This window comes from Sphingomonas chungangi, assembly GCF_013778325.1.
In the GTDB taxonomy this organism is placed as follows: domain Bacteria; phylum Pseudomonadota; class Alphaproteobacteria; order Sphingomonadales; family Sphingomonadaceae; genus Solisphingomonas; species Solisphingomonas chungangi.
In genome coordinates, this window is the sequence record NZ_JACEIB010000026.1 from 1 (window position 1) to 112,831 (window position 112,831).

Here is a 112,831-nt window from a genome sequence, read left to right on the forward strand (position 1 = left end):
CAAGTCGCGCAGGTCAGGTGGAAGGCCTATTCGAAGGCGCGCGACACGATGCTCGAGCGCACCCACACGCCGCTGGCACCCTGAGTCTGCGTTCGCGCCGATCACAAGAAGCTGGCGCGGCTCGCCGTGATGCGGCATCTGGTGAAGGAGATCGCGCCGGCGGAGATCGCTTCGAAGATCGACGGCCCCGATCCCGACATCCTTTTCACCTTCGAGAAGTCCGCGATCGAGGACGGCCGCCTGGCGAAGTGATCGACGTCTTTTGCTGAGCAGCGCCCTAGGTCGCGCTCATGTCCGACAATCCGCTGTCGTCTCGAAGCTGACGCGGCTCCCGGACTCGTCGGGTCTGATGGTCCTCCCGAACCGCGTCTTGACCTTGTAGGCGAACGAGACGTTGGCCTCCCGCAATTCCGCGCTGTCGATGTCGAACCGGAGCAGCGCAAGCTTCGGGTCGGGCTTGTCTCCCGGGGACCTGAGGGCCGTGCGTTTCAGGACTAGGCAGAAGTCACCGCGTATTTGAGATGGACGGCGCCACGGTCGAGCCGGCGGCAGTCAAGCAGAGACAGCTGGACGCGGCCCTTCAGGCCGTCCTCTCCGTGCGAGACGATGGCCTCCATGTCCTGACGCGCGTCGAGCGTCGGAGAGACAACGACGTGGAGCTCGTCGACGAGCCCCTCGGCCAGGAAGCTGCCGTTGATCGCTGCGCCGCCCTCCAGCAGAAGCGTCTCGATCCCGAGTTCCGAGCGCAGAATCTCGAGGGACGTCCGGAGGTCCACCCTGTCGTTCTCTGAGACGATGTAGGAGACGCCGTCTCCCGTGAGTTCCGCGAGGTGCTCGTCGCTGACACCGCCGCCGAGCAGCACGACCGCATGGTCACCGCCGATCTCCGAGCCTCGAAAATGCAGCTGGCCTCGAGTGTCGACCGCGATCGCATATTGGTTGGCGTTCCGCTGCGCGAAGTGATGGGGGCGCTCCACCTCGCCGGCTTCCGCTGGCGCGTGAGGCTCGCCCTTCGACATCTCGGCCATCGTTGTCCGTCCGACGAGCCAAGCGTCTCCGCCAAGTTCCCCATGCAGCTTCTCGTAAAGGCCGCTCCAGTCCTTGACCGACCCGTCCGGGCTCGCCGTGCATCGGCTGGCATGCAGGCCTCCGTCGATAGAGGACGACATGAGGCATATGATGCGGGGGCGGTCGGGCATGTTGATCTCCGGATGGAAACTGTCCAACCGGCGGCATGCGCGATGGTTTCAGTAGTCGTGAGCGAGCGGAATGCAGGACCGATGCCGGACGTGACGCGTTTTTCGGGGCATGGTCCACAGGAAGGTCGATCTCCCCGTCCACGGCGCGCGCGCTTATCTCGAGCCAGGTCCGGTTCTGCTCGTCACCTCGTGCCACGAGGGCGAGCGGAACGTCATGACGCTCGGTTGGCACACGATCGTGGAATTCAACCCGTCGCTGGTCGCCTGCGTGATCTCGGGCGGCAACCACAGCTTCGATCTGATCCGTGGCAGCGGCGAGTGCGTCCTCAATGTGCCGACGCTTGAGCTGATCGACACGGTTGTCGCGATCGGGAACCGTTCGGGACGCGAGCACGACAAATTCACCGAGCTCGACCTTGCGATCGGGGACGCGGAGAAGGTCGCCGCGCCGCTACTGACCGCTTGCCATGCGAACTTCGAGTGCCGGCTTGCCGACGCTCGCATGGTCGACGACTACAACCTCTTCCTGTTCGAGATCGTGAAGGCGCACGTCGCGTCGCGGCCGAAGCATCCCAAGACGCTGCACTATACGGGCGACGGCGTGTTCGTCGTCGCCGGGAAGGTGGTCAGCCGGCGAGGGGACTTCCAGCCCGCGTTGCTCGGCAACGGGCGGTAGCGTCCATCCTCGGGTTCCGCGCGTTGGGTCGTCACGATCCGAAGGGAGCTCCATGATCACTCTGCACCATCTCAACTTCTCGCGTTCGACCCGCGCCCTGTGGCTGCTCGAAGAGCTCGGCATCGAATATGAACTGGTCGAGCACAAGCGCGACCAGAACTTCCGTGCACCTCCCTCGCTTTCCGCGGTGCACCCCTTGGGCAAGGCGCCCGTGATCGTTGACGATGGGCTCATTCTAGCCGAATCCGGAACGATCCTGCGCTATCTCGAGCAGAAGTACGGTGACGGCCGGTTGGTGCCGGCGCCCGGTACGCCGGATCGGGCCGTCCATGACGAATGGCTCGATTTCGTCGAGAGCTCGGCGGCCCTGCCGGTGATGCTGACGCTGCTTGGAGGTATGACGGGCGGCCTGCCGGAGGGATTGAAGGCCTTCACGTCTCCAGAACTCTCGAAGACGCTGGGCTACATCTCCGATCGCGTGACAGATCGGACGTATCTCATGGGCGATCGGCTCACGCTGGCGGATATCCAGATGAGTTACTTGCTAGCTGCGCTGGGACGAACCGGGCAGCTAGATGCGTATCCTGCCGTCGCCGAGTATCTCGATAGACTCGAGGAGACGCCGGGGCTGAGAAAGGCGATCGAGAAGGGCGGCCCGATGGCGCCGCCGGATCGGGCCTGACCATGGCGTCGGTGGACATCAATCTGGCGACCGCCGAAGAGCTCGACGCCGTGGAAGGGCTGCGCGGTCACGGTCACGAGATCGTCCGCTACCGCGAGGAGCGCGGCCGTTTCACCGACACCCGGCAGCTCGATGAGGTGCCGGGCCTAGCCGGCGTGCTGTCGGCCGACCAGCGCGCTGCCCTGACGGTTGGAGACATTGGAGCGGAGTGAGCGCCAAGACGTCGGATCTAAACTCCTAGTCAGCTCATTTGACCGTCTTTGGCGGAACGCCCTTTTCGATCCCTGCTTGTCGTCGTCGCTTGGCGCGGATCACGCCCCAGAATTTGCGGAGGACGAAAAGACCGATGCCGAGGATGAGAAGACCAGCGACGAGGAACGGCACGATCGATTTCGGGCGGTGAAAATAGCGCCCCAACGGTCCTCCGAGGCCGTAACCGACCGCCGTGAACAGCAACGACCAGAGAATGGCGGCGACCGCGTTGAGCGCGGAAAAGCGGGCCTGGGGCACGTCGGAGGTGCCTACCGCGACCGGGCTGATGGTGCGCAATCCGTAGAGGAAACGGAACCCGAGGACGAAGGCGATCGGGTGCTTTTCAAGCGTATCGAGGGCACGTTCGGCGGCCGGTTTGTCGAGCATCTTCTCGACGCGCGGATGGTCCCGGAAATGGCGGCCGAAAAGAAAGAAGGCCCGGTCTGCGGAGAAAGACCCCAAGGCGCCCGCGATGGCGACGCCCGGCAAAGAGAGGATATGCTGATGCGCGAGAATGCCTCCCGCGATCACCGCCGTCTCGCCCTCGAGACCAGCGCCGAGGAAAACCGCGCCCAAGCCGAAGCGGGCGATAAGGGCTTGGAGCGGCATCGTACCCCTTGTGCGCCGAGCGGCCCGGCGACGCCAGCCGCCTTTCGGCTGGACGTCGCAGGTCCGGTCGGCTTCTGGGGCGTCAGTCTCCGCCGTCGGGGATGGCGGCCGCCTGCTCGATCAACCCCTTGGCCTTGAGCTCGTCCCAGAAAGCCGTCGGGATCTTCGCCTGCATCGAGTTGTAATCCTGCGAAATCTGCTCGGCGCTGCTGGCGCCAACGACAAGCGCCACGGCCACATCGGGCGCGGCCGAGAACTGAAGTGCGGCGGTGCGCAGGTCGACGCCGTGGCTTGCCGCGACGGCGCGCAGCGCCTCGCGCTTGGCGAGCGCTCCTGTCGGGATTTCGTGGTTTTTCGGCCCATAATTGTAGCGAGGGCTGCCGGACACGAAGCCGGCGTTGAGCGCCGACCCGATGACGAGCGCGACGCCTTTCTCGCGCACTGCGGGAAAGACCTGGTCGACCGCATCCTTGTGGTCCACCAGTGAGTATTGGCGGGCGCAGAGGCACACGTCGGGATCGGCGACGTCGATCACCCGGAGGATCGGCTCGGGGCAGTTCACGCCTATCCCCCACGCCTTGATGATACCCTCGTCGCGCATCCTGGAAAGGGCAGGGAAGGCGCCTTTCTCGGCGATGGCCAACTGCTCCTCCCAACCGTTGGGAAAGTATGCGAAGTCGGGGGAGATATCATGAACGAAGGCGACGTCGAGGCTGTCGAGCCCCATGCGCTGCAGACTGTCCTCGATCGAGCGCCTGACACCGTCGGCGGTATAATCGAACACGATGTCGTTGGGAGAATCCGACAGCGGAAAATAATCTTCGTGGGCATTGTTGCGCGTTGCCTTGAAGAGCTTGCCCACCTTGGACGAGATCAGGAAGTCGTCACGCCGCTGGTTGTGAAGAAAATGCCCGAAGCGACGCTCGGACAGTCCGAAGCCGTACCATGGTGCGACGTCGAAATAGCGCACGCCCAGATCCCATGCGGCCGCGAGGGCTTCCTCGGCGTCCCAGTCGAGGATCTTGTTGAACTCGTTGCCTAGCGGCACGCCGCCCATGCCGAAGCGGAATTCGGGCTTGAAAAGCGCCTTGGCGCGGCTGCCGTGACTCATGAGACGACTCTCCTTCGATCGCTACGGTGAGGATGCTGCTTGGCCCCAGAGTATGTGTTGGTTCAGCGCCCGCTGATCCGCCAGACCGCATTCCCGAGATCGTCGGCGACGAGGACGGCACCCTGATTATCGGTTGCGAGGCCGACAGGTCGCCCGTGCGCGGTCTTCCCGTCGGCCAGGAAGCCGGTCAGTACGTCGACCGGTTTTCCGGAAGGCCGGCCGCCAGCGAAGGGTACGTAGATCACCTTGTAGCCGTTGAAGGGGTCCCGGTCCCAGCTGCCATGTTCTCCGACGAAGGCGCCGCCGCGATACTGGGCGGGAATGGCGTTGCCGGTGGAGAAGGTAACGCCGAGCGGCGCGACGTGAGAGCTCAGGCCGTAATCGGGCACGATCGCTTTCGCGACGAGATCGGGCCGCTGCGGCATCACCCGCGGATCGATATGCCGGCCCCAATAGCTGTAAGGCCAACCGTAGAAGCCGCCGTCCCGGATCGAGGTGAGATAGTCGGGAACGAGGTTGGGGCCGAGCTCATCGCGCTCGTTGACGACCGCCCATAGGTCATGGCTGCTCGGCTCGACCGCGAGGCCGGCGGGATTGCGCGTGCCGGTCGCGTAGAGACGGTGCGCGCCCGTGACGCGGTCGACCTCCCAGATCGCGGCGCGCCCTTCCTCGGCGACCATCCCGTTTTCCGTGATGTTGCTGTTGGAGCCGACGCCCACATAAAGCTTGGTGCCATCGGCGCTCGCCGTCAGACTCTTCGTCCAGTGGTGATCGATCGGTCCACCAGGCAGATCGGTGACCTTGGTGCCGGGATCCGTCATCTTCGTCTGGCCGGGCATGTAGTGATAGCGGATCAGTGCGTCGGTGTCGGCGATGAAGAGATCGTTGCCGACAAGCGCCATGCCGAATGGTGAATGCCGTCCCTCGAGGAAGGTGAAGCGCTGGTCTGCTATCCCGTCGCCGTTGGTGTCGCGCAACAGCAGGATATTGTTCGGGGCCTTGGGGCCGAAGCTCTTAGCATGCGCCTGGATCAGGCCCATGACCACGTCCTTCGGGCGATTGACGGGAGGCTTCGGCCCATCCGACTGCGCGACGAGCACGTCGCCGTTGGGCAGGACGAACACCGATCGGGGATGAATGAGGCCGGTCGCGAACGGCTCGACCTTGAGCCCCGGTCCGGCGGCCGGCATCTCGCCCTTTGCCCAGGGTTTGGAGGTCGCCGTCTTCATCGGCGGCAGGAGATATTCGTTCGGTTCGGGAAGCGTCGGGTTCGGTCCGATCTCGGCATCGGGCGGGGCAACCTGCTTGTGGCACCCGGAAGCCGTCAGCAACATGGTGATGGCGAGGAGCGCGCCGCTACGTCTCGAGGAGAACTTGGCGGGGCTCATGCGATCGCCTCCCGACGCGGCGTGGCGAAGTGCGCGAGGAATCCCATTCCCAGCAGCAGGATGACGACAACCACGGAGAGGGTAAGGCCGGTCGGAACGACCGAGGTGTAGCCGTCGCGGCTATGAATGAAGGCGTTGAAGATCGAGAGGATCAACACGATCGCATGACCGATCCGCGAGATCATGCTCGGCCACAGGCCCTGCACGAATGCCTGGAAGAGTCCGATCAGGACGATCACGAACGCGACGAGCAATCCGACCGTGAGAAGCCAGACGGACGCAGTCTCCCACGCCATGTTGTAGGATTTCGCATAGACGATGTCGGTCAGCAGCGTCAGGACGAAGCAGGACGCCGGAAAGCTCATCAGACTGGCGAAAAACGGTCGGCGTGGCTCGAGGGCTTGCATGCTCTTGTCTCCACCCTGCCGCCCGATTGCGAGACGTTCCGACAGGGCAGAGAGTTCCCCGGCTGTGCTGGTCCACAGGCCGCTCAAGCGTGATTGCCGTCGAAAGGCTCGCCCTTTTCCTCGATGCTTTCGGCAGGGTCCGCTTCCGGGTCCGGATCGCTGAGCGTTTCCATGAGCGTTTCGGGACCGCCAGCGTCGGCCTCCTCCCCATCGCCGGCGAGTGTCCTGCCATCATCGGAACCCGATCCCTCCGGTCCACGATCGCGAGCTTGGTCCATTGTCATCGCTTGCTCCTTCCGTTTCGTAGAACGCCCGAGGTCAAAGGATCGTCCCGGCAGTTTGGAACGAGCGGTTTTGCTTCGGAGCGGCCGTTCAGAGCCGGCTGAGCAGGTTCTTCATGCTCGTATGCGGCGCGGTGCTTCGGCCGCCATCGTTCGGCTGACCCTCGCACTCGTCTTCCAGAACCTTTCGGATCTTTTCGATCTGCCCGTCGGTCAGATGCTCGATCCCGATGAATTGCTCTCGTGCCTTCTCGACCGCGCGCAGCAGTTCGTCGAGCTTCGCCTGCATCGCCGCGCCGTCGCGGTTCTGGCTGTTCTGGATCAGGAAGACCATCAGGAAGGTGATGATCGTCGTGCTGGTGTTCACCACCAGCTGCCAGGTATCCGAATAGTGAAAGAGTGGCCCGCAGATGGCCCAGACCACGATCAGAGACGCAGCGAGAACGAAGGTTATGGGCTGCCCGGCCCAGTAGGCGATGCGGCCGGCGATACGGGTGAAGGTCTGGTCCATGTCAGCGTCCCGACTGGAGAAATGTCGGACTGGAACGCTTGGAGGCCGCTTTCGGCAGCAATCCTCTCCGTGCACGCTCGGTGAACGCGGTCCGATGTGGTGGAGTGACGGTGCGCCCGATCTCCATCGCCGTCTGATCTGCAATATCATCGATGTTGACTGGCACGCCGCCCTGCCGGTCGCCATTCGCGATCTGTCGAACATCCGTTGCGAACGACTCTCTACAGGAACAACCCCCCGGACGGGGACTTCTAGGCTCCATTCCTTTCAGTATCGGAGCGAGCCATGGCCGACGGAGCCGATTCCTTCCTGACCGACGTTACCACCCTGCGCGAGCGCGCCCGAAAGTCGCTCGACGACGGTGCGGTGATGCCCACCTACAAGGGCGACCCCGAGAAGACGATCGAGCTCCTGCAGTCGGTGGTCGCAACGGAACTCGTCTGCGTGCTGCGGTATCGGATGCATGCCATCTCGGCCGACGGCATCACGTCGGAAAGCGTCTCGGCCGAATTCGAGGAACATGCCGTCTCCGAGCAGAAGCACATGCAGATGGCGGCCGAGCGGATCGACCAGCTTGGTGGCGTGCCCAATTTCAATCCGGAGGGCCTCGCATCGCGCTCCGCCACCGAATATGGCGATGGCGGCAATCTCGTCGAGATGATCAAGCAGAACCTGATCGCCGAGCGCATCGTCATCGAGCATTATCAGGAACTGATCCGCTATTTCGGGGATGACGATCCGACGACGCGGATCATGCTGGAACACATCCTCGCCGAGGAGGAGGATCACGCGTCCGACATGCACGATCTGCTCGTCGCCCACGAGGGCAAGCCGTTCCTCAAGGGATGATCATTCCGGACAAGGAACGCCGGATGCGTGTCGCGATTGGCGCCGCTACGCAGAACAGCGTCGATCCGCGCCAGTTTCCGATTGGGGCGTGCCCATCTCCGGGGCGAGCAACCACAACCGGCCATCCCCGTGCCGATGTTCCATATTCGGAGCCGGATTGGGCGACCCCAACATCTTGCCGCAAAGACCGTTCGAACGGGCGCAGCCGCACATTGATCTAAGTAAAGTAGCGGAAAAAGCTCGATTTTTCAGGAACAGCAAACCGGCCCCGTCTGTGCAGAAATCTCGATTCCGAGGAGAGGAGCCATGCTCTTCGCCCGTGTGCGCGAAAAAGCGAACCTGCTTGTCAAAGATGCCGGTTTCGACGCGTCGGTCGTTCTCACCCACGGCACCAGCGACAGGACCTTTTATCCATGCCCGGCGGCCTGAGGGCCGAGGGGCATCGAGCCCAATCCCAGAGAACCCAGCGGAGACAAGGCCATGCTCGTCCAATCCGTCAACTGCACGCTCAAGGCGAGCGGCGAAAGTTCCACCGACGCGATGATCGCCGTCCTCGCCAAGGAGCTCGAGGCGAAGGGCGCGACGGTCGCCGAGACGGTTCGCGCTGCCGCCTTCAACATCAGGCCCGGTGTCACCTCCGACGAGGGCGACGGTGACGATTGGCCGCATATCCGGGAGAAGATTGTGGCGGCCGACATCCTGATCCTCGGTACGCCGATCTGGATGGGATCGGCGGGCAGCGTCGCCAAACGCGTGATGGAGCGCATGGACGCCTTCCTCGAGGAAACCGACGATCAGGGCCGCATGCCAAGCTATGGCAAGGTCGCCGTCACCGCGATCGTCGGCAACGAGGACGGCGCCCACTTCGCCTCCGCCCAGATATTCCAGGCGCTCAACGACGTCGGCTGGACGATCCCGGCCGTCGCCGCCTGCTACTGGGTCGGCGAGGCGATGGGATCGACCGACTTCAAGGATCTCGACGAAACGCCGAAGATGGTCGCCAAGACCGCTAAGATGGTCGCGTCCAACGCGGTGCATCTCGCCAGCCTCCTCAAGGACAGCAATTATCCGGGCTGAGCGCCCGACCATCGCCGTGGAGAACATTCATGTCCAACCGCCTGACCAAACAGGATCCACGCTCGCAATATCCGCGCCCGCCGTTTCCCGAGCAGCCCCAAGACGCGCCGGGCCTTGCGCGCGCGATGGACCCAAAACCTGATCATGGCGAGACGAGCTACAAAGGCTCGGGCAAGCTCGTCGGTCGCAAGGCGCTGGTCACCGGCGGCGACAGCGGCATCGGTCGGGCCGCCGCCATCGCTTTCGCGCGCGAGGGCGCCGATGTCGCCATCTCCTATCTCGCCGACGAGGAGCAGGACGCGCAGGAGGTCGTGAAGCTGATCGAGGCGGACGGCCGCAAGGCGATCGCGCTTCCCGGCGACATCACCGAGGAGATCTGGTGCCGTGACATGGTCGGGAAGGCGGTGTCGGATCTCGGCGGTCTCGACATCCTCGTGATCAACGCCGGGCGTCAGCAATATCGAGAGAGCGTCGAGAAGCTTTCGTCGGAAGATTTCGATCGCACGCTCAAGACCAATCTCTATGCGATGCACTGGATCGTCCAGGCCGCCGTGCCGCATCTGGAGGCGGGCGCGTCGATCGTCACGACGGCCTCCGTGCAGGCCTATGATCCGTCCGCCATCCTGCTCGATTATGCGACGACCAAGGCCGGGATCGTCGCCTACACGCAGGCGCTGGCGAAGCAGATGATCGAGAAGGGCATTCGCGCCAACGTCGTGGCGCCCGGACCGGTCTGGACCGTGCTCCAGCCAAGTGGTGGCCAGCCGCAGGAGAAGGTCCGTAAGTTCGGGGAAGGGAGTGCCTTTGGCCGTCCTGGGCAACCCGTCGAACTCGCACCCGTTTACGTCCTGCTGGCGAGTCAGGAGGGGAGCTACATCAGCGGCGAAGTTTACGGTGTGACCGGCGGGGCGGGCGTGGCCTGAGCAGAGGAGAGCGACGATGCCCCGTGGCGACAAGAGCAGCTACACCGACAAGCAGAAGCGCAAGGCCGAGCATATCGAGGAAGGCTACGAGAAGCGCGGTACTCCCAAGAAGGAAGCCGAGGCACGCGCCTGGGCGACGGTGAACAAGGAATCCGGTGGCGGCAATAAATCCGGGTCCGGTCGCGGTGAGGCCGAGAACCACAGTGCCTCGTCGCGAGGAGGCAAAGCGCACAAGTCTGGCTCGCCGGAGCGGCGCTCAGCGGCCGCCCGCAAGGGCTGGGAAACCCGGCGCCGGAACGGCAACGCATGACGAAACAGCGCTCCGACGAACCGGAGGTGAAGCCCTTCAAGGGCCCGGCGGGCGGATGGGGCTCCGTCCGCTCGCTCGCCGACATCCTGCCGCGCGAGCATCTGGGCCCGGAGGCCTATCGCGAACTCGCCCGGCAGAACAAGCCGGACGGCTTCATGTGCGTCAGCTGCGCCTGGCCCAAGCCCGCCGATCACCACCCGGCCGAATTCTGCGAGGAAGGCGCCAAGGCGACGGCCTGGGAGCTGACGCGGTTGAGAACCACGCCGGAATTCTTCGCCGAGCACACGCTCGCCGAATTGCGCGGCTGGAAGGATTACGATCTCGAACAGCACGGGCGCCTGACCCATCCGATGCGCTACGATCCGGGCACCGACAAATATGTCGCCGTCTCATGGGACGAGGCGTTCGACGAGATCGGGCGCGAGCTGAAGCGGCTCGATCCGAAGTCCGTCGTCTTCTACTCGTCGGGCCGGACCAGCCTCGAAGCCTCCTACATGTATGGGCTGATGGCTCGGATGTTCGGCAACCAGAACCTGCCGGATAGCTCCAACATGTGCCACGAGTCGACCTCGGTCGGCCTGAAAGCGGCGCTCGGCGTGCCGGTCGGGACGACCCAGCTCAAGGACTTCAAGGAAACCGACGCGATTTTCTTCTTCGGCCAGAATGTCGGATCGAATGCGCCGCGCATGCTGCACGACCTGCGCGATTGCCGGAAGCGCGGCGTCGAGATCGTCACCTTCAACCCGCTGAAGGAGAGGGGGCTCGAGCGCTTCACCGATCCCCAGAATCCGGTCGAGATGGCGACGCTCAAGGAGACCGCGATATCGACCCAATATCACCAATTGCGGGCCGGCAGCGACATCGCGGCAATCATCGGCATCTGCAAGTTCCTGATCGACTGGGACGATCTGGCGAAGGCAGATGATGATCTGCCCGTGCTCGATCACGACTTCATTGCCCAGCATACCAAGGGTTTCGACGAGTTCGCGGCCGCCATCCGCAAGACGGAGTGGGCGGACATCGAGCGCGAAACCGGCCTCGCCCGCGAGGAGCTGGAAGCATCTGCGCGCATCTATGCCAAGGCCAAGGCGGTGATGGCGATCTACGGCATGGGCATCACCCAGCACGTCAAGGGCGTCGAATCCGTCCGTATGATCGTCAATCTGCTCCTGCTTCGCGGCAATGTGGGCAAGCCCGGTGCCGGACCGACGCCGGTTCGCGGCCACTCCAACGTGCAGGGGCAGCGCACCGTCGGCATCACCGAAAAGACCGAGCTGGTGCCCGTCGAGAAGCTGGAAGCGCAATACGGCTTCAAGGCGCCACGCGAGAAAGGCCTCGACACCGTCGAGACCTGTAGAGGCGTGATCGACGGATCAGTGAGGGCGGTTGTCGGCCTCGGAGGCAATTTCCTGCGCGCCGTGCCCGAGACCGGGGCCATGGAGGAAGCCTGGCCGCGCCTCGACGTGTCTGTGCAGATCGCGACCAAGCTCAATCGCAACCATCTTTTCGCAGGCCGGGTGACGTATCTTCTGCCCTGTCTCGGCCGCATCGAGCAGGATGTGCAGGCGAGCGGACCCCAGGCGGTCTCGACCGAGGATTCGACCAGTTGCATCCACGGCTCCCGCGGCAAGGCGAAGCCCGCCAGCCCCTATCTGCTTTCGGAGCCGGCGATCGTGGCCGGGATCGCCAAACGCATCCTCGACGACAACCCCAAGGTCGATTGGGACGGCTGGGTTGCAGATTATTCGACGATCCGCGATGCGATCGAGGATACCTACCCGGCGATCTTCAAGGATTATAACAAGCGCCTGTTCACGCCCGGCGGGGTCTGGAAAGGGAACAAGGCCTCGGAACGTATCTGGGAGACTCCGAGCAAGAGAGCTGAATTCCTGACGCCGGGCGAAATATCGGCCACGGGCTTCAAGGACGCGGACGGTCGATATCGGCTGATCACGCTGCGATCCAACGACCAGTTCAATACCACTATCTACGGCTATCACGATCGCTTTCGAGGGATCAAAGGCACGCGCGACGTGCTGCTCATGCACGAGACCGACATAGCGGCCGCGGGCCTCGCGGAAGGACAGATTGTGGCCCTCGAGAGCGATGCCGGCGATGGTGTCCAACGCCGGCGCGACGGCATGATCGTCACTCCCTACGACATCCCGCGCGGTTGCCTCGGCGCTTACTATCCGGAAGCCAACGTACTGATCCCGGTCGAGCACCATGCCGAGAAAAGCCACGTCCCTGCCGCCAAATCGGTACCTGTGAGAATCCGTCCCTGATCGAAACGGGGAAACCATTCGGCACGCGTGCGTTTGGCCTGTCGAAGGGAAGGCCGGTCCTAGGGGAAGATCGACGGTTTGGCGCAGCTATTCCGACCCGGAGCGAACAGCGTGGCGCGCACGGCGCTGGTGCTTTTGCTGCTGTCGCCGCTTTTGCTCGTCTTGGTCCTCATCCTGCAGCATACCGGCACGATCACCGGGCAGGATCGCTTCGTCGAGCAAGCGGTCCCGTTCAGCCACAAGCATCATGCCGGCGAACTCGGGATCGATTGCCGCTTCTGCCACGTCGGGGTCGAGACCGGCGCGAAGGCGACGGTGCCGACCACGGAGGTCTGCATGACCTGCCATTCGCAAATCTGGACCAACGCCCAGATGCTGGCGCCGGTGCGCAATAGCCTGGCGACGGGCACGCCGCTCGTCTGGTCGCGCGTCAACCGGCTGCCAGGCTATGTCTATTTCGACCATCACGTCCATGTTCGGAACGGCGTGCCCTGCGCCGCCTGTCACGGCGACCTCCGCGAAATGCCGCTGACCGCGCAGGCGACGCCGATGACCATGCAATGGTGCCTCGATTGCCATCGCGATCCCGCGAAGCGCCTCGTACCGCAGGACCGGATCACCTGGTCGCATCCCTATGACGCGCCGATCCCGGACGACGAGTTCCAGCGCATCCACGCGCATCTGCTTGGTGTGGAGCGCTCCCGCAAACTCACGGACTGCTCGACATGCCATCGCTGAGCGAACCCGACTTCGTCGCCCGGCGCGAGGTACTGCGGCTGATCGCGGCAGGGGCTGCGGCCAGTCTCGCGGGATGCTCCAAGCCCGACCAGCCGATCGTTCCCGCCGTGGAGGACAAGGACGGAGATCGCGCCGGCCGGATCCGACGTTACGCGACGACGACGATGCTCGCAGGTTACGGTCGCGGCGCCACGGCCCTCGTCGTGGATGGGCGGCCGATCAAGCTCGAGGGTTCGGCGATGCATCCGGCCAGTCTCGGCGCCACCGATCTCTTCACCGAGACCGCGATCCTCGACCTCTACGATCCGCAGCGGCTGCGAGCGCCGGCAGGCCCCGCCGGCATAGCCGGCTGGCCGATGCTCGAGCGCGCGCTGATTTCGCGGCTGGCAGGCAGCAACGGCGAGGGCACGGTGCTGCTCACGGGCCGCGTCACCTCGCCGAGCCTTCTGGCCCGCATCGCCGAGGCGCGGGCGCGGATGCCGGGACTGCGCCACATCCGTTCGGAGGCGATCGACGACGATGCCGAGCGCGAGGGCGCGCGTCTCGCCTTCGGGCGGCCGCTTACGATGCGATCGCGCTTGGCCGAGGCGGATGTGCTCGTTTTGCTCGATGCCGATCCGTTGGGGCCGGGCCCCGATCAGGTGGCTTTCGCCCGCGCCTGGGCGGATCGGCGGCGTGCCTCCGGCAAACCGCAGCGCACCTACGTTCTGGAGCCGTCTCCGACGCAATCGGGCATCTGCGCGGACCGGCGGATTGCCCTGCATCCCGCGCTGGTCGTGAACGCCCTGCTGGCCGTAGCCGCATCGCTGGGAACAGGAACCTCGGGCGCCGTCGACCTGCCACCTGACGCGGCCGCGTTTGTCGCCTCTGTCATCAGGGACCTTCGTGGGGCGCAGGGCCGGGCGGTGGTCATGGTCGGGCGCGGACAGCCGCCGGAGGTTCATGCCCTTGCCGCCTGGGTCAATCAGCGCCTCCATGCGCCGATCGACTGGATCGATCCGGTTGATCCGGACCTGTCCAGCCACGTCGAGAGCCTCGCCAGCCTCGCGCACGACATGGCCGACGGGCGCGTCTCCACCTTGATGGTGCTTGACGCCAATCCGGTTCTGCACGCGCCCCCGTCCTGGCATTTCGCCGAGGCGCTGGGACGCGTGCCGCTCAGCATCTCCTTCTCGGCCTTTCCCGACGAGACCGCGATGGCGACGCGGTGGCGCGCGCCCTTGGCCCATAGCCTCGAAAGCTGGGGCGATGCATGCGGCCCGGACGGGACTGCCAGCCTCATCCAGCCAATGGTGAAGCCGCTCTTCGGCGGGCGAAGCGCGTTGGCGGCACTCGCCATGCTCGACCCTGCAGGGCCGCGTCCCAACGATCACGATCGCGTCCGTCGCCAGTGGAACGCGACCGACGACGGCCATTGGCGGGACCTCCTGGTGGCGGGCGTGGTCGACGGTACGGCCGCCACGCCCGTTTCCCCAGGCGACGCTAGACTGGTGATGCCCGCGCCCAGTCGGGCATCCGCGGCGATGATCGTTACCCTGCCACCCTCGCCGACGCTCTGGGATGGGCGCGGCGCGACCAATGCCTGGGCGCAGGAATGTCCCGATCCGGTGACACGCCAGGTCTGGGGGGCGGCCCTCCGCATCTCGCCCGGCGATGCGCGACGGCTGGGCGTCGGCGACGAGGATATCGTGGTCTTCGCTGGGCTCAGCGCTCCGGTGAAGATCGTCGAGGGACAGGCCGAGGGGGTCGCGACCCTGCCGCTCGGCCACGCGCGCACCGCCGGTGGGCCGATCGCGACGGCTCCGGGCACGCTCGGTCCTGGGACCGACGCCTACCGTTTGCGGGGTTCTCGCGGCGGCTGGCTGAGCGGGGAGGTGACGCTGGTCCCGACCGGCGCGAAGGCCCACACGCCGCGCAATCAGAAGGACTTCGCGCTCGATGGCGAGGCCGCCTCGCTCTATCCGGTGCTGGCTCCAGGCGAAGCGATGCCGAAGCCCCCATCCCGCGCCACCTTGCTCGGCGCCGGGCCTGAGCGACCGCCCGATACACCGCAATGGGCGATGGTGATCGACACGTCGGCGTGCATCGGTTGCAATGCCTGCGTGGTCGCCTGTCAGGCCGAGAACAATATCCCCGCGATCGGGCCCGAGCAGATCGGCAAGGGGCGCGACATGCACTGGCTGCGCGTCGACCGCTATGAGCACGAGCACGGTGGCGGGTATCAGCCCGTCCCCTGCATGCAGTGCGAGACGGCGCCATGCGAACCGGTCTGCCCGGTTGAGGCGCCTGTTCACAGCGCCGAGGGTCTCAACCTGCAAGTCTATAACCGCTGTATCGGCACGCGCACCTGCCAGGCGAACTGCCCCTACAAGGTGCGCCGGTTCAACTTCCTCGATTATGCCGGCGCCGATCTCTGGGGCGATCTCGATCCCGCGCCCGTCACCGCGCAACGCAATCCCGAGGTCACGGTGCGCGCACGCGGTGTGATGGAGAAATGCACCTATTGCGTGCAGCGGATCGAGACGGCCAAGCACGGGGCCGACGCGACCGGCGAAGCGCTGGTGACGCCGGTCACCGCCTGCCAGGCGGCCTGCCCGACGCAGGCGATCCACTTCGGCAATCTCGCCGACCCCGCATCCGACGTGGCGCAGCTTCGCCGCGACCCCCGTCATTATGCATTGCTGGAAGAGCTCGGCACCCGTCCGCGCACCACCTATCTCGCCAAGGTCCGCGACGCCGGCGAGGGGGAGGGCGAGGCATGAGCGACGCGGCGCGCTGGCTGCTCCCCTCCATGTTCGATCACAAGGCGATCACCGATGCGATCGCCGGTCCGCTGGTCGAGGGCAAGGCCGGAAAGCGCTGGTGGATCGCGGTGCTGATCTCACTGGCCGTCACCGGCATCGGCGTCATCGCGACGGGCATTTCCTTCGCTTACGGCCCGGGCATGTGGGGCAACAATTCGGCGGTCGTCTGGGGTTTCCCGATCGCCAACTATGTCTGGTGGATCGGCATCGGCAATGCCGGGACCCTGATCTCGGCGCTGCTGCTGCTGACGCGGCAGAAATGGCGCAACGCGATCAACCGCTTCGCCGAGGCGATGACGATCCTCGCGGTCTCGATCGCCGGGCTCTTCCCGATCATCCATCTCGGCCGTCCCATGTATTTCTACTGGATGGCGCCCTATCCAAACACGATGGGGCTCTGGCCGCAATGGCGCTCCGCACTCGTCTGGGATTTCTGGGCGATCCTCTCCTACCTGCTCTTCTCGCTGATCTTCTTCTATCTCGGCCTGATCCCCGATCTCGCAACGCTGCGCGACCGAGAGGGGCCGAGCCACTGGCGCCGGATCTGGGGCGCGTTCGCCTTGGGCTGGCAGGGCACGCCCGCGCAGTGGCGCTCGCATCAGCGCCTGCAGCGCGTGATGGCGGTGATCGCGACGCCGCTGGTCTGCTCGGTCCACTCGATCGTCGGGCTCGATTTCGCCGCCTCGCTGATGCCCGGATGGACCGAAAGCGTCTTTCCGCCCTATTTCGTCGTCGGTGCCTATTTTTCGGGCTTCGCAATGGTCGTCCTGCTGGCGCTGGTGATCCGCTCGGCGCTCGGGCTCGAAGCGATGATCCGGCCTGCCCATCTTGACGCCTGCGCGAAGATGCTGCTCGCCGCGGGCTCGGTGATGCTGCTGTCCTACGGCAGCGAGTGGATGTCGGCGCTCTGGACCGGCGAGGCCGCCGACCTGCGCTTCCTCCGGTTCAGCTTCACCGGAACCTATTCCGGTCTCACCTATGGGATGATCCTGGGCAACTGCCTGCTCCCCCAGCTTTTCTGGAGTCCCGCGCTCCGGCGCTCCGTGCCCGTGCTGGTGATCGTCTCGGCAGGCGTGCTGTTCGGCATGTATTTCGAGCGTATCCTGATCATCTGCAACACGCTGTCGATCGGTTATGAGCCGGCCGCCTGGACGCTCTACGTGCCGACGCTGGTCGATTTCGCGATCCTGCTGGGGACGGGCGGGCTGTTCGTCTTCGCCTTCCTGCTGCTGTCGCGCGTCATCCCGCTCGTCCCGATGTACGAGATCCGCGAGCTGGCCGAAGTCGCAAAAGGAGAGGTACGGTGACGGCGCTCGCGATCGCGAGCTTCGCCGACGAGGCCGCTTTCCGCGCGGGTGTCGCGAAGGCGGATGAGGCCGGACGGCGGGTCGTCGGGCTCTGGTCACCCTATCCCGTCGAGATCGGCGCGATCGGCGAAGAGATGGCGGCGCCGATCGCCTGGATCGCGATCGCAGGCGGGCTTGCGGCCGCGTTCCTCTTCTACGGCTTCATCTGGTGGACCGCGACCCAGTCCTATCCGTTCGACAGCGGCGGGCGGCCGCTGCACAGCTGGCAGGTGTTCCTGATCGCCCCGATCGAGTTCGGAGCGCTTGCGGCCGGTGTCGCGGGCATGATCGCCTTCATCGTGCGTGCACGGCTCACCCGGCTGCATCACCCGGCGTTCGACATCGCCGAGGTCGAACGGGCCTCGTCCGAGCATTTCGTGATCGCGCTCGCCTGCGACGCGGACGACGGAGGCGATGTCCTCGCCTTGCTGGCCGACGCCGGGGCCGTGCATAGCCGGATGGTGACCCGGTGAGGGCGTGGTGGCTGATCCTGCTGCTGCCGCTGGCCGGCTGCGACCTGTCGATGACCAGGCAGGATCGCCACGAGGCGCAGGGCGGCGCGACGCTCTGGAAGGGCGGCCCGGCGGTATCGAGCGACGCGCCGGATGGCAGCATCGCCCAGGACCAGCCCGCGCGCGACGCCGCACTCGACCAGCCGCCGCCCGTGACACTAGCGCTGCTGGAGCGAGGGCAGGACCGTTACCGGATCTTCTGCACCGCCTGCCATGGTGAGGACGGCGGAGGCGGGGGGCGTGTCGTGCAGCGCGGCTTCCCGCGTCCGGCCGCCTTCGGCGCGCAGGATCATCCGCGCCGCACCGTCGACGTGATCACCCACGGCTCGGGCGTAATGTATCCTTTCGCGGATCGGATCGAACCGTCCGATCGCTGGGCGATCGCCGCTTATGTCGAGGCTCTGAAGCGGCTGCGCGCGGGCCAGTCGACGGGGAAGGGGGCATGAGGCTCCGCGCCGGCCTGGTCGCGGCGGCGGGCATCGCCGCGCTGCTCGCCCTGATCGCCGTCGCACCGCAGGCAGCCGCCGATGGCTGGAGGGCCGCGTTTCTGTGGCTGAGCGCACCGCCGATCGGAGCCGTCGCGCTTTTGCTGATCGCGCGCGTCGTCGGTGCCGATTGGGATGCGGCGCTGAAGCCGATGCTCGGATGGACGCCGTGGCTGGCCCTGCTCGCCATCCCGCTGATCGTCGATCAGGCGCTCTTCCACTGGCCCGATGGTCACCTCCACATCTGGCTTTCACCCCCTGCATTCGCCTTACGGTCGGCGGTGGCGTGGGCTTTCTGGGCGTGGCTTGCGCGGGCTCTGGCCCGTGATCGAGTGCTTCCGGCCGGGCCGTTGCTGCTCGCCCACGGACTGGTTGTGTCGGTAATGGGGTACGACTGGTTGCTCGGGAGCGCGCCGTCCCAGCCCAATTCCGCGGCGCCGATGATGCTCGCGGTCGTCCAGATCGGGGGCGCGTCGGCGCTGGCCTGCGCGGCGGGCTTCGGCAACCGGCAGCAACGTCGCGATCTCGCTTACCTGCTGATCGCGAGTGCGCTCGGCCTCGCCTACCTGCTCTACATCGATTTTGCGATCGTCTGGTTCGGGGACTTGCCGGCCCATGTTGGCTGGTATGCTGAGCGGCAAATCATTCCGGCTGCGGTCCTGCCGGGGCTGGCGTTGCCGGTCGGCCTGCTCGCGCCGATCCTGCTGGTCGGGCTCGGGCGGGATGACATTTCGCGTCGCGGGGCCGGTATGTCGGCCTTGTTCGCGCTTGGCCTGACCCTTTGCTGGATCGTCGCAGGCCCCGCGGGTTGGCTCGGGCTGCTGGCGCTGATCGCCGGCATCGTCGCGATCGGCGCATGCGTTTTGGGAGCCGCCTCATGAGCCAGGATTATGAGGATTGGCAGGTCGACGATCGCCCGGCGCTCAAGGGGCTCGCCATATTCGTCGCGCTGCTCCTCACCCTCGTGGTGGGGGCGGGGTTCCTCTACAACCGCTATTATGCGGCCCGGACACGCGCCGATCCGGTGCGATTCCCGCAGCCCGAACTCGAGACGATCGACAGCGCCCCGAATGACCGGCGACCGGTCCCCAGTCCGCAACCTCCGGCAGGGGTCAATCGCGCGATGGCGGCGACGGCAGCCCAAGGGGACGCGCTGTGGAACGAATGATGCTTGTTCTGGCTTTCCTGACCGCTCTCCCGGTGCAGCCCGCGTCGGCCGCGCTCACGCCTTCTCAACTGGCCGGCGTCGGTGCGACCCCGCCGGCAGGCGCTGCGTTCCCGGTCGGCCTGTCGTTTGTCGACCAGTCCGGTCGACCATATCGCCTGTCGCTCGGGGCAATGCCGACGGTGCTCCTCTTCGCCGATTACAGCTGCCGCCACATTTGCGGACCCGGCGTCACCCTGACCGCGGGGGCGCTCCACGATGCCGGGCTGAAGTCGGGCGTCGACTACCGGATGATCGTGATCGGAATGGATCAGGATGGCCCCGTTCTGGCACGGCGTCTCGCCGAGGAGCGGCTGAAAGGATTGCCCGCCGAAGCGGCCGGAATGGAGCTGCTGACCGGAACGCCGCCCACAGTCGCACGTGCGGAACAGGCGCTAGGCTATCATGCGATCTATGACGCCGAGGCCGACCAGTTCGCTCACGACGCCGCCATCTATTTATTTTCACCGGGCGGGCGGCTTTCGGCGCTACTGCCCGAGACGGCCTCGACCGCCGCGCAACTGAAGGCTGCGGTCGCGGGCGCAAGGCTAGACGTGGCCTTCATCCCAACCGCCCCCAAGTCCGACACCGGCCTCATCGGGCGAGTGAGCGCGATCTGCTACGGGCTGGCGAGCGCGCACGGCGTCTATGCTGGCCCGATCGTGCTCGGCCTGCGGCTCGGCGGCGTGCTGATCTGCGTTGGGCTGGGGCTCTTCGTCGTGACGAGCCTGCGTCGTTCCAGAAGGGCCAACGATGCTACCTGAGGCCTCCACGCTGGCCCCCGCGGTCGACCGGATCTTCTGGGGGCTCGTGGGCCTGAGCGTCGTCATCATGGGCGTGGTCGGCGGGCTCGTCCTCACCTTCGCCATCAAGTACCGGCGGGGCACCAAGGCGTATCGCGGACCGTTGCCCGACATCATGAGCCGCGAGGTCGAGATCGGCTGGACGGTCGCCACTTTGTTCGTCGCGCTCTTCATCTTCTGGTGGGCGGCCGCGGCGCAGCTGCCGCATTTCCTGCTGCCGAAGAAGGCGCTCGAAATCCATGTCGTCGCCAAGCAGTGGATGTGGAAGGTCCAGCATCCCGAGGGCGTGCGCGAGATCGACGCGCTGCATGTGCCGGTCGGCGTGCCGGTTAAGCTCGAGATGACCAGCCAGGACGTGATCCACAGCTTCGGCGTGCCGGCGTTCCGCATCAAGCAGGACGTCCTGCCGGGCCGCTACACCTCGACTTGGTTCGAGGCGAAGGAGGTGGGCGACTACCATCTCTTCTGCACCGAATATTGCGGCACGGACCATGCCCGGATGACGGGCACGATCACGGTGATGGAACCCGAGGCCTATGCACGCTGGCTGGCCGAGCAGCCCCATGGCGAGGATCTGGCGGGCGAGGGCGCGCAGCTCTTCACCGCGCTCGGCTGCTCGGCCTGCCATGGCGCGCAGGCCCGCGTCCCGGCACCTTCGCTCGCGAACCTGTATGGCAGCCAGGTGGTGCTGGCGGACGGCAGCCGTGTCACCGCCGACGAGGATTATCTGCGCGAGAGCATCGAGCGGCCCGAGGCCAAGGTCACGGCCGGCTACCCATCCACCATGCCCTCCTATCAGGGGATCGCGAGCGAGGAGCAGGTCGTGGCACTGGTCGCCTATATCAAATCGCAGGACGGAAAGCGGAGCCAGGCGCGATGAGGAGCGACGACACCGGCCTGCTCGCGCGCGAGCCCGGCGAGACCAGCTACCTGACCGAAGGCACGACGCTGCGTTCGTGGCTGCTGTCGACCGATCACAAGCGGATCGCGATCCTCTACGCCATTTCGATCACCGGCTTCTTCTTCATCGGTGGAGCGGCCGCGACGATGATCCGGCTGGAGCTGTTCACCCCGCAGGGCGATTTCACCACGGCGGATGAGTATAACCGCCTGTTCACGCTGCACGGTGTGATCATGGTGTGGTTCTTCCTGGTGCCCTCGATCCCGGCGACACTCGGCAACTTCCTGCTGCCGCTGATGGTGGGTGCCAAGGATGTCGCCTTCCCCCGGCTCAACCTGATGAGCTGGTATCTCTATATCATCGCCGGCATCTTCACGCTCACGGCCCTGTTGCTCGGTGGCGTCGATACCGGCTGGACCTTCTACACGCCGCTCTCGACGCTCTATTCGAACAGCTATGTGCTGCTGGCGGCCTTCGGCATCTTCGTCGTCGGTTTCTCCTCGATCGCGACGGGCATCAACTTCATCGCGACCGTCCATCTGCTGCGCACCAAGGGCATGACCTGGATGCGCCTTCCGCTCTTCGCCTGGGCGATGTACGCGACGAGCCTCGTCATGGTGCTGGCGACGCCGGTGCTGGCGATGGCGATGCTGCTAATCTGCGCCGAGCGCCTGTTCGGCCTGCCGATCTTCGATCCGCGCGCCGGCGGGGATCCGGTCCTCTTCCAGCACATCTTCTGGTTCTACAGCCATCCGGCCGTCTACATCATGATCCTGCCCGCGATGGGCGTGGTCAGCGAGATCATCGCCTGCGAGGCGCGCCGGCGGGTCTTCGGCTATCAGTTCATGGTCTATGCGATGCTGGTGATCGCGGTGATCGGCTTCCTGGTATGGGGCCACCACATGTTCGTGGCCGGGCAGTCGCCCTTCGCGAGCATGATCTTCAGCTTCCTGTCCTTCGTCATCGCCGTGCCGAGCGCGATCAAGGTGTTCAACTGGACGGGCACGCTCTATCGCGGCTCGATCCGCTTCTCGGCGCCGATGCTCTACGCGCTGGGCTTCGTCGGTCTGTTCACGCTGGGTGGGCTGACCGGCCTGTTCCTGGCCTCCATCCCGGTCGACGTGCATCTGTCGGACACCTATTTCGTCGTCGCCCATTTCCATTACATCATGGTCGGGGGCGCCGTGTCGGCCTTCTTCGGCGGCCTGCATTTCTGGTGGCCGAAGATCACGGGCCGCATGTATTCCGAGAGCTTCGCGCGCTTCGCGGCGATCACGCTCTTCTTCGGCTTCAACTTCACCTTCTTCCCGCAGTTCATCCTCGGCTATCTCGGCATGCCGCGCCGCTATCACGAATATCCGCCGGAATTTCAGGTGTGGAACGTGATGTCGTCGACGGGCGCGGTGGTGCTTGCGATCGGCTACCTGATGCCGCTCGGCTATTTCGCCTATTCGCTGCTCAACGGCAAACGCGCGAGTGACAATCCGTGGGAGGCGACGGGCCTCGAATGGACGACGAACTCGCCGCCACCCAAGCACAATTTCCTAGAACCGCCGGTCGTGCTGACCGAGCCCTACGCCTATCATGACTGGGACGAGGCGCCGGGCGGGGCCGACGAGACCACGCAGGATGAACCCGCGTGAGTGCTGCGCCGATCCTCGTCGAGCCGTTCGAGGAGCCCGAGCGCCAACGCGAGGCGATGGTGTTCGGGCTCTGGCTGTTTCTCGCGACCGAGATCCTGTTCTTCGGCGGCTTCTTCTTCCTCTACGCCGTCGCGCGCATGCAGGATCCCGATGGCTTCGCCAGGGGGGGCGCCCATGCCAACCTGCTTCTCGGCACGATCAACACGATCCTGCTGATGACGAGCAGCGCCACGCTGACCATCGCGGAGCGCGCCGCGCGGGACGGATGGATGCGGGCGGCGCGGTGGGGGATCATCTTCACCCTCATGCTGGGGACGGCCTTCCTGGTGGTGAAAGGTTTCGAATATCGCGAAGACCTCGCCGAGCACCTTTTTCCGGCGGCGCCGGATTTTTCCTTTGCCGGCGAGACCGGCGCTACACGATTCTGGTCCTTCTACTGGTTCATCACCCTCGTCCACGCCATCCACCTGACGATCGGTCTCGGCTGCGTCGCGCGATTGCTTTGGCTCGAAAGACAGGGGACGCTGGCGCGCCGCTGGATGGTCGCCGAGGTGACCACACTCTACTGGCATCTCGTCGACATCGTCTGGCTGCTGCTCTGGCCGCTTCTCTATCTGGTGGGGCGGTAATGCCGGACGACGCCGATCGCCGGCGCATCCTGCTCGCGCCCTGCGGCATCTGGGCTGCCTTGGTCCTGCTCGGCGGAATAAGCCTCGCTTACGCTCTCGCCCCGGGGCTGCCGTTCAAGCTGGTTGCGAGCCTGGCGATCGTGATCGCACAGGGGGGACTGGTCCTCATCGGGTTCATGCGCCTCGGCAAATCGAGCGCGCTCGTGCGAACGACCGCACTCGCCGGCGTCGTCTGGCTGAGCTTTCTCTTTCTGATGACCTTCGCCGACCTCTGGACCCGCTGAAGCGACACGGCCTGATGATCGGAAATCAGCGCGTACCCATATGGTGGATCGATGCGACAACGATGACGATCGCGACGATGAAGGCGACCGCGATCAGGCCGAGGCGGAGCAGCAGGCGCTTGCCGAGCTCGAGGCAGAGACTGTTTATTTCTGCGACTTCGCGGACAGGTGGCTGGACAGCCTGACGGTCGAGAAATCCACCCACAGCTGCTATCTGGGCGCGACCGAGGAGGTCTGGAAGCCGCATTTCCGCGATCGTCCGGTCGGTTCTATCCGGCCATCGGAGATCATGGCAATCGTCGCCGAACTCGCCAGGCGCGTGACCGGCAAGACCGTCAACAACAGCCTGATCCCGTTGCGCGGCGTCTTCGCAGCCGCTCTCGACGACGAGATCATAGATCGCGCGCCGACGCTCAACATCAAGAGCCTGAAACACCAGGCCCCGAAGCCCGATCCGTTTCGTGTCGAGGAGATGGACGCGATCATCGGAGCCTCTACGATCGCTATGACCCGCAGCTCGCCCACTGGTACGAGTTCGCGTTCGGCACAATGGCTGCGGCCGAGCGAACAGATCGTCGTGCGGTGGAGCGATATCGACTGGAACGGCCAGACCATTCGCATCGAGCGCGCCCGGGTGCGCGCGGTGGTCAAGTCGACCAAGACGTCGAGCATCCGCGACGTCGACCTCACCGACCGGACGCTTGGCGTTCTCGACCGCCAGCGGTCCTACAGCCTCATGAAGGACGCCGACGCGCCGATCTTCGAGAACCCATCGAGCCGATTGCCGTGGCCCGACGTGCAGGACCAGCGCAAGCCCTACTTCCATCCGACTCTGCTGCGGCTGGGTTTGCGCAGGCGCGATGCCTACCAGATCCGGCGCACCTTCGCGACGCTGGCGCTGATGGCCGGGGTCAATCCGGCCTACATCGCGCGGCAGCTTGGGCATGCCAACACGGCCATGCTGTTCAAGCACTATTCGAGGTCGATCGACGGCGCGGATGCGGGTCGCGAGAAGTCAAAGCTCAATGGAGTTTTTGGACCGAAATTGGACCAGAAAGTATCGATTTTGCCCGGAGTTTCGCAGTCTTTTGGGGTGCTGGGGAGCGAAGGTTCTGAAAAATTTGGAGAAGCGCGCTGGTGACCCCTACGGGACTCGAACCCGTGTTTTCGCCGTGAGAGGGCGACGTCCTAGACCGCTAGACGAAGGGGCCGTGAAGCGGGAGAGCGGCTCTCTATGGGCGAGCCGCTCCCCCGTCAACACTGAAAATCACATCAGGCCGCGTGGCGCTCCCGCTCGCGCATTTCCTGGTTCACCATATCGGCCAACAGGAAAGCGAGTTCGAGCGACTGGCCGGCGTTGAGGCGTGGATCGCAGTGGGTGTGGTAGCGTGCGGCAAGCCCCTCGTCGGTGATCGCCACGGCGCCGCCCGTACACTCGGTGACGTTCTGGCCAGTCATCTCGACATGAATGCCACCGCCATGCGTCCCCTCCGCGCGATGCACGGCGAAGAAGCCGCGAACTTCGGCCAGAATGCGCTCGAACGGGCGCGTCTTGTAGCCGTTGGCCGCCTTGATCACGTTGCCGTGCATCGGATCGCAGGACCACACCACCGGACGCCCCTCACGCTTCACAGCGCGGACGAGGGCGGGGAGGCCCTTCTCGATCTTGTCGTGGCCGTAGCGGGTGATCAGCGTAATCCGCCCCGGCGTGCGGCGAGGATCGAGCGTGTCGAGCAGGCGCAGCAACACGTCCGGCTCCAGGCTCGGGCCGCACTTGATGCCGATCGGGTTGCCGATGCCGCGCAGATATTCGACGTGAGCCGAGCCTTCGAAGCGGGTGCGGTCGCCGATCCAGATCATGTGGGCCGAGGTGTCGTACCAGTCGCCGGTCAGCGAATCCTGGCGCGTCATCGCCTGCTCGTAGGGCAGCAGCAGCCCTTCGTGGCTGGTGTAGAAGTGCGTGCCCTGCAGTTGAGGCACCGTCTCCGGATCGAGCCCGCACGCCGCCATGAAATCGAGCGCGTCGCCGATCCGATCGGCGAGTTGCTGGTAACGCTCCGCCCAAGGGCTGCGCCCCATGAAATCGAGCGTCCAGCGATGCACCTGCACCAGGTTGGCGTAGCCGCCTTGCGAGAAGGCGCGCAACAGGTTGAGCGTCGCGGCAGACTGGTTGTAGCCGCGGATCATGCGCTCCGGATCGGGCCGGCGGGATTCCTCGGTAAAGGCGATGTCGTTGACGTTGTCGCCCCGATAGCTCGGGAGCGAGACGCCATCGATCTCCTCGGTCGGTGCCGAGCGCGGCTTGGCGAACTGGCCCGCCATGCGGCCGACCTTTACGATCGGCAGCTTCGAGGCATAGGTGAGCACCACCGCCATCTGTAGAATGACGCGAAACGTATCGCGGATGTTGTTCGGGTGAAATTCGGCGAAGCTCTCGGCGCAATCGCCGCCCTGCAGCAGAAATCCCTGACCGGACGCCACCTGGGCCAGCTCGGCGGTCAGTGCGCGCGCCTCGCCGGCGAAGACCAGCGGCGGATAGGTCGACAGCTGTGTCTCGGCAGCGGCAAGCGCCCGGGGATCGGGATAATCGGGCAGCTGTCGCGCCTCGAAGTTGCGCCAGCTTTCGGGGGCCCATGCGGTGGCCATCGTCTCACTCCTTATCGGGCGCCGTCCATGATCCTTGCGCGCGCGAAAGGCAATGGACGATCGCCCGAAGAGCCCGACGAGAAATATTATTCGATGGCATCGAGGATCTTCGCCGATGCGTCGCCCCGTCCAAACGGGAAAGCGGGGCGTGCCATGGCGGCGTGCGCATCGGCGTCGTCTAACAGGCGATCGGCCTCCGCGACGATACGATCCGTATCGGTGCCGACCAGGCGGAGATTGCCGCTGGCGATGCCTTCCGGTCGCTCGGTCACTTCGCGCAGCACCAGCACCGGAACGCCCAGAGCCGGAGCCTCCTCCTGAATGCCGCCGCTGTCCGTGAGAATCAGCCGCGCGCGGGACATGGCGGCCACGGTATCACGATAGCGCAGCGCGCCCGTGAGCGTGATGGCCGGATGATCGCCGAGCCACTGCCGCACCGTCCCTCCGACGGCGGGGTTGGGATGGACGGGGCAGAGGATGTCGACATCCCCGCGATCGGCGAGGCGCAGGGCCGCTCCGCAGATCGCCTCGATGCCCGCTCCAATGCTTTCCCGACGATGACAGGTGAGCACAACCAGCGCCTTGCCCGATCCGCCGACCGGCACCGGAACCCGTGCGCGCATGGCAAGGAGCGCATCGATACCGGTATTGCCCGTGACGAAGCACCGCCCCTTCACGACATCCGCCTCGAACTCGAGATTGACCAAGGATTCCGGGGTGGGCGCGAAGAGCAGATCCGCAAGACGGTCGATCATCACCCGGTTGCGTTCTTCCGGCCAGGGATGCGCGAAATCGTGCGAGCGGAGCCCGGCTTCGACATGACCGATCGGTATGCCGAGGCGGTAGGCGGCAAGCGCTCCCGCATAGGCCGAATTGGTGTCTCCCTGCACCAGCACCATATCCGGCCGGTCCTGCATGAGCTGGATTTCGGCAGCATCTGCAAAGCGTTCGACCATGACGTTTGGAGAAGGATCGGGGAGAACCGGAGGCAAACGAACGTCGGGAACAAGGCCGAAATCGGTCAATGGCTCGTCGAACAGCGCGTCATGCTGACCGGTGGCGCATAGCCGGCAGTCCAGGTGGGGCCGTTGCCCCGCAGCGAGCAATATAGGCGCGAGCTTTATCGCTTCCGGACGGGTGCCCGCAATGCATAGCAGCCTGACACTTCGCGACGACGCCATGCCCACCCCCGACCTGCCGCAATGATCTTCGCAAGAAGAGGCTCCGAAGTCACTCGAAAACTAGTCTATATGGGATCAATCGGACAGTTGCGGTCGCCATTCCCAGCGCAATGGGTCGCCATCCATGATTTCGACGCCGGCCGCCTTGATCTGATCCCGCGCGGCGTCGGCCGAGGCGAAATCCTTCGTGGCGCGGGCCTGTTGCCGCTGATCGAGCAGCGCTTCGACGTCAGCGTCGGCCAGATCCACGCCTTCAGGACGGACAGACAAGGCACGGCGATCCAACGCGAGCAGCCCCAATCCCAGCGCCAGATCGAAGCTGGCGACGAGGCGAAGTTTCTCCTGCGTCGACAGATCAGATGTCAGCACTGCATCGAGAGTCGGGAGTGCCTGTGGCGTCATCAGGTCGCCGGAAAGCGCCGCGTCGAAGCGCCCGACGAAAGCAAGCGCGGGACCGGACAGGCCGTCCTCCAGCGACTTGCGCTGCCAGTCCAGCGACGCACCCTTTCCAAATCCGGCTTCCCGGGCCGGGCGGATCAGCGTCTCGTCCAGCGTCGCCTCGGCCTTAAGCGTGGCGATCGCGATCACCAGCCGCTTCAAGCGCGTCAGCGCTGCCGCGACGGCATCCAGCGAGAATTCCAGTTCGGAGCGATAATGCGCGCCGAGGCAGAGCAATCGGTAGGCGAGCGGATGCACGCCGCGCGCGACCAGCGCGCCGAGAGTCGCGACGCCGCCCTTGGACTTCGACATCTTTCCCGTCCGGTCGACCAGGAAATTGTTGTGCATCCAGACGTTCGCGCCGGTCCGGGCCGTATCGTTGAAGGCCTGGTTCTGCGCGATCTCGTTGCAATGATGGATCTCGCGATGGTCGATCCCGCCGGTGTGGATGTCGAACTGCTCGCCGAGATATTTGATGCTCATCACCGAGCATTCGAGGTGCCAGCCCGGCGCCCCCGGACCCCATGGGGAGAGCCATTCCATCTGGCGGTTCTCGCCCGGCGCGGACTTGCGCCAGATCGCGAAGTCGGCCGGATGGCGCTTGCCCTCAACAGCCTCGATGCGACCGACCTCGGGTCCGGTCTGATGGCCGGCGAGGCGGCCGTAATCGGGCACCTTGGTCACGTCGAAATAGAGGCCGCCGTCGAGCTCGTAGGTGGCGCCGCGATCCTCCAGCACCTGCGCGAAGGCGATCATGTCCTGCACGTGATCGGTCGCCACGCTCCACAGTGAGGGATCGAGGATGCCGAGTGCCTTCAAGTCGCCTTTGAAAAGCTGGGTGTAACGCGCCGCCACGTCCCAGATGGTGATCCCGGCCTTTTGCGCGGCCACCTCCATCTTGTCATCGCCGGCGTCGGCATCGGAGGTCAGGTGGCCGACGTCGGTGATGTTGATGACGTGTGTGGTGGCATATCCCTTCCAGTTCAGCACCCGGCGAAGCGTGTCGGTGAAGACGTAGGCGCGCAGATTGCCGAGATGGGCGGTCGAATAGACGGTCGGCCCGCAACTGTAGAGCCGCACCATCTTCGGGTCGATCGGGCGGAATTCCTCGATCTCGCGGGTGAGGCTGTTGAAGAGGGTGAGCGGGGCGCCGGTCTGCGTCATGGCCGCGCCTTAGCGGCTCGGGCGCCGGGCGGGAAGGGCGTCAGCGCGGGCCGAGCGCACCGTCCTGCTGCAACGTGATCTCATCGAGCCCGCCTTCGCGCAGAAAGGCCATGGCGATGACCAACGCAGCAAAGGCCTGGCCGACCGCGTCCTCTTCCAGCAGGAGCGCCAGCGTGGCGCGGGCGCGGGGCGGGGCCTCCCGGGCATCGCGGCATATCTGGAGCAGCACCGCCTCGTCGTCGCCGATATACTGGCAGGCGAGCGGCGAGAAGGCGATCTTGCGAGTCGCGCGGCGGTTGAGCTCGGCGAGCATCATGTGGAGGTGGGGAAGGGCCGGCAGCACGCCGTGCCGCGCGAAAGCGGGGGCAAGGGCACCTGGTGGGCAATTGCCGCGTGTAGCCGACTGAATCCAGCCGCGCATCGCCCAGATCAAGAAGCGCCCGCCGGGCGCCAGCTGCATTACCGGCCGATCGATGAGATCGTACATCGCGCCCTCCCTATATGCGATCGATTCGCAATAGATCGACGATCGTGTTCGGCGTCAAGACATTTGCGAATGATTCGCAAAACGGTTTGGCGCACGCGGACTGCCCTTCGGCGCGCAGGGGAAGAAAGATTGCGCTAGGATGAATAACCCCGGATTGCGGTCGGGAATTTCCGTGCCATCTTTCAGCCTCAATCGGAAGGATGCCCGCCATGTTCCAGGATCGCCTGAGCCGGACACCCCTGTGCCTCACCTTGCCGGGCCTCGACGGCAGCGGCCCCGATCATTGGCAGAGCCGCTGGGAGCAGAGCCGCCCGAACATCGAGCGGGTCGAACTCGGCAGCTGGTCCAACCCTTCGCGCAACATGTGGATCGCCCGGCTTGAGCGCGCGATCGCCCAGGCGAGGGGGCCGGTGGTCCTGATCGCGCATAGTCTGTCGTGCCATCTGGTCGCGTGGTGGGCTGCGCTGGCGGGCGAGGGCGCGGCGCGGCCGGTCGCTGGCGCGCTGCTGGTGGCCCCGCCGGATCTCGATCGGGTGAGCCTCGATCGCCGGATCGCCGAGTTCGCGCCTTCGCCTCGGGCAGTTCTGCCTTTTCCGGCCGTTGTGGTCGCCAGCCGCAACGATCCGTGGTGCGAGATGCACCGTTCGCGCGAAATGGCCGGAAACTGGCTGGCGGCACTGTGCGACGGAGGCGACATCGGCCACGTCAACGACGCCTCGGGCATCGGCGACTGGCATGATGGGCAACGGGTGCTCGATCAATTGCTGGATCATGTCTGCGCGCGCGACGCGCGACGTCTCGACGACGAGGCCGTGCGCTTCCAGCCCGAGCAGGTGATGGCCGTCCCGGCCTGAGATCGAAACCCGTTCCTTTCTCGCCCCTTATCCGGCATGACACTCGGCCGAGACAAAGGGGATTGCCGTGAAGGGGTTGCGCATCGTTGCAGCATTGGGTGTGCTTGCCGGATGGACGGCGGCGGCGCAGGCGGATGAGCGTGATTTCTGTGCGGACCGTCCCGGCAAGGCGACGCCAAGCTGCACGATCGACACCGGCCACCTTCAGGTCGAGGCGGGGTTGTTCGATTATGCCTACAGTCGCGATTCCGACACGGCGGAGAGCGACTATTCGAGCGGAGACCTGTTGCTCCGCTACGGCGTGAACGACAGTTTGGAGGCGCGTGTCGGCTGGGACGGCTATGGCTGGACTCGCTCGCGTGACCGGATGACCGGCTTCGTCGATCATGGACAGGGAGCGGGGGACCTGACCCTCTCGGTGCGCCAGAACCTTCGCCATCCCGACGACACGGGAACGGCCTTCGCGATCCAGCCGAACATCACGCTGCCGATCGGCCACAACCCGATCGGCGCGGGGACGTGGAGCGCGGGCGTGCTGATGCCCTTCGGGGCCGATCTGGCGAAGAACTGGCGGCTGACGCTCGATCCGGAGGTCGATGCGGCGCCGGATCAGGATCGCCACGGGCGGCATCTCGCTTATGCGATGGCAGCGGCGGTGACGCGGTCGATTGGCGATGCGTGGCAGCTCAGTGGCGAAGGCTGGGTGATGCGCGACGACGATCCGTCCGGCCACGAAACGCAGGCCTCGATCGATTTCAGCGCCGCGTGGCAGCCCGACAAGAATCGGCAAATCGATGTCTCCACCTATGTCGGCGCCAACCACGCCACGCCGCGCATTGAGCTGGTCTTCGGCGTCTCGCAGCGCTTCTGAGCGGCGTCGTGAACGGGCATGACCAGGCGCGGGCGGATCGGCTCTTCCGCTTGCTGATCGGCGTCTATCTGGGCGGCGGCCTGCTCAACTCGATCGTCAACCTGCTGGTGCCGCGCCTCAGGATCACGCTGGGGTTGGATTACGCGCAGGCGCTCTGCGTCCATCTCGCTTATTATTCGAGTTATCTCGTGTTCGCGCTGCCGATCACGCTCTGGTCGATGCGACTGGGCTATATGCGCGCGATTGCCGTCGGTCTTGCCACCATGGCAGCGGGATGCCTGTTCTTCGTCGTCGCGCAGGGCGAGCGCAGCTTCGCGCTGGTGCTGGCATCGTTGCTGGTGATGTCGTCTGGCGTCACCTTCCTGCAGATTTCGGGCAATGCGGTGACGACCGCCTTCGGGCCATCCGCGAGGATGGCGCCGCGCTTCACGCTGCTCCAGGCGTTCAATTCGTTTGGAACCGTGATCGGGCCGCTGGTCGGCGCCTGGTTCCTGCTGGGGCAGGGGGGCAATTCCGCACCCATTTTGCCGTTCGTTGTCGGTGCCGGGGGGCTCGTTCTGCTGGCCGGGACCTTCTGGGCGCATCGACGAATGTTCGCTCAGGGAAGATCGGACCGGCAAGTATGGCCGCGCGTCGGGATCGTCGCAGGGGCGAAGCGGATGCGTTTCGGTGCGCTCGCCATCTTCGTCTATGTCGGGGCCGAGGTCACGATCGGCACGCTGGCGGTGAACTATCTGATGCTGGACGGCACCCTGCACCTGTCCGCCGTCGCGGCGGGGCAGTTGGTCAGCCTCTACTGGGCGGGGGCACTCGTCGGGCGCTTCGCCGGTTCGTTCGCGCTGAGGCGGATCGGTCCGGTGCCGATCCTTGGCGGAGCCTGCCTCGCGGCACTCATCCTGCTTGCGGTCGCGATCGCTGGGCAGGGCATGGCAGGTGCCGTCGCCCTGCTGGCCGTCGGGCTGTGCAATTCGGTGATGTTTCCTCTGACTTATGCGCTGGCCCTGCCGGACGATGCGGACGATGCCCCGATCGCGGCGATGCTGCTCTGCATGGCGGTTGTCGGCGGTGCCGTCGTGCCGGTGCTGACAGGCCTCGCGGCGGACCAGATCGGCCTGCCGCATTCCTTCGTCGTGCCGGCTCTGTGCTACCTCGTGATATTCGGCTTCGCGCGGAGCCGTCGCCCGGCTATTCAGGGCATCGCATGACAGTCACCATCAAGGACGTCGCCGAGAAGGCGGGTGTCTCCACCAAGACCGTATCGCGCGTGATGAACGGCGAGGCACATGTCCGTACCGCGCTGCGCGAGACGGTGATGCGCGTCGTCGAGGAGCTGGGCTACCGCCCCAACGCCTTCGCGCGCAGCCTGTCGAGCGCGCGGTCATACCTGCTCGGCATGCTCCTCGACGATCCGGCCTGGTCGGGTTACGCCGCAGGCATGCAGCGCGGCGCGCTGATGCGTTGCCGCGAGAAGCACTATCACCTCGTCGTCGAGCCGGTCGACAGCGGCGTGGGCGGATGGGAGGAGGAGTTGATGGCGAGTATCGCCAGCCTGCGGCTGGATGGAGCGATACTGACGCCGCCGCTCTGCCGCCTGTCGCCGCTGCTCGATCGGCTGGAGGCGATCAACCTGCCCTATGTCCGCATCTCGCCGGGCGAGGATGAAAGCCGATCGGGCCTCGTCGACATCGACGAGGAAGGCGCTGCCTTCGCGATGACCGAACACCTGATCAGCCTCGGCCATCGGGATATCGGGTTCATCGAGGGCATTCCGAGCCACGCCGCGACGCCCAAGCGGCGCGCAGGCTTCCTGTCGGCAATGCATCGGGCCGGCGTGCCCGTGGGCGCCGATCGTATCGTCCCCGGTGACTTCACCTTCAAGGGCGGGATCGAGGGTGGCGAGGCGTTGTTGCGCCATGCGAAGCGGCCGACCGCGATCTTCGCCAGCAATGACGACATGGCGCTCGGCGTCTCGGCGGCGGCGGCGAAGCTGGAGATCGCGGTGCCCTCGCAGCTCGCCATCGCGGGCTTCGACGACGGGCCAACGGCGCGGGTGGCGTGGCCGCCGATCACGACGATCCGCCAGCCGGTCGGGGAGATGGCGGCGGCGGCGGTCGATATCCTGATCGATCCGGCTTACCGAGATGCGCCGGGCGACCGGCGTTTTCATCGCGAGTTGCCCTACGAGCTGATCATCCGGGGCAGCACGACGGCGCCTTCCGCCTGATCGGACGCCGGGTTCCGCGCGTCGCGCCGGAAGAAGAGCATCAGCATTCCCGTCGCGATCACGTTCTGGAGAAGGGCGTGCAAGCCGGCGCCATGGAGGCCCAGGCCCCAGATGAGCAGCGGTAGCAGCGGGTAGAGGACGAGGTTGGTCGCCAGCGTCACGGCCATCGATCGCTGCGGCTTGCCCAGAGCGGTCAGCCCGGATGCGATCGGTGACGCGATCAGCGCCGCGAGCCTCGCGCCTGCGATGAGCGTCACGATCGCGATGCCGCCGTGGAAGGTCCGCCCGCCGAGCAACGGCAGAATCTTGTCCCCCGCAAGCCAGAAAGCGAGCACGATCGGCGTGGCGATGCTGCCGGCCAGAGTCGCGCTGCGCCATACGGTGCGCCGCAACTGGTCGAAGCGACGCTTCGCGACGAGATCGGCGAGCACCGCGTAGCTCGCCTGCGACAGCAGGATCGCTGGCTGCTGGAGGAGGGTGGTCGCTCGCTGGGCCAGCGAGAACAGACCGGCCGACACCGGCCCCAGCATCCATCCGATCGTCAACGGCGCGAGGTTGGGCGCGAGTTCCCGCAGCGTGATATCCAGATTGGTGATCAGGATGAAGCGCCCGAAGCCCTCCTTGTCGCGCAGCAATCCCCGCCACGGGCCACGCAGCCGTTGGCCGTCAGCCAGCTTGCGCCACGCCACCAGCCCGAGAGCCCACATCGCCGCCCCTTCCGCGATCGAGGAAAGCAGCCAGACGATCAGGAAGGCCTCCAGCCTGCCGCCGGTGGCCCAGACGACGAGCGTGCCGATCAGGCGCACGCTCGGCGATACCGCCTGATGCAAGCCGACCAGATCGAAGCGGCCTGCGATCTGCAGCAGCCCCTGCGGCGTCGCGCGGACGTTCGAGAAGACGGCCAGGCTGAACGGGATCGCCACCCGCATCGCATCGGCCGACCAGCCCAATCGCGGCCCGACGAACGGCACCGCGATCACCGCCACCGCGAATGCGAGCAGGCCGAATGCACCCTCGACCAGCGCCATGAAGCGCACGATCCGCGCCAGCCGCTCCGGATCGCCGGCCTCAACCGCCAACGCGCCGTAGCGGACTACGCCGTGGAAACCGGAAAAGGCGATCAGGCTGCCAATGAACACGGCATAGCCGTTGACCAGCACGAGCACGCCATAATCGCGCACGCCGAGCGTGCGGGCGACGATTACGAGATAGACGAGGCTCATGATGCCGGCCGCCGCCTTGCCGCCCAGCAGATGGGCAAGGTTGGCCAGCACGCGCTTCAACGCCGATTCAGCTTGCATTATCCGTTCGATGATCTAGCGGCGCCGCTTCGCATTTACGCGTCGGGGGGCGCCTGTAACCGTGTTCGAGACCGCACTATCCGCATTCCGTGCCGATTGCACGTCAAGCCGTGACATAAAAAGTTCCATGAGCGCGATTTAATGCTCAGAACAGGCTGCGGTTCGGGCGGCCTGTGTACGTCCTTGTATCGGTAGCGCGGCGCACGGTGGCTATGAAGATCGGTTTCCTGTTCAATCACGACCAGACGCATCAGATCGCGCATTCCCTGCCGATCGCGATGGAGTTGGCCCGGCGGGTGCCATCCCAGCAGATCGTGATCGCAACCACCAATCGGCGGCTGACCGACGAGGTGCGTCGTCAATTGACGGCTGCCGGTTCCGATATCCCGGTGATCCAGCTCGGGCTGCGCAAGCCCTTCACCCGTTTCGCCGCGCGTCATCTGGATGCGGTCCTGCCGATCGCGAAGATCGGTATCTATCGCGACAATCTCGATTTCTTCGGCTCGCTCGACGCGCTGGTGGTAGCGGAGAAGACGTCGCTACTGCTTAAATCCCGCTACGGGCTGGAAGGGCTCAAGCTGATCCATACCCGGCATGGAGCGGGCGATCGGGCGATCGGCTTCAACAAGGCGAGCGCCGGCTTCGATCATGTGCTGGTGTCCGGCCCGAAGATACGCGAACGCCTGATCCGCGAGGCCGGCGTGGCGCCGGACCGGCTCTCGACCGTCGGTTATCCCAAATTCGATCTGATGCCCGCCGCGCCGCCGCGTCTGCCTTTCCAGGCCAACGGCAAGCCGACCGTGCTCTACAACCCGCACGTCTCGCCGCATCTGTCGTCATGGTACGTGCATGGTCGCGCCGTGCTGGAGCATTTCCTCCGCGATGACCGCTACAATCTGATCTTCGCGCCGCATGTGATGCTGTTTCACCGGCGCTTCGTACTCACCATCGACAAGTTGCGGCTCGATCGCCCCGGGCTGATCGACCAGCGCGTGCTCAACGCGCCGAACATCCATGTCGATCTCGGCAGCCGCGCCTGCACAGACATGACCTACACCGCCGCCGCCGACATCTATCTCGGCGACGTCAGCAGTCAGGTGTACGAATTCCTCCATCGCCCGCGCCCCTGCCTGTTTCTGAACAGCCATGGCGTTGAATGGCAGGGTGATGCCAATTACGCGCATTGGCAGACTGGCCCGGTCATCGATGATCCAGAAGACCTGGGCGACGCTCTCAATCGCGCTGTGGCCGAGCACGGTCGCTATCTGCCGGTCCAGCGCGAATTGTTTGGTCGCAGCTTCGACCTGACGAGCGAGCCTTCGGCCTCGCGCGCGGCGCGCGCCGTGTTGGCGGCAATCGACAGGCCGACTGTCCATCCCGTGATGCCGCTTCGTCCCGCGCCCGTGCGTCCGGTCGAGCAGCCGAGCGTCGTCGCGGCCTGAGCCTCTTGCCCGCCGCGCGCCGGCGTGAGACGGACGCACCATGCCGCTCGCAAAGGACATCTGGCGCCCGCTGATCGTCGAGGCGCCGATCGAAACTGTCCTGAGAGCCGGTAGCATCGAGGGTTTCGCGCATCGATGGTTGCCGAAGGAGGATTTCCTCTGCTTCCTCGCCGATCCGTTCGGCATCGAACGGAACGGGATGCGTTATGTCTTCGTGGAGCGATACGATTATCGCTCGCGCCGTGGCACGATCGAGTGCCTCGCCTTTGCGAGCGATGGATCGTTGAGCGACAGGCGGCAGGTGCTGGAGGAGCCCTGGCACTTGTCCTATCCGTTCGTCTTCGAAACCGCCGGTGAGACCTATATGCTGCCCGAGGCCCACCGATCCGGCGGCCTCACGCTCTACCGGGCCGTGGAATTTCCATGGCGGTGGGAGCGGACAGCCGTGATCGCACTGGATCATGTGGCGATCGATGCCACGCCCGTCTTCCACGAAGGTCTGTGGTGGCTCTTCTATTCCACCGCCGACCACGGCGCGGCAGGAAAGACGGGAGCGCTCTTCCTAGCCTGGGCGGATCGGATCGAAGGTCCGTGGACCCCTCATACCGGCAATCCGGTTAGGCGCGGCGAGGATGCCAGCCGGCCAGGCGGCACGCCGGCGGTGATGGACGGCAAGCTGGTGCTGCCGATGCAGGACTGCCGTCGGACCTATGGCGCCGCGATCCGTCCGTTGTCCATCCATCGCCTCGCCCCGGATGTGTTCGAGGCGGAGGCAGGCGCCGCCATCACCGCGCCGCACGGTTTCGCGCCCTTCGATGCCGGGCTGCACACCCTGTCGGCCATTGGATCGGCGACGTTGGTGGACGTGAAGCGCAAGCTGCTTACTCCGCGCAGCTTGGTCGTGTTGACGAAGCGCGAGCTGGCGAAGCGCTAGAACCAGCGCATCCGATCGAGAATGGCGAAGCCGGCTTCGCGAAAGCGATCGGGCGAGAAGCGATCGAGCACATCCGCACGCGCCTGCCGTCCCATTGTCTCCAACCGGGATGGCTCGCGGAGCAGCGCGGCCAGCGCGGCGGCAAGTGCATCCGGATCGCCGGGCGGCACGGTCAGGCCGCTGCGGCGATCGGCGATCGAATAGGGCAATTGACCGACCGCGCTGGCCACGACGGGCAGACCGGCCTGCATCGCTTCGTGTGCAGCGACGCATAGTCCCTCGGAGCGGGACGGTTGCACGTAGAGATGGAGACCGGCGAGAAAGGTGTGCGGATCGTCGGAATAGCCGGCCAGATCAACGGCGACGCCAGCGCTTCGCGCGCGCTGATCCAGCGCCGCCCGCTCGCTCCCTTCGCCGGCTATCACGACTGTCGGTCGAGGCGTGTCGGTCGGAAGCCTTGCCAGCGCGTCGATCAGCACATCGAAGCCCTTCACCGGATGCAGGCGGCCGAGACTGCCGATCCGCACCGTCTCGCCGGGCCGCCAGGGCCGCGCTGTCGGGGCCGAGGCGTCGGCGCGGAAGATCGGCCATTGCATGAGCCGCGCCGCCGGGACCTTCAGGCGTTCTGCGGTCAGCCGGGTCACCGCGTCGGAATCCCCGATCCACAGGCGGGAGAGCGGCTGGAGCAGGCGCAACAGCCTGCGATTGGCGGGCTTGAGGTAGGCGGCGTGTTGCCAGCTTACAACGGGAAGGCGACGGCGCAGCCCGACGAGTTGACCCAGCAGCGTGGCGCGGGTGAGCGACGTCCAGATATGCGTCGGCCGGTCTTGCGTGATCCGGCTATCCAGCCAGCCGAGCGCGGCGAAATGATCCGTCTCGGCGCCCTCACGCACGATCACCTCCAGCCCGGATGCTTCCATCGGCGCGATGGCGCGGCCATCGCGGCGGGTGAGCGCGTAGATGCGGACCTCGGCACCGCCTTCGCGCAGGACCTTGGTGATCGACGGCACCGGCAGCGCCGCGCCGCCGCCCTCCACGGAGTTGATTATGTAGGCGATACGCATCAGGCGCCCCGCCGTTCGAAATGAATATTGTCGAAGCATGCAAGATAAGCTTGGGCCCCTGCACCGATCCGGTAAGCCTCTACCGCTGCCGCAAGGCGATTGGGATCGGGGGCAGGGCTATCGAGCGATTTGCGCAGCGCATCGACCAGCGCATCGACATCCTCGACCGGTATGACGATTCCCCGCTCCGGATCGCCGAGCACATCGTCGATCGCCGGGGTGGAGGCCGTGGCGATTACCGGGCGCCCAGCGCCGAGCGCCTCGACAATCACCGCGCCATAGCCCTCGAACCGTGACGCCATGACAAAAAGGCGCGCCTCGTCGAGCAGGGGGCGGATGTCCGGAACGAAGCCGGTCAATATCACGCGACTGCCGAGATCCAGGGCAGCGACCTGACGGGCGAGCGCGGCTTCCTCCGGCCCGCTGCCAACGATCACCAGTCTCGCTTCCGGATCTTCCAGCCGCGCGAAGGCGTCGATCAGCAGGTCGAAGCCCTTCTGCTGGATCAGGCGGCCGGCGGCGAGGATCGTCCTGCCTTTCGCCGGGCCGATCGGCTGACGATCGTCCAGCGCGGGAAGGGGAATGATCGTGGTCATGGGGCGCCCCATCATGGCATCGGCCTGCGCCTTGTGCAGCGTGCCCATCGCGACCAGTGCATCGGCATCACGAAGCAGGTACCGCATCCGCCGCCGGAAGCCGATCTGCCGCAGCCACCCTCGCTGGGCCATCCTGAGCGGCGAGCTGATCTGCACCACGAGCGCCGGCTTGTCGGGAATCCGGGCGAGGGCGGGGACTATCTCCCAATGAAAATTGCCTGGCACGAAGATGCCGTCGACCGGGTGCTGCGTAAAATGCGCCGCTGCCGCTTCCCCAAGCCTCTCCCGAGAATGTTTGCCGCGCGCAATGGGCGGATCGGCGGGAACGACGCAGGCGCCGGGTGGCGCGAGATCGCGCAAGGGACCCCTGTCATCACCCACGAAGAGCGTCACCGCGATGCCTCGCTCGATCCATGCGCGCGCGAGCCTCAGGGCGATCCGTTCGGTGCCGCCGAGCGGAAAGTCATGCAGCACGATGCCGATCGAGCGTGTGGTTCTGGATGGAGTCACGCCGGCGCGGTTAGCAGCACGGGAACGGGCGGGCAAAGCGTGCGTCGTGACAAGATGACCGATCCCATCGCCTTGCTGCAATATTATGGCGCCGCAGCCGGTGCCCTCGCCGCGCTCGTAGTGTCGCTCGATATCGGGCGAAAAGGGACGGGGATCGGCTTCGTCATCTTCGTCACCTCGTCGATCGCACTGATCGGCTGGGGTTTCATGGGCCCCGAGGCGAAGGGCATCGGCACGCAGAACATCGTGCTGCTCGCGATCAATTTGATCGGCGTCTATCGCTATCTGATCCGTAAGGCGCCGGCCTGATCGACCGCATCCGCCTCCACCAGCGATGCGAAGGCGAGCGCCTGCGGGCTCGATCGATCGCCGCGATGGAGCATCCACATCGTGCTCAGCGCGAAATTCCCGCTGACCGGGCGGTAATGGAGCGTATCCACCTCCAGCCGGCGGAGCGGCCCGGCCAACACACTGATGCCCACCCCGGCTGCCACCAGTCCCAGCAGTGTGCTCATCTCGTTGGTCTCGATCGCCAGTTGCAGAGTCAGTCCGACACTGCCGAACAGCGAATGGATGTCGGCCATGAAGCCGTCGCGATCGTAGGGATAATGGACGATGGGTTCCCCGGCGAGGGCGGCGGCATCGATCGGCCCGTCAGTGTCCGCCAATCGATGGCCGCGCGGCATCGCCACGACCATGCGATCGGTGAGTACGCATGTCGCGATCACGCCTCCGGGCATCGGCGGCATGGTCCGACGCCGGACGAATCCGATGTCGAGCGCGCCGCTCGCCATCGCTTCGCGCTGCGCTTCCATCGGTTGCTCGGTGAAGACCAGATGGACGTCGGGATGACGCGCCCGGAAGCCCATGATCGCTTCGGACACTTGCGGCACGTAGAGCGTGGATGGCGAGATGCCTATTGCAAGCTCGCCGATCTCGCCAGCCGCCGCGCGACGGGTGATGTTCACGGCATGATCGGCACGTTCCAGGGTCGCGCGCGCCTCGTCCAGAAACATCCGCCCGGCCGGCGTCATCCGCACCTTGCGGCTGGAGCGTTCGAAAAGCTGCACGCCCAGTTCCTGTTCCAGGATTCGTATCTGCTGGCTGAGCGGCGGCTGCGAGATGCCCAGCGCCTCCGCAGCGCGGCCGAAATGGAGCTCAGAGGCGACTTTCACGAAATAGCGCAGGTGGCGGAGCTCCATGATCGATAGCTTATACGTCTTGATCCGTTGCAAATCCATACTGGACTAGCGATGACAGCGGGGGCAATGGGCGTGGCGTCCGGACCTTGCGCCCCCGCTATCCCCCCTCGGCGGTGCGGGCGTAGGGTTCGGCACCTGTCTTTCGGTGGCCGTCCGGTCGCCTCCCGGAGTAGCGAAGCACGATGAACGGGATCGTCCGGATCGCCCTTGCCAGACCGTTGACCTTCATCGTGATGGCGATCCTTATCGCCATCGTCGGTGTCCTGCAGGCGGCCCGTACCCCGGTCGACATCTTTCCGAACATCGGCGTGCCGGTGATCGCGACCGCCTGGCAATATACCGGTCTCTCGCCGGACGACATGTCGGGCCGCATCATCACGCCGTTCGAGCGCGTGCTGACCACAACCGTCAACGATATCGAGCATATCGAGAGCAACTCGATGAACGGCATCGGCGTGGTGAAGATCTTCTTCCAGCCTGGCGCCAACATCCAGACCGCGACCGCGCAGGTGACGTCGATCTCGCAAACGGTGCTGAAACAGATGCCGCCGGGCATCACGCCGCCGCTGATCCTGAACTACAATGCGTCCACGGTGCCGATCCTGCAGCTCGCCATTTCGGGGCAGGGGCTGTCCGAAAAGACGCTGTTCGATCTCGGCCAGAACCAGATCCGCCCGCCGCTGGTGACGATCCCCGGCGCCGCAATGCCTTATCCTTCGGGCGGCAAGCAGCGTCAGGTGCAGATCGATCTCGATCCGCAGGCGCTGCAGTCCAAGGGCCTGTCCGCGCAGGATGTCGGCAACGCGATCGCCGCGCAGCAGCAGATCAACCCGGTCGGCTTCGCCAAGATCGGCGAGTTCCAGTACAATATCGCGCTCAACAACTCGCCGGACTCGATCGACGCCTTCAACGACCTGCCGGTGAAGACGGTCAACGGCGCGACCATCTACATGCGCGACGTCGCGCATGTCCGCGACGGTTTCGCGCCGCAGCAGAACGTGGTGCACGTCGATGGCACGCGCTCCGTCCTGCTCACCGTGCTGAAGAACGGCGCGACCTCGACGCTATCGATCGTGCAGGGCGTGAAAGACAAGATCCCCGGCATCACTGCGACGCTGCCGCCGCAGCTCAAGGTTCTGCCGATTGGCGACCAATCGATCTTCGTGCGCGCCGCGATCTCCGGCGTGATCAAGGAAGGCGCGATCGCCGCCGCGCTCACCTCGATCATGATCCTGCTGTTCCTGGGATCGTGGCGATCGACCGTGATCATCGCGATCTCGATCCCGCTCGCCATCCTCTTTGCCATCATCTTCCTGGGCGTGACCGGGAACACGCTGAACACCATGACGCTGGGCGGTCTCAGCCTCGCTGTCGGCATCCTCGTCGACGACGCGACGGTGACGATCGAGAGCATCACTTACCATCTCGAGCAGAGGAAGGGCGTCGTCCAGGCGATCCTCGACGGCGCGGCGCAGATCGTGACGCCGGCCTTCGTCTCTTTGCTCTGCATCTGCGTCGTGTTCGTGCCGATGTTCTTCCTGCCGGGCGTGGCGGGCTTCCTGTTCGTGCCGCTGGCGCTTGCCGTGGTGTTCGCGATGATCGGGTCGTTCATCCTGTCCCGCACGCTGGTTCCGACGATGGCGATGTACCTGCTGAAGAAGCACGACCAGCACGAGGAGGGGCATGTGAAGCCCCGCAGCAGCAACCCGCTGGTCAATTTCCAGCGCGGCTTCGAGGCGCGGTTCGAGCGGGTCCGCGCCGGCTATGGCGGCCTGCTCGAGAAAGCGCTCGGCGCGCGCAAGCCGTTCGCGATCGGTTTCCTCGCCGTGGTCGCGCTGTCCTTCCTGTTGGTGCCCTTCCTCGGCCGCAACTTCTTTCCAACCATAGATGCCGGTCAGATTACGCTCCACGTCCGCGCGCCGGTCGGCTCGCGCATCGAGGACACGTCGGCCGAGTTCACGCGCATCACCGGCAAGATCAAGCAGATCATCCCGCCGGACGAACTGGTCACGGTGGTCGACAATATCGGCCTGCCAGTTTCGGGCATCAACACGACCTACAACAATTCCGGTACGGTCGGCCCGCAGGACGGCGACATCCTGATCACGCTCTCCAAGGATCACCGCCCGACCGCCGACTACATCAAGGCGATGCGCGAGCAGCTGCCGCGCGCGTTCCCGGGATCGACCTTCGCCTTCCTTCCGGCCGACATCACCAGCCAGATTCTGAACTTCGGCGCACCGGCCCCGATCGACATCCAGATCACCGGCAAGAATACCGACGCCAACATGGCTTATGCGCAGCAGATCCTGAAGCGCCTGAAGGGTATTCCAGGCGCGGCGGACGGGCGCATCCAGCAATCGTCGACCTATCCGACCCTGAAGGTGATCGCCGATCGCTCGCGTATCGGACAGTACGGCCTGACCGAGAAAGACGTCACGACATCGGTCGCCAGCGCGCTCGCCGGTACATCGCAGACCGCGCCGGTCTATTTCGTGAACCCCGAGAATGGCGTGCAGTACAGCGTGGTCGCGCAGGCGCCGGAATATCGTATCCGCTCGCTCAACGAACTGACCAACATTCCGGTGACGGGCGCGGCCGGCACCGCCTCGCAGATCCTGGGCGGTGTCGCCAACATCCAGCGCGGCACGAGCAGCACCGTCATCACCCACTACAATATCCAGCCGGCGATCGACATCTACGCGACTCCCGCCGGGCGCGACCTCGGCGCCGTCGCAGGCGACATCAACAAGGTGCTGAAGGACGTGAAGGCGCCCAAGGGCGTGACCGTCACGTTGAAGGGCCAATATGCCACGATGAACACGGCCTTCAACGGGCTGTTCTTCGGCCTGCTCGGTGCCATCGTGCTGATCTACCTGCTGATCGTGGTGAACTTCCAGAGCTGGCTCGATCCGTTCGTGATCATCACCGCGCTGCCGGGCGCCATCGCCGGCATCATCTGGATGCTGTTCGTCACCGGCACGCAGCTCTCGGTGCCGGCCCTCATCGGCGCGATCATGTGCATGGGCGTGGCGACCGCCAACTCGATCCTGGTCGTCAGCTTCGCCCGCGAGAAGCTGGAAGAGCTGGGAGACTCGACCAAGGCGGCGCTGGAGGCCGGCATGACCCGCTTCCGCCCCGTCATGATGACCGCGCTCGCCATGATCATCGGCATGCTGCCGATGGCGCTCGGTCTGGGTGAGGGCGGCGAGCAGAACGCCCCGCTCGGCCGTGCCGTGATCGGCGGGCTTCTGGTAGCCACTTTCGCAACTTTGATGTTCGTGCCCGTCGTGTTCAGCGTCGCTCACCGCAAGGGCCGAGTAGACCATGACGTTGCCGACCGCCTGGAGGAAGCCCATGCATGACGTCACCACCCAGGATGGGGAGGCGCCGTCCGTGGACAACGGCACGCTGAAAAAGATCGGCATCATCGCCGTGATCGTGGCGCTGCTGGTAGTCGCGTGGGGTCTTTTCTCGCGCCACCGCTCCGACAGCCAGCTCAAGGACTGGACGCAGGACCAGGCGACGCCGAACGTATCGGTGATCGCGCCCAAGCCGATGGACAGCGGCAATTCGCTGGTGCTGCCGGGCAATGTGCAGGCCTACAATTCGGCGCCGCTCTATGCTCGGACCAACGGCTATGTGAGCAAGTGGTTCGTCGACATCGGATCGCCTGTGAAGACCGGGCAGGTGATGGCCGTGATCGACATTCCGGACGTCGACCAGCAGCTCGCCGCGGCGCGCGCCGATCTCCAGACCGCCAAGGCCAACGAGGCGCTGGCCTCGACGACGGCAACGCGCTGGACGACCCTGCTTAAGCAGGATGCCGTCTCCAAGCAGGAATCGGACGAGAAGACCGGAGATTTCGCGGCGAAGCGCGCCGTCACCAATGCCGCCGCGGCGAATGTCAGCCGCCTCGTCGCGCTGCAAGGCTTTTCGAGGATCGTAGCGCCTTTTGCCGGCGTGGTGACCAGCCGCTCCACCCAGATCGGCCAGCTCGTATCGGCGGGCGCCGGCACCGCCCAGCCGCTGTTCACGGTGTCGGACGTCAGCAAGATGCGGATCTACGTTCGCGTGCCCCAGGCCTATTCGGCGGAGCTCAAGCCCGGCCTCCACGCCCAGCTGTCGCTGCCCGAATATCCCGGCCGCACCTTCGATGCCGTCATGACCCGTACCGCCGACGCGGTGGACCAACAGTCCGGCACGGTTCTCGTCGAGCTGCAGGCCGCCAATGGCGATGGGGCACTGAAGCCGGGCGCATATGCGCAGGTGAAATTCCCCATCACCGGCACGTCCGGCTCGGTCGTCGTGCCGGCCAGCGCCATCCTCTATCGCAGCGACGGCACGCTGGTCGCGACGGTCGGGCCGGGCAACAAGGCGATGCTCCATCAGATCAAGATCGGCCGCGACATGGGCGATACGCTGGAGGTGACATCCGGCTTGACCCAACGCGACAGGCTGATCGACAGCCCGCCGGATTCGATGGAGAATGGCGATCCGGTGAAGATCGCGCAGCCGAAGCAGGGTGCCGCCGATGCGAAGCAGTAAGCCGGCGGTCGCCGCCGCGCTGCTTGCCCTTTCCGGTTGCTCGCTGGCGCCCGATTATCATCGCCCGGAGGTGGCGGCAGCCACCACCTACAAGGAAGTGCCGAACGGGTGGACGGTCGCGTCGCCCGCCGCCGACGCGCCGCCCGCCGCCTGGTGGGGAGCGTTCGACGATCCGGTTCTGACCGATCTCGAAGGACGCATCGAGAAGGGGAGCCCCTCGCTCGCCATCGCCGTCGCCCGGTATGACGAAGCGGTGGGCCAGCTGCACGAGGCGCGTGCGGACCTGTATCCGACGATCGGCGTCGGAGGCAGCGCGGAGCGGGACCGCACCTCGGCCCATGCTCCGACGTCCAAGGGCGTTTCCTCCACCTACAACGACTATACCGCCGGCGCCTCCTTCTCCTGGGAACTCGACCTCTTCGGCCGCATCCGTAACCAGGTGAAGGCAAACAAGGGCGAGGCGCAGGCGAGCGCTGCCGATCTCGCTGGCGTGCGGCTCGGCCTCCAAACGAGCCTCGCCACTGCCTATTTCCAGATGCGCGGGCTCGATGCGCGCGAAGGGCTGCTGCGTCAGACGGTCGACGCCTATCAGCGTGCCTACGAATTGACCGACGTGCGCCATTCGGGCGGCATCGCTTCTGGTCTCGACACCAGTCGCGCCCGCGCTCAGCTGGCCTCTGCCAAGGCCGAGCTGGCGAGCCTTCCGTCGCAGCGCGCCGCCTACGAGCATGCGATCGCGGTGCTCGTCGGCGAATCGCCTTCGATCTTTTCGCTGCCCGCCGACGCGCGCCAGTCCGCGCCGCCAGCCTTTCCTACCGGCACACCTTCGACCCTGCTGCAGCGCCGGCCGGACATCGATGCGGCGGAACGCCGCGTCTATGCGGCCAACGCGCGCATCGGCGTGGCGCGGGCCGCTTTCTTCCCGGCGATCTCGCTGGGCGGCGCGGGCGGTTTCGAGACAACGGGGCCGAACCTGCTCAGCACCGCCAGCAGTTTCTGGGCGCTCGGCCCGGCGAGCCTGGCGCTGACCGTCTTCGACGGCGGCAAGCGCGCGGCACAGGTTCGTGTCTCGCGCGCCGAGTTCAACGAAGCCTCGGCCACCTACAAGCAGACCGTGCTGACCGCCTTCAAGGAAGTGGAGGACGATCTCGCCTCGGGCCGCGATCTGGTGGCGCAGGAGAAGAACCAACGGGATGCCGTGCAGGCGAGCGAAACGACCCGCGATCTCGCACTCACCCGTTATCGCGACGGTGCGTCCGACTATCTCGAGGTCGTGACCGCGCAGACAGCCGCGCTCGACGCGGAACGCTCGCTGCTCGATCTCCACACGCAGCAGCTGACCACCGCCGTGGATACCGTCCGCGCGTTGGGAGGCGTCGCCCGCTGACGGACCCATAACTGTCACATGGCACCGTTAACCTCGCATCGACAGCGGGAGACGACGTCATGGCGACGGTTGCGGGTGATATCGGGGGCGGGGTGCGCCCAGATCTGGACAAGGGGCTCGGCTTGGCCGGCGCGATCGGCTTCGGCGCGGCGGTGCTCGCGGCGATCCTGTTCGTGGCCTATTCGGTCTATAACGATTCTGCACAAGCGGGCGTCCACGCTTATGCCCTGCTGCCTTTCGTATTGCTCTTCATCGCCCTGCTGATCGCGCTCGGCTTCGAGTTCGTGAACGGCTTTCACGATACCGCCAATGCCGTCGCCACGGTGATCTACACCAACTCGATGCCCGCCAACATCGCGGTCGTCTGGTCCGGTTTCTTCAACTTCCTGGGCGTGCTGCTCTCCACCGGCGCGGTGGCGTTCGGCATCGTCTCGCTGCTGCCGGTCGAGCTGATCCTGCAGGTAGGATCGGACGCCGGCTTCGCGATGGTGTTCTCGCTGCTGATCGCGGCGATCATCTGGAACCTCGCGACCTGGTGGTGGGGTATCCCCAACTCCTCCTCGCACACGCTGATCGGATCGATCATCGGCGTCGGCGTCTGCAATGCGCTGCTGCATGGCCGCTCGGGTACGTCGGGCGTGGACTGGACGCAGGCGACCAACATCGGAAAGGCGCTGCTTTTCTCACCGATCATCGGCTTCATCCTCTCCGCGATCGTCTTCCTCGGCATGAAGGTGCTGGTAAAGAGCAAGAAGCTTTACGAGGAGCCGAAGGACGGCCTGCCGCCGCCCTGGTGGATCCGCGCCCTGCTGATCTTCACCTGCACCGGCGTCAGCTTCGCGCACGGATCGAACGATGGTCAGAAGGGCATGGGCCTGATCATGCTCATCCTCATCGGCACGGTGCCCACCGCTTATGCGCTGAACCGCGCCGTTCCCGCGCAGTATGAGCAGCAGTTCCACACCGGCACCGCAAAGGTGGAGCAGGTGCTGACGGCACATTCCAATGGAGTCGCTGCGCCGCAGGACGTGCGCGGTGAAGTGACGCACTATCTCGAGAACAAGACATCCACCCCGCAGACCATTCCGGCGCTCGGCGTGCTGGCCGGCGACATCGATCGCCAGATCGCCGAATACGGTTCGCTAAAGCAGGTGCCGGCGGCGGCGTCGAAGAACGTCCGCAACGACATGTATCTCGCCTCCGAGGCGATCAAGCACCTAACCGACGGCGACAGCAGCCCCTTCAAGGGCGATGACGCCAAGGCGCTGAAGGACTATAAGGGTTCGCTCGACAAGGCGACGCGCTTCATCCCGACCTGGGTGAAGATCGCGGTGGCCTTCGCACTCGGCCTCGGCACCATGGTCGGCTGGAAGCGGATCGTCGTCACGGTCGGCGAGAAGATCGGCAAGACTCACCTCACCTACGCACAAGGCGCGTCGGCCGAACTGGTCGCGATGGCGACGATCGCCATGGCCGATAATTTCGGCCTGCCGGTTTCGACCACCCACGTCCTCTCGTCCGGCGTGGCGGGCACGATGGCGGCCAATGGATCGGGGCTGCAGATGTCGACGCTCCGCAACATGGTCGCGGCGTGGGTCGTCACCTTGCCTGTCGCCATGCTGCTGTCCGGTACGCTATACTTCATCCTGTCGCAGGTGTTCTGAAGGACAGGCCTTGGGGTATAAGGATCGCGGGGCCGAGCTGCAGGAGACTGTCCGGCAGCCCGGCCTCGTCTGGTGTTACCATCGGACGGAAACGGGGGAGTGCAAGGTCCACGCCTCCGTTCCACCCTCCGACGCCCCCTTTCGTTGGGTTCATCTCAACCTCTCCGATGTGCGCAGCCTGCGCTGGCTGGAGGACGAGGCGGCGCTGCCGCCAACCATCCACGCGCTGATGATGAAGCGGGATAGCCACCAGCGCTTCGCGATCGAGGGCGATACGGCGGGGCTGGTCCTGCATGATTTCGAGCGGGGGCTGGACACCGCCACCTTTGCGCGGATCGCGGGGCTTCACGTTGCGCTCCAGCCTGGCATGATCATCACCGGCCGCTACAAGCCGCTGCACAGCGCCGACATCTTCCGTGAGCGGCTGGAGGGCGGCCACAATCCCGAGGATGCAACCGAAGCGCTGACGCTGCTGCTCGACGTGCTGGCGGACAATCTCGCCACGCTGGCTCTCGACCTTTCGACCGAACTACTTGATGCCGAAGAGCAGCTGCTCGCCGAGGACATCGCGCCGGACACGCGGGACCTGATCGCCGCCCGCAGGCGCGCCGCGCAGCTCCATCGGATCACTGGTGGTTTCCGCGTGACCCTCCAGCGCATGGGCAATGCTGAGGATCTGCCGCCATTGCTGGCGCCGGTCGCGCGCCAGTTTCAGCCTCGCCTGTCTGCGCTGGAACAGGACATCATCGCAGCGCAGAATCAGTTGAAGCTGCTTCGCGACGAGCTTGATCTGCAGGCGGCGCAGCGCACCAACGACAATGTCTATCTGCTCTCGATCCTGACGGCGCTGATGATGCCGGCGACCTTGGTCACGGGCTTCTTCGGGATGAATACCGGCGGGCTCCCCTTCGCGCAGGGCGAGCATGGCACGATCATGGCGACGGCGGTGGCGCTGTTCTCGGGCGTGCTCAGCTGGCTGCTGCTGCGTGCGATGGGGCTGGTGAAGCGCTCCTGATCAGTCCGTCAGCTTCGCCCGATGACCGGTCGGGAAGTCGTCCAGCACCAGCGCCGCGATCTTGGCGCCAGCGTCCGCCGGTTGCTGGATCGTAGCCTGATCCTCGCCGGGATAGGCGTCCCGGCGCATGGATGTCGCTGTGGCACCCGGATTCACGATCGCGACGCGGATCGGGGAGATGTTAGCTACCTCGTCGCCATAAGCGAGCACGAGATTTTCCAGCGCCGCCTTGGTCGCCCCATAAGCGCCCCAATAGGCACGCGGGTGCGCCGCGACCGTGGAGGTGAGGGCGATCACCCGACCGTGCGGACTCTTTCGCAGCAACTGATCGAAATTCGCCAGAAGCGCCTGATTGGCCAACACATTGAGGGTCAGAAGCTTGTTGAACTGCTTGCCGTCGATCGACGGCACAGGGGCCAGCTCGCCCAACATCGCCGCATTCATCACAAGGATGTCGAGTGCGTCCCAGCGCCCGCTTATAGCGTTGGCGAGGCGGGCGATCGAGTCGCTCTCGGTCAAATCCATCGGCGCGATCGTGGCGGAGCCTCCGGCGGCGTGGATGCGTTCTTCGAGCTCCTCCAGCCCGCCCGATGTGCGCGCGGTGATCACGACGTGCGCGCCCCCCGCGGCCAAGGCCTCGGCGGTCGCAGCGCCGATTCCGCGCGAAGCGCCAGTGACGAGCGCGAGTTTTCCGGCGAGCGGCTTGTCGGTCATTCTTCGCACATCCTGTGAAGAGAAGTCAGGCCGCCCGTTCACCCAGCAGGGAAAGCTGGTCGGCTGGCGCCACATCCTCCTGGTCGGTCAGGTGGGTGGGATAGTCGCCGGTGAAGCAGGCGTCGCAATATTGCGGCTTGCCCTCGTCGCGCGCTTCCTCGCCGAGCGCGCGGTAGAGGCCGTCGATCGAGAGGAAGGCGAGGCTGTCGACCTTGATGTAGTCAGCCATCTCGGCGACCGACATCTGCGCCGCCAGCAGCTTGGCGCGCTCGGGCGTGTCGACGCCGTAGAAGCAGGAGTGGCGGGTCGGCGGCGAGGCGATGCGCATGTGCACCTCCTTGGCGCCCGCATCGCGCATCATCTGCACGATCTTGAGCGAGGTGGTGCCGCGCACGATCGAATCGTCGATCAGGATGATCTTCTTGCCGTCGATCAGCGCGCGATTGGCATTGTGCTTCAGCTTGACGCCAAGGTGGCGGATGCCGTCGCCCGGCTGGATGAAGGTGCGTCCGACATAATGCGAGCGGATGATGCCGAGCTCGAACGGGATGCCCGAATGCTGGGCATAGCCGATCGCCGCCGGCGTGCCCGAATCGGGGACGGGGATCACATAGTCGGCGTCGATCGGATTTTCGCGGGCGAGCTCGACGCCGATCTGCTTGCGCACCGAATAGACGCTGGTGCCGTCCACGATTGAATCGGGGCGCGAGAAATAGACATGCTCGAAGATGCAGGGGCGGGGCGAGATCGGCGCGAAGGGGCGGTGCGATCGCACGCCCTTGTCGCTGACGATCACGATCTCGCCGGGCTCGACCGAGCGCAGGAAGGTCGCGCCGACCATGTCGAGCGCCACCGTCTCGGAGGCGAAGACATAGGCGTCGCCGACACGGCCCATCACCAGCGGGCGGATGCCGAGCGGATCGCGGCAGGCGATCATGCCCTCCGGCGTCAGGCAGACGAGGCTGTAGGCGCCCTCGATCTGCTTCAGCGCATCGATGAAGCGATCGAGCAGGGTGCGGTAGCTGGAGGTCGCGACGAGGTGGATGATCACCTCGGTGTCGCTGGTCGACTGGAAGATGGAACCGCGCCGCACGAGATCGCGCTTCAGCTTCATCGCGTTGGAGATGTTGCCGTTATGCGCCACCGCAAAGCCACCCGAGGCGAGATCGGCGTAGAGCGGCTGGACGTTGCGCAGTGCGGTGTCGCCTGTGGTGGCATAGCGGACGTGGCCCGCCGCCATCTTGCCCGGCAGCGCACGGATGATGTCATCGCGGTCGAAATTGCCGGCGACATGGCCCATCGCGCGGTGGGTATGGAAGCTATGACCATCCCACGCCGAGATGCCGGCCGCTTCCTGCCCGCGATGCTGGAGCGCGTGCAGGCCGAGCGCGACCATGGCGGCGGCGGTATCGGCACCGTATATGCCGAAGACGCCGCACTCCTCGCGCAGCTTGTCGTCATCGAAGGGATGAGTCGTGAGCATCGTCAGGGCGATTCCATTCGCGGGTGCAGGGGTTGGGCGCGCATATAGGGGATGACTCCGCGCTTGTCGCCCCTCTGTAACAAAGTTACCGGAAGACTATGGTGGAAGACCGCGAGCAGGGCACCGCCCTCGATCCGAAGTACGACGCGAACGGCCTGATCACGGCAGTGGCGAGCCACGCCGGGACGGGCGAATTGCTGATGCTGGCGCACATGAATGCCGAAGCGCTGGCGAAGACGATGGCGACGGGCGAGGCCTGGTTCTTTTCCCGTTCGCGCAATCGGCTGTGGAAGAAGGGCGAATCGTCCGGCCATGTCCTGACGGTCCGCGAGATGCGGATCGATTGCGATCAGGATGCGCTCTGGCTGATCGTCGATCCGGCCGGGCCGGCGTGCCATACGGGCGAACCGAGTTGCTTCTACCGGCGGTTAGAGGGCGGCAGGCTCGCGCGCACCTGACTTGACCTTAACGTAAACGTCAACTAATTCTCCCGGCATGAACGGCCCGGCCACTATCGACACGCCCGATCTCCACAATCGGGACACATACACCATTACCGATCTTGCCGAGGAATTCGGCGTGACGCCGCGGGCGCTGCGCTTCTACGAGGATGAAGGGCTGATCGCGCCCGAGCGGATCGGCCTTGCCCGCATCTATTCCAAGCGGGATCGCGCGCGGCTCGCCTGGATCCTGCGCGGCAAGCGCGTCGGCTTCAGCCTCTCCGACATCCGCGAGATGATCGACCTCTACGATGTCGGGGACGATCGCCACGAGCAGCGCCGCGTCACCGTCGCCAAGTGCGACGCGCATATCGAGAACCTCAAGCGCCAGCGTGCCGACATCGATTCGGCCATCGCCGAGCTCACCCATTTCGTCGAGACGGTCCGAACCGCCGACGGCCAGTAAGGAGTAACCGAGGATGCCGACCTATACCCCGCCGATGGCGGATACCCGCTTCGTGCTCGATCAGGTGCTGAAGCTCGATCGGTTCTCGAACCTGCCGGGCTTCCAGTCCGCCACGCCGGACATGGTGGAGGCGATTCTAGATCAGGGTGGCCGCCTGTGCGCCGACGTGATCTTCCCGCTCAACCAGCCGGGCGATGCCGAGGGATGTACGCGCCATGACGATTCTTCGGTGACGACGCCGAAAGGCTTCAAGGATGCCTACAAGCAACTGGCCGAGGGCGGCTGGATCGGACTCGCCGCGCCGGAGCAATTCGGTGGGCAGGGCCTGCCGCACGTCGTCGCGACCGCCTTCGAGGAATATCTGATCTCGTCGGGTGTCGCCTTCGCCATGTATCCCGGCCTCAGCCAGGGCGCGATGGCGGCGCTGCATGCAGTCGGCTCGGATGAGCAGAAGGCGCTCTATCTGCCGAAGATGGTGACCGGCGAGTGGACCGGCACGATGAACCTCACCGAGCCGCATTGCGGCACCGATCTCGGCCTGATCAAGACCAAGGCCGAGCCGAAAGCCGACGGCACCTTCGCGATCACCGGCACCAAGATCTTCATCTCGGCCGGCGAGCATGATCTTGCCGGGAACATCGTTCACCTCGTGCTGGCCAAGCTGCCCGGCGCGCCGGAAGGGTCGAAGGGCATCTCGCTCTTCATCGTGCCCAAGTTCGTGCCCGATGCCGACGGCAATCCGGGCACGCGCAACGGCGTCGCGTGCGGGTCCATCGAGGAGAAGATGGGCATCCACGGCAACTCGACCTGCGTCATGAACTATGACGGCGCGACCGGCTGGCTGCTCGGCGAGGAGAATAAGGGCCTCGCCGCGATGTTCATCATGATGAACGCCGCACGGCTCGGCGTCGGCCTGCAGGGCCTCGGCATCGCCGAGACCGCCTATCAGAACGCCGTCGCCTACGCGAAGGATCGGCGCCAGGGCCGCGCGCTGACCGGCCCGGCCGAGCCCGACAAGCCCGCCGACACGCTGTTCGTGCACCCGGACGTGCGCCGGATGCTGATGGAGGCCAAGGCCAATCTGGAGGGCGCGCGGGCGCTGGTGCTATGGGGAGCGCTCCAGAACGACCTGACGCACCATGCCGCGAGCGAGGACGACCGCACCGCCGCCGACGAACTGCTCGGTTTGGTAACGCCGGTGATCAAGGGTCACCTGACCGATCTCGGCTATCAGATCGCCACCAATGCGCAGCAGGTGTTCGGTGGGCACGGCTACATTCGCGAATACGGGATGGAACAGTACGTCCGCGATGCCCGCATCGCGATGATCTACGAGGGCACCAACGGCGTGCAGGCGATGGACCTCGTCGGCCGCAAGCTGCCGCGCCACGGCGGCAAAGCGGCGATGGCGCTGTTTGGGCTAATCTCCGCCGATATAGCCAAGGCGAAGGACGGCCCGCAGGCGGAACTCGCCGGACATCTGGAAAAGGCGGTCGGCCAGCTGCAGGCGGGCGCGATGTGGCTGATGCAGAACGGCATGAAGGACCCGAACAATGCCGGTGCCGCCGCCTATCCGCTGATGACGATGATGGGCGTCGTCGCGATCGGCTGGATGTGGCTGAAGATGGCCCGCGCCGCGCAGGCGCAGCTGGATGCGGGCGAGGGCGACAAGGCGTTCCTCGAGGCCAAGCTGATCACCGCCCGCTTCTATGCCGAGCGCATCCTGCCCGACGCCGGTGCGCTCCGCCGCAAGCTGGAGGGCGGCGCGGAGTCGATCATGGCGCTACCTGTCGAGTCGTTCTGACGTCAAATTTGTTGCGTTGCACACCGACGTCGGCCTGATAGCCTGAAGGCATCGGGGCGACGCCGGGGGGCGCCATGCGGGCAGATGCAGACGCGCACGAAATCGAACGGCGGCCGATCGCGCCGCCGCTCTATCTCTTCACGGGTTCGCTCGCGGGATCGACCCAGGGCTTCGTGACGGTGACGTTGGGCTTCGTCTTGGCGCAGCGCGGCTTCACCAGTGTCGCGATCGCCGGGCTCGTCGGGTTGAGGCTGCTTCCCGAGACCTGGCGGGTGGTGTTCGGGCCGGTGCTCGATCTCAGCCTCACCCCCCGCATCTGGTTCATGCTGAGCGCCCTCGCGGCGGCGGCCTGCACGGGGCTGCTCGGCTTCCTGCCGCTGCAATCCGCCGACACCGCGCTGCTCGGCCTGTTGGCTCTGGCGATGGGGATATTCTCCAACATCTGCATCGTCGCGCAGACCGCCGGCATCGCCGCCACGACCGCACCGCATGAGCGTGGGCGCATCGCCGGCTGGACTTCTGGCGGCAACCTCGCCGGCGTGGGCATCGGTGGCGGGATCGGCTTGTGGACCGCCACCCATGTCGGGACGTCCGTCTCCGCGCTGGTGATCGCGGGATGGTGCGTACTATGCGCGTGGCCGATGCTGCTGATCCGCACCCCGCGTGCCTGTTCGGCCAAGCCTCTGCCGGTGGTGGCGCGGGGGCTGGCGGACGAGGTCGTCGCACTGGCATCGAGCCGGCGCGGCATGCTGACCATCCTGTCGGTGACGTTGCCGATGGGGCTAGGCGCGTTCCTGGGGCTGCTGCCTTCGATATCGGGCGACTGGCATGCGTCCGCCGATCTCACGGCATCGACCACGGGCGTGCTGGCCGGCCTCGCCTCGGTGCCCGGCTGCCTGCTGGGTGGCGCGCTGTGCCACCGGCGGCCGCCGCAGATGATGCTGGCTGCTTCCTCCGTGGCTTGCGCCCTGGGGGAGATCATGATGGCGCTGGGGCCGCGAACGCCACTGGCCTTCGTCCTGTTCACGCTGCTCAACAACGTGCTGGTGGGCGTGTCCTACGCGACAGTGTCCGCCGTCGTCTATGCCGGGCTGCGCGAGCGGGCGAGCGGGACGATCGGCGCACTGCTGGGTAGCCTGTCCAACGTCCCGGTGGTGGCGATGACTTTCACGCTGGGTTTCGTCGGCGAGCGCGCGGGCGCGGCGGGCATGATGGCCACCGAGGCGATGATGGGCGTGACGGCGGCGCTGATCTATGGCGCGATGGCATGGCTGTGGCGACCCCGGGCGGCCGAGGCGCTGGCGGCTGCCTAGAGCGCGAGATGCAGGAACTGGTTGAAGCCGGTCTTGACATAATCGCCGAACGCATCGCCGTCGACGAAGCCGCGCCGGCGATAGAGAGCGAGAGCGGGATCGAAGGCCGCGCCACTGCCGGTTTCGAGGCTGAGACGGGCAAACCCGCGCCGCCGGGATTCGGCGACGATATGGTCGAGCAAGGCAGCGGCCACCCCCCGGCGAAGGTGATCGGGGTGGGTGCGCATGGATTTCAGTTCGCCGCCATCCCCGAGCGTCTTGAGCGCCCCGATACCGACGAGCGTCTCGCCGTCCCACACGCCCCATACCGTCACCTCCGGCATGGTCAGCCCGGAAAGATCGAGCGCGAACACGTTCCCCGCCGGCGAGTTGGCGTGCATTCCCGAAAGATGCAGCGCCAGCAGGGCGCGCGTCTGCTCGCCGGTAAGATCGTCTTCGCAGATGACGAACATGAGCGATGCCATTCTCTCCGTTCGGGCTGAGCTTGTCGAAGCCCTGTCCTTTCTTAATCCGTCGTAGAAAGCGAAGGACAGGACTTCGACAAGGCTCAGTGCGAACGGTTCTGGTTGAAGCCGATCGTCACGCTTCCGGCAGGAAATCCGGCACCGAGAGATAGCGCTCGCCGGTGTCGTAGTTGAAGCCGAGCACCTTCACGCCGTTGCCCAGCTCCGCCAGCTTCTGCCGGATCGCCGCCAGCGTCGCGCCCGACGAGATGCCGACCAGCACGCCCTCCTTGGTGGCGGACTGGCGCGCTGCCTCCTTGGCGTCGGCGGGATCGACCTGGATCACGCCGTCGAGAAGCTGGGTGTGGAGGTTGGTCGGCACGAAGCCGGCGCCGATGCCCTGGATCGGGTGCGGGCCGGGCTGGCCGCCCGAGATCACCGGCGACAGCGTCGGCTCGACCGCGAACACCTTGAGGGCGGGCCATTCCTTCTTCAGCCGCTCGGCGACGCCAGTGATATGGCCGCCGGTGCCGACACCGGTGACGATCACGTCGACCGGACTCTCGGCGAAGTCCGCGAGGATTTCCTCGGCCGTGGTACGGACGTGGACGTCGACGTTCGCTGGATTCTCGAACTGGCTCGGGATCCACGCCCCCTCAGTCTGCTCGGCGAGCTCGGCGGCGCGCTCGATCGCGCCCTTCATGCCCTTCTCACGCGGGGTGAGATCGAAGCTCGCGCCGTAGGCCAGCATCAGCCGGCGCCGCTCCAGCGACATGCTCTCGGGCATGACGAGGATCAACTTGTACCCCTTCACCGCCGCCACCATGGCGAGGCCGATGCCGGTATTGCCCGATGTCGGCTCGATGATCGTGCCGCCGGGCTTGAGCTTGCCGCTCCTCTCGGCATCCTCGATCATGGCGAGCGCTATGCGATCCTTGATCGAACCGCCAGGGTTGGTCCGCTCGGACTTGATCCATACCTCGGCATCGGGAAACAGCTTGGCGTAGCGGACGTGCGGCGTGTTGCCGATCGTCTCCAGGATGTTCTGGGCCTTCATGCTGCCGGTTCCTTCTCCAGGGGGATGTCTTCAAGGGTTTGCGGGGGATCGAAGGTCTTCGCGCGGGCCAGTTCGGGGAACCACCAGCCCCAGCTTACCGCCACCAGCATCGCGCCGATGCCGCCCGCGATCACGGCGGGGACGGGGCCGATCAGGCCGGCGAGGAAACCGCTTTCCGCCTCGCCCAACTCGTTCGACCCCGAGATGAACAGCGAAGACACTGCGCCGACGCGGCCGCGCATGTCGTCCGGCGTCCAGAGCTGGATCAGCGACTGCCGGACATAGACGGAAATCATGTCCGACGCGCCGAGGATGGCAAGGCAGGCCAATGACAGCGGCATCCATGTCGAAGCGCCGAAGGCGGTCGTCGCCAGCCCGAACAGCCCGACCGCGCACAGCATCTTCACACCGACGTTGCGCTTGAGCGGGCGGATGCTGAGGGTCAGAGCCATGATCGCGGAGCCAAACGAGGGAGCCGCGCGCAGGTTGCCGAGGCCCGAGGCGCCGACATGCAGCACGTCCTTGGCATAGACAGGCAGCATGGCCGTGGCGCCGCCGAGGAGCACCGCAAACAGATCGAGCGAGATCGCGCCCAGCACCAGCCGGTTCTTGCGGACATAGCGCAATCCGTCGATCATCTGTGCCCAGGGGTTGGTCGATCCGCCGATCGCACGGCGCGGCAGCGGGCGGATGAACATCAGGCAGAAGATGCAGACCGCGAACAGCACGGTAGATACTGCATAAGGCGCCCATGGTGCGGCGGCATAGAGGTAGCCACCGAGCGCCGGGCCGATCACCGAGCCGCTCTGCCAGCTGATCGAACTGAACGCGATCGCGGTCGGCAGCACGGCCGGGGGCACGAGGTTCGGTGCAATCGCGCCCAGTGCCGGCCCGGCGAAGGCTCGCGCGACACCCAGCAAGGCGGCGACGGTGAAGAGAGCCGGCAGCGTCGTCGTGCCCGTCCAGGCCATGGCGAACAGCGCCGCCGCGCAAAGCATTTCGAGGAATGCGGTGGAACGAGCGATGAAGCGGCGATCCACACGATCGGCCGTCCACCCCGTCACCAGCGTCAGTGCGAGCAGCGGAAGAAACTGGGCGAGGCCGATCCAGCCGAGCTGCAGCGCCGCAGCGTGAACCCCCATCGTCCGGCGGGCGATATCGTACACCTGCCAGCCGATCACGATCACCATCGAAAGCTGCGCGATCGTCGAGGAAAGGCGGGCGATCCAGTAGAATCGATAGTCGCGAAAGGTGAAGGGGTGGGGGGCCTTGTCCATCGAAGCCGTCCTTAGGACTCCCGCTGCCTCGCGCGCAACCGCAGCCTCGCTTGGGTGACGGCAAATCAAACTCTATGCATCAAGTAGGGTATCAGGCGGCGTCGGGGCTGATGTCCTCGGCCGTAGGGCGACGTAGCGCCGGATTGAGCCGCGCGAGGCTGCAGCCGCCTGCCGCGATCGTCAGCCCTGCCGCGATCAGCGGCGGCACGCGGCCCTCACCGAAGCCGAAGGCCAGCAGCGACGCCACTAGCGTCGCGCCGAGCGTCTGGCCGGTCAGGCGCACCGTCGACACCAGTCCACCGGCCGACGCCATGCGGGCGCGGGGGGCCGAACCCACGACCAGCCGCGCGTTGGGCGAGAGGAACAGGCCGAAGCCCAGGCCGCACATCGCCATCCGCCAAGCAACGTCGAACCAGCCCGGATGCGCTGGCAGCGTCGCGAGCAGCAGCAGCGCGATCGTCGCCACCGCCATGCCGACGCCGCCCAGCAAGCCGGCCGGCACCTTGTCCGAAAGGATGCCTGCCGTGGGTGCCACGAACATGGTCGTGAGGGGCCAGGGCGCGATCATCGCGCCCACCGCGCCGGGCGAGAAGCCGTAGCCGTGCTGAAGCCGGAAGGGCAAGGAGAGGAGCAGCGTCATCGAGGCGACGAACGCGCACAGCGCCCCACAGGCGGACAGTGCCAGCACCGGCATCTTCAGCAGATCGACCGGCATGATCGGGTGCGTCTCGCGCAGTTCGTGCCGCACCAGCAGTATCGCGAAGACCGCGCCGGCGAAAACGATCGCGGCCGCCAATACGGGCGAGGCGCCGTGCACGCCGGCTTCCAGTCCGGAGATGATGAGGCCAAAGGTGAGCGCGCAGTATAAGGCACCCAGCCTGTCATAGCCGATCGGGCGCGGCGGCACATCCGGCAGGCCGGCACGGCCGAGCATCAGTGACAGCAGGGCGAAGGGCACGCCAGCCGCAAACACCCAGGGCCAGGGCGCCACCGCGAGGATCGCGCCGCCGGCGGTCGGCGCCAGCGCGGCGGACACCGACACGCACACGCTGTTGAGGCCGAGGCCCCGGCCGAGCTGTTTTGCCGGATAGATGTTGCGGATCATCGCCGCCATCACCGACAGCGCCGCCGCCCCGCCGAGCGACTGGAAGGCGCGCACGACCAGCAGGAAGGGCAGGCTCTTGGCGAAAAAGCACAAAGCCGTCGCGATCGTGAAGAGCAGCTGCCCGCCCTGATACAGGCGCTTGAGCCCGATCCTGTCGCCCACAGCCGAGAAAGGCAGCAGCGTCATGACCAGCACCAACTGGTAGATGGTGACGACCAGCACCGAAGCCGAGCCGTCCACCTTCAAGTCGCGCGCGATGGTGGGCAACGCGACGCCGGCGATCTGCCCGTCGATCACAGTGAGCACCGTGCCGAGCGAGATCGCTACGATCGCGAGGTACCGTCGCGGCGTCGGCATGCCGTCCGCCGGCAGGCCGCCGCCGTCCTCGCGATCGGCCTTGCGGGGTGCGAGCTCGGCGATCATGCCGGCGTCACGAAGCTGTCGAGCACGTGCTTGGTCCCGGCATGTTCGAAGGTGATGGCCAGCTTGTTGCCTTCAATCGCCTCGACGACGCCATAACCGAACTTGCTGTGGAACACGCGCTGGCCAATCGCGATGTCGGAACGCGGCTTGGCGGCGAAGGAGGCCGCAGACACGCGCACCTCCATCACCCGTCCGCCATTGCCGGCGCGCGCGTCCGGTTCGCCGAGCGTCGCGGCGCGCTGCCAGCCGGGACCGCGCCCGGTGCCGCGCTCGATATGCGCGAAGGGATCGGTCCGCTCGCTCCACTGCGCCCGCCAAAGAGATTCGCCGCCGGACATCGTGGTCTCCGCCTCGACATGATCCTCCGGCAATTCGCCGACAAAGCGGGAGGGAATGGACGAGGTCCACTGGCCGTAAATGCGGCGATTAGCAGCGTGGATGATCACGCAGCGTCGCCGCGCCCGCGTGATCGCGACGTAAGCGAGGCGGCGTTCTTCCTCGAGGCTCTTGGTGCCGCCCTCGTCGAGCGCGCGCTGCGAGGGGAACAGGCCTTCCTCCCAGCCGACGAGGAAGACCGTGTCGAACTCCAGCCCCTTGGCGGCATGGACGGTCATGATCGTCACCTTCGCGCCGCCGTCGTTGGCGTCATTGTCCATCACGAGGCTGACATGCTCGAGGAATGTGCCGAGCGTGTCATACTCCTCCATGGCGCGGGTGAGTTCGGTCAGGTTCTCCAGGCGCCCGGCACTTTCGGCCGAGCGATCGGCCTGGAGCATGGCGGTGTAGCCGCTCTCGTCGAGGATCTGCCGGCAGAGTTCGGGATGAGCGAGATTGTTCGCCAGATCGCGCCAGCGCGCGATATCGCCGACCAGCCGCCCTAGCGACTTGCGCGCCGCACCCGCGAGCTCGTCGGTGTCGCACAGGCGCGCGGCGGCCAGCGTGAGGGGGATACCCTGCGCGCGGGCGAGTTGGTGGATGCGTGCCACCGCCTTGTCGCCGAGCCCGCGCTTGGGGGTGTTGACGATCCGTTCGAAGGCAAGGTCGTCGGCGGGCTGGTGGACGACGCGCAGATAGGCGAGCGCATCCCTGATCTCGGCGCGCTCGTAGAAGCGGAAGCCGCCGACGATGCGATAGGGCAGGCCGATCGCGATGAAGCGGTCCTCGAACTCGCGGGTCTGGTGCTGGGCGCGGACGAGGATGGCGATGTCGTCGTAGCCTCCGCCCTGCCGGCGATGGCTCTCGATCTCGTCGGCGACGCGGCGCGCCTCCTCGGGGCCGTCCCACACGCCGATGACGGTGATCTTCTCGCCAGACTCGAGCGCGGTCCACAACGTCTTGCCCAGCCGCTGGCCGTTATTGGCGATCACCTGCGATGCGGCGGCGAGGATGTGCGGGGTGGAGCGGTAATTCTGCTCGAGCCGGATCACCTTGGCGCCGAGGAAGTCGTGCTCGAAGCGCAGGATGTTGGCGACCTCGGCGCCGCGCCACGAATAGATGGACTGGTCGTCGTCGCCGACGCAGCAGATGTTCTTGCGCTCCTGCGCCAGCAGCCTGAGCCAGAGATATTGAGACGAGTTGGTGTCCTGATACTCGTCGACCATGATGTAGCGGAAACGCTGCTGATAGGCTTCCAGCACGTCCCGGTGCGTCTTGAGGATCGTCAGCATGTGCAGCAGAAGATCGCCGAAATCGCAGGCGTTCACCGCCTTCAGCCGCGCCTGATAGGCGGCGTAGAGCTCGGCGCCCCTGCCGTTGGCATAGGCTTCGCTCTCGGCGGCATCGATCTCGACCGGCACCCAGCCGCGATTCTTCCAGCGATCGATCAGTCCGGCGAGCTGGCGCGCGGGCCAGCGCTTCTCGTCGATATCGGCGGCGAGAATCAGCTGCTTGAGCAGGCGTAGCTGATCGTCCGTATCCAAAATCGTGAAATTGCTTTGAAGTCCAACCAGTTCGGCGTGCCGGCGTAGCATTTTCGCTGCAACAGAATGGAAGGTGCCGAGCCATGGCATCCCTTCCACCGCATCACCGACGATGCGGTGAACGCGCTCGCGCATCTCGCGGGCCGCCTTGTTGGTGAAGGTGACGGCCAGAATCTCGCTGGGCCATGCCCGTCGCGTCGCAATAAGGTGGGCGAGGCGGGCCGTCAAAGCGGCGGTTTTGCCGGTCCCGGCGCCTGCCAGCACCAGCACCGGCCCCTCGGTGGTAAGCACGGCATCGCGCTGCGGATCGTTCAGCCCGCGGAGATAGGCGGGTTGGTCGGGTGTCGTCACATCCTGGGTCACCTACGAACAGGTAGGGAACACCGGGCGTGGGGGCAAGTTGAAACACCAGTCGCACAAACGCTACCAATTCAACCGTTCACATTCAAAGCAACAGCGTAAAGTTGCAATTCTGCTGTCTTGTTCACGTCATCGAATCGGGCCTATAGGCGCCACATCCGGCGATAGGTCGGATGGAGCGAAGACGTTCGGCGTCATGCTCCGTGATGCGTAGCATATCGACTTCGCAGTTTTCAGGAGAACCATGCCATGATCGCCATTCGTCGCGTCGCCTTCGCGGTGACTGCTTGCACTTGTCTTGTATCGGCTGCGTTTGCGCAAGACCGCGAGCCGGTGACCGTTCGTGTCCGTTATGCCGATCTGAACCTTTCGAGCACTTCCGGCCAGTCGGAGCTCAAGGCGCGCGTCCGCGGCGCCGCCGAGATCGCCTGCCAGGCGACGGGCAATTCACTCACCGAGAAGATGGATGCGGCGCGCTGCCGCAACGAGATGATGAAGGACGGCCAACAGCAGGCGGCCCGCCTCGCCTCGCCGGCCGACCAGCGCCTGGCCTTGGCCGATCCGCGCTGATCAGCCCTCGTAACGGAGCAGGGTGATCCGGGCCTTGCCGTACTGACGCTCGGCCTCGATCGCGAAGCCTTGCGGCGTCACGGTGTCGCTGCGCTCGCCCTCGACGCTCGCCAGAGCGCCGGGGGCGAGCCAGCCGAGCCGGGCGAGCCGTTCCAGAGTGGGCACGCCGGCGCGCATGGCATAAGGCGGGTCGATCATCATGACGTCATAGGCGCGCGGCGCCGGACCGAGGGTGTTGACCGCCTGCGCACGGACATCGGCCTTCGCGCCGAGCGCGGCGATATTGGCCCGCAGCGCATCGAGTGCGGCCTTGTCCTGCTCGACGAAAGTACAACTCGCGGCGCCTCGCGACAGCGCCTCAAGCCCCAGCGCGCCGGTGCCGGCAAACAGATCGATGATCGCGAGATCCTCGAAGCTGCCGAGCCGGCTCTGGAGCATCGAGAACAGAGCCTCCCGCGTGCGATCGGCCGACGGACGGGTCTCCATACCGACCGGCGCCTTCAGAGCCCGCCCGCGCCACTGCCCGGCGATGATCCTCATCGTATCGTCTTCCGGAATTCCTCGAGGTCGTGCTGGCGCACCTCCACCACGCCGCCGGCAGGCAGGTCCGCCAGCACGAATTCGCCGTAGGCGGTGCGGATCAGGCGCGAGACCTGGAGACCCAGATATTCGAGGACGCGGCGCACCTCGCGGTTCTTGCCCTCGGTGATGCGGATCTCGATCCACACGTTGCGCCCGGTGCGGCGTTCCATGTTGGCGTCGATCGGGCCGTAGCGGATGCCGTCGATCTCGACGCCGTCGCTCAAGGATTCCAGCATTTCCTGCGTCACCTCGCCATAGGCGCGGGCGCGGTAAGTGCGCGGGATGCCGGTCGACGGCAGTTCAAGCTTGCGCTTCAACTCGCCGTCGTTGGTGAGCAGCAGCAGCCCTTCGGTGTTGAGATCGAGCCGGCCGACCGGGATGACGCGCGGCAGGCCTGGCGGCAGGCGATCGTAGATCGTCGGCCGGCCGGCCGGATCGAAGGCGGCGGTGATCAGGCCGGTCGGCTTGTGGAACAGGAACAGCCGCGATGCCTCGGCCGCCTCGACCGGCTTGCCGTCCACCGTCACGCCGGCGAGCGAGGTGAGGATGGTGGCGGGGGTGTCGATCACCGCGCCATTCAGCGCGATGCGGCCTTCCGCGACCATCCGCTCGATCTCGCGACGCGAGGCGACGCCGGCGCGGGCGAGCAGCTTGGCGATGCGCTGCGGCTCGCGGGCGGCATGATGCGCCTCGCGTGCCGCGCGGCTACCGGAGGCGACGCTGCCGTCCTTGCGGACGCGCGCGCTGCCGGGACGATCCGATGCCGGCGCACTGCGACCATCCGCAGCCGGCTTGCCTGCAGGGCGGCCGGCGGGCTGTGCCTTCGATCGCTCGGATGAAGGCCTGGCGGTTTCGTCCACCGTTCTCGGAATGCGAAGCCGCCCGCCTTTCGCGCTTTCGGCCTTGCCTCCGCGAGCGGGACGGGCGCCGTCTCTGGAAGGTGCCGTATCGACGGAGCGGGAGCGCGACCGCCGGTCTTCCCTCTTGGCCGTATCGATCGCTTCGCCGGTCCGACGCGCCTGGCGGACATCGGCGCGACCACTGGCGACGCTGCCGTCCTTGCGGAGGCGCGTCACCTTGGCCGGGCGCTCTTGATCGGCGGCCGACGTCTCTTCCGCCTTGCGCCGCGGGCGTGGCTTTCCGGGGCGCTTCGCCTTCGGCTTGGCCTTGGCCCAGCCCGGCTTCTTGACTCCGGGTCGGCCGTCGTCGCCGGGTCGGCGGGGCGCGCTCACTTCCTGTCTCCGCTTTAATGCTGCGGGAACCGCCTTCCGCGCTAATCGATTGACGGTCAAGACACGAGTCGCGTGGAGATGCGGATGTTCGGACGGGGACGGCAGGGTGAAGACGCGCTGCTCCGCCGCATCCTGGTGGTGGAAGACGATGCGCTCGTCGCCTTCGATGCCGAATACGGGCTGAGCGACGCAGGCTTCACGGTGGTCGATACGGTGGACACGGCGGACGATGCCGAACGCTGCATCGCCGAAGGCGGGATCGATCTGGTGCTGGCCGATATCGGCCTGCGCGGCGAGCGGACGGGTATCGACGTGGCGCGCGCCGCCCACGCCGCCGGCATTCCCCTGCTGTTCGTCACCGGTCACTGCCCGGCGGAGGCGCGGGGTTTCGCCGCCGGCTGCCTCGCCAAGCCTTATTCCCAGCGCGACCTGCTCGCCGCGATCGCCGCCGTGGAGGCGGTGAAGGCGGGCCGCAAGACGCGCCGCCTGCCCAAGGCTCTCGACCTGTTCGGCGATTGAGTCCTTCCGCATCGGCAAAGCGTCGCTAAGGTGCCGCGATGTCCGGCACCGCCTCCACGATCCGATCCTATCTGAAGCCCGCGCCGCTGGGCGCCTTCCTGCTCGGCATATCGAGCGGGTTTCCGCTGACCCTGCTGCTCGCCACCATGTCCTATTGGCTGAGCAAGGTCGGCATCGACAAGAAGACGATCGGCTTCGCCTTCGCGCTGGGCACGCCTTACACGCTCAAGTTCCTCTGGGCGCCGCTGATCGACGGCATCGCGCTGCCCGGCCTGTCGCGCCTGTTTGGGCAGCGGCGCGCATGGCTGTTCGTGGTGCAAGCGCTGCTGGCGGTGGCACTGATCCAGCTCGGCGGGAGCGATCCCAACCACCATATCGCCCGCTTCGCCCTCTGGGGTGTGATCGTCGCTTTCCTGTCGGCGACGCAGGACATCGTGATCGACGCCTACCGGATCGAGATCCTCTCCGACGAGGAACTGGCGCAGGGCACGGCGACCAACCAAGTCGGCTACCGCACCGGCAACCTGCTGGCGGGGGCAGGAACGATCTGGCTGGCGTCGTCGGAGGGCGCCGCGCTCGGCTGGCCCTCGGCTTATGCCATCACGGCCGCCTTGGTGCTGCCCGGCGCGCTCGCCGCTCTGTGGCTCGGGCCAGGCAAGCGGACGGCGGTGCGCGAACCGTTCAGCCTCGCCGGCTTCGCCCACTTCCTGAAGCACAATGTCGCCGAGCCTTTCCTCGATTTCTTCCAGCGGCCGGGTGCGGTGCTCATCCTGCTGTTCGTGCTGACCTACAAATTGGGCGATGCGGTGGGGCAGAACATGCTGTCGCCGATGGTGGTGGCGCAGGGCTTCTCCGACACCGACTATATCGCGATCAACAAGCTGGTCGGCTTCTGGGCGCTGGTGATCGGATCGCTGATCGCGGGCGGCCTGATCGCGCGCTTCGGCATGAGCCGGCTGCTGTTCGGCGCGGGGATCATCATGGCCGGCGCCAACCTGATGTTCGCGACCGTCGCGGCGATCGGCCATTCGGTGGCGATGCTGACGCTGGCGGTGGGGACGGAGAATCTGTTCGCGGCGATCAGCCTCACGGTGTTCGCGACCTATCTTTCGGGCCTGTCCTCGACGGCCTTCACTGCTACCCAATATGCATTGCTCTCCAGTGTCGCCTCGATCGGCCGCACCTTCGCTACGACGCCCTCCGGCTATGCGGCGAGCGCCTTCGGCTGGGTGGGATTCTACGTCTTCTGCGCCTGCCTCGCGATCCCGGGGCTCTTCTTCCTCTGGATGATGCAGCGCGCCGGCTTCGTGGTGGAAAGCGTCCGTCAGACGGGCGTCGAGGAGCCGGACACGCCGGCCGCCGCTCACTCTGGCAGTTGATCGTTCTCGCGTAGCACCTCGCCCGCCAGATAGAGAGAGCCGAGGATCAGGACGTAGGGCGGCTCGGCGCGGTCGGCGTGGCGGCCGATCCAGCCGAGCGCCTCCGCCACGCTGTTCGCCGCCATCGCGGTGAGGCCGACATGCTTGGCCTGCGCCGCGAGATCGGCGGGGGTGTGATGCTCGTGATCCGGGACGGGCACCGCGTGGAGTGTCGCGTGCCGGCCGGCAAAGGCGCGCAACACGCCTTGCGCGTCCTTGTTGGCGAGCAGCCCCATTACGAGGTGCAGGGGCTTGCCGGCGGGAACGGCGGCGCGGAGATGATCCGCCACCGCACGCGCGGCTGCCGGGTTGTGGCCGCCGTCCAGCCACAGCTCCGAACCCTTCGGCAGCAGGTCATGCAGCGGTCCGGCGGAGAGCGGTTGCATCCGAGCCGGCCACTCCGCCCAGCCCATCGCCGCGCGTATCGCTGCGTCAGGCACGGTCAAAGCGTTCTGGTGGCGAAGCATCGCGATCGCCAGCCCGGCATTCTGCGCCTGATGCGCGCCGGCGAGGCGGGGGGCGGGGAGGTCGAGCCGTCCTTCCAGATCGCGATAATGCAACCGCCCGCGATAGGGCGCCGAATCCCAGTTTGTACCGCGCGCGATCACAACGGCGCCGGCCCGCTCCGCCACCTCGGCGACGGCATCGGCCATCTTGGGCGGATAGCGCTGGGTGACGAGGTTGATGTCGGCCTTGGCGATGCCGGCCTTCTCGGCGGCGATCAGTTCGGGCTTGTCGCCGAGGAAAGCCTGATGATCCATGCCGAGCTGGGCGATGCCCGTCACCGCGGGCGCTGCCAGCACGTTGGTGGCGTCGAGCCGGCCGCCGAGCCCGACTTCGATCACGCAGGCATCGGCGCGCACCTCGGCGAAGGCGAGGAAGGCGGCAGCCGTCGTCACCTCGAAGAAGCTGGCCTCGATACCGTCCGAGATATCGAGCACGCGCGCCAGATAGGCGGCGAGCGCGTCATCGTCGATCAACCGCCCCGCCAGTCGGATCCGCTCGTTGAAGCGGACGAGGTGCGGGCTGGTGTAGACATGAACGCTATGCCCCGCCGCCTCGAGCGCGGCGCGCAGAAAGGCGCAGGTCGAACCCTTGCCGTTGGTGCCGGCGACGTGGAAGACGGGCGGCAGCGCCTGCTCCGGGTTGCCGAGCCGTTCCAGCAGAAGCCGGATGCGCTCCAGCCCCAGCACGTCGCGGCCGGGCGACAGCGCCGCCAGTCGATCAAGCTGGCGTTGCACATCCGGATCTTCGGATCGGGCATGATCCGCCATGACGTCAGTTCCCTCCCTCAGTGCTCCTGCGAACGCAGAAGCCCAGGGTTGCAACCGCGGCGCCCGAGGCTCTGGGTTCCTGCGTTCGCAGGAACAAAGAAGGGCTCACGCCGCGGCCTTCTCCGGCACCAGATAGGCGATCAGCCGGGCCAGCGTCTCGCGCAGATCCTTGCGGTGCACCACCATGTCGAGCATGCCGTGATCCAGCAGATATTCGGAGCGCTGGAAGCCCTCGGGCAGCTTCTCGCGGATGGTCTGCTCGATCACGCGCTGGCCCGCGAAGCCGATCAGCGCGCCCGGCTCGGCTAGTTGGACGTCGCCCAGCATCGCGTAGCTGGCGGTCACGCCGCCGGTCGTCGGATCGGTCATCACCACGATATAGGGCAGGCCCGCCTCATGCAGCTTCTGGATCGCCACCGTGGTCTTCGGCATCTGCATGAGGCTGAGGATGCCTTCCTGCATCCGCGCGCCGCCGGCCGCCGTGAACACGATGTACGGCGCCTTCTCGGCGATCGCCGCCTCGACGCCCGCCACGAAGGCCGCACCCACCGCGAGGCCCATCGATCCGCCCATGAAGGCGAAATCCTGCACGCCGACCACCGCCTTGCGGCCCTCGATCTCGCCCTTGGCGTTGAGGAACGCGTCCTGCTCGCCGCTGGTCGTGCGCGCGGCCTTCAGGCGCGCCGCATAGGTCTTGGTGTCGCGGAACTTCAGCGGATCCTCGCGCACCGCCGGCGCGGGGAGCGGCGTGTGGACGCCGCTGTCGAAGATCGTGTCGAAGCGCTTGGCTGCGCCGATGCGGCCGTGATGCTCGCACTTCGGGCAGACGTTCTGGTTTTCCTCATATTCCTTGAGGAAGGTCATCGCGCCGCATTGCGGACATTTGTGCCACAGATTCTCCGGCGTCTCGCGCTTGACGACGAAGGGGATGGCGTTGCGGACCCGGTCGATCCAGCTCATGCTTCTGCTCCTACGCGGGCGGTCCGTACCGCGTCCGCCAATTGTGACACCAGCGCGCGCGCGGCCTCCGGATCGCCGCTGGCCTTGGCCAGCGCATCGACGATCGCCGATCCGACCACCACGCCGTCCGCCACCCGCGCGATCGCGGCGGCCTGTTCCGGCGTGCGGACCCCGAAGCCGACTGCGATCGGCAGATCGGTGCCGGCGCGCAGCTTCGCGACGGCGGCCTCGATGCTGTCGGTCGCGGCCTGCTGGAGCCCGGTGATCCCGGCGACCGAGACATAATAGAGAAAACCCGACGCGCCCTCCAGCACGGCCGGCAGCCGCGCCGCATCGGTGGTGGGGGTGGCGAGGCGGACGAGATCCACACCCTTCTCGCGCAGCGCCGGGCCGAGCACGGCATCCTCCTCGGCGGGCACGTCGACGCAGATCACACCGTCGATGCCAGCATCTTCAAGGGCTTGCGCGAACCAGCTCGCACCCCGGATGAGCATCGGATTGGCATAGCCCATCAGCACCAGCGGCACGTCCGGATGCTTGGCGCGGAAGCCCTTGGCGATGGCGAGGACGTCGGCGGTCTTCGTGCCGGCGCCGAGCGCGCGGATGTTGGCCTCCTGGATCGCGGGGCCGTCGGCCATCGGATCGGTGAAGGGCATGCCGAGCTCAATCACGTCCGCCCCGGCCTCGGCGATCATGTCGAGGATCGCGGGCGTGTGCGCGGGCGACGGATCGCCGGCGGTGACGAACGCGACGAGGGCGGCGCGGTTCTCGGTGCGCAGGCGGGCGAAGGTGATGGCGAGGCGGCTCATGCTCGGCGCATCCGGAACCAAGTGAAAAGGCTGCTTATGGTCGCAACGAAGAATCCAAGGCCAAATGCATGGGCCACGTCGACATCTGATCGAACCCAATTGGCTGGATTCCACCCATGCGACCATATCTGATCGATAAGTAGGGAAGCTATGGTCACGCAGACCGTCATGCCCAACCAGTCCACGACCAAGCGACGGCTCATATCTTCACCCCCATCTCGTCGGCAACGGTGAAGATGTCCTTGTCGCCACGGCCGGAGAGGTTGAGGACGACGATCTGATTCTCGTCCATGTCCCGTGCCTTGCGGACGATCCCTGCGATGGCGTGCGCACTCTCCAGTGCCGGGATGATGCCCTCCGCGCGGCAGCAGAGCTGGAAGGCGTCCATCGCCTCGCGGTCGGTGATGCCTTCATACTTCACGCGGCCGATCTCGTGCAGCCAGCTATGCTCGGGGCCGATGCCGGGATAATCGAGCCCCGCCGAGATCGAGTGCGCCTCGGTGATCTGGCCGTCCTCGTCCTGCAGCAGGTAGGTGCGGTTGCCGTGGAGGATGCCGGGCTGGCCGCCGTTGAGGCTGGCGGCGTGCTTGTCCGTGTCCATGCCGTGCCCCGCCGCCTCGATGCCGAGCATCGCCACGCCCTCCTCGTCGAGGAAGGGATGGAACAGGCCGATCGCGTTGGAACCGCCGCCGACCGCCGCGACCAGCAGATCGGGCAGGCGGCCTTCTGCCTCCAATATCTGTGCCTTGGCCTCGATTCCTATCACCGACTGGAAATCGCGGACCAGCTCCGGATAGGGGTGCGGGCCGGCGGCCGTGCCGATGATGTAGAAGGTGTCGTGCACGTTCGCGACCCAGTCGCGCAGCGCCTCGTTCATCGCGTCCTTGAGCGTCTGTGCGCCCGAAGTGACCGGCCGCACCTCGGCGCCGAGCAGCTTCATGCGGAACACGTTGGGCTGCTGGCGGGCGACGTCCACCGCGCCCATGAAGATCGTGCAGGGCAGGCCGAAGCGCGCCGCGACCGTCGCGGTGGCGACGCCGTGCTGGCCGGCGCCCGTCTCGGCGATGATCCGCGTCTTGCCCATGCGCAAGGCGAGCAGGATCTGGCCGATGCAATTGTTGATCTTGTGTGCGCCGGTGTGGTTCAGGTCCTCGCGCTTGAAATAGATTTTCGGGCCCTTGCCGGCGGGGGCATCCTTGCGGAGCGCCTTGGTGATCCCTTCCGCATAATAAAGCGGCGAGGGGCGGCCGACGAAATGCTTGAGCAGGCCGTCGAGCTCGGCCTTGAAGCCGTCGTCCGCCTGTGCGGCGCGATATTCGCGCTCGAGGTCGAGGATCAGCGGCATCAGCGTCTCGGCGACGTAGCGGCCACCGAATTCGCCGAAATGGCCTTGCGGGTCAGGCTGGGCGCGAAGGGAGTTTGGAAGCGTCATATGCGGCCAGTCGCTTGGAGGAAGGCGGCGATCTTGTCCACATCCTTGACGCCCGGCGCGCTTTCCACGCCCGAGGAGACGTCGACAAGGCGTGCGTTCGTGAGCCCGGCCGCCTCGGCAACGTTGCCCACGTCGAGCCCGCCCGAAAGTGCCCAAGGCAGTGGGTGTGCGAAGCCGTCTAGCAGCTTCCAGTCGAAACGCAGTCCCATGCCGCCAGGCAGCGTGCCCTTGGGAGTCTTGGCATCGTACAGGATGCGATCAGCCGCGCCGCGATAGCCATGAGCGGCATCGAGATCGGCGCGCGTCCGCACCGGCACCGCCTTCCATACCTCGACGCCCAGCCGCGCCTTCACCGCTGCCACCCGCTCCGGCGTCTCGTCGCCGTGCAGTTGCACGCCGGTCAGTCGCGCGCCTGCCACGGCATGGGCCAGCAGTGCGTCATCCGGATCGACGAACACGCCGATCCGCCCGACATGCCCCGATGTGGCGAACTGCCCGGCGCGCTCGGGCACGATGTCGCGCGGGCTCTTCGGGAAGAAGACGAAGCCGACGTGGCTCGCCCCGCCCCGGATCGCGACATCGACGGTTTCGGGCGTGGAGAGCCCGCAGATCTTGGCGGAAACCGGCATGATGCGCGGCATATAGGCAGCGCGACGCCTGTCGCCCAGCGCTAAGATGTCCGGAGATCGGCCGACGCTCGCCCGCCGGCCTCAGAGAGCGATCAGAACTGCTCCGGCACGTACATTTCGCGCGGCACCGGATGGCGCTCATAGTCGGCATGACGCTGGCGCGGGGGCAGCACCACCTCGCTGTGCGGCACGTCGCCGTAGGGGATCTGGCCGAGCAGGTGGCTGATGCAGTTCAGGCGCGCCTTCTTCTTGTCGACCGCTTCGACCACCCACCACGGCGCCTCGGGAATGTGGGTATGCTCCAGCATCGATTCCTTGGCGCGGGTATAGTCCTCCCAGCGCGCGCGGCTCTGCACGTCCATCGGTGAGAGCTTCCACTGCTTGAGCGGATCCTGGATGCGCGCCTGGAAGCGGTATTGCTGTTCCTGATCGGTAATCGAGAACCAGTATTTGAGCAGGATGATGCCGGAGCGGACCAGCATCCGCTCGAACTCGGGAACGGTGCGGAAAAATTCCTGGACATCGTCCTCGGTGCAGAAGCCCATCACGCGCTCGACGCCGGCGCGGTTGTACCAGCTGCGATCGAACAGCACGATCTCGCCGGCCGAGGGCAGGTGCTGGACGTAGCGCTGGAAATACCATTGCGTCCGCTCGCGATCGTTGGGCGCGGGCAATGCGGCGATGCGGGCGACGCGCGGGTTCAGCCGCTGGGTGATCCGCTTGATCGCGCCGCCCTTGCCGGCCGAGTCCCGGCCTTCGAACAGGATCACGACCTTGAGGCCCTTGTGGACCACCCAGTCCTGCAGCCGCACCAGCTCATGCTGGAGCCGGAAGAGCTCGCGGAAATAGACCTTCCGATCCAGCCCGTGATGCGACAAGCCGCCGTCGGGCAGGTTCTCGGCGATGAGGTCGAGGCGATCCTCCTCGAGGCTCATCTCCAGCTCTTCGTCGAAATCGTCGGTGATCTCGGCCTTGAGCCGATCGATATCGGATTGGGTCGCGTCCATCATGGGGGCAGGCTAGCCCCCGATCATTTCGCTCCTGTGACAGCAGGCCCGATCAGCTTCTGGCTGAAATAGGTGTAATTCAGTGCCGAGAGCCGCGCGCCCTGCGCGATGTCGGCGTCGGCCGAGTGGCCGCCCGCCGTATCCTCGTAATAGAGGTAGGGCAGGCCGTATTCCTTCATCCGCGCCGCGAACTTGCGGGCATGCTGCGGGCCGACGCGATCGTCCTTGGTGGTGGTGACGATGAAGGGCTCGGGATAGGCCACGCCCTTCTTGAGGTTCTGATACGGCGAGATGGTCTGGAGGAAGGCCTTTTCAGCCGGCACCGAGACCGATCCGTACTCGTCCACCCACGAGGCGCCGGCCTGAATCTTCTCGTAGCGCATCATGTCGAGCAGCGGCACCTCGATCACCACCGCCTTCCACAGATCGGGATGCTGGTTGAACTCCACGCCCATCAGCAGACCACCGTTCGATCCGCCGATGATGCCGAACTTCTGCGAGGAGGAGAGCTTGCGGGCGAACACGTCCTTCGCAACGGACGCGAAATCGTCGTAGATGATCTGGCGCTTGGTCTTGCGCCCGGCCTCGTGCCAGGCCGGGCCGAACTCGCCGCCGCCGCGAATGTTGGCGAGCACGAAGCTGCCGCCATTCTCCAGCCACAGCTTGCCCATCGAGCCCGAGTAATAAGGCGTAGAGGAAACTTCGAAGCCGCCATAGGCGGTCATGATCGTGGGCGTCGAACCGTCGAGCGGGATGCCTTTCCGGTGGACGATGAAATAGGGGATTTTGGTGCCGTCGGTGGAGGTCGCCTCGAACTGCTCGACGACATCCTTCGATCCGTCGAAACGGGCGGGCATCGCTTTCACCTGCGCCACCTTCGCGGTCGCCGCGTCGACCGACCAGAGCGTCGTCGGCGTCAGGAAGCCGGTGACTGAGAAATAGGCGTCGTCGCCGCGGCTGCTGGAGGAGACCATGTCGATCGCGGCATTGTCCGGCAGCGCCATGGCGGACGACGCCCAGCCGCCCGGGCCGTGGCTGAACACCATGCCCCGGCCGCGCACATTGTCGAGGATCGAGGCGACCACCCTGCTTTTGGTGGTCAGCGCGCCGTTGACCGATTGCCGGGCATTCGGCTGGAAGATCACGCCCGGCGTGATCGCGCCGCCGGTCAGCTGGCGATAGTCGACGCCGACGAGACCGCCTCCCGGGATGGTCTTGCCGCCCGCCGTCCAGTCCTCGCTCAGCTGGATCACGACCTGGCCGTCGACCATGCCGAGGATGTTCGATTTCTCCGGGATCGGCAGCTTCACCGCGCCCTTCGGCGTCAGCGCATAGGTTTCGTGGCCGAAGAAGGTGGTGCCGCGCGTCAGCAGCACGACGCGATGGCCCTGGCCGTCGGTCAGCACCTGCGGGAAGCTCTCGACCTGATCGCCGGCGGCGCCCCGGAACACCTCTTTGGCGGCGGAAAGCGGCTGGCCGCGTTTCAGTTCCTTCACGACGAAGGGATAGCCGGATGTGGTCATCGTGCCGGCGCCCCAATCGCGCGCGACGAGGATCGTGTCCTTGTCGATCCAGGCGGCATCCTGCTTGGAGGTGGGAAGCGTGAAGCCGCCCGGTACGAAGGCGCCGGTCTGAAGGTCGAACTCGCGCAGGGTGACGGCATCCTCGCCGCCGTCCGACAGCGCCACAGTGCAGATGCGCTCCTCCGGCTCGAGGCAGGATTCACCCTTCCACACCCACGTCTTGCCCTCGGCCTTGCCGAGTGCGTCGAGGTCCAGCAGCGTCGTCCAGTGCGGATCGGCCGTCCGGTAGCTTTCCGGCGTCGTCCAGCGCCACAGGCCGTGCGGGTGCGCATCGTCGCGCCAGAAGTTGAGCACGCGGCCGTAGGTCAGCTCGGGCATCGGGATGCGATCGGTCGCCGCCGCGATCGTGTAGGCGTCCTTGTAGAAGCCGGCGTAGCGCGGGTCCTTCTCCAGGCGGGGGAGGCTGGCCGCGTTCTCGGCCTCCACCCACTGCATCGACCGGGCGCCGTCCTTGTCCTCCAGCCAGATATAGGGATCGTCGGGGGCGGGAGCGGGGGCCTGCGCGACGGCCCGCGCCGCAAGACCCAGAGCCAGCGCCGAAAGCGCGATCGTACCGTGACGCATTGCCTGTCTCCCTGTGGCCCCGAGCGCAGCCTATGCCCGGTCGTTTCGGCTGGCAATCCAGCGGCTTCCCTTTACGCCGCGACCGGCATAGTGTGTTGCACAAATCGGACACCCAAGGGGCAACCATGATCCGCAAAAGCCTGCTTCTCGCCGCCATCGCTTCGCTCGCCTTCAGCACCGCGCAGGCGGCCGACAGCAAGCCCGCGCCCGACAAGAGCGACAAGAAGACGGATGCCGCCGCCACGGCCGCGCCGGACAAGGGTGTGCTGTTCACGCCCGAGCAGGCGGACAGCGAGGGCAGCGTGACGGTGGGCGGCAGGACGATCGCCTATCATGCGGTGGCCGGCACGATCATCGTCCACCCCAAGGGCTGGGACGATGCCGCGTGGCGCGAACAGTCCCCCGGCGACCTCGGCGACAAGAAGGACGCCAAGGCCGAGGCCTCGATGTTCTACACCGCCTATTTCGCCAAGGGCGCGCCGTCGGCCGATCGCCCGATCACCTTCCTCTACAATGGCGGCCCGGGTTCCTCGACGGTGTGGCTGCACATGGGCGCCTTCGGCCCGAAGCGCGTCGTCACCGCCGACGACAGCCACACGCCCGCCGCGCCCTATAGCCTTGTGAACAACGAGCACAGTTTGCTCGACGTGTCCGATCTCGTCTTCATCGACGCGCCGGGCACCGGTTTCAGCCGCATCGCCGGCAAGGACAAGGAGAAGGCCTTCTTCGGGATCGACGCCGACGCCTATGCCTTCGATCAGTTCATCAAGGGCTTCCTCAGCAAATACGGCCGCTGGAACTCGCCCAAATATCTGTTCGGCGAAAGCTACGGCACGCCGCGATCGGCGGTGCTGATCAACGATCTGACGACCAACGACAGCGTGGATTTCAACGGCGTCATCCTGCTCTCGCAGATACTCGATTTCAGCCTGTTCGCCGGCCTGCAGGGCGCCAATCCCGGCAATGTCGAGGGCTACGTCACCCAACTGCCGACGATGGCGGCGACCGCTTGGTACCACAACAAGATTCCCGGCGGGCGGCCTGCGGACATGCAGTCCTTCTTGAAGGAGGTCGAGCATTTCGCCACCACCGACTATGCCTCGGCGCTCGCACAGGGCAACGAGATCGATCCGGCGCTCAAGCAGCAGATCGCGCAGAAGCTGGCGGGCTATACCGGGCTTCCGATGGCCTATATCCTGAAGGCCGATCTCCGGTTGGATGGTCCGAACTTCTCCAAGCAGCTGCAGGCCGACGAGGGGCTGACCACCGGCCGCCTCGATACGCGCTTCTCGGGCGCGGACATCGATCCGCTCTCCAAGGATGCCGATTACGATCCGCAATCGGCGGCGCTGGGATCGGCCTATGTCTCGGCGTTCAATTCCTATGTGCGCAAGGATCTGCATTTCGGGCAGGACGAGGTGTTCAAGCCGGAGATCGACGTGTTCGAGCCGTGGGACTGGAGCCACGCCACACCCGGCAACCCGGCGCTCAAGATGGCCGGCACCAGCGTGCTCCCTGATCTCGCGCAGGCGATGAAGTACAATCCGCAACTGAAGGTGATGTCGGCGGGCGGTTATTACGACCTCGCAACGCCTTATTATCAGGGCTGGTACGAGATGCACCACCTGCCGATCCCGGCGAACCTGCAGGCGAACATCGAGTATCATTATTACGAATCCGGCCACATGGTCTACGCGCACGCGGATTCGGCGCGGAAGCTTCACGACGACGTGGCGAGCTTCATCCGGCGGACCGACAATATCGGTGGTTGATCGAAACGGACCGGGCGCCGATATCGGTGCCTGACAGCCGTTGCGATGAGGATGCCGCCATGAACGTGATCGAGGAAGCCGCCGGGTCGCTGAGCGGGATCGAGCAATTGCGCGCCTTGAAGGCGGCGGGACGCAGGCCACCGATCGCCGACACGCTCGACTTCGATCTTGCCGAGATCGAGAAGGGGCGGGTGGTGTTCGCCGGCGTACCTGGCGTCAACGCGCTCAACCCGATCGGCAGCATCCATGGCGGCTATGCGGCGACCCTGCTGGATAGCGCCTGCGGGTGCGCGGCCCACACGATGCTCTCCGCGACGCAGGGTTATACGACGCTGGAATTGAAAGTGTCGTATCACCGCGCGCTGAAGGCGGGCGGCGAGCCGGTGCGGGCGGAGGGCGTGGTGCTCAGCATCGGGCGGCGCACCGCCTTCGTGGAGGCCAAGCTGGTGGATGCGCAGGGCAAGCTCTGTGCTTCCGCGACCTCTACGCTGCTGGTGTTCGATCTGCCGGGCTGACCACTATCGCCGCGTGCCGCGATGTGGGAAGGCGCGCCATGACGTCACCATCCGAGAATTACGACGCGATCATCCTCGGCGCGGGCGGGGCGGGTCTGATGTGTGCCGCGATCGCCGGACAGCGCGGGCGGCGCGTGCTGGTGGTCGACCATGCCGACGAGCCGGGGAAGAAGATCCTGATCTCGGGGGGCGGGCGCTGCAACTTCACCAATGTCGGGGCAGGGCCGGGCAACTACCTCTCGGCCAATCCGCATTTCATGAAGTCGGCGCTGGGACGCTACACGCCGGCCGACTTCATCGCTTTGGTCGATGCCTATGGGATCGCGTGGCACGAGAAGACGCTGGGCCAGCTCTTCTGCGATGGATCGGCGAAGCAGATCGTCGCGATGCTGCTGGCGGAATGCGGGAAGGGCAGTGCCGTCGTCCGTTGCGGACAGCCGGTCCGCGATGTCGATCATGCCGACGGACGCTTCACGGTCGCTTATGGCGGGCACCTCGCGAGCGCGCCGAAGCTGGTGATCGCCACCGGTGGTCCTTCGATCCCGAAGATGGGCGCGACCGGCTTCGCCTATGAACTCGCCAAGCGCTTCGGCCTCAAGCTGGTCGAGCCGCGCCCCGCGCTGGTGCCGCTGACGCTGGGGCCGGACGAGGCGCTGTTCCGCGAACTATCCGGTGTCGCTGCCGAAGTGACCGCGAGGGCCGGCAAGACCGCGTTCCGTGAAGCCGCACTGTTCACCCATCGCGGCCTGTCAGGGCCGGCGATCCTGCAGATTTCCTCCTATTGGCGGCATGGCGAGAGCATCGGCATCGATTTCCTGCCCAGCCGGCCCGCGGGCTGGCTGCGCGACGCCAAGCGGTCGCGGCCGAAAGCGGGTGTGCGATCGGTGTTGGGCGGACTGTTGCCCGATCGGCTGGCCGAGGCGCTGGCCGAGCGGCTGGCGCTCGCAGGGGAGCTCGCCAACCTGCCCGACAAGGTGCTGGAGTCCGCCGAACGCCGGCTCGCCGATTGGCGCTTCCACCCCAGCGGCACCGAGGGTTTCGCCAAGGCCGAGGTGACCGTTGGCGGAATCGCCACCGCCGGCCTCTCCTCGCAGACGATGGAGGCGAGGGCGGTGCCCGGCCTCCATGCGATCGGCGAGGCGGTGGACCTCACCGGCTGGCTCGGCGGCTACAATTTCCAATGGGCCTGGGCAAGCGGCTGGGCGTGCGGCCAGGCACTTTAGCCCTTCGGATGCAGTGTCGGGTCTTCCTCGCCGCCGATGATCCCCTCCGCGCCCGTCGGCCGGCCATTGATCCATTCCACCTGCTGCGGCGTCGTCCCCAGCTCGATCCCGGCCTCCGGCAGTTCCGAGAGCAGCCGGAACCAGATGTCGCTGCGCGTTCCGTACACCGAGCGCGGCGAATTGACGAAGGCGAAGCCGTTGAAGTTGATCCGGCCGTCCGCGATCGTGTCGATGAACAGGCTGGGCTTGGGATCGTCGAGCACGGCGGGCTGCGCCTCGTAGATCGCCATCACCATGTTCCGCACCTGCTCCACGTCGGTTCCCAGCGGCACCGAGAATTGCAGCTGGATGCGGCCCAGCGGATCGGCGAGCGTCTTATTGACTATGCTCTTGGTGATCAGTTCGGAGTTGGGCACGATCAGGGTCGATCGGTCGGCGATCTGGATCTCGGTGGCGCGGACGCTGATCCGCTTCACATCGCCTTCCTGGTCGCCGATCCGCACCCAATCGCCGATCTTCACCGGCCGCTCGGCGAGCAAGATCAGGCCGGACACGAAATTCTGCGTGATCGCCTGCAGGCCGAAACCGATGCCGACCGACAGCGCGGAGAGGAGGAGGGCGATCCGCTCGATCCCGATGCCGAGCGAGGCCAGTGCCCACAAAACGGCCAGGATCAGCCCGGTATAGCGCGCCACCATCGCGATCGAGTTCTGCGCGCCGGCATCCAGCTCGGTGGCGGGCAGGTAACGGTTGACCAGCCAGCGCTGGATGCCGCGCACCACGAACAGGCCGACCGCCAGCACCGCCGCCGCGCGCAGGATCGCGCCGGGCGAGATCGTCACCTGACCGATCGTCACACCGTTGGCGAAGCGCGCGATCTGGCCGAAGAGGGTGGTGACGTTCGATCCGAACGGAAAGAGAACGAGGCCCGCCGCCGTCAGGATCAGCAGCAGCCGCAGCAAAGCGGAAAGGGCGACGCCGAACTGGTCGATCAGGCTGCGGCGCATGCCGAAGCCGTGATGGAACAGGTTCGCCACCTTGCCGTCGCGATCGAAGACGGTGGAGCAGATGTCGTCGACGCTCAGCAGCAGCAGATAGAGCGAGGCGGCGATGACCGCGATCCAGATGATGAAGCGCGCGAGGAAATAGCTGAGTGCGACATAACCGGTGAGCAACGACACGACCGAAGCGGCCAGCACGCCCCAAGTCGCCAGCGACAGGAAGGCGATCACCGACTGGTCGCCGCGTGTCTCGTCATGCTCGCGCACGATGTCGGCGCGAATGCGCGCGGCGCCGATCAGATACCATAAGACCAGCGCGATATAGAGCAGGGCGGCCACGCCATCGACCGCCGCCTGCGCCGATCCGCTGGCCCCCATGGCGTCCCGCAGCGCGATCAGCAGGAAGCTCACGAGCGTCACGCCGGCGGCGGCGAAGGTCCAAGGGCGCAGCGCGTTGGCGGCATCGTCCGACAGCGGCACCAGCCGCCAGGATGGCTGCTTGCGCTGGAGGAGCGCGCCGCCCAATGCGGTGATCAGGGCGGCGATCAGGCAGGCCAGCTCGAAGCGGGCGGCGACCGGCTCCCATGCCGGGGCGATCATGGTGCCGGCGCGGAAGCCGCCGACCAGCGACAGGGCCGCCAGTGCGGGCACGATCGTGCCGATCACCGCCAGCCACAGAGCGAGGCCGGTGCGGCGCAGGCGGTTGCCGGGCACGCGCTCGATCACATAGCGGCGGCCGGCGGCGCGCAAGGCCAGCCGCACGGGAAAGATCAAGGCGAGCGCGACGATGATACCGAGCAGCGCGGCAGGCAGGCCGCCCGTCCGGATGCCAGTGCCGATCGCGCCGGTCTCGGCCTTGACGAAAGCCGAGAGCCGCCGGCTGTCGCGAGGCAGCCAGCGGATCAGCGCGCTCCAGAAGCTGCCGCTCAGCGGCGAGGCTACCCGCTCGGACATCCGCTCGGAGAAGGCATCGGCCTGGCTCTGGCCGATCTCGGTGTTGAGCTGGTCCGCCTCGGTGCCGAGCAGCTTGCCGCGCTTGATTGCCGAATCGACGGTGGAGCGCTGCTGGGCGAGCAGCTTGCGCTGCGCCGTGATGTCCGGCGTCTCGACCACGCCGGGCGTCACCGGGCCGAGCTGGGCCACGCGGGCGTCGACGAGCTGAAGCTGGGTCTGGAGGAGTGTCACCTGGGTCGTGGCGGTCTGCTTCACCGCAGCCGCACGATCCTTGAGAGCCTGCGCCTCGGACGATGTCGCGCGGCCGTTGAAGGCGGCGTCGATCGACTGATAGTCGTCGGACGCCTGATCGAGTGCCTTGACCGACGCTATGATCGGATCGGTATCCTGCGCGAATGTCGGCGCGGCGATGGCGATCGAGAGCAGCAGGAGCAGTTTACGCAGCATCCGCGCTTCCTAACGCCTCCGAAACGCCGGGGACAGTCTTGGCGCGCCGAGAGGACGTGCTTTCGATTTAGATCGACGCTAGGCAGGGGAACCGGCAGTGTCTCCGGAACACCCTAAAATTTTACATAATGTATATTATCGGATCGGCGATGACCCACGATACAGCCCCCCTCAAGGCCCCCTCGCAGCCCCCCGTGACGGAAAACCGCCAATCCTCGGGAGGAGCGATCGAGCGGCTGGCCGGCATCATGGCGAAGCTGCGCGATCCCGAAACCGGATGCCCGTGGGATGTCGAGCAGGACTTCTCCACCATCGCGCCCTACACGATCGAGGAAGCCCATGAGGTCGCCGACGCGATCGCCCGCAACGACATGGCGGATCTCAAGGGCGAGCTCGGCGATCTCCAGCTCCAGGTCGTCTTTCACGCGCGCATGGCCGAGGAAGCCGGCCACTTCGCGCTCGCCGACGTGATCGAGAGCATCTCCGACAAGATGGTCCGCCGCCATCCGCATGTCTTCGGCGTGGTGGAGCGCACCGACGGCACTGCCGCGCAGATCGGCTGGGAACAGATCAAGGCCGAGGAGCGCGCGGGCAAGCAGGAAACCGGGGCTCTCGCGGGTGTGGCGCTCGGCCTGCCCGCCCTGCTGCGCGCCGAGAAGCTGCAGAAGCGCGCCGCGCGCGTCGGCTTCGACTGGCCCGATGCGGACGGTCCGCGCGCGAAGGTGGTCGAGGAGCTAAACGAGATCGCCTCCGCGGCGGACGATGCGGCGCGCGCCGAAGAGTTTGGCGACCTGCTGTTCGCGCTGGTCAACTGGGGCCGCCATATGAAGATCGATCCGGAAGCCGCGCTGCGTGCTGCCAATTCCAAGTTCGAGCGGCGCTTCGCAGCGATGGAGGAGGAGGCGGGGGATACGTTCGCGGGCCTGAGCCTCGATGACAAGGAAGCGCTCTGGCAGGCCGCGAAGGCGCGCGGCCTATAGCGGAGGCCGGCGCTCCAGCCTTCGCCGGACACACGTCTCCCCCGAAATCAGGGCAGGAAGGCGGCCGGCGCCCCGCGCGTGCCTCGTGCATCGCGGGGGTTTGCGGGGTTCTTCTCCCGCGAGGGCCTTCTTCCCATTTCCTCGGCATTGATCGCCGTGGCGGGAAGCGATCCCGGTTGGGGCGGACGCAGGATGGACACCCCGTCGGCACGGGAGCGGCGGGCCTGCGCTGGCCTGGTTGACGGTGGGGTTGCGGGAATCCACCCGGATGCCCGGCGCGCCGGCCGCTGGATGCTCGACGGACCGAGATCCGCCGTCATCCACTTCCATCACGTCGCACCATGATCAAGGATGTGCGTGATGGCTGCGGCTTATAACCAATACGGTTATATTTGTCAAGCGGATTGACGCCCCGCGCCGCGAGCGGGCAGAAGCGGCCATGGCCGAGCCCGACGATTCCCCCATCCCCCTTCCCCGCCGACCCGCGCACGAGACCGAGGCGCAGCGGCGCGGGCTGCTGTTCGTGATCTCGTCTCCGTCCGGCGCCGGCAAGTCGACCATCTCGCGCATGCTGATCGAGGCGGACGGGCAGATCGCCATGTCGGTCTCCGCCACGACGCGGCCGATCCGGCCGGGCGAGACGGACGGCAAGGACTATCACTTCGTCGACGTGCCAGAATTCAAGCGGATGGCGGCCGACGACGAGTTCCTCGAATGGGCGCACGTCTTCGACCATCGCTACGGTACGCCGCGCGCGCCGGTCGAAAAGATGCTCCACGAAGGCCGCGACGTGCTCTTCGACATCGACTGGCAGGGCGCGCAGCAGCTCTATCAGCAGGCCGCCGGCGACGTGGTGCGCGTCTTCATCCTGCCGCCCTCGATGGAGGAGCTGGACCGCCGCCTGCGCTCGCGTGGCACCGATCCCAAGGACGTGATCGACCGCCGCATGGAGCGCGCCGTCTCCGAGATCGGCCACTGGGACGGCTACGACTATGTGCTGGTCAACGACGACGTCGAGCGCTGCTTCGCCCAGGTGCGGCTGATCCTGCGGGCGGAACGGCTGCGGCGGCACCGCCAGCTGGGGCTGATCGGGTTCACGCGGAAGCTGATGCGGGGGTGACTCTAGCCCCTCCCTTCCAGGGAGGGGGCTTAAGGCCGCGCCTCGAACCTCGCCCAGTCGACGTCGCTGATCCGGACGTCGAGGCTGACGATCTCGCCCGCCGTGTCGCTCGCCAGCACCTCGCCATGCTGGTGGAGCCAGGCGACGCTCGCCCCGTCGCTCGCCGGCAGGCGCACCGTGCGGACGCGGGCTCCGCGGCTCAGGCGATCGGAGACGAAGCGGCGGAGGTCATCCACCCCTTCCCCGGTCAGCGCCGAGAGCACCACTGCGTCGTCGCGGCGCGCGGCCTCGGCGCGGAGCACGGCGGTCGCCTCGGGATCGAGCGCGTCGACCTTGTTCCACGCCTCGATCATCGGGACGCGCCCTCGACCTTCTTCGGCCTCCTCGTCGGTCGCCCCGATTTCGGCGAGCACGCGCGCGACATCCTCGGCCTGCGCTTCGCTGTCGGGGTGCGACATGTCGCGGACGTGGACGATGATGTCGGCGGTGGTCACCTCCTCCAGCGTCGCGCGGAAGGCGGCGACGAGCTGTGTCGGCAGATCGGAGACGAAACCCACCGTGTCGGACAGGATCGCCTTGTCGAGGCCCGGCAGGCGGATCTGCCGCATGGTCGGATCGAGCGTGGCGAAAAGGAGATCCTTCGCCATGACGTCAGCGCCCGTCATCCGATTGAAAAGCGTGGACTTTCCGGCGTTCGTATAGCCGACCAGCGCCACCACCGGCCACGGCGCGCGCCGCCGGCGATCGCGGTGCAGGCCGCGCGTGCGGCTGACCTGCTCCAGCTCCTTGCGCAGTTTCGCCATGCGATCGCGGATCATCCGGCGATCGGCCTCGATCTGCGTCTCGCCGGGGCCGCCGAGGAAGCCGAAGCCGCCGCGCTGGCGCTCGAGGTGGGTCCATGACCGCACCAGCCGGCCGGCCTGATAATCGAGGTGCGCCAGTTCCACCTGCAGGCGGCCCTCGGCCGTCGCGGCGCGCTCGCCGAAGATTTCGAGGATCAGTCCGGTGCGATCGATCACCTTGGCCTCGATCGCCTTTTCCAGGTTGCGCTGCTGGATCGGGGTGACGGCGGCATCGACCACCACCAGCTCGGCCTCGGCCATGCGCGCGGCCTCGGCCAGCGCCTCGACCTGGCCGGAGCCGAGCAGGGTCGCGGCCTTGGGCTGGCGCAGGCGGAAGGCGAGCTTCTCGACCACGTCGAGGCCGATCGCGCCGGCGAGGCCTGCCGCCTCCTCCAGCCGCGCTTCGGCGGTGCGGTTGTGCGGGCCGATCTCCGGGAGCGCGACGATCGCGCGCCCCCCGCGTACGATGCCGTCCTTGTCCTCGCGGCCGAATCCGCTCAATCGTCGTCCTCGTCCGCCTCGGCGAGGTTCACCGGGTGGAGCGGCTGCACCGTCGAGATGGCATGCTTATAGACGAGCTGGCTCTGCCCGTCGCGGCGGAGCAGCAGGCAGAACAGATCGTAGGCCGCGACCTCGCCCTGCAGCATCACGCCGTTGACCAGGAACATCGTCACCGGATCGCCCGACGACTTGACGGCGTTCAGGAAGATTTCCTGTAGCAGCACACTGCGCTTGGTTTCGGCGAAAGCCTTCTCGATCGGCGCGAGGTCGATCGGGTGGGCGGGCATCACGGTCGAGATGGCGTGCTTGTAGATCAGCTGCGACTGGCCGTCGCGCCGGAGCAGCACGGAGAAATTGTCGAACCAGGTGATGATGCCCTGCAGCTTCACGCCCTTGACGAGGAACATCGTCACCGGCGTCTTCGATTTGCGCAGAGCATTAAGGAACATGTCCTGGAGATTGTTCGGTTTTTCAGACACGGTTTTCTTTTCTCCGGTCTTCTTGGCGGGTGCTTTCCCGCGGGTGGGCTTTGCCTTGGCCTCGGGCGCGGGCGCCTCCGGCTCGGACACCACCTCCGGCTCGGGAGGCGGTGCGGTGAATTTAGGGGCCAATTTCTTGCGCGGCAAGCGGGCCGGCGCTTCGGCCGTGGCCTCGACAGCGCCAATTTCCTTAGCGGGAGTCTCTTCCGGGCTCATTCGCGCTATGTCCTTTGTTCTCATTCACGCCACGCGGCGGACCGATTGTCGATTCCGCACCTGCGAACATGTAAGCATGCGACGCGCCGGGGGCAACGCCTTATGGCAGCGCCGTCACGCTGGCGTGCACCGCCGGCTTATACCCCGCTTCGATCGTGGCCGCCATCGACGGCGGTGTGAGCAGAACGAGATCGCCGGAGGGTGTTTCTGCAGGCCCGTAGCCGGCGAAGCTCCAAGGACGGAAAGTGCCCCGCCATGCCAGCCAGCTTCGCTCTTCGTCCGCCGTTCCGATCATCGCGCCGTCGGGCAACTTGCGGCCGTCATATGCCGGGCGTGGCCCCAGCCGCTCGGCATGGAGGATCGCATCGACCTGCGGCACGCGCGGGTCGGTGACGCCGTGCGCATCACCCCATGCCGCCACGAACGCCTTGGCGTGCGTGCGGCGGCATTCGAAGCAGGGGCGATGCCCCGCCGCCATCGCGGTCGCCTCGTCGCGGAAGAAGAGCTGGGTGTAGAGGCCGGGCGCCATCAGGGTCTGGCGCCGGTCGCCGCGCACGAGATTGCAGGAGATCCACGCCTTGTAGCTGCCATGCTCGCGCAGGAGATTGCGGGCGTCGCCGTGCAGGCAACCGCGATTGCCCATCAGCTCGCCATGCTCCGGCACCGCATGGATATGCCCGAACGGGTCCACGCGGTTGCGGAGCGGCACGCTTATTCCTCCCCGTCCTTCACGTCGACGAGGCCCAGCGACTTGAGCTTGCGGTGCAGCGCCGACCGCTCCATGCCGATGAAGGTCGCGGTGCGCGAGATGTTGCCCGAGAAGCGGCGGATCTGGACGCGGAGATATTCGCGCTCGAACGTCTCGCGCGCTTCGCGCAAAGGTGTACCCATGATGGATTTGGCGGCGTTGCCTGGCGCCAGCTGCGCCTGATCGGACAGGATCTCGCCCGGCAGCATGTCGGCATCGATCCGGCCGATGCGATCACCCGGCGCCATGATCAGCGTGCGCTCGACGATGTTGCGGAGCTGGCGGACGTTGCCCGGCCAGTCATAGGCCTGCAGCGCGGCGATCGCCTCGGCCGAGACCTCCGGTGTCGCCACCCGCCGCTCGGCCGCATAGCGCGCGGCGAAGTGCTGGACGAGCGCCGGGATGTCCTCACGGCGCTCGGACAAGGCCGGAAGATTCACCGGTACGACATTGAGACGATAGAACAGATCCTCGCGGAAGCGCCGCGCCTCGATCTCGTCCTGCAGGTTGCGCGCGGTGGCGGAGACGACGCGGACATCGACCTTGACCATCTGCGTGCCGCCGACGCGGGTGAAGCTCTGGTCGGTCAGCACGCGCAGGATGCGCGCTTGTGTAGTAAGCGGCATGTCGGCGATCTCGTCGAGGAACAGCGTGCCGCCATGCGCCTGTTCGAGCAGGCCGGGGCGCTGGACGTCACCGCCCTCCTCCACCCCGAACAATTCCTCCTCGACGCGTTCCGGCGTCATCCGTGCGGCCGACACCACCACGAACGGGGCACGGGTGCGGGTCGACCAAACGTGGAGCAGACGCGCCGCCACCTCCTTGCCGACGCCGGCCGGGCCGGTGATCAGCACGCGGCTCCCCGTCCCCGCCACGCGCTTGAGCGTCGCGCGGACCTGGTTGATCGCCGCCGACTGGCCGTTGAGCTCCTCGTCCTGCCCGACCTGCGCGCGCAGCGTGGCATTCTCGCGCTTCAGCCGCTCGGTCTCGGTCGCGCGGGCGACGAGCAGGAGCAGACGCTCGGCCTCGAAAGGCTTTTCGATGAAGTCGGTCGCGCCGCGCCGGATCGCGGCGACGGCAGTATCGAGATTGCCATGGCCGGAGATCACCAGCACCGGGATCGACGGATCGCGCCGCTTGATCTCGTCGAGCAGGTCGAGCCCGTCGAGCTTCGATCCCTGCAGCCACACGTCCAGCAGTACGAGGCTCGGCCGCCGCTCGCGGATCGCGGCCAGCGCGTCGTCGCTGTTGGCGGCGGTGCGGGCACCGTAGCCCTCGTCCTCCAGCACGCCCGCGACCAGTTCGCGAATGTCCTGCTCGTCGTCGACGATCAATACGTCCAGTGCCATGCTTTATCCGGCCTTCATGCGCGTGAGTTCGGGGCGCGTTTCCGTGCCCATGCCCGTGTCTTCCAGCGGCATTGCCTCGCCGCCCAGCGACGAGAGCGTGTCGGTATCGAGAAGGATGCTCACGACGGTGCCGCCACCCGGCCGATCGGTGAAGCCGATCGTGCCGAAATGCTCCTCGACGATCTTCTTGACGATGGCGAGGCCCAGGCCCGTGCCCTTGGCCCGCGTCGTCATATAGGGCTCGGTCAGCCGCTCGCGCTCGGCGGGCAGGCCGATGCCAGTGTCGCTGACCTGAATGCCGAGGCGATTCTCGCCCGCGCGGATCACCATCTCGATCGCGCCGCCGATCGGTTGGCCCTCTTCGTGTTTCTCGACAATGGCTTCGGCGGCATTCTTCACGATATTCGTGAGCGCCTGGCCGAGCAGCCGCCGATCGCACACCACCACCGGCGAGGGATCCGGCGCATCCAGCGAGAAGCGGATCGAGGGGTGCGCGACCTCGTGCAGAAACAGCGCCTGCCGGGCGACCTCGACGATCGGCTCGGAGCGGAACACCGGCTTGGGCACGCGCGCGAAGGAGCTGAACTCGTCCACCATGCGGCGCATGTCGCCGACCTGCCGCACGATCGTCTGGGTCAGCCGCTCGAAAGTCGTATCGTCGGCGGGGATGTCCTTCCCGTAGCGGCGTTGAAGCCGCTCGGCCGCGAGCTGGATCGGCGTGAGCGGGTTCTTGATCTCGTGCGCGATGCGCCGCGCCACGTCCGACCAGGCGGCGCGGCGCTGATCGAGCAGCTGCTGGGTGATGTCGTCGAAGGTGAGGACGTGGCCGCCGTCGGACGGCACCAGTGTTACCGCCAGCGTTCGCATCTCACCGCCCGAGACGATCTGGACGATCGACTCGCGCTGGCCCTCGCCGATCAGCCGATCCAACTCGGGCGAGACCTCGGCCAGCGGGCGCCCGATCGCGCTCTCGTCGCCCGCCCTCAGCATCCGGTCAGCGGATTCGTTTGAGAGGCGGATGCGCCGTTCTCCATCCACCGAGATCACGCCCGCGCTGACGCCCGACAAAACCGCTTCGGTCAGCGCGCGACGCTGGTCGAGCTGGGCGTTGGCGGTCACCAGCGCGCCGGTCTGCTCCTCCAGCCTGCGGGTCATGCGGTTGAACGCGGTGGCGAGCGCGCCGACCTCGTCCCGGCGCACCGCCGGCGGCACGCGCACCGTCAGGTCGCCCAGCGTGATCCGCCGCGCAGCGCCGACGAGATCGGTGATCGGCCGGGTCAGACGGTTGGCGACGGTGAAGGCGATCCAGATCGAGGCCGCGACGATCAGCAGCGCCGAACCCAGCAATAGCGCATTGAAGCGCAGCTGGAGCGAGCGCGAGCGGTTGAGCAGACTGGTATAGTCGCCCAGCGCCGATCGTGCGCGTGTCGCCTGAGCGACGACCAGCGGATCGAGTCTGCGCGAGGCATAAAGATAGAGCCGCGCCTTCGGATCGACGGCGATCCGCCCCTCGATCCGGTTGCCGGCGACTTCGCTGAGCGTCGCGCCCTTGTCCAGCGTCGCGATCATCGCCTTGGGCAGCAATTCGGCGGCGGTACGGTTCGAGGCAAGGTTGGTGAACAGCAGGATATGCGGCGCGCCGTCCTGCCCGACCCCCACCAGCGCCAGTTCATAGAGGTGGCGATAGGTATATTGCTCGACGAGGAAGGCCGGCATGCGCGGATCGTCGAGCGTCGAGACCTGCGACAGCGCCTCGCGGAAATTGCCCGTCATCGCGATCATCTCGCCGCGCAGGGCGTCGCCATTCTCGCGCACGTAGGATTGAGCGACACGATCCGAGCTGACCAGCACGGCGCGCGCACTGTCGGAGAACCAGAAGGCGGCGTTGTACTGGAACAGCAGCGAGGCGAAGATCACCACCAGCAGCGTCGGTACCGCCGCGACCGCCGAGAAGGTGGCGACGAGGCGGACATGCATCCGCCCCCCGCTCGATCCCGCGACCCGCTGGAGCGCGATGCGCCGCGCGATCAGCACGAGGATGCCCATCCACGGCACCAGATTGGCAACCAGCAGCAGCGCGACGAGCGGCGGGGTCAGCAGCGTCTCGGGCGATCCGGAGCGCGAGATATAGGCCCAGCTGCCCAGCGAGATCGCCAGCGCCGCGATGACCGTGAGGATCTCGACCGCGCCGATCAGCACGCCGCGACGCCGCAGCACCGTGAGTCGGCGGCGCCAGCGGGGCTGCCGATCGGTCGCTGTCTGGGGAGTGGTGGCTTGCGCCGCGTCCATCGTGGCCGTTCTACCACGGGGCGTTGCCGATACAACACATATCGGGCGAGGCGGTGTTAAGCGTTCGTCACATGGATGGACCGCTTCGTCGTGGAAGCGTCAACCCCGCCGCGCGGCCGCAGGGTCGATTCCCCGCTCGGTGAGCTTCTTGCGCAGCGTGTTGCGGTTGATGCCGAGCAGGCGGGCGGCACGGATCTGGTTGCCCTTGGCGGCGCTCATCGCGATCTTGAGAAGGGGTGGCTCGATCTCGGCGAGCAGGCGCTCGTAGAGGCCATCGGGCGGCAGATCACGGCCGAAACCGGCGAAATAGCGGGCAAGGTGCAGCTCCACCGATCCGGCGAGGCCGCCATCACTCTCGATCGCGGGCGCCGACTCGGGTGCGGTGCCGCCCAGCTGCGCCTCGATCGCCGGCCCGCTGATGCGATCTTCGCGCACCAGCGCGGCAAGACGCCGCATGAGGTTCTCCAGCTCGCGAACGTTGCCCGGCCAGGTATGGCGCACCAGGCGTTGCACCGCCGCCTCGTCGAGCGATTTCCTCGGTAGGCCGTCATTGGCGGCGCGATCGAGGAAATGGCGGGCGAGCTCGCCGACATCCTCGATCCGCTGGCGCAGCGACGGCAGGCGCACCGGCACCACGTTGAGCCGGTAATAGAGATCCTCGCGGAAGCCGCCCTCGGCGACCATCCGTTCGATATCCTTATGGGTGGCGGCGATGACGCGGACGTCGGCCTTGATGTGGCGCGCGCCGCCGACGGTGGTGAACTCGCCCTCCTGAAGGACGCGCAGCAGCCGGGTCTGCGCCTCCAGCGGCATGTCGCCGATCTCGTCGAGGAACAGCGTGCCGCCCGCCGCCTGCTCGAAGCGGCCGGCGGTGCGCTGGGCGGCGCCGGTGAACGCGCCGCGCTCGTGGCCGAACAGCTCGCTCTCGATCAGCTCGCGCGGGATGGCGGCCATGTTGACCGGCACGAAGGGCTTGGGCCCACGCGGCCCGAGATCGTGGATGGCGCGCGCGACCAGCTCCTTGCCGGTGCCGCTCTCGCCGAGGATCAGCACGGTGAGATCATTGGAAACGACGCGCGCGATGGTGCGATAGACCGCCTGCATCGCCGGCGAGCGGCCGATCAGGGGGAGGTCGTGGCGCTCGCTCTCACCCTCGTCGTTGGCGGCGACGCGCCCGGCGAGCGCGCCCGAGACGGCGCGGCCCAGTTCCTCGAGATCGAAGGGCTTGGGGAGATAGTCGAACGCGCCCTGCTCGGTGGCGCGCACCGCCGTCGCCAGAGTGTTGCGCGCCGACAGCACGATCACGGGAAGGCCGGGATGGCGGCTGAGGATCTCCGGCACCAGATCCAGTCCGTCGCCGTCGGGCAGCATGACGTCGGTCACCAGCACGTCCGGCGCGAAGCTGCCCAGCGATCGGCGCATGTCGGCCACCGATCCCGCCGTCTCGACAACATGGCCGGCCCTTCGCAGCGCCTCGCGCACGACAGTGCGGATCGCGGCGTCGTCGTCCACCACTAGGATGCGGCCCGATACTGCGCTCATGACGTCACTCTCCGGGAGGGCGCCCTGGGCAGCAGGAGGCGGAAGACGGTGCGCTCCGGATGCCCCTCGCGGGCATATTCGATGATGCCGCCCATTTCCCCCACCAGCTTGTCCACCAGCGCGAGGCCGATGCCGCTGCCCGAAGGCTTGGAGGTGACGAACGGATCGAAGAGATGGTCGATCAGCGCGTCCGGCGCACCGGGGCCGTCGTCGATCACGCAGAGCTCGATGGGGAGCGCGACGCGCTGGCCGCCGCCGAGGCTGGCGACGGAAACGCCGTGGCGATAGGCGGTCGTGAGGGTAATGACGCCCCCCTCCCCGGTCGCCTCGGCGGCGTTCTTGAGGAGGTTGAGCACCACCTGCACCAGCGCGTCGCGATTGCCGAGCACGTCGGGCAGCGAGGGATCGTAAAGTTCGCGGACGGTCCGCTCCGAAGCGAAACCGGCGCGCGCCAGATCGCGGGCGTGGCCGAGCACGGTGTGGATGTTGAGCGGCTCACGCGGGCGGGGCCGCGTATCGGACAGGCCCTCCATACGATCGATCAGCCGGGCGATACGATCGACTTCGCCCCGGATCAGGCCGGTCAACTCGGCCTGTTCCGGCGGCGCGCCGCTTTCGAGCAGTTGCGCCGCGCCCCGGATGCCCGAGAGCGGATTCTTGATCTCGTGTGCCAGCAGCGAAGCGGCGGCGGCGCCCGGAAGGCCGCGGCTGCTCTGCTCGCCGCGCCTGGCGGAAAGGTCGTGATGCGCGCGGCCGTGGATCATCACGATGCGCCAGCCGGGCCGTTCGGGCAGCGGCGCGACCATGATATCGCCGCGATAGTGCCGCCCGCCGGGGATCACCATGTCGGTGTCGTAGGCAGCGACCGGCTGATCGGGCGCGATCGAGGTCATCGGGTGGCCGGTCATCTCCTCGATGGTGCGGCCGACGACGACACTGTGCGCGAGGTTCAGCAACGCTTCGGCGGGCGGGTTGCAGTCCTGCACTCGGCCCTCGCCGTCGATCACGAGCATCGGCGTGGGCAAAGCCGCGAACAGCTCGGCCGGCGACGGTGCCGCCTCTTCCGCCTCCCCCCGGCGGAAGCGGATCAGGCGGCCGCCCGGGAGCGCCATGGAGCGTAGAATTCGTCGATCATGCGCAGCACCCGGCCTGCATCCGGCACTTGATTGACCGTGTTGCGGAACTCGGCCGAGCCGTGCAGGCCCTTGGTGTACCAGCCGAGATGCTTGCGCGCCATGTTGACGCCGGTCTCTCTGCCATAATGTATCAGCATCATCTCGTAATGCTCAACGATCACGGCATATTGTTCGTCGATCGATGGATCGGCAAGGCGCTCGCCGGTCTGGAGATACCGCATCGTCTGGGCGAGCAGCCACGGCCGCCCATAGGCGCCGCGCCCGATCATCACGCCGTCCGCGCCGGACTGGCGCAGCGCCTCCTCGGCATCTTGCGGAGAGCAGATGTCGCCATTGGCGATGACCGGGATGGAGACCGCGTCCTTCACCCGACGGATGAACGCCCAGTCGGCATTGCCCTTGTAGAGCTGATTGCGGGTGCGTCCGTGGACCGTGACCATCCTGCATCCGATATCCTCGGCGATGCGGGCCAGTTCAGGCGCGTTGAGGCTGTCATGGTCCCAGCCCATCCGCATCTTGAGGGTGACGGGGACGGAGACCGCCTTCACCGTCGCCTCGATCAGCGCGGTGGCGAGCGGCAGGTCGCGCATCAGCGCGGAGCCGGCGTCGCCGTTCACCACCTTGCGCACCGGGCAGCCCATGTTGATGTCGATGATCGCGGCGCCGCGATCCTCGTTGAGCTTCGCCGCCTCACCCATTTCCTTGGGGCTGCAGCCGACGAGCTGCATCGAGACCGGCTCCTCGATCGGGTCCCACGCCGCCTTCTGGATCGACTGGCGCGTCTCGCGGATCGCCGCCTGGCTGGCGATCATCTCGGTGACGTTGAGGCCCGATCCGTAGCGCCGCACCATCTTGCGGAATGGCAGATCGGAGACACCCGTCATCGGCGCCAGGATCACCGGCGTGTCGATGGTGACGGGGCCGATCGCGATCGGCTTGAGGAGCGGCTGGCGCATGGTCTCGACTAAACTGCCTGAAAAAGAGGCAGGCGCCTACCCCGAAACCGGCTGGCGGGCAAGCCGCCTCTCGTCTAATCGCGCGGGCTTATGGACGAAAACAGAGTGGTCGCGCTGATCGTCGCGGCGGGCAGCGGCTCGCGCATGGGCGGCGGCATCCCCAAGCAATATCGCAAGGTGGCCGGCGTACCGGTGATCGCGCGGGCATTCGATGCGCTGGTGTCGCATCCGAAGGTCGATGCGGTGCATATCGTGATCGGTGCCAGTCAGGAGACGATGCTGGCCGATGCGCTCGGCGATCGCGTCATGACGTCGTCTCCCGGCGGCGCGACCCGGCGTGAGTCGGTGCGGGCCGGACTGGAAGCGATCGGTTCCGCCGGGCGCGTGCTGATCCATGACGCCGCCCGCCCGTTCCTTCCCGCCACCGTGATCGACCGGCTGATCGCTGCGCTGGACGAAGCGGAGGGAGCGATCCCCGCCCTCCCCGTCGTTGACACATTGGTCCGCGCCGAGGGCGGCGTGCTGGGTGACAATGTGGAGCGCGAGGGGCTGGCTCGGGTGCAGACCCCGCAGGCCTTCCGCTTCGACGACATTCTCGCCGCGCACCGCAACTGGTCGGGCGACGCCGAGCCTACCGACGACGCGCAGGTCGCACGTGCTGCTGGCCACAAAGTCCTTGCCGTTCCCGGAGACGCCATGCTCGAGAAACTCACTCACGAGGCCGATTTCGCCGCCGCCGAGGCGCGGCTGGGGGCTGTCATGACGTCACGCGTAGGCATGGGGTATGATGTCCACGCCTTCGCGGAGGGCGATCACGTCATGCTGTGCGGCCTGAAGATCCCGCACACACACGCGCTGGCGGGGCATAGCGATGCGGACGTCGGCCTGCATGCGATCACCGACGCTCTGCTCGGCACGATCGCGGACGGCGACATCGGCAGCCACTTCCCGCCCTCCGATCCACGCTGGAAGGGCGCCGACTCGGGCAAGTTCCTCCAGCATGCCGCCAGCCTCGTCACGGCGAAGGGCGGGATCATCGACCATCTCGACCTCACCATCATCTGCGAAGCGCCGAAAGTCGGCCCACATCGCCAGGCGATGCGCGAGCGGATCGCGGAGCTGCTGGGCCTTCCGATCGGCCGGGTGAGCGTGAAAGCGACCACCACGGAACAGCTCGGCTTCACCGGACGTCGCGAGGGCATGGCGGCGCAGGCAGTGGCCAGTGTAAGGGTGCCGGTGGAATGATCGACGATGCATCGCCAAGCAATGCTCCGTTCGTCCTGACCCTGTCGAAGGACGGGCCTCAGGCGATGTCGCTTGCAGCCCGTCCTTCGACTGCGCTCAGGACGAACGGGGGGCGAGTGGCGGGGGCCTTGGCCGCGATGGGCCTGCTCTCCGCGCAAGCCCAGGCCGAACGCCCCGCCTGCATCCCCCATCACGACATGCGCACGCTGATCCGTCTTGCCCTGCCCGATGCGGTGGAAGCATTGGCGACGCGTTGCCGCCCTGCCCTGCCAGCCGATTCCTTCCTGTCCAACGAGGGCGTCGGCCTCGCCAACCGCTATCGCGCCGAGGCGCCGGTCGATCCAGCGTCGGCCCGCCAGGCAATCCAGGAGGCGACCGGCCAGAACCTCGCCGGCTTCGCCTCCGACGACACGATCACCGGCCTCGCCAAGCAGTTCGTCGGCCAGCAGATCGAGGATCATGTCCCGCTGAAGGACTGCGAGAAGATCGATTCGATGGTCGAGCTCGCAGGCAATCTGCGCGCCGACGGCATGGCCGAGGCGATCCTGCTGGCGCTCGAGGTCGCCGGGCCGGGGCGCGTGAAGGGGCTTGCGGTCTGCCCGCCGAAGGGCGAAGGGGCCGAACCATGAGCGACTCCAATCTTCCTTCGCAACTGATCGAGGCGGCGCGCCGCGTGATCGAGGAGAACCGCGCGGCGGGCCTGCGCATCGCGGTGGCCGAAAGCTGCACCGGCGGCCTCGTCTCCGCCGCGCTGACCGAGATCGCCGGCTGTTCGGACGTGTTCGAGGCAGGCCTCGTCACCTATGCCAACGACGCCAAGATGAACATGCTGGGCGTTGCCTCCGACGTGCTGGAGACGTTCGGCGCCGTCTCGGTGGCGACCGCCTGGGCGATGGCGCAGGGCGCGATCCAGAAGACCAATGCCGATATCGGCGTGGCGATCACCGGCATCGCCGGGCCGGGCGGCGGCACGGAAAAGAAGCCGGTCGGCACCGTCGTCTTCGCGCGCGCGTCGCGATCGGGCGATCCCGACGACGTGGTGGCGGACAAGCGCGAGTTCGGCGATCTCGGCCGCGCCGGGATCCGGCTTCAGGCGGCGCTGTGCGCGCTCGAGTTGCTGCTCCCCTCGCCGCCGCCGGGCGTCGGTGAAGCCTTGACGCCAGCCGCGCCGTAAAGTTGCGCGGCGCGCGTCTCGAACGCTCCGATCATCTTGCGCAGCGCCTTGTCGAACACCTGCCCTGCCAGCATCTCGAAGATGCGGGACTTGAAGGCGAAATCGACCATGAAGTCGACGTGCGTGCCACCCTGCCCGTCCGGCCGGAAGCCCCATTCGTTGTGGAGATAGGCCAGCGGGCCATCGAGATATTCGACGTGGATGCGGTTTGAGCGCTGCTTGGTGACCTTCGAGGTGAAGCGCTCGGACAGGCTCTTGAAGCCGACCACGAGGTCCGCGACCATCTCGGTCTCGCTGTCGGAACGCACCCGCACCGCCGCCACCCACGGCAGGAACTCGCCATAGCGCGCCACGTCCGCGACCAGATCGAACATCTGCTCGGGGCTGTAGGGCAAGAGGCGGGTTTCGGCGTGGCGGGGCATCGACAATCATCCCAAAACCGTTCGTGCTGAGGAGCCGCTGAGCATAGTCGAAGCGGCGTCTCGAAGCACCTGGACCAGCCCCTCGAGACGGGCCTTCGACTACGCTTACGCTCCGCTCAGCCCCTCCTCAGGGCGAACGGAGGTTCAGGCGCTCACCTTCCCCAGCTTCGCGTCCCGCGCCGCGCGCATCTTCGCGAAATCCTCGCCGGCGTGGTAGCTCGATCGCGTCAGCGGCGAGGCCGCCACCAGCAGGAAGCCCTTGGCCCGCGCGATCGCGGCATAGGCGTTGAACGACTGCGGGGTGGTGAACTCCTCCACCTTGGCATGGCGCGGCGTCGGCTGGAGATACTGGCCCATCGTCAGGAAATCGATGTCGGCGGAGCGCATGTCGTCCATCACCTGGTGGACCTCCAGCCGCTGCTCGCCGAGGCCGGTCATCAGGCCAGACTTGGTGAAGATCGAGGGATCGTGCTTCTTCACGCTCTCCAGCAGGCGCAGCGAGGCATAATAGCGCGCGCCCGGCCGGATCGTCGGATAGAGCCTCGGCACCGTCTCGAGATTGTGATTATAGACGTCCGGCCGCGCCGCGACGATCTTCTCGACCGCGCTTTCCGCCTTGTTGCGGAAATCGGGGGTGAGAATCTCGATCGTCGTGCTGGGCGTCGTGCGGCGCAGCGCCTCGATCACCTTGACGAACTGCGAGGCACCGCCGTCCGGCAGATCATCGCGATCGACCGAGGTGATGACGATATGTTGGAGGCCGAGCTCGGCGGCGGCATCGGCGGTGTGCTGCGGCTCGAGCGGATCGACGGCGCGGGGCATGCCCGTCTTCACGTTGCAGAAGGCGCAGGCGCGCGTGCAGGTGTCGCCGAGGATCATCACCGTCGCGTGCTTCTTGGTCCAGCACTCGCCGATGTTCGGGCAGGCGGCCTCCTCGCACACGGTGGCGAGGTTGAGCCGGCGCATCAGCGATTTGGTCTCCGCGAAACCCACCGACGTGGGTGCCTTCACGCGGATCCAGTCGGGCTTGCGGATGCGGGGCGGACGGGCTTCGGCGAGCGGTTCGGTCATGGGGTCGCAGATAGCGATTCCCCCCGGAACTCTCAACCGTTCGCGCCCCTCTCTCTTTCCGCTCGCACTGAGCTTGTCGAAGTGCTGCACTTTCTTCTAACCGGGGCTGAAGAGAAGGACAGCGCTTAGACAGGCTCAGCGCGAACGGCAAGGAGACATCCATGAGCAGCTTCGACGATCTCCTCGCCGGCTATCGCCGTTTCCGCGACGACGGCTGGAAGGCCCAGCGCGACCGCTGGTCCGAACTGGCCGAGGGCCAGTCGCCCGACACGCTGGTGATCGCCTGCTCGGACAGCCGGGTGGATCCCTCCCAGATCTTCGACGTGGCGCCCGGCACCATCTTCGTGGTGAGGAACGTCGCCAACCTGGTGCCGCCCTACGAGCCGGACGCCAGCCGCCATGGCGTCTCGGCCGCGCTCGAATTCGCCGTCACGCAGCTGAAAGTGCCGGAGATCATCGTGCTCGGCCACGAATATTGCGGCGGCTGCAAGGCGGCGCTGACGCAGGCCTTCGCCGGCAAGGCGCCGGGCGAAGGCGGCTTCGTCGGCCACTGGGTCGACATGCTCGACGAGGCGCGCGACGGCGTGGTGGCGGCGCATGGCGAGGGCGACGAGGGGCAGCGCGCGATGGAGCGCGAGGCGGTGAAGGTCAGCCTCGCCAACCTGCGCACCTTCCCCTTCGTGACCGAAGCGGAGAAGGCAGGCCGGCTGATGCTGCGCGGCGCCTGGTTCGGCATCCGCGAGGGACAGCTTCGCCTGCTCGACGAGACCGACGGCGATTTCCGCCCGGCCTGAGCCGTCAGCGGCGGATGCAGGCCAGCACGGTGACGGTCTGACCGCCGAAATTGTGACAGGCCCAGTGCAGCGTGTCCATCGGCAGACTGGGCGGATGACGGTTGCCCATGCTGTTCAGGACGAGGCTGTCATAGGCCCAGATCAGGCCGTCGCCCGGTCGATCCGCAATCCGCGCCAGCACGGTGTTCGGATCGACATGGGGATCGCGAAGCAGCAGCGATGCCGCCGGCCCGCTCCAGCCATCGCGGCGCAGCGGCACCGTGGCCATCGCCGTCAGGCGCTGCGGCGCGTAAAGGCCCGCATTGGGATGATCCCAGAAGAAGGTGAAGCGCTTCAGCCCGCTATCCTCCATCCAGGCGGACGGCTGATCGAAATTGTAACCGTAGCGCTCGTCGGTGAAACGCCGCCAGCCGAGGCTGACGTCGACCATCGCCCACGTCATCCAGACGATCAGCAAAACCGCCAGCGGAAAGCGGGATGACGGCCACGCACGACGCAGGGCGAGCACCACGCCGAAAAAGATGCCCGGCACCGTCGGTATCAGGTAGCGGACCAGCAGCGCGGGGCGGAAGAACGCGCTGCCCAGCATCATCGCGAAGGTCAGCAGAGCGGCTGCGGCCAGAAGCGTCTCTCCTGCTGTATATGGCCATGGCCGATCGCGCTTTATGTGGGCCCGCAGCTGCAAACCGACGATCGCGGCGAAGGCCAGCGCCAGATGGTAGGGCAGTCCACCCCAGATATCGCTGACGATGTTCCCGGCCACCTTCGCCGTCATCGGCGGATACCAGCTTGTGTCTGGCGTCGCGTAACGGGCGAGATGCGGCAGGTGGATCGCCAGCCAAGCGAACACCGGCACGAACAGCAAGGCCGCCGGCCATACCCGCAACGCGTGGCGGGGTCGGACGGCGAGGAAGAAGAGGCCCTGCAACGCTGTCGGCATAAGCGCGTAATAGTGGGTCAGGCAGGCGAGCGCGGCGACGGCCGCCCAGCGGAACGCGTCGGCGCGGCGGCGGCTGTCGATCAGCCGTACGTATAGGACCGCCTGAATGCAGCTGAGCAGCAGCAGAAGCGCATAGCAGCGCGCTTCGGAGGCATATTGCCAGCCTGGCGTCCAGAGCGCCAGCAAAGCCACCCAGGCGAGCCTGATGTCCCGCTCGGCATGCCCCCTGAAGCCGACGAACAGCAATGTCGAAAGCCAGAGAATCGTGCTCGGCAGGCGCAGCACCGTGGACGCCGTGCCCGCGATATGCCCCCAGAGCCAGATTAACCCATAATAAAGCGGGGCGTTCGGATCCTCCAGACACCAGGCATAGAGGCCGCGCAGATTGTCGCGCGCGATCGCTGCGGTGAAATCCTCGTCGAGCCACAGCGGCGTGTGCCAGTCGATGCACAGGGCGCCAGCCAGCCCGATGGAGACGGCGGCGAGGGCGAGGAGAGGAAAGAACCGTTTGATCCCGCCCTGGAGCCCCGTGAGAAACCCGCTTCCGAAGCGCCCGCCAAGAGCGATATTGGTATCGAGCACGGGCACGCCTTTCCTTCTTCCGGCGCCTCGGTTAGCGCAGGCAAGGTCAATGTCCGGTTAAGCCTGATCGCGACACGTCGCTTCGGCCGCAGTCCTTCGGGAACGCCCGCCTCGCCTCGCACGTTAGCGCACCCGTCAACAGGACATCGGGGGGTGTGTGCTTGAGGGAGACCACGGATGAACCGCGTTCCTTTCGCCCTGCTCGCCGCAGGCGCCTTTGCCGCCCTGACGGCGACCATCAATCCCGCCGCGCTGGCGCAAAGCGATCCGCATCAGCCCTATAATGACGGCTCCGCCGCGGCATCGGTAACCGTGCCGCCGGGCCAGGTGGCGCCGGGCGTCGATCCGGGCACGTCGATGGCAAATGGCGGCGTGCAGAGCAGCATCCAGGCGACGCAGCAGCAGAACGCCGCCAACCAGGCGCAGTATCAATCCGATCTCGCCGCCTACGATCAGGCGATGCAGGCGCACGGCCATGCGGTCGCCCAGCAGGACGTGCACTACGCCCGCCAGAAACGCGCTTACGCCGACGCGATGGAGGCGTGGCGGATGCAGGATTATGCCTGCCGCCACGGCAGCAGCCGGGCGTGCAACTCGCCCGCGCCCGATCCGGCCAACTATTATTGATGCGATCGTTATCGAGGATGACGGAGGGGCGGCTGCGGGCCGCCCCTCTTCGCATCAGCGCGTGAGCTTCTTGTAGGAGCCCGAGCCCGGCCGATCAGCCGCGTCGCCCAGCCGGCGGCGCTTGTCCTCTTCGTAGGACTCGAAATTCCCCTCGAACCACTCGACATGGCCCTCGCCCTCGAAAGCGAGGATGTGGGTGGCGAGGCGATCGAGGAAGAAGCGATCGTGGCTGATCACCACGGCGCAGCCCGCGAAATTCTCGATGGCCTCTTCCAGCGCGCCCAGCGTCTCGACGTCGAGGTCATTGGTCGGCTCGTCGAGCAGCAGCACGTTGCCGCCGCGCTTCAGCATCTTGGCCATGTGGACGCGATTGCGCTCACCGCCCGAGAGCTTGCCGACATTCTTCTGCTGGTCCTGCCCCTTGAAGTTGAACGCGCCCACGTAAGCGCGCGTCGACATGTCGTGGCCGTTGACCTTCACGTAATCGAGCCCGTCCGAGATCTCCTCCCAGACGTTGTGCTTGGCTTCGAGGTGATCGCGGCTCTGATCCACATAGCCTAGATGGACCGTCGAGCCGATCTCGATCGTGCCGGCGTCGGGCGTCTCCTGACCGGTGATCAGCTTGAACAAGGTCGACTTGCCGGCGCCGTTCGGCCCGATCACGCCGACGATGCCGCCGGCCGGCAGCATGAAGGACAGGTTCTCGAACAGCTTCTTGTCGCCGAAGCTCTTGGAGATGCCCTCGACGTTGATCACCTTGCCGCCGAGGCGCTCGGGCACCTGGATGACGATCTGGGCCTTGCCGGGCGCGCGGTTCTTCTGCGCCTCGACGAGCTGATCGAACTTGGCGATACGCGCCTTGGACTTGGTCTGGCGGCCCTTCGGCCCCTGCCGGATCCATTCGAGTTCGTTCCGGATCGCGGTCTGGCGACCGGATTCCTCGCGATCCTCCTGCTCGAGGCGCTTGGCCTTCTTGTCGAGATAGGTCGAGTAATTGCCCTCGTAGGGGAAGTACTTGCCGCGATCGAGCTCGAGCACCCATTCGACGACGTTGTCGAGGAAATAACGATCGTGGGTGATCATCAGCACCGCGCCGGCATATTCCTTGAGGTGGTTCTCCAGCCACTGGACGCTCTCGGCATCGAGGTGGTTGGTGGGCTCGTCGAGCAGCAGGATCGAAGGCTTCTGGATCAGCAGGCGGGTGAGCGCGATACGGCGCTTCTCACCGCCCGAGAGGCTCTCCACCGACCAGTCGGACGGCGGGCAACGCAACGCCTCCATGGCGATCTCGAGCTGGTTGTCGAGTGTCCAGCCGTCGACCGCGTCGATCTTCTCCTGAAGGACGCCCATCTCCTCCATCAGCTTGTCGAAATCGGTGTCGTCCTGCGGATCGCCCATCTCGGCCGAGATCGCGTTGAATCGGTCGAGCATGTCGGCGACGTCTCGCGCGCCGTCCTTGACGTTCTCGAGTACATTCTTCGACGGATCGAGCTGAGGTTCCTGCGCGAGATAGCCGACCGTCACGTTCTCGCCGGGCCATGCCTCGCCCGAAAATTCGGTGTCGATGCCAGCCATGATCTTGATCAGCGTCGACTTGCCGGCGCCGTTGGGGCCGACGATGCCGATCTTGGCGCCGTGGTAGAATTGAAGGTTGATGTTGCTCAGCACCGGCTTCGGAGCGCCGGGGAAGGACTTGGTCATGTTCTTCATGACATAGGCGTACTGGCCGGCCATGCGGATGCTCGCTCGTCTGAGGGGGTTTCAGGTGTTCGGATTTCGTGGGCTAGATAGCGGCTAGGGGCGGCTTTGCAAACCACATAGGGCGTATCCCGCGCCCTTGCGGTGCCGTGCCGAGGCGAAAACCCATTCCCTCCCCTGCAGGGAGAGGTGAAGGGCTCACACCATCGCGTCGATCAGCTCCCTGATCGGCACGAACGCGAAACCGACCGAGCTGTCCGCCACCGCGTAGGGCATGAACAGCAGATCGCCATGCCGGATCGCGCCGCAGGTGTAGACCACGTTCGGCACATAGCCCTCGCGATCCTCGTCGGCAGGCGAGACCAGCGGCACCGGCAGGCGCTTGACCACCTTGGAGGGGTCATCCTTGTCGAGCAGCACGATGCCGATCGAATATTTGCGCATCGCGCCGACGCCGTGCGTGAGCAGCAGCCAGCCCTCATCCACCTCGATCGGCGATCCGCAATTGCCGATCTGCACCATTTCCCAGGGATAGCGGGGCGTCATGAGCAGCTCGCCCTCGCCCCAGTGATCCAGCCGGTTGCTGTGGATCAGGAACAGATTCTCGCCATCCTGCCGGCCGACCATGACATACTGCCCGCCGATCTTGCGCGGGAAGAGCGCCATGCCCTTGTTGCGCGCTGCCGGGCCGGAGAGCGGCGCCAGCGTGAAGGATCGGAAGTCCTTGGTACGGATCAATTCGGACCGGATGCTCTCGCCATTATAGGCGGTGTAGGTGCCGAGCCATTCGGTCGAGCCGTCGTCGTGGGTGAACTCAACGAGGCGCAGATCCTCCAGCCCCTTGGACTGGGCGGAGGTGAGCGGGAAGATCACCGTGCCGGACAGCGTCGAGTCGCGGTGGCGATGCACCTCGATCGCGCCGTTGCCGATTTCCTTGGCGGAATCGGCGGCGGTGGCGAAGGGCGGCTCGGGCGCCAGCTCGAAGCGGGTGCCGGGGGAAAGGATTCCCTCGCGGAAGGCGATCGAGCTGATATGCCCCTCGCCCACCGTCCGCACCGACATGATGATGCGCGACGAACCTTCCGACAGGCCCGACTGGTCCGGATGGCGCACGATCGACGGGTTCATGATCGCCGCCGCAGCATAGCTGTATTCGTTGCAGAAGAACGCACCGATCAGTTGCTGCTTGATATCCGAGATATCGTCGTCGTCCAGATGCAGCGCCATCGCCATCTGGGCGTAGCGGGTGCGGAAGACGCTGCGGGTCTGCCAGTGACGCGCCTCGAAATCCTTGAGCACGATGTCGAGCTCGTGCTTCGCCTGTTCCTCCGACATGGCGAGCACGCCCTCGACGATACGGCGCGGGCGGCTCTTCTGCCCCTTCTTCGAATCGATCGGCAGGTGGAACGGGCGGACGACGACGCGCGAGGCATCGGCCTGGAGCCTCATCGGCCAGTGCATGACAAGGTCGAGCAAACTGCCTCCCACCCCGGCGAGGCGCCCCCGAAAAACGATCAGGAGGCGACGATGCCGGCCTTCGTACCAGAACCTTCGGTCTCGGCCTTTTCCGCCATTTCGCGCATCGCGCAACAGGCAAATTGGAACGCGAGCACGGATTCTGCACCCTGATTGAGATTGACCCTGTCGCTCATCAGCCCGTCGAAGCAGCCGCCATCGATCACCGAGCCCAGCGGCAGGCCGAGATCGTTGTCGCCGAGATACCAGCCATAGGCCTTGCGGGCCATTTCCTCCCAGCGCAGCTCGCCGGTGATATCGTGGGCAACACGCGCGGCGTCGATCGTCGCCCAGGCCTCGACCGGCTGCTGGTCGAAGGGCAGCGGCGGCATATATTCGTGACCGAAGCTGTCCGTACCGATCGCACGGAACTGGCCGTCGTCGTTGGTCTGCTGGGTATCGAGCCAGGCCAGCGTCGCCAGTCCCTCGGCGCGCATCGCCGGATCGTCGAGCCGGCGGCCGGCGCGCAACAGCGCTTCGCACAGCCGCGCATTGTCGTAGGCCAGCACGGCCTCGAACCATTCCCAACCCGGCAGGCGTGCCTTGCCGAGCAAGGCCTGCAGCCGCCCGCCGAGATCGCGCAGCAGCGCGAGCGACAGTTCATGCCCCGGATGGGCATCCAGCATTCCGTCGGCCGCGATCATCGCGAAGGCCCAGGTCCGCGGGCTGCCCAGCGAGCGGACATGCGGCGCCACCTGATCGAACAGATGCGATGCCCAGCGCCTGAGATCGTGGCCCCGCGCCCGCGCTGCCGTGTCGCCCAGCGACCAGAGGGTGCGGCCGAAGCTGTCGTCGGAGCCGACCTCCTCCAGCCAGACGCGCTCGAAAGACATGAAGTTGCGGAAGCGCCCCCTGTCGCCGTTCCAGGCATGCTGAACGAAGGCCGCGTAGATCGCGGCGAGCTCGTCGGCGCGCACGCTGTCCGGCCCGGCGATCCGGTGCATCAGCATCAGCGCGCGGCAATTGTCGTCGACGCAATAGCCGTGGGTGCGATCGGGCACCGAAAAGATCGAATGCTGGATGATGCCGACACCGTCGCTCAGCCGCTCCACGGCTCCGAGGCGCGGCGGGACGGGATCGGTGTTCCGCTCCACCCCCGGAAACAAGCGTGCGGGCTGCGACCGCACCGCCTCCTCGAAGATCGAGACATAGGCGCGGGCGATCGCCGGCCAGGTCATCGAACGACCGACCGACCAGGCGCGGCGGCTCATTTCCTCCAGCACCTCGGGCCGATCGAGCAATTCGATGATGCGGGCCGAGAACGCTCCGCTGTCACCGAACGGGACGAGCATGCCGACGCCGCCGGCCAACAACTCCGCCGCGTGCCAGTAAGGCGTGGAGACTACCGCCTTGCCGAGCGCCACCGCATAGCTGAGCGTGCCGGACGTGATCTGCTGCTCGTTCAGGTAGGGCGTCACATAGATGTCGGCGGCGGTGAGGAAATCGAGCAGCCGCGATTGCTCGACGAAACCGTCGATGAAGCGGACATGCCTCGAAACGCCCAACTCTTCGGCGAGCGCGACCAGCCGCTCGCGATAGGCCTCACCCTCGTGCGCGACCAGGTGCGGATGCGTGGCACCCAGCACGACGTAGAGCACATCCGGATGCCGCGCGGCGATGGCCGGCATCGCCCGGATCATCGTCTCGATCCCCTTGTTGGGCGAGAGCAGGCCGAACGTGAGCAAAACCTTGCGGCCCTCGCACCGGAAGCGGCGCTTCATCGCCTCACTGTCGCCCGTGCCGCGATCGGGCGTGCCGTGCGGCACCACCGCGATGCGGTCCTCGGCGATGCCGTGCACGTCCTGCAGGATGCGGCGCCCCTTATCGGCCATGACGATCAAGGTCGAGGCGCGGCGGGCCAGCGCCTCGATCACCGCGCGCTGCTCGGGATCGGGCTGCTCCAATACGGTATGGAGGGTCACCACCACCGGCGCCGTCACGCGATCGAGCAATCTGAGCAGGTGCGCGCCGGCGGCGCCGCCGAAGATGCCATATTCGTGCTGGACGCAGACCACGTCGGCGCCGCTGGCATTGATCCGGTGCGCGGCGCGCGCATAGCTGGCGAGATCGTCCTGGTCGATCGAGCAGACCACCTCGTCCGGATAATCGTAGCGATTGCCGCGATCGTTCATCGCATAAACGTCGATCGCCAGTTCGGGAAAGGCTTCGATCAGGCCGTTTCGGACGTCCCGCGTGAATGTTGCGATGCCGCATAACCGGGGCGGATTGTTGCCGATCAGGGCGATCTTGCGGAGTCCGGAACCGGCAGCTGCATCCATTGCAATCATCCTGTTGGTGCCGCCCCTAATGCCATGAAAAACATGGATGTTGGAACATGCGCATTTCACCCCTCACCTGCTCAATGCTCAGGCCGCGACAAGGTTGCCTAAATAATTGTTGCGGAAGCGAACTTATGCGACGGATGGAACCGGAACCCCTATTTTGGGCGTTGACCGGTGCTTTGCGCGCGTTATGCCGTCTCGCCGGGGACGGCGGCTGCCGCGCCCGAAGACATAATGTGCTCGTGTTATGAGGGAGCTGCCCGAATGAAGAAGATCGCCATCGTGATCGCCACCGCCGGCCTGATGAGCCTCGCGGCCTGCGGCCACAACACCAACCAGGCCGATGCGGTCGCCAATGCCGGTGACAACGCGCAGGCCGCGCTCGACAACCAGGGCGACATGCTCTCGGCCGCCGCCGACAATTCGTCGAATGCGGTCGCCGCCAACGAACTCGACAACGCCGCCGACGCCGCCCACAATTCGGCCGACGCCGTGAAGGCCGACGCCGACAACAAGGCGGACGCGATCGACAACTCGGTCAAGAAGTAACTCGGCGAAGGCCGCTGCACCATCGTTGTGGCGACTGTCGTCGACAAGCGGGCGTCTCCATGCGGAGGCGCCCGTTTTTGCTTGGTTGCCTTGGGCGTATCCGCCCGATAAAGCGCCGCGCACATCGGGGAGTAGCGCAGTCTGGTAGCGCATCTGCTTTGGGAGCAGAGGGTCGCAGGTTCGAATCCTGTCTCCCCGACCATTTCGTCATTTGACATTGCGACCGTCAATTGGTCCCTAGGCGTGCGGTAACAGGGGCGCATGCATGACGGTCGACACTCAGAAGCATTGCGAGTTCGCGATGCTCGCTTATCAGGTGCTGGTGGTGGAAAAGCTCGTGTCGCTGGAAGAGGCGGCGGACAAGCTCGGCCTCACCTACGCGACGTTGCACGGGCGGCTGACCAGCCGCACCCGTTTCCGCGCCGACGAGATCCGCCGGCTGATCGCCATCATTCCCGACCAGCGGCTGATCCAGTTCTTCACCGAAGAGAGCGGCTTCGTGCTGGCGCGCAAACCGGACGCGTTGCTCGACGAAGCGTCCAGCATCCGTCAGGCCGTCGCGCAGTCGGTGCGCGAGGCAATCGACGTGATGCAGGTGGTGGTCGCCTCGCTGGAGGCCGGCACCTTCCTCGATCACCGCGACCGCGCCGCGATCCTGAAGGAAGTGAGAGAAGCCGAGGGCGCGATCGCCACCGTGCGCGTCGCGGTGGAGAAGCAGCCGCCTTTGCGGGGATAGCGCTTGCCTGAGACGCCCCCGCCGTCCTAGCCTCCGCGACGCCGGGGGGCGGATCAAGGGGACGTCATGATAGACCGCCGCGCCTTCCTGCTCACCTCGACCGCGGCGGGCACCGCCGCGATGCTCCCCGGTTGGGCGCAGGGCCAGCCGGAGGTGCCGCAATCCGATATTTCGGTTCAGCCCAATCGCGTCCACCGTACCTCGACGACAGAACTGCGGGCGCTGTTCGATCGCATCTTCCAGCAGAACCTCCGCCTTCGTCCCGAGGGCGCGACCCAGCTGGGGCTCGATAAGGCGGCCAATGCCGATCTCCGTTACCGCCTTTCGGATCAGAGCGAGGCCGGCCGTGCCGGTGCCCACAAGCAGACGCTGGACAATGTCGCGGCGCTCTCCCTGATCGATCGACGCGGGCTCTCGCCGAATGACCAGATCGACTACGACACCGTCCTCTACACCCAAAATTCCGCCGTTGCCGTACAGGCGTTCGATTTCGGCGGTTCCTCCTTCGGCCCATCGCCTTATGCGGTAAGCCAGCTGACCGGCGCCTATCAGGACGTTCCGGACTTCCTCGACACCAAGCACAGGATCGAGACCCGAGAGGATGCCGACGCCTATCTCTCCCGCCTCGACGCTTTCGCGAAGCAGCTCGACGACAACACCGACCGGATGAAGCATGACGCCGGTATCGGCGTGGTGCCGCCGGATTTCCTGCTCGACACCACACTCACCCAGCTGACTAGGACGCGCGTGCCGGCGAGCGATGCGCTTGTCGTCACCTCCATCGCGAAGCGCGCCGCCGCCAAAGGCCTCGGCGACGATTACGGCAAGCAGGCCGCCGCTATCTACGACCAGAAGATCGGTCCCGCGCTGGACCGCCAGATTGCCTACGCCAAGGAGCTACGCGCGCACGCCACGCACGATGCCGGCGTCTGGAAGTTCAAGGATGGCGAGGCCTATTACGCCACGGCGCTCCGCACCACGACCACCGCCGCACTCTCCCCGGATGAGGTCCATAAGTTCGGCCTCGATCAAGCGAAGGAGATATCCGCGCGGCTCGACGGGTTGCTCCGCCAGCAGGGCTTCACCAGGGGCACGATCGGCGAGCGTATGGCCGCGCTTTACAAGGATCCGCGCCAGCTCTATCCGAACACCGACGAGGGCAAGGCGCAGGCGATCGCCTATTGCAACGCCCGGCTCGACGCGATCCGGGGCAGGCTTCCGACCGTGTTCAGCCGCGTCCCGCCCTACCAGTTCGAGGTGCGCCGCGTGCCGCCGCAGACGGAAGCCGGCGCCGCCTCCGCCTTCTCGCAGGCGCCGGCAATCGACGGCTCACGCCCCGGCATCGTCTATTTCAACCTGCACGACAGCGCCGAATGGCCGAAATTCTGCCTCGCCACGACGATCTACCACGAAGGCCTGCCCGGCCATCAGCTAGAGGGTGGCCTCGCGCTCTCCAACACGAACCTGCCGCTGATCCGCAAGACCGGCGGTTTTTCGGGCTACGGCGAAGGCTGGGCGCTCTATGCCGAGCAGCTCGCCGACGAGATCGGTATGTATGATGACGATCCGCTCGGGCGTCTGGGCTATCTCAAGTTCCAACTGTTCCGCGCCAACCGCTGCGTGGTCGATACCGGCATCCACCACCTGCGCTGGGGTCGCGAGCAGGCCATTCAATATTTCGTGGATCAGGATGGCGAGGCGCCCGGCTTCGCCACACGCGAGGTGGAGCGCTATTGCGCCACGCCGGGCCAGGCCGCGAGCTACAAGCTCGGCCATTCGACCTTCACCGGCATTCGCGAGAAGGCCAAGGCGAAGCAGGGCAATCGCTTCGACATCAAGGCCTTCCACGACGCGGTGCTGGCGCACGGCCGGGTGCCGCTCGAAATTTTGCAGCAGATCGGCGACCGTTGGGTTACGACACTGTCATGACGTCACATGAGGGAGTTGCGTAGATGACACAGGGACATAGTCGCCGCGAGTTGCTCGCTGGAGCGGCGGCCGGCGGGATGCTGGCGATGCTGCCCACGACGGCGCGCGCGGAGACGGCCATGACACCTTCCGACAAGGCCTTCTTCGATCAGCTCGACGGCTTCACCGACGAGATCCTGATGCAGAACCCCGAGACGGCGACCCAGCTCGGCCTCGATCACGGCAAGCTCGCCGCGCTGCGCAGCCAGCTTTCCGAGAATACCGATGCGTCCGAAGCGAAGTTCGACGCCACGATCCAGTCGGTCCACGATCGCCTGCTGAAGACCGATCGGAGCACTCTCTCGCCCTTCCTGCAGACCCGCTACGACACGGTGAAATACGCCACCGAGCGCGGCATCGACGGGACGAAGTTCAAATATGGCGGCGGCGCGGCCTCGGGCTTTTTCGGCGGCACCGGACCCTATGACGTCACCCAGCAGAACGGCGCGGTGGGATCGGTGCCGGACTTTCTGGTCTCCGCCCACGACGTGAAGAGCAAGGCGGATGCCGAAGCCTATCTGTCGCGCGTCGCTGCCTTCGCCCGCCAGATCGAGCAGGAGACGGCGCAGCTCAAGGAGAAGGCCGCGATCGGCGTCGCCCCGCCGAAGTTCATCGCCGACAATGCGATGGGCATCCTCAAGGGCTTCCGCGCGACGCCCGCCGCGCAGCAGACCCTCGTCACCAATCTCGACGAGAAGGCGAAGAAGCTCGGCCTTTCCGGCTATGGCGACAAGGCCGCGAAGATCATGGAGACCATGGTCTATCCCGCGCTCGACCGCGAGATCACGGCGTTCGCCGCCTCTACCGCCAACGCGCCGATGACGGCGGGCGTCCAGCGCCTGCCCGACGGCGATGCCTATTATGCGTGGGCGCTCCGCCTCGGCACCACCACGACGCGCACCCCGCAGGAGATTCACCAGATCGGCCTCGACCAGAACGCGCAGATCAAGGCGCGGATGGACGCCATCCTGAAGGCGCAGGGGATGACGCAGGGCACGGTCGGCGAGCGCGTCTCGGCACTCAACAAGAACCCGAAGATGCTCTACCCGGACACCGATCAGGGCCGTGCCGACCTCATCGCCTATTGCAACCAGCGCATCGCGATGGTCCGCCAGATCATGCCGAAGCTGAGCGGCCTTGGCCTCAAGGCCGACGTCATGGTGAAGCGCGTGCCGCCGGACATCCAGGACGGCGCCGGCCTCGGCTATATGAACCCGGCCGCGCTCGACGGGTCGCGACCGGCGATCTATTACATCAACCTCAAGTCGACCTCGCTCTGGCCGAAATACCAGATCGCCTCGCTCTGCGCGCACGAGGGCATTCCGGGCCACACCTGGCAGCTCGCCTACCTCGCCGAGCATCATGACGAGGTGCCCTCGATCAGTTCGCTGACCGGCTTCAACGCCTTCGTCGAGGGCTGGGCGCTCTATGCCGAGCAGCTGATCGACGAGAGCGGCCTCTACGACAACGATCCGTGGAGCCGCATCGGCTATCTGCAGGCGCAGCAGTTCCGCGCCTGCCGTCTGGTGGTGGACACCGGCATCCACGCGCTCGGCTGGGATCGCCAGAAGGCGGTGCAGTTCCTGACGTCGGAAAGCGGCAAGGGCGTCGAGGCATCGACCAGCGAGGTGGATCGCTATTGCGCCTCGCCGGGGCAGGCCTGCGGATACAAGATGGGCCACAACGAGATCGTCCGCCTGCGCGAGAAGACGAAGGCGGCACTCGGGTCGAAATTCGTTCTCGCCTCCTACGACGACGCCGTGATCAAGACCGGCGGCGTGCCGCTTGAGCTGCTGGAAGGCGTGATCGATGGCTATATCGCCGGCATGAAGGCGTGAGGCAGGCCTCGGGCACGCTCGTCGTCGACACGCATGGACAGGGCCTCGTCGAATTCACCGACGCGGTGCTGGAGTGGGTGGCGGATGCGGGCGTGTCCGAGGGACTGCTGACCTTGTTTTGCCGCCACACCTCAGCGTCGCTGCTGATCCAGGAGAATGCGGCGCGGGAGGTGCGGGCCGACATCCAGGATTATTTCGCGACGATCGCGCCGGAGGATCCGGCCCGCTACCGCCATGACGACGAGGGGCCGGACGACATGCCGGCGCATCTGCGCGTGGCGCTTACGGCGGTGCAGCTCTCTATCCCGGTGCGGGATGGGCGGCCGGTGCTGGGGACCTGGCAGGGCATCTACTTGTTCGAGCACCGCCGCCGTCCGCACCGGCGGGAGGTGGCGGTGCATGTGATCGGAACCTGATTCTCCTCCCTGAAAGGGTGGGCCTATGGCCGGGTCCGCAATTGCCCCTCATAGTCCCGCTTGCCCAGCGGCACGCCGCGCGATCGCAGGATGTCGTAGGCCGTCACGGCGTGGAAATGGAAATTGGGCAGCGCGAAGGAGAGCAGGTACGTCTCCGCCGTGAAGCGGAGCCGGCGCGGGCCGATCTGCAAAACCAGTTCCTTGCTGGAGCAGCCTTCGAAGTCCTCGGGCGTGAGCGCCTTCAACGCCGCTTCGGCTTCGGCGACCATCGCCCTTAACTCCGCGAACGAAATCGCCCCCCGCAAGGCGGGCGGCGCGAAGACGCCGGTCCTCACCGCCTCCAGCCCCCACACCGCGTGATGCGTCAGGGCCTCGATCTGGAAGTGGAACGGCGCCATGTCCTCGAACAGACGTGCCTCCACGAAATCGTCGGGATCGGTGCCCATCTCCGCGCAATGTGACGTGGTACGATCGAGGAAGGACCCGACGGCGCTCACGGTCTGCAGGAAGGTCGGCACCCCGAGATCGTAAAGCGACAGCGCCATGATCAGGGCCGCACGATCTCGTAGGTGATGTGCTCGTACAACCGGTCACCCGGCCGGAACTGGGGGTGGCCGAAATCGAGGTCCGGCCGCCGCGTCATGCCGAGACGGATCATCAGGCCCCAGCTCGCCGTATTGGCCGGCGTGGTGATTGCCAGGATCTTCGGCGTGTCGAGATTGGCCCAGCCCCACGCGATGCTGGCCTCAGCCGCCTCGCGGGCATAGCCCTGCCCCCAAGCATCTTCGCGCAGGCGCCAGCCGATCTCCACCTCGCCGTCGATCGGGCCAACCGTGCCGGGCTTCAATCCGCAGAAACCGAGGAAGGCGCCGTCCTGCTTTCGCTCGATCGCCCAGAAGCAATGGCCATGCGACGCCTGAAAGCCCCGCTGGCGCGCGATCCCGGCGGCGGCATCCTCGTCGGTCTGCAATTCGCCGAGATGCTCCATAACGGCAGGCCAGCGGCCCATCGCCGCGAACGGCGCATGGTCCTCGTCGCGCCAGCGGCGCAGGATCAGGCGTTCGGTCTCGATCATGCGCCGAGCAACCGCGCGGCGTGGGCGGCGTGGTAGGTCAGCACGCCCGAGCAGCCCGCCCGCTTGAACGCCAGCAAGGTCTCCAGCACCAGCGCGTCGCGGTCGCCCATGTCGGCCGCGACGGCTGCTTCGATCATCGCATACTCGCCCGAGACTTGGTAGGCGAAGACAGGGACTTCGAACCGCTCCTTCACGCGGCGGATGATGTCGAGATAGGGCAGGCCTGGCTTTACCATCACCGTGTCGGCGCCCTCGGCGAGATCCATCGCCACCTCGCGCAGCGCCTCCTCGGCATTGGCGTGGTCCATCTGATAGCCACGCTTGTCGCCCTTCAGCCGCCCGCGCGAGCCGACCGCGTCGCGGAACGGGCCGTAGAAGGCCGAGGCGTATTTCGCGGCATAGGCCATGATCTGGACGTTGCGGTGGCCCTTCTCCTCCAGCGCGGCGCGGATCGCGGCGACGCGGCCGTCCATCATATCGGACGGCGCGATGATGTCGGCGCCGGCATCGGCCTGCACCACCGCCTGCTCGACCAGCAGCGCCATCGTCTCGTCGTTGAGGACATAGCCCGCCGCGTCGACCAGTCCGTCATGGCCATGCTCGGTATAGGGATCGAGCGCGACGTCGGTCAGCACGCCGACATCGGGCGCGGCATCCTTGATCGCCTTCACCGCGCGGCAGATCAGGTTGTCCGGGTTGAGCGCCTCGCGCCCGTCCGGCGTGCGCAGGTGCTGGGGCGTGTTGGGGAACAGCGCGATGCACGGGATGCCCAGCGCCTGCGCCTCCTTCGCCCGTTTCGCGATATTGTCGATCGACCAGCGCGAGACGCCTGGCAGCGTCTTGATCGGCTCCTCCACGCCCGTGCCGTCCGCGATGAACAGCGGCCAGATCAGGTCGGCTGGCGTCAGCACATGCTCGGCCACCATGCGGCGGGACCATGGCGCCACGCGGGTGCGGCGGAGGCGAAGGGCGGGAAAGGATGCGGTCATGGCGCTCTCCTAATGCCTCC

The 112,831-nt window shown here is 66.3% G+C and carries 106 protein-coding genes, 2 tRNA genes and 1 pseudogene; 59 read left to right on the forward strand and 50 right to left on the reverse strand.

The annotated features are described in order from the left end of the window. Both HZF05_RS21960 and HZF05_RS22175 read left to right on the forward strand, forming a co-directional pair. A pseudogene (locus HZF05_RS21960) lies at nt 1-84 on the forward strand (polyphosphate kinase 2); the annotation flags it as partial. A gap of 45 nt (nt 85-129) precedes the next feature. After that, nucleotides 130-252 carry a hypothetical protein gene (locus HZF05_RS22175; protein WP_281367527.1) on the forward strand — a complete coding sequence of 41 codons (123 nt, stop codon included), beginning with the start codon at nt 130-132 and terminating at the stop codon, nt 250-252. Nucleotides 253-494: 242 nt separating this feature from the next. On the opposite strand, the gene HZF05_RS15725 is transcribed toward HZF05_RS22175, so the two are convergent. Then, nucleotides 495-1,199: a dihydrofolate reductase family protein gene (locus tag HZF05_RS15725; protein WP_160362758.1), complete on the reverse strand. Its 705-nt coding sequence runs from the start codon at nt 1,197-1,199 to the stop codon at nt 495-497. A 109-nt stretch (nt 1,200-1,308) separates the two neighbouring features. Between HZF05_RS15725 and HZF05_RS15730 the strand changes: the two genes are divergently transcribed. The 3 genes from HZF05_RS15730 to HZF05_RS15740 are packed head-to-tail and all read left to right on the forward strand — an operon-like array spanning nt 1,309 to nt 2,769. After that, nucleotides 1,309-1,875 (forward strand): flavin reductase family protein, encoded by a 567-nt coding sequence (locus HZF05_RS15730; RefSeq protein ID WP_160362759.1) that lies wholly within the window; start codon nt 1,309-1,311, stop codon nt 1,873-1,875. A 52-nt stretch (nt 1,876-1,927) separates the two neighbouring features. Then, the gene (locus HZF05_RS15735; RefSeq protein ID WP_160362760.1) at nt 1,928-2,557 is read left to right on the forward strand and encodes a glutathione S-transferase family protein; all 630 of its coding nucleotides are present in this window, start codon (nt 1,928-1,930) and stop codon (nt 2,555-2,557) included. 2 nt (nt 2,558-2,559) lie between these two features. Continuing rightward, entirely contained in the window at nt 2,560-2,769 is a 210-nt protein-coding gene (locus HZF05_RS15740; RefSeq protein WP_160362761.1) for a helix-hairpin-helix domain-containing protein, read from the forward strand. Nucleotides 2,770-2,803: 34 nt separating this feature from the next. Here the strand turns inward: HZF05_RS15740 and HZF05_RS15745 are convergent, their stop codons facing one another. The 6 genes from HZF05_RS15745 to HZF05_RS15770 all read right to left on the reverse strand — a co-directional run bounded on the left by HZF05_RS15745 (nt 2,804) and on the right by HZF05_RS15770 (nt 7,116). Then, entirely contained in the window at nt 2,804-3,418 is a 615-nt protein-coding gene (locus HZF05_RS15745; RefSeq protein WP_160362762.1) for a DedA family protein, read from the reverse strand. Between the two features lie 82 nt (nt 3,419-3,500). Further along, nucleotides 3,501-4,529 carry an aldo/keto reductase gene (locus HZF05_RS15750; protein ID WP_160362763.1) on the reverse strand — a complete coding sequence of 343 codons (1,029 nt, stop codon included), beginning with the start codon at nt 4,527-4,529 and terminating at the stop codon, nt 3,501-3,503. A gap of 62 nt (nt 4,530-4,591) precedes the next feature. Further along, the gene (locus HZF05_RS15755; RefSeq protein ID WP_160362764.1) at nt 4,592-5,917 is read right to left on the reverse strand and encodes a PQQ-dependent sugar dehydrogenase; all 1,326 of its coding nucleotides are present in this window, start codon (nt 5,915-5,917) and stop codon (nt 4,592-4,594) included. Continuing rightward, nucleotides 5,914-6,324, reverse strand: a complete 411-nt coding sequence (locus HZF05_RS15760; RefSeq protein WP_160362765.1) for a DUF2231 domain-containing protein — start codon at nt 6,322-6,324, stop codon at nt 5,914-5,916. Before HZF05_RS15760 ends, HZF05_RS15755 begins: the two co-directional genes overlap by 4 nt. An 83-nt stretch (nt 6,325-6,407) precedes the next feature. Next, entirely contained in the window at nt 6,408-6,608 is a 201-nt protein-coding gene (locus tag HZF05_RS15765) for a hypothetical protein (RefSeq protein WP_160362766.1), read from the reverse strand. An 88-nt stretch (nt 6,609-6,696) separates the two neighbouring features. Next, a complete protein-coding gene (locus tag HZF05_RS15770; RefSeq protein WP_160362767.1) occupies nt 6,697-7,116 on the reverse strand; it encodes a low affinity iron permease family protein in 420 nt (139 codons plus the stop codon). A gap of 285 nt (nt 7,117-7,401) precedes the next feature. Between HZF05_RS15770 and HZF05_RS15775 the strand changes: the two genes are divergently transcribed. The 19 genes from HZF05_RS15775 to HZF05_RS22325 all read left to right on the forward strand — a co-directional run bounded on the left by HZF05_RS15775 (nt 7,402) and on the right by HZF05_RS22325 (nt 25,050). Beyond that, a complete protein-coding gene (locus HZF05_RS15775) occupies nt 7,402-7,965 on the forward strand; it encodes a ferritin-like domain-containing protein (protein WP_160362768.1) in 564 nt (187 codons plus the stop codon). A gap of 306 nt (nt 7,966-8,271) precedes the next feature. Then, complete coding sequence (locus tag HZF05_RS22180; protein WP_281367528.1) at nt 8,272-8,394, forward strand: hypothetical protein; 123 nt, start codon at nt 8,272-8,274, stop codon at nt 8,392-8,394. 51 nt (nt 8,395-8,445) lie between these two features. After that, nucleotides 8,446-9,042, forward strand: a complete 597-nt coding sequence (locus HZF05_RS15780) for a flavodoxin family protein (protein ID WP_160362769.1) — start codon at nt 8,446-8,448, stop codon at nt 9,040-9,042. 29 nt (nt 9,043-9,071) lie between these two features. Beyond that, the gene (locus HZF05_RS15785) at nt 9,072-9,965 is read left to right on the forward strand and encodes an SDR family oxidoreductase (protein ID WP_160362770.1); all 894 of its coding nucleotides are present in this window, start codon (nt 9,072-9,074) and stop codon (nt 9,963-9,965) included. A 16-nt stretch (nt 9,966-9,981) separates the two neighbouring features. Then, entirely contained in the window at nt 9,982-10,275 is a 294-nt protein-coding gene (locus HZF05_RS15790; protein WP_160362771.1) for a plasmid stabilization protein, read from the forward strand. Further along, nucleotides 10,272-12,560, forward strand: coding sequence for an FdhF/YdeP family oxidoreductase (locus tag HZF05_RS15795; RefSeq protein ID WP_160362772.1), 2,289 nt, complete (start codon nt 10,272-10,274; stop codon nt 12,558-12,560). Before HZF05_RS15790 ends, HZF05_RS15795 begins: the two co-directional genes overlap by 4 nt. Nucleotides 12,561-12,671: 111 nt before the next feature. Next, nucleotides 12,672-13,298, forward strand: coding sequence for a cytochrome c3 family protein (locus tag HZF05_RS22320; RefSeq protein WP_220129879.1), 627 nt, complete (start codon nt 12,672-12,674; stop codon nt 13,296-13,298). Next, entirely contained in the window at nt 13,286-16,060 is a 2,775-nt protein-coding gene (locus tag HZF05_RS15805; RefSeq protein ID WP_160362774.1) for a 4Fe-4S dicluster domain-containing protein, read from the forward strand. Before HZF05_RS22320 ends, HZF05_RS15805 begins: the two co-directional genes overlap by 13 nt. Next, nucleotides 16,057-17,409, forward strand: a complete 1,353-nt coding sequence (gene nrfD, locus HZF05_RS15810) for an NrfD/PsrC family molybdoenzyme membrane anchor subunit (protein ID WP_160362775.1) — start codon at nt 16,057-16,059, stop codon at nt 17,407-17,409. The genes HZF05_RS15805 and nrfD overlap by 4 nt, the downstream gene beginning before the upstream one ends. Next, the gene (locus HZF05_RS15815; protein WP_160362776.1) at nt 17,406-17,921 is read left to right on the forward strand and encodes a quinol:electron acceptor oxidoreductase subunit ActD; all 516 of its coding nucleotides are present in this window, start codon (nt 17,406-17,408) and stop codon (nt 17,919-17,921) included. Before nrfD ends, HZF05_RS15815 begins: the two co-directional genes overlap by 4 nt. Beyond that, entirely contained in the window at nt 17,918-18,406 is a 489-nt protein-coding gene (locus HZF05_RS15820) for a c-type cytochrome (RefSeq protein ID WP_220129880.1), read from the forward strand. Before HZF05_RS15815 ends, HZF05_RS15820 begins: the two co-directional genes overlap by 4 nt. Then, nucleotides 18,403-19,326 carry a hypothetical protein gene (locus HZF05_RS15825; RefSeq protein WP_160362777.1) on the forward strand — a complete coding sequence of 308 codons (924 nt, stop codon included), beginning with the start codon at nt 18,403-18,405 and terminating at the stop codon, nt 19,324-19,326. Before HZF05_RS15820 ends, HZF05_RS15825 begins: the two co-directional genes overlap by 4 nt. Further along, nucleotides 19,323-19,613: a hypothetical protein gene (locus HZF05_RS15830; RefSeq protein ID WP_160362778.1), complete on the forward strand. Its 291-nt coding sequence runs from the start codon at nt 19,323-19,325 to the stop codon at nt 19,611-19,613. Before HZF05_RS15825 ends, HZF05_RS15830 begins: the two co-directional genes overlap by 4 nt. After that, entirely contained in the window at nt 19,613-20,413 is an 801-nt protein-coding gene (locus HZF05_RS15835; protein WP_160362779.1) for an SCO family protein, read from the forward strand. Before HZF05_RS15830 ends, HZF05_RS15835 begins: the two co-directional genes overlap by 1 nt. Beyond that, nucleotides 20,403-21,332: a cytochrome c oxidase subunit II gene (gene coxB / locus HZF05_RS15840; RefSeq protein ID WP_160362780.1), complete on the forward strand. Its 930-nt coding sequence runs from the start codon at nt 20,403-20,405 to the stop codon at nt 21,330-21,332. The genes HZF05_RS15835 and coxB overlap by 11 nt, the downstream gene beginning before the upstream one ends. Then, nucleotides 21,329-22,996: a cytochrome c oxidase subunit I gene (gene ctaD / locus HZF05_RS15845; RefSeq protein WP_160362781.1), complete on the forward strand. Its 1,668-nt coding sequence runs from the start codon at nt 21,329-21,331 to the stop codon at nt 22,994-22,996. The genes coxB and ctaD overlap by 4 nt, the downstream gene beginning before the upstream one ends. After that, nucleotides 22,993-23,625 (forward strand): cytochrome c oxidase subunit 3, encoded by a 633-nt coding sequence (locus HZF05_RS15850; protein ID WP_220129881.1) that lies wholly within the window; start codon nt 22,993-22,995, stop codon nt 23,623-23,625. Before ctaD ends, HZF05_RS15850 begins: the two co-directional genes overlap by 4 nt. Further along, entirely contained in the window at nt 23,625-23,909 is a 285-nt protein-coding gene (locus tag HZF05_RS15855) for a cytochrome C oxidase subunit IV family protein (protein ID WP_160362782.1), read from the forward strand. The genes HZF05_RS15850 and HZF05_RS15855 overlap by 1 nt, the downstream gene beginning before the upstream one ends. Before the next feature lie 43 nt (nt 23,910-23,952). Continuing rightward, nucleotides 23,953-25,050 carry a tyrosine-type recombinase/integrase gene (locus HZF05_RS22325; protein WP_181638896.1) on the forward strand — a complete coding sequence of 366 codons (1,098 nt, stop codon included), beginning with the start codon at nt 23,953-23,955 and terminating at the stop codon, nt 25,048-25,050. On the opposite strand, the gene HZF05_RS15865 is transcribed toward HZF05_RS22325, so the two are convergent. The 5 genes from HZF05_RS15865 to HZF05_RS15885 all read right to left on the reverse strand — a co-directional run bounded on the left by HZF05_RS15865 (nt 25,045) and on the right by HZF05_RS15885 (nt 29,825). Beyond that, a tRNA-Glu gene (locus tag HZF05_RS15865) sits at nt 25,045-25,120 on the reverse strand. The genes HZF05_RS22325 and HZF05_RS15865 overlap by 6 nt on opposite strands. Before the next feature lie 61 nt (nt 25,121-25,181). Beyond that, nucleotides 25,182-26,555 (reverse strand): class II 3-deoxy-7-phosphoheptulonate synthase, encoded by a 1,374-nt coding sequence (locus HZF05_RS15870; RefSeq protein ID WP_160362785.1) that lies wholly within the window; start codon nt 26,553-26,555, stop codon nt 25,182-25,184. Between the two features lie 86 nt (nt 26,556-26,641). After that, nucleotides 26,642-27,736 (reverse strand): non-hydrolyzing UDP-N-acetylglucosamine 2-epimerase, encoded by a 1,095-nt coding sequence (wecB, locus tag HZF05_RS15875; protein WP_160362786.1) that lies wholly within the window; start codon nt 27,734-27,736, stop codon nt 26,642-26,644. A 75-nt stretch (nt 27,737-27,811) separates the two neighbouring features. Then, nucleotides 27,812-29,338 (reverse strand): cysteine--tRNA ligase, encoded by a 1,527-nt coding sequence (cysS, locus tag HZF05_RS15880; protein WP_160362787.1) that lies wholly within the window; start codon nt 29,336-29,338, stop codon nt 27,812-27,814. Between the two features lie 40 nt (nt 29,339-29,378). Next, nucleotides 29,379-29,825 (reverse strand): hypothetical protein, encoded by a 447-nt coding sequence (locus tag HZF05_RS15885; RefSeq protein WP_160362788.1) that lies wholly within the window; start codon nt 29,823-29,825, stop codon nt 29,379-29,381. Nucleotides 29,826-30,034: 209 nt separating this feature from the next. On the opposite strand from HZF05_RS15885, the gene HZF05_RS15890 reads away from it, so the two are divergent. The 4 genes from HZF05_RS15890 (at nt 30,035) to HZF05_RS15905 (ending at nt 33,774) form a co-directional block, all read left to right on the forward strand. After that, on the forward strand, nt 30,035-30,679 hold the full coding sequence (locus HZF05_RS15890) for an RBBP9/YdeN family alpha/beta hydrolase (protein ID WP_160362789.1): 645 nt from the start codon (nt 30,035-30,037) through the stop codon (nt 30,677-30,679). Nucleotides 30,680-30,746: 67 nt separating this feature from the next. Continuing rightward, nucleotides 30,747-31,550, forward strand: a complete 804-nt coding sequence (locus tag HZF05_RS15895) for a transporter (RefSeq protein ID WP_160362790.1) — start codon at nt 30,747-30,749, stop codon at nt 31,548-31,550. A gap of 8 nt (nt 31,551-31,558) precedes the next feature. After that, on the forward strand, nt 31,559-32,755 hold the full coding sequence (locus HZF05_RS15900; protein WP_343046905.1) for an MFS transporter: 1,197 nt from the start codon (nt 31,559-31,561) through the stop codon (nt 32,753-32,755). Continuing rightward, nucleotides 32,752-33,774 (forward strand): LacI family DNA-binding transcriptional regulator, encoded by a 1,023-nt coding sequence (locus tag HZF05_RS15905; protein ID WP_160362791.1) that lies wholly within the window; start codon nt 32,752-32,754, stop codon nt 33,772-33,774. Before HZF05_RS15900 ends, HZF05_RS15905 begins: the two co-directional genes overlap by 4 nt. On the opposite strand, the gene HZF05_RS15910 is transcribed toward HZF05_RS15905, so the two are convergent. Further along, nucleotides 33,729-35,075 (reverse strand): lipopolysaccharide biosynthesis protein, encoded by a 1,347-nt coding sequence (locus HZF05_RS15910; protein ID WP_220129882.1) that lies wholly within the window; start codon nt 35,073-35,075, stop codon nt 33,729-33,731. The genes HZF05_RS15905 and HZF05_RS15910 overlap by 46 nt on opposite strands. 212 nt (nt 35,076-35,287) lie before the next feature. On the opposite strand from HZF05_RS15910, the gene HZF05_RS15915 reads away from it, so the two are divergent. Then, nucleotides 35,288-36,517: a hypothetical protein gene (locus HZF05_RS15915; RefSeq protein ID WP_246332066.1), complete on the forward strand. Its 1,230-nt coding sequence runs from the start codon at nt 35,288-35,290 to the stop codon at nt 36,515-36,517. Between the two features lie 40 nt (nt 36,518-36,557). Further along, complete coding sequence (locus tag HZF05_RS15920; protein ID WP_160362792.1) at nt 36,558-37,451, forward strand: glucosamine inositolphosphorylceramide transferase family protein; 894 nt, start codon at nt 36,558-36,560, stop codon at nt 37,449-37,451. Here HZF05_RS15920 and HZF05_RS15925 read toward each other — a convergent pair. Further along, complete coding sequence (locus HZF05_RS15925; protein ID WP_160362793.1) at nt 37,448-38,515, reverse strand: glycosyltransferase family 4 protein; 1,068 nt, start codon at nt 38,513-38,515, stop codon at nt 37,448-37,450. The genes HZF05_RS15920 and HZF05_RS15925 overlap by 4 nt on opposite strands. Further along, nucleotides 38,515-39,621, reverse strand: a complete 1,107-nt coding sequence (locus HZF05_RS15930) for a glycosyltransferase (RefSeq protein ID WP_181638897.1) — start codon at nt 39,619-39,621, stop codon at nt 38,515-38,517. Before HZF05_RS15930 ends, HZF05_RS15925 begins: the two co-directional genes overlap by 1 nt. Nucleotides 39,622-39,675: 54 nt before the next feature. Between HZF05_RS15930 and HZF05_RS15935 the strand changes: the two genes are divergently transcribed. Then, nucleotides 39,676-39,930: a hypothetical protein gene (locus HZF05_RS15935; protein WP_160363133.1), complete on the forward strand. Its 255-nt coding sequence runs from the start codon at nt 39,676-39,678 to the stop codon at nt 39,928-39,930. On the opposite strand, the gene HZF05_RS15940 is transcribed toward HZF05_RS15935, so the two are convergent. Continuing rightward, nucleotides 39,903-40,823 (reverse strand): LysR family transcriptional regulator, encoded by a 921-nt coding sequence (locus tag HZF05_RS15940; RefSeq protein ID WP_160362795.1) that lies wholly within the window; start codon nt 40,821-40,823, stop codon nt 39,903-39,905. The genes HZF05_RS15935 and HZF05_RS15940 overlap by 28 nt on opposite strands. 182 nt (nt 40,824-41,005) lie before the next feature. Between HZF05_RS15940 and HZF05_RS15945 the strand changes: the two genes are divergently transcribed. The 5 genes from HZF05_RS15945 to HZF05_RS15965 are packed head-to-tail and all read left to right on the forward strand — an operon-like array spanning nt 41,006 to nt 49,437. Continuing rightward, entirely contained in the window at nt 41,006-44,188 is a 3,183-nt protein-coding gene (locus tag HZF05_RS15945) for an efflux RND transporter permease subunit (RefSeq protein WP_160362796.1), read from the forward strand. Then, entirely contained in the window at nt 44,181-45,371 is a 1,191-nt protein-coding gene (locus HZF05_RS15950) for an efflux RND transporter periplasmic adaptor subunit (protein WP_160362797.1), read from the forward strand. Before HZF05_RS15945 ends, HZF05_RS15950 begins: the two co-directional genes overlap by 8 nt. Further along, nucleotides 45,358-46,758: an efflux transporter outer membrane subunit gene (locus HZF05_RS15955; RefSeq protein ID WP_160362798.1), complete on the forward strand. Its 1,401-nt coding sequence runs from the start codon at nt 45,358-45,360 to the stop codon at nt 46,756-46,758. The genes HZF05_RS15950 and HZF05_RS15955 overlap by 14 nt, the downstream gene beginning before the upstream one ends. Nucleotides 46,759-46,817: 59 nt before the next feature. Then, nucleotides 46,818-48,422: an inorganic phosphate transporter gene (locus HZF05_RS15960; RefSeq protein ID WP_160362799.1), complete on the forward strand. Its 1,605-nt coding sequence runs from the start codon at nt 46,818-46,820 to the stop codon at nt 48,420-48,422. A gap of 10 nt (nt 48,423-48,432) precedes the next feature. Continuing rightward, a complete protein-coding gene (locus HZF05_RS15965) occupies nt 48,433-49,437 on the forward strand; it encodes a CorA family divalent cation transporter (protein ID WP_160362800.1) in 1,005 nt (334 codons plus the stop codon). Here HZF05_RS15965 and HZF05_RS15970 read toward each other — a convergent pair whose 3' ends face one another. Then, nucleotides 49,438-50,151 (reverse strand): SDR family NAD(P)-dependent oxidoreductase, encoded by a 714-nt coding sequence (locus HZF05_RS15970; RefSeq protein WP_160362801.1) that lies wholly within the window; start codon nt 50,149-50,151, stop codon nt 49,438-49,440. A gap of 25 nt (nt 50,152-50,176) precedes the next feature. Beyond that, nucleotides 50,177-51,634 (reverse strand): amidophosphoribosyltransferase, encoded by a 1,458-nt coding sequence (gene purF, locus HZF05_RS15975; RefSeq protein WP_160362802.1) that lies wholly within the window; start codon nt 51,632-51,634, stop codon nt 50,177-50,179. A 98-nt stretch (nt 51,635-51,732) separates the two neighbouring features. Here purF and hisI point away from each other — a divergent pair, with 98 nt between their 5' ends. The 4 genes from hisI (at nt 51,733) to HZF05_RS15995 (ending at nt 55,657) form a co-directional block, all read left to right on the forward strand. Next, nucleotides 51,733-52,092 carry a phosphoribosyl-AMP cyclohydrolase gene (hisI, locus tag HZF05_RS15980; RefSeq protein ID WP_160362803.1) on the forward strand — a complete coding sequence of 120 codons (360 nt, stop codon included), beginning with the start codon at nt 51,733-51,735 and terminating at the stop codon, nt 52,090-52,092. A 37-nt stretch (nt 52,093-52,129) separates the two neighbouring features. Beyond that, nucleotides 52,130-52,540 carry a MerR family transcriptional regulator gene (locus HZF05_RS15985; protein ID WP_160362804.1) on the forward strand — a complete coding sequence of 137 codons (411 nt, stop codon included), beginning with the start codon at nt 52,130-52,132 and terminating at the stop codon, nt 52,538-52,540. Between the two features lie 13 nt (nt 52,541-52,553). Continuing rightward, the gene (locus tag HZF05_RS15990) at nt 52,554-54,344 is read left to right on the forward strand and encodes an acyl-CoA dehydrogenase C-terminal domain-containing protein (protein WP_160362805.1); all 1,791 of its coding nucleotides are present in this window, start codon (nt 52,554-52,556) and stop codon (nt 54,342-54,344) included. Between the two features lie 74 nt (nt 54,345-54,418). Next, entirely contained in the window at nt 54,419-55,657 is a 1,239-nt protein-coding gene (locus HZF05_RS15995) for an MFS transporter (RefSeq protein ID WP_160362806.1), read from the forward strand. Here the strand turns inward: HZF05_RS15995 and HZF05_RS16000 are convergent. From HZF05_RS16000 to HZF05_RS16020, 5 genes are all read right to left on the reverse strand, one after another. Next, nucleotides 55,654-56,109, reverse strand: coding sequence for a GNAT family N-acetyltransferase (locus HZF05_RS16000; RefSeq protein ID WP_160363134.1), 456 nt, complete (start codon nt 56,107-56,109; stop codon nt 55,654-55,656). The two genes, HZF05_RS15995 and HZF05_RS16000, sit on opposite strands and share 4 nt — an antisense overlap. 127 nt (nt 56,110-56,236) lie before the next feature. Next, nucleotides 56,237-57,157, reverse strand: coding sequence for a cysteine synthase A (cysK, locus tag HZF05_RS16005; RefSeq protein WP_160362807.1), 921 nt, complete (start codon nt 57,155-57,157; stop codon nt 56,237-56,239). Beyond that, entirely contained in the window at nt 57,154-58,434 is a 1,281-nt protein-coding gene (locus HZF05_RS16010; protein ID WP_160362808.1) for an MFS transporter, read from the reverse strand. Before HZF05_RS16010 ends, cysK begins: the two co-directional genes overlap by 4 nt. 91 nt (nt 58,435-58,525) lie before the next feature. Next, on the reverse strand, nt 58,526-59,962 hold the full coding sequence (locus HZF05_RS16015) for an MFS transporter (RefSeq protein WP_160362809.1): 1,437 nt from the start codon (nt 59,960-59,962) through the stop codon (nt 58,526-58,528). Next, a complete protein-coding gene (locus HZF05_RS16020) occupies nt 59,959-62,232 on the reverse strand; it encodes an ATP-dependent helicase (protein ID WP_343046906.1) in 2,274 nt (757 codons plus the stop codon). Before HZF05_RS16020 ends, HZF05_RS16015 begins: the two co-directional genes overlap by 4 nt. Before the next feature lie 258 nt (nt 62,233-62,490). Here HZF05_RS16020 and HZF05_RS16025 point away from each other — a divergent pair, with 258 nt between their 5' ends. Continuing rightward, nucleotides 62,491-62,811 carry a UrcA family protein gene (locus HZF05_RS16025; protein ID WP_160362811.1) on the forward strand — a complete coding sequence of 107 codons (321 nt, stop codon included), beginning with the start codon at nt 62,491-62,493 and terminating at the stop codon, nt 62,809-62,811. Here the strand turns inward: HZF05_RS16025 and rsmD are convergent, their stop codons facing one another. Both rsmD and HZF05_RS22330 read right to left on the reverse strand, forming a co-directional pair. Then, nucleotides 62,812-63,351: a 16S rRNA (guanine(966)-N(2))-methyltransferase RsmD gene (gene rsmD, locus HZF05_RS16030; protein ID WP_160362812.1), complete on the reverse strand. Its 540-nt coding sequence runs from the start codon at nt 63,349-63,351 to the stop codon at nt 62,812-62,814. Then, nucleotides 63,348-64,625, reverse strand: a complete 1,278-nt coding sequence (locus HZF05_RS22330; protein WP_343046907.1) for a pseudouridine synthase — start codon at nt 64,623-64,625, stop codon at nt 63,348-63,350. Before HZF05_RS22330 ends, rsmD begins: the two co-directional genes overlap by 4 nt. An 84-nt stretch (nt 64,626-64,709) precedes the next feature. On the opposite strand from HZF05_RS22330, the gene HZF05_RS16040 reads away from it, so the two are divergent. Together HZF05_RS16040 and HZF05_RS16045 are read left to right on the forward strand one after the other, a co-directional pair. Then, nucleotides 64,710-65,144, forward strand: a complete 435-nt coding sequence (locus tag HZF05_RS16040) for a response regulator (RefSeq protein WP_160362813.1) — start codon at nt 64,710-64,712, stop codon at nt 65,142-65,144. A 38-nt stretch (nt 65,145-65,182) separates the two neighbouring features. Next, on the forward strand, nt 65,183-66,523 hold the full coding sequence (locus HZF05_RS16045; protein WP_160362814.1) for an AmpG family muropeptide MFS transporter: 1,341 nt from the start codon (nt 65,183-65,185) through the stop codon (nt 66,521-66,523). Here HZF05_RS16045 and HZF05_RS16050 read toward each other — a convergent pair. The 7 genes from HZF05_RS16050 to HZF05_RS16080 all read right to left on the reverse strand — a co-directional run bounded on the left by HZF05_RS16050 (nt 66,508) and on the right by HZF05_RS16080 (nt 74,820). Then, the gene (locus tag HZF05_RS16050) at nt 66,508-67,836 is read right to left on the reverse strand and encodes a bifunctional folylpolyglutamate synthase/dihydrofolate synthase (RefSeq protein WP_160362815.1); all 1,329 of its coding nucleotides are present in this window, start codon (nt 67,834-67,836) and stop codon (nt 66,508-66,510) included. The two genes, HZF05_RS16045 and HZF05_RS16050, sit on opposite strands and share 16 nt — an antisense overlap. A 105-nt stretch (nt 67,837-67,941) precedes the next feature. Further along, nucleotides 67,942-68,796 (reverse strand): acetyl-CoA carboxylase, carboxyltransferase subunit beta, encoded by an 855-nt coding sequence (gene accD / locus HZF05_RS16055; protein WP_160362816.1) that lies wholly within the window; start codon nt 68,794-68,796, stop codon nt 67,942-67,944. Beyond that, on the reverse strand, nt 68,793-69,605 hold the full coding sequence (trpA, locus tag HZF05_RS16060) for a tryptophan synthase subunit alpha (protein WP_160362817.1): 813 nt from the start codon (nt 69,603-69,605) through the stop codon (nt 68,793-68,795). The genes accD and trpA overlap by 4 nt, the downstream gene beginning before the upstream one ends. A 199-nt stretch (nt 69,606-69,804) precedes the next feature. Beyond that, nucleotides 69,805-71,037 carry a tryptophan synthase subunit beta gene (trpB, locus tag HZF05_RS16065; protein WP_160362818.1) on the reverse strand — a complete coding sequence of 411 codons (1,233 nt, stop codon included), beginning with the start codon at nt 71,035-71,037 and terminating at the stop codon, nt 69,805-69,807. Further along, the gene (locus HZF05_RS16070) at nt 71,034-71,666 is read right to left on the reverse strand and encodes a phosphoribosylanthranilate isomerase (RefSeq protein WP_160363136.1); all 633 of its coding nucleotides are present in this window, start codon (nt 71,664-71,666) and stop codon (nt 71,034-71,036) included. Before HZF05_RS16070 ends, trpB begins: the two co-directional genes overlap by 4 nt. 92 nt (nt 71,667-71,758) lie before the next feature. Next, nucleotides 71,759-72,676: a polyphosphate kinase 2 gene (gene ppk2, locus HZF05_RS16075; RefSeq protein ID WP_160362819.1), complete on the reverse strand. Its 918-nt coding sequence runs from the start codon at nt 72,674-72,676 to the stop codon at nt 71,759-71,761. A gap of 20 nt (nt 72,677-72,696) precedes the next feature. Then, entirely contained in the window at nt 72,697-74,820 is a 2,124-nt protein-coding gene (locus HZF05_RS16080; protein ID WP_160362820.1) for a prolyl oligopeptidase family serine peptidase, read from the reverse strand. Between the two features lie 125 nt (nt 74,821-74,945). Here HZF05_RS16080 and HZF05_RS16085 point away from each other — a divergent pair, with 125 nt between their 5' ends. The 3 genes from HZF05_RS16085 to HZF05_RS16095 are packed head-to-tail and all read left to right on the forward strand — an operon-like array spanning nt 74,946 to nt 78,330. Continuing rightward, nucleotides 74,946-76,592: a S10 family peptidase gene (locus HZF05_RS16085; RefSeq protein WP_160362821.1), complete on the forward strand. Its 1,647-nt coding sequence runs from the start codon at nt 74,946-74,948 to the stop codon at nt 76,590-76,592. 59 nt (nt 76,593-76,651) lie between these two features. Beyond that, nucleotides 76,652-77,107, forward strand: coding sequence for a PaaI family thioesterase (locus HZF05_RS16090; protein WP_160362822.1), 456 nt, complete (start codon nt 76,652-76,654; stop codon nt 77,105-77,107). A 38-nt stretch (nt 77,108-77,145) separates the two neighbouring features. After that, entirely contained in the window at nt 77,146-78,330 is a 1,185-nt protein-coding gene (locus HZF05_RS16095) for a BaiN/RdsA family NAD(P)/FAD-dependent oxidoreductase (RefSeq protein WP_160362823.1), read from the forward strand. Here HZF05_RS16095 and HZF05_RS16100 read toward each other — a convergent pair. Next, on the reverse strand, nt 78,327-80,732 hold the full coding sequence (locus HZF05_RS16100; protein WP_160362824.1) for a DUF3772 domain-containing protein: 2,406 nt from the start codon (nt 80,730-80,732) through the stop codon (nt 78,327-78,329). The two genes, HZF05_RS16095 and HZF05_RS16100, sit on opposite strands and share 4 nt — an antisense overlap. Nucleotides 80,733-80,881: 149 nt before the next feature. On the opposite strand from HZF05_RS16100, the gene mazG reads away from it, so the two are divergent. Both mazG and gmk read left to right on the forward strand, forming a co-directional pair. Further along, complete coding sequence (gene mazG / locus HZF05_RS16105) at nt 80,882-81,712, forward strand: nucleoside triphosphate pyrophosphohydrolase (protein WP_160362825.1); 831 nt, start codon at nt 80,882-80,884, stop codon at nt 81,710-81,712. A gap of 439 nt (nt 81,713-82,151) precedes the next feature. Then, the gene (gene gmk / locus HZF05_RS16110; protein ID WP_160362826.1) at nt 82,152-82,832 is read left to right on the forward strand and encodes a guanylate kinase; all 681 of its coding nucleotides are present in this window, start codon (nt 82,152-82,154) and stop codon (nt 82,830-82,832) included. A gap of 29 nt (nt 82,833-82,861) precedes the next feature. Here gmk and hflX read toward each other — a convergent pair whose 3' ends face one another. The 8 genes from hflX to dusB all read right to left on the reverse strand — a co-directional run bounded on the left by hflX (nt 82,862) and on the right by dusB (nt 92,890). Further along, the gene (gene hflX / locus HZF05_RS16115; RefSeq protein ID WP_160362827.1) at nt 82,862-84,175 is read right to left on the reverse strand and encodes a GTPase HflX; all 1,314 of its coding nucleotides are present in this window, start codon (nt 84,173-84,175) and stop codon (nt 82,862-82,864) included. After that, complete coding sequence (gene hfq, locus HZF05_RS22185) at nt 84,172-84,654, reverse strand: RNA chaperone Hfq (RefSeq protein WP_160363137.1); 483 nt, start codon at nt 84,652-84,654, stop codon at nt 84,172-84,174. The genes hflX and hfq overlap by 4 nt, the downstream gene beginning before the upstream one ends. Before the next feature lie 316 nt (nt 84,655-84,970). Continuing rightward, complete coding sequence (locus HZF05_RS16125) at nt 84,971-85,579, reverse strand: hypothetical protein (protein WP_160362828.1); 609 nt, start codon at nt 85,577-85,579, stop codon at nt 84,971-84,973. A gap of 2 nt (nt 85,580-85,581) precedes the next feature. Then, nucleotides 85,582-86,967, reverse strand: a complete 1,386-nt coding sequence (gene ntrX / locus HZF05_RS16130; RefSeq protein WP_160362829.1) for a nitrogen assimilation response regulator NtrX — start codon at nt 86,965-86,967, stop codon at nt 85,582-85,584. Nucleotides 86,968-86,970: 3 nt separating this feature from the next. Continuing rightward, the gene (locus HZF05_RS16135) at nt 86,971-89,256 is read right to left on the reverse strand and encodes a sensor histidine kinase NtrY-like (protein WP_160362830.1); all 2,286 of its coding nucleotides are present in this window, start codon (nt 89,254-89,256) and stop codon (nt 86,971-86,973) included. Between the two features lie 99 nt (nt 89,257-89,355). Continuing rightward, nucleotides 89,356-90,798: a nitrogen regulation protein NR(I) gene (gene ntrC / locus HZF05_RS16140; protein WP_160362831.1), complete on the reverse strand. Its 1,443-nt coding sequence runs from the start codon at nt 90,796-90,798 to the stop codon at nt 89,356-89,358. Continuing rightward, entirely contained in the window at nt 90,795-91,910 is a 1,116-nt protein-coding gene (locus HZF05_RS16145) for a two-component system sensor histidine kinase NtrB (RefSeq protein ID WP_160362832.1), read from the reverse strand. The genes ntrC and HZF05_RS16145 overlap by 4 nt, the downstream gene beginning before the upstream one ends. Next, the gene (dusB, locus tag HZF05_RS16150) at nt 91,886-92,890 is read right to left on the reverse strand and encodes a tRNA dihydrouridine synthase DusB (protein ID WP_160362833.1); all 1,005 of its coding nucleotides are present in this window, start codon (nt 92,888-92,890) and stop codon (nt 91,886-91,888) included. The genes HZF05_RS16145 and dusB overlap by 25 nt, the downstream gene beginning before the upstream one ends. A gap of 90 nt (nt 92,891-92,980) precedes the next feature. On the opposite strand from dusB, the gene HZF05_RS16155 reads away from it, so the two are divergent. The 3 genes from HZF05_RS16155 (at nt 92,981) to HZF05_RS16165 (ending at nt 95,309) form a co-directional block, all read left to right on the forward strand. Then, the gene (locus tag HZF05_RS16155; RefSeq protein WP_160362834.1) at nt 92,981-94,135 is read left to right on the forward strand and encodes a bifunctional 2-C-methyl-D-erythritol 4-phosphate cytidylyltransferase/2-C-methyl-D-erythritol 2,4-cyclodiphosphate synthase; all 1,155 of its coding nucleotides are present in this window, start codon (nt 92,981-92,983) and stop codon (nt 94,133-94,135) included. A 116-nt stretch (nt 94,136-94,251) separates the two neighbouring features. After that, entirely contained in the window at nt 94,252-94,764 is a 513-nt protein-coding gene (locus tag HZF05_RS16160; protein WP_160362835.1) for a hypothetical protein, read from the forward strand. Beyond that, nucleotides 94,761-95,309 carry a CinA family protein gene (locus HZF05_RS16165; protein ID WP_160362836.1) on the forward strand — a complete coding sequence of 183 codons (549 nt, stop codon included), beginning with the start codon at nt 94,761-94,763 and terminating at the stop codon, nt 95,307-95,309. The genes HZF05_RS16160 and HZF05_RS16165 overlap by 4 nt, the downstream gene beginning before the upstream one ends. Here the strand turns inward: HZF05_RS16165 and HZF05_RS16170 are convergent. Together HZF05_RS16170 and lipA are read right to left on the reverse strand one after the other, a co-directional pair. Beyond that, complete coding sequence (locus HZF05_RS16170) at nt 95,225-95,731, reverse strand: type II toxin-antitoxin system RatA family toxin (protein WP_160362837.1); 507 nt, start codon at nt 95,729-95,731, stop codon at nt 95,225-95,227. The two genes, HZF05_RS16165 and HZF05_RS16170, sit on opposite strands and share 85 nt — an antisense overlap. 144 nt (nt 95,732-95,875) lie before the next feature. Next, nucleotides 95,876-96,802, reverse strand: a complete 927-nt coding sequence (lipA, locus tag HZF05_RS16175) for a lipoyl synthase (RefSeq protein ID WP_160362838.1) — start codon at nt 96,800-96,802, stop codon at nt 95,876-95,878. A 161-nt stretch (nt 96,803-96,963) separates the two neighbouring features. Between lipA and HZF05_RS16180 the strand changes: the two genes are divergently transcribed. Next, nucleotides 96,964-97,596 (forward strand): carbonic anhydrase, encoded by a 633-nt coding sequence (locus HZF05_RS16180; protein WP_160362839.1) that lies wholly within the window; start codon nt 96,964-96,966, stop codon nt 97,594-97,596. A 4-nt stretch (nt 97,597-97,600) separates the two neighbouring features. On the opposite strand, the gene HZF05_RS16185 is transcribed toward HZF05_RS16180, so the two are convergent. Beyond that, on the reverse strand, nt 97,601-99,124 hold the full coding sequence (locus tag HZF05_RS16185; protein ID WP_160362840.1) for a glycosyltransferase family protein: 1,524 nt from the start codon (nt 99,122-99,124) through the stop codon (nt 97,601-97,603). A gap of 171 nt (nt 99,125-99,295) precedes the next feature. Between HZF05_RS16185 and HZF05_RS16190 the strand changes: the two genes are divergently transcribed. Beyond that, nucleotides 99,296-99,745, forward strand: a complete 450-nt coding sequence (locus HZF05_RS16190; RefSeq protein ID WP_160362841.1) for a hypothetical protein — start codon at nt 99,296-99,298, stop codon at nt 99,743-99,745. 54 nt (nt 99,746-99,799) lie between these two features. On the opposite strand, the gene ettA is transcribed toward HZF05_RS16190, so the two are convergent. The 3 genes from ettA to HZF05_RS16205 all read right to left on the reverse strand — a co-directional run bounded on the left by ettA (nt 99,800) and on the right by HZF05_RS16205 (nt 105,237). Further along, nucleotides 99,800-101,479 carry an energy-dependent translational throttle protein EttA gene (gene ettA, locus HZF05_RS16195; RefSeq protein WP_160362842.1) on the reverse strand — a complete coding sequence of 560 codons (1,680 nt, stop codon included), beginning with the start codon at nt 101,477-101,479 and terminating at the stop codon, nt 99,800-99,802. Nucleotides 101,480-101,641: 162 nt separating this feature from the next. Beyond that, nucleotides 101,642-102,919 carry a glycoside hydrolase family 130 protein gene (locus HZF05_RS16200; RefSeq protein WP_246332051.1) on the reverse strand — a complete coding sequence of 426 codons (1,278 nt, stop codon included), beginning with the start codon at nt 102,917-102,919 and terminating at the stop codon, nt 101,642-101,644. A gap of 38 nt (nt 102,920-102,957) precedes the next feature. Then, nucleotides 102,958-105,237, reverse strand: a complete 2,280-nt coding sequence (locus HZF05_RS16205; protein ID WP_425505627.1) for a glycosyltransferase family 4 protein — start codon at nt 105,235-105,237, stop codon at nt 102,958-102,960. 267 nt (nt 105,238-105,504) lie between these two features. Here HZF05_RS16205 and HZF05_RS16210 point away from each other — a divergent pair, with 267 nt between their 5' ends. The 6 genes from HZF05_RS16210 (at nt 105,505) to HZF05_RS16235 (ending at nt 110,747) form a co-directional block, all read left to right on the forward strand. Next, nucleotides 105,505-105,789, forward strand: coding sequence for a hypothetical protein (locus HZF05_RS16210; protein WP_160362844.1), 285 nt, complete (start codon nt 105,505-105,507; stop codon nt 105,787-105,789). Nucleotides 105,790-105,914: 125 nt separating this feature from the next. Next, nucleotides 105,915-105,991 (forward strand) — tRNA-Pro (locus HZF05_RS16215). Nucleotides 105,992-106,054: 63 nt separating this feature from the next. Beyond that, on the forward strand, nt 106,055-106,525 hold the full coding sequence (locus HZF05_RS16220; RefSeq protein WP_160362845.1) for a phage regulatory CII family protein: 471 nt from the start codon (nt 106,055-106,057) through the stop codon (nt 106,523-106,525). A 66-nt stretch (nt 106,526-106,591) separates the two neighbouring features. Further along, nucleotides 106,592-108,454, forward strand: coding sequence for a DUF885 domain-containing protein (locus tag HZF05_RS16225; protein ID WP_160362846.1), 1,863 nt, complete (start codon nt 106,592-106,594; stop codon nt 108,452-108,454). A 23-nt stretch (nt 108,455-108,477) separates the two neighbouring features. Further along, a complete protein-coding gene (locus tag HZF05_RS16230) occupies nt 108,478-110,331 on the forward strand; it encodes a DUF885 domain-containing protein (protein ID WP_160362847.1) in 1,854 nt (617 codons plus the stop codon). Beyond that, on the forward strand, nt 110,328-110,747 hold the full coding sequence (locus HZF05_RS16235; RefSeq protein WP_160362848.1) for a secondary thiamine-phosphate synthase enzyme YjbQ: 420 nt from the start codon (nt 110,328-110,330) through the stop codon (nt 110,745-110,747). Before HZF05_RS16230 ends, HZF05_RS16235 begins: the two co-directional genes overlap by 4 nt. Before the next feature lie 23 nt (nt 110,748-110,770). Here HZF05_RS16235 and HZF05_RS16240 read toward each other — a convergent pair whose 3' ends face one another. Genes HZF05_RS16240 through hemB form a run of 3 tightly spaced genes read right to left on the reverse strand, consistent with a single transcriptional unit; the run spans nt 110,771 to nt 112,811 of the window. Continuing rightward, nucleotides 110,771-111,292, reverse strand: coding sequence for a DUF1993 domain-containing protein (locus HZF05_RS16240; protein ID WP_160362849.1), 522 nt, complete (start codon nt 111,290-111,292; stop codon nt 110,771-110,773). A gap of 2 nt (nt 111,293-111,294) precedes the next feature. After that, complete coding sequence (locus tag HZF05_RS16245; protein WP_160362850.1) at nt 111,295-111,822, reverse strand: GNAT family N-acetyltransferase; 528 nt, start codon at nt 111,820-111,822, stop codon at nt 111,295-111,297. After that, a complete protein-coding gene (gene hemB / locus HZF05_RS16250) occupies nt 111,819-112,811 on the reverse strand; it encodes a porphobilinogen synthase (RefSeq protein WP_160362851.1) in 993 nt (330 codons plus the stop codon). The genes HZF05_RS16245 and hemB overlap by 4 nt, the downstream gene beginning before the upstream one ends. Nucleotides 112,812-112,831 lie beyond the last annotated feature (20 nt).

Bases quoted from the DNA above. Each gene is read 5' to 3' on its own strand.
- HZF05_RS16210 (WP_160362844.1), top strand. From the start codon at position 105,505: ATGAAGAAGATCGCCATCGTGATCGCCACCGCCGGCCTGATGAGCCTC.
- HZF05_RS15905 (WP_160362791.1), top strand. From the start codon at position 32,752: ATGACAGTCACCATCAAGGACGTCGCCGAGAAGGCGGGTGTCTCCACC.
- HZF05_RS15985 (WP_160362804.1), top strand. From the start codon at position 52,130: ATGAACGGCCCGGCCACTATCGACACGCCCGATCTCCACAATCGGGAC.
- cysS (WP_160362787.1), bottom strand. From the start codon at position 29,338: ATGACGCAGACCGGCGCCCCGCTCACCCTCTTCAACAGCCTCACCCGC.
- HZF05_RS15735 (WP_160362760.1), top strand. From the start codon at position 1,928: ATGATCACTCTGCACCATCTCAACTTCTCGCGTTCGACCCGCGCCCTG.
- HZF05_RS15765 (WP_160362766.1), bottom strand. From the start codon at position 6,608: ATGACAATGGACCAAGCTCGCGATCGTGGACCGGAGGGATCGGGTTCC.
- HZF05_RS16100 (WP_160362824.1), bottom strand. From the start codon at position 80,732: ATGCTGCGTAAACTGCTCCTGCTGCTCTCGATCGCCATCGCCGCGCCG.
- HZF05_RS15805 (WP_160362774.1), top strand. From the start codon at position 13,286: ATGCCATCGCTGAGCGAACCCGACTTCGTCGCCCGGCGCGAGGTACTG.
- HZF05_RS15825 (WP_160362777.1), top strand. From the start codon at position 18,403: ATGAGGCTCCGCGCCGGCCTGGTCGCGGCGGCGGGCATCGCCGCGCTG.
- HZF05_RS16135 (WP_160362830.1), bottom strand. From the start codon at position 89,256: ATGGACGCGGCGCAAGCCACCACTCCCCAGACAGCGACCGATCGGCAG.
- ppk2 (WP_160362819.1), bottom strand. From the start codon at position 72,676: ATGATGGACGCGACCCAATCCGATATCGATCGGCTCAAGGCCGAGATC.
- HZF05_RS16015 (WP_160362809.1), bottom strand. From the start codon at position 59,962: ATGATCGCCGAGCTCGCACCCCGCAAGGCCGATCGCGAGGACGGCGGC.
- HZF05_RS15955 (WP_160362798.1), top strand. From the start codon at position 45,358: ATGCGAAGCAGTAAGCCGGCGGTCGCCGCCGCGCTGCTTGCCCTTTCC.
- HZF05_RS15950 (WP_160362797.1), top strand. From the start codon at position 44,181: ATGCATGACGTCACCACCCAGGATGGGGAGGCGCCGTCCGTGGACAAC.
- HZF05_RS16190 (WP_160362841.1), top strand. From the start codon at position 99,296: ATGAACCGCGTTCCTTTCGCCCTGCTCGCCGCAGGCGCCTTTGCCGCC.
- HZF05_RS16050 (WP_160362815.1), bottom strand. From the start codon at position 67,836: ATGGCGGATCATGCCCGATCCGAAGATCCGGATGTGCAACGCCAGCTT.
- hemB (WP_160362851.1), bottom strand. From the start codon at position 112,811: ATGACCGCATCCTTTCCCGCCCTTCGCCTCCGCCGCACCCGCGTGGCG.
- coxB (WP_160362780.1), top strand. From the start codon at position 20,403: ATGCTACCTGAGGCCTCCACGCTGGCCCCCGCGGTCGACCGGATCTTC.
- trpA (WP_160362817.1), bottom strand. From the start codon at position 69,605: ATGAGCCGCCTCGCCATCACCTTCGCCCGCCTGCGCACCGAGAACCGC.
- HZF05_RS15890 (WP_160362789.1), top strand. From the start codon at position 30,035: ATGTTCCAGGATCGCCTGAGCCGGACACCCCTGTGCCTCACCTTGCCG.
- wecB (WP_160362786.1), bottom strand. From the start codon at position 27,736: ATGGCGTCGTCGCGAAGTGTCAGGCTGCTATGCATTGCGGGCACCCGT.
- HZF05_RS16145 (WP_160362832.1), bottom strand. From the start codon at position 91,910: ATGGCGCTCCCGGGCGGCCGCCTGATCCGCTTCCGCCGGGGGGAGGCG.
- nrfD (WP_160362775.1), top strand. From the start codon at position 16,057: ATGAGCGACGCGGCGCGCTGGCTGCTCCCCTCCATGTTCGATCACAAG.
- lipA (WP_160362838.1), bottom strand. From the start codon at position 96,802: ATGACCGAACCGCTCGCCGAAGCCCGTCCGCCCCGCATCCGCAAGCCC.
- HZF05_RS15790 (WP_160362771.1), top strand. From the start codon at position 9,982: ATGCCCCGTGGCGACAAGAGCAGCTACACCGACAAGCAGAAGCGCAAG.
- ntrC (WP_160362831.1), bottom strand. From the start codon at position 90,798: ATGAGCGCAGTATCGGGCCGCATCCTAGTGGTGGACGACGACGCCGCG.
- HZF05_RS15770 (WP_160362767.1), bottom strand. From the start codon at position 7,116: ATGGACCAGACCTTCACCCGTATCGCCGGCCGCATCGCCTACTGGGCC.
- HZF05_RS16225 (WP_160362846.1), top strand. From the start codon at position 106,592: ATGATAGACCGCCGCGCCTTCCTGCTCACCTCGACCGCGGCGGGCACC.
- rsmD (WP_160362812.1), bottom strand. From the start codon at position 63,351: ATGAGGATCATCGCCGGGCAGTGGCGCGGGCGGGCTCTGAAGGCGCCG.
- HZF05_RS16230 (WP_160362847.1), top strand. From the start codon at position 108,478: ATGACACAGGGACATAGTCGCCGCGAGTTGCTCGCTGGAGCGGCGGCC.
- HZF05_RS15960 (WP_160362799.1), top strand. From the start codon at position 46,818: ATGGCGACGGTTGCGGGTGATATCGGGGGCGGGGTGCGCCCAGATCTG.
- HZF05_RS15910 (WP_220129882.1), bottom strand. From the start codon at position 35,075: ATGCAAGCTGAATCGGCGTTGAAGCGCGTGCTGGCCAACCTTGCCCAT.
- HZF05_RS15755 (WP_160362764.1), bottom strand. From the start codon at position 5,917: ATGAGCCCCGCCAAGTTCTCCTCGAGACGTAGCGGCGCGCTCCTCGCC.
- HZF05_RS16220 (WP_160362845.1), top strand. From the start codon at position 106,055: ATGACGGTCGACACTCAGAAGCATTGCGAGTTCGCGATGCTCGCTTAT.
- HZF05_RS15740 (WP_160362761.1), top strand. From the start codon at position 2,560: ATGGCGTCGGTGGACATCAATCTGGCGACCGCCGAAGAGCTCGACGCC.
- HZF05_RS15935 (WP_160363133.1), top strand. From the start codon at position 39,676: ATGACCGATCCCATCGCCTTGCTGCAATATTATGGCGCCGCAGCCGGT.
- HZF05_RS15945 (WP_160362796.1), top strand. From the start codon at position 41,006: ATGAACGGGATCGTCCGGATCGCCCTTGCCAGACCGTTGACCTTCATC.
- accD (WP_160362816.1), bottom strand. From the start codon at position 68,796: ATGAGCTGGATCGACCGGGTCCGCAACGCCATCCCCTTCGTCGTCAAG.
- HZF05_RS22175 (WP_281367527.1), top strand. From the start codon at position 130: ATGCGGCATCTGGTGAAGGAGATCGCGCCGGCGGAGATCGCTTCGAAG.
- HZF05_RS15835 (WP_160362779.1), top strand. From the start codon at position 19,613: ATGCTTGTTCTGGCTTTCCTGACCGCTCTCCCGGTGCAGCCCGCGTCG.
- HZF05_RS15995 (WP_160362806.1), top strand. From the start codon at position 54,419: ATGCGGGCAGATGCAGACGCGCACGAAATCGAACGGCGGCCGATCGCG.
- HZF05_RS16205 (WP_425505627.1), bottom strand. From the start codon at position 105,237: ATGGATGCAGCTGCCGGTTCCGGACTCCGCAAGATCGCCCTGATCGGC.
- HZF05_RS15795 (WP_160362772.1), top strand. From the start codon at position 10,272: ATGACGAAACAGCGCTCCGACGAACCGGAGGTGAAGCCCTTCAAGGGC.
- HZF05_RS16180 (WP_160362839.1), top strand. From the start codon at position 96,964: ATGAGCAGCTTCGACGATCTCCTCGCCGGCTATCGCCGTTTCCGCGAC.
- HZF05_RS16085 (WP_160362821.1), top strand. From the start codon at position 74,946: ATGATCCGCAAAAGCCTGCTTCTCGCCGCCATCGCTTCGCTCGCCTTC.
- HZF05_RS16000 (WP_160363134.1), bottom strand. From the start codon at position 56,109: ATGTTCGTCATCTGCGAAGACGATCTTACCGGCGAGCAGACGCGCGCC.
- HZF05_RS15750 (WP_160362763.1), bottom strand. From the start codon at position 4,529: ATGAGTCACGGCAGCCGCGCCAAGGCGCTTTTCAAGCCCGAATTCCGC.
- HZF05_RS15915 (WP_246332066.1), top strand. From the start codon at position 35,288: ATGAAGATCGGTTTCCTGTTCAATCACGACCAGACGCATCAGATCGCG.
- HZF05_RS15870 (WP_160362785.1), bottom strand. From the start codon at position 26,555: ATGGCCACCGCATGGGCCCCCGAAAGCTGGCGCAACTTCGAGGCGCGA.
- ettA (WP_160362842.1), bottom strand. From the start codon at position 101,479: ATGGCCGGCCAGTACGCCTATGTCATGAAGAACATGACCAAGTCCTTC.
- HZF05_RS15855 (WP_160362782.1), top strand. From the start codon at position 23,625: ATGCCGGACGACGCCGATCGCCGGCGCATCCTGCTCGCGCCCTGCGGC.
- purF (WP_160362802.1), bottom strand. From the start codon at position 51,634: ATGCTCACGACTCATCCCTTCGATGACGACAAGCTGCGCGAGGAGTGC.
- HZF05_RS16010 (WP_160362808.1), bottom strand. From the start codon at position 58,434: ATGGACAAGGCCCCCCACCCCTTCACCTTTCGCGACTATCGATTCTAC.
- mazG (WP_160362825.1), top strand. From the start codon at position 80,882: ATGACCCACGATACAGCCCCCCTCAAGGCCCCCTCGCAGCCCCCCGTG.
- HZF05_RS16070 (WP_160363136.1), bottom strand. From the start codon at position 71,666: ATGCCGGTTTCCGCCAAGATCTGCGGGCTCTCCACGCCCGAAACCGTC.
- HZF05_RS15760 (WP_160362765.1), bottom strand. From the start codon at position 6,324: ATGCAAGCCCTCGAGCCACGCCGACCGTTTTTCGCCAGTCTGATGAGC.
- HZF05_RS15830 (WP_160362778.1), top strand. From the start codon at position 19,323: ATGAGCCAGGATTATGAGGATTGGCAGGTCGACGATCGCCCGGCGCTC.
- HZF05_RS16165 (WP_160362836.1), top strand. From the start codon at position 94,761: ATGAGCGACTCCAATCTTCCTTCGCAACTGATCGAGGCGGCGCGCCGC.
- gmk (WP_160362826.1), top strand. From the start codon at position 82,152: ATGGCCGAGCCCGACGATTCCCCCATCCCCCTTCCCCGCCGACCCGCG.
- HZF05_RS15990 (WP_160362805.1), top strand. From the start codon at position 52,554: ATGCCGACCTATACCCCGCCGATGGCGGATACCCGCTTCGTGCTCGAT.
- HZF05_RS15775 (WP_160362768.1), top strand. From the start codon at position 7,402: ATGGCCGACGGAGCCGATTCCTTCCTGACCGACGTTACCACCCTGCGC.
- HZF05_RS16240 (WP_160362849.1), bottom strand. From the start codon at position 111,292: ATGGCGCTGTCGCTTTACGATCTCGGGGTGCCGACCTTCCTGCAGACC.
- HZF05_RS16025 (WP_160362811.1), top strand. From the start codon at position 62,491: ATGATCGCCATTCGTCGCGTCGCCTTCGCGGTGACTGCTTGCACTTGT.
- HZF05_RS15745 (WP_160362762.1), bottom strand. From the start codon at position 3,418: ATGCCGCTCCAAGCCCTTATCGCCCGCTTCGGCTTGGGCGCGGTTTTC.
- HZF05_RS15940 (WP_160362795.1), bottom strand. From the start codon at position 40,823: ATGGAGCTCCGCCACCTGCGCTATTTCGTGAAAGTCGCCTCTGAGCTC.
- HZF05_RS16090 (WP_160362822.1), top strand. From the start codon at position 76,652: ATGAACGTGATCGAGGAAGCCGCCGGGTCGCTGAGCGGGATCGAGCAA.
- HZF05_RS16155 (WP_160362834.1), top strand. From the start codon at position 92,981: ATGGACGAAAACAGAGTGGTCGCGCTGATCGTCGCGGCGGGCAGCGGC.
- ntrX (WP_160362829.1), bottom strand. From the start codon at position 86,967: ATGGCACTGGACGTATTGATCGTCGACGACGAGCAGGACATTCGCGAA.
- HZF05_RS15970 (WP_160362801.1), bottom strand. From the start codon at position 50,151: ATGACCGACAAGCCGCTCGCCGGAAAACTCGCGCTCGTCACTGGCGCT.
- HZF05_RS15725 (WP_160362758.1), bottom strand. From the start codon at position 1,199: ATGCCCGACCGCCCCCGCATCATATGCCTCATGTCGTCCTCTATCGAC.
- HZF05_RS15925 (WP_160362793.1), bottom strand. From the start codon at position 38,515: ATGCGTATCGCCTACATAATCAACTCCGTGGAGGGCGGCGGCGCGGCG.
- HZF05_RS22180 (WP_281367528.1), top strand. From the start codon at position 8,272: ATGCTCTTCGCCCGTGTGCGCGAAAAAGCGAACCTGCTTGTCAAAGAT.
- HZF05_RS16095 (WP_160362823.1), top strand. From the start codon at position 77,146: ATGACGTCACCATCCGAGAATTACGACGCGATCATCCTCGGCGCGGGC.
- HZF05_RS15730 (WP_160362759.1), top strand. From the start codon at position 1,309: ATGGTCCACAGGAAGGTCGATCTCCCCGTCCACGGCGCGCGCGCTTAT.
- HZF05_RS15885 (WP_160362788.1), bottom strand. From the start codon at position 29,825: ATGTACGATCTCATCGATCGGCCGGTAATGCAGCTGGCGCCCGGCGGG.
- HZF05_RS16170 (WP_160362837.1), bottom strand. From the start codon at position 95,731: ATGCCCCGCCACGCCGAAACCCGCCTCTTGCCCTACAGCCCCGAGCAG.
- HZF05_RS16245 (WP_160362850.1), bottom strand. From the start codon at position 111,822: ATGATCGAGACCGAACGCCTGATCCTGCGCCGCTGGCGCGACGAGGAC.
- HZF05_RS16045 (WP_160362814.1), top strand. From the start codon at position 65,183: ATGTCCGGCACCGCCTCCACGATCCGATCCTATCTGAAGCCCGCGCCG.
- ctaD (WP_160362781.1), top strand. From the start codon at position 21,329: ATGAGGAGCGACGACACCGGCCTGCTCGCGCGCGAGCCCGGCGAGACC.
- HZF05_RS15780 (WP_160362769.1), top strand. From the start codon at position 8,446: ATGCTCGTCCAATCCGTCAACTGCACGCTCAAGGCGAGCGGCGAAAGT.
- dusB (WP_160362833.1), bottom strand. From the start codon at position 92,890: ATGCGCCAGCCGCTCCTCAAGCCGATCGCGATCGGCCCCGTCACCATC.
- HZF05_RS16080 (WP_160362820.1), bottom strand. From the start codon at position 74,820: ATGCGTCACGGTACGATCGCGCTTTCGGCGCTGGCTCTGGGTCTTGCG.
- HZF05_RS15785 (WP_160362770.1), top strand. From the start codon at position 9,072: ATGTCCAACCGCCTGACCAAACAGGATCCACGCTCGCAATATCCGCGC.
- HZF05_RS15920 (WP_160362792.1), top strand. From the start codon at position 36,558: ATGCCGCTCGCAAAGGACATCTGGCGCCCGCTGATCGTCGAGGCGCCG.
- cysK (WP_160362807.1), bottom strand. From the start codon at position 57,157: ATGAAGGCCCAGAACATCCTGGAGACGATCGGCAACACGCCGCACGTC.
- HZF05_RS16040 (WP_160362813.1), top strand. From the start codon at position 64,710: ATGTTCGGACGGGGACGGCAGGGTGAAGACGCGCTGCTCCGCCGCATC.
- hisI (WP_160362803.1), top strand. From the start codon at position 51,733: ATGGTGGAAGACCGCGAGCAGGGCACCGCCCTCGATCCGAAGTACGAC.
- trpB (WP_160362818.1), bottom strand. From the start codon at position 71,037: ATGACGCTTCCAAACTCCCTTCGCGCCCAGCCTGACCCGCAAGGCCAT.